This window comes from Planotetraspora sp. A-T 1434 (assembly GCF_025420585.1).
Classification (GTDB): domain Bacteria; phylum Actinomycetota; class Actinomycetes; order Streptosporangiales; family Streptosporangiaceae; genus JAOEGB01.
Genome location: NZ_JAOEGB010000022.1, coordinates 57,672 through 151,034 on the forward strand (window position 1 = coordinate 57,672; position 93,363 = coordinate 151,034).

Sequence of the window (93,363 nt, forward strand, 5' to 3'; positions counted from 1 at the left end):
CGACGGCTTCGGCCAGATACGGATCGTCGTCGCCCAGCCCGGTGAGCTGGACGCTGACGTCCTTGCCCTCCGCCCGCAGCGCGCCCAGCACCTCCAGGACCGCTCGACGGGGAACCTCCTCCTCGTGGAAGGCGTCGACGCTGGCGGCGAAGTGGTCGACCGCGTCGATGGCCTTCTTGATCGGGCCGGGGATCCGCCCGTCGCGGGCGAAGAACATACCCGAGAGCACGTACGACGCGGTTCCCGACTCCCGAGCCCTTGTGGCGATCCGCTCGACGAGCGAAGGCCGGAGCAGCGCCTCTCCACCGGACATCAGGACGAGACGGGGATGGGCGTCAGGGGTGAAGGACTCGACGAGGCGCGTGAAGAGGTCCGGTGAGTGCTCCTCGCTGCCGATGGCGGAGTTCGTCGAGCAGTGGCGGCACGACAGTGGGCACCGCCGGGTCAGGGACAGGAAGACCGCGGAGGCGGGGACGGGACGCAGGGCAAGGATGTCCAGAAGATGCACGTGTGTCCCCCGTCAGTGTGACGGCGTCCGCGCCGACACGGCAAGCCAGCGCGGAATCCGGTAGGAAGGCGACGGTCCGTCGGCAGAGGCGACCATCGCGACGTCCATGAGCTGGTCGATGATCCGCGCCGTCTCCCACGTGGACAGGCCCAGGAGCACGGCGCCTTCCTCAAGGGTGAACGGCTCCGAGCCGAGCTCGGTGAGCTGAAGAAACGCCGACCATGTGGACCGGTCCACTTCGTGGCGGTAGGTCGTGGCGGAGCCGGGCAGAACCAGGTCGCCCTCGCCGTACGTGAGTTCCTTCACCAGGACCTGGTCGTCGCTGATCCACTCGGCGTATCTGGCCAGCTCCAGGTGTCGTTGGACCGACAGACGAGCGCCGGCGATCCGGATCCCCAGCGGCAGCCCGCCGCAGGCTTCGACGATCCGCTCGGCGGCCCCTGGATCGGACTCCACCCGCCCGGAGCCGATGATCTTGCCCAGCAACTCGGCCGCCTCGGTGGCCGGCAACCCGCCCAGCTCCACGTGCCGGGCCGACTCCAGCGCGCTGAGCCGTCGCCAGCTCGTGATGATCACGCCGTTGGCGCCGGCCCCCGGGAGGAGTGGCCGTACGGCACGCTCGCTGGAGGCGTCGTCAAGCACCAGCAGCATGCGCCGGTCGGCCAGCCAGGACCGGTACAGAGCGGTCCTGCTCCCTTCGGCGGACGGTATTTCGCCGTTGTAACCGGTGGCGCCCAGCACCTCGGCCTGCACGCTGGAAAGAGGGCGCGCCTGGCCCCACATGTCCCGCAGCTTCACGAAGACCTGCCCGTCCGGGAAGCGCTCCCGCAGGCGGTGCGCCGCGTGCACCGCCAGCGCGGTCTTGCCGCTGCCGCTCAGCCCTGACACGACCACGATGGGACCCGACACCGTGCGCCCCACCCGCAGGGCCGACAGCACCTCGCGGACCTCGGCGCCGCGCCCGGTGAAGTCCGACAGGTCCCTCGGCAGCAGCGTCGGAGCGCCCGTCTCGCGGCTCGGAGGACTGATCGTCACCACGCCCTGGGGGGTGAGGGGAGCCGCCACCTTGGGATCCGCGGTGAGTATGCCCTGGTAGAGGCGTTCCAGGACGGGACTGGGGCGGAGGCCCAGGTCTCTGGAGAGCGTCTGACGCATGCTCTCGTAGGCGGCCAGCGCCTCCGCCTGCCTGCCGGATCGGTGCAGCGCCAGCATCTGGGCGCTGCGCAGGCGCTCACGCAACGGGTGGCTCTCCACCTCCCGCTGAATCGACGGCAACATGCCCACGTGGTCGCCCAGGGCCAGTGCGAGCTCCGCCCAGTCTTCGAAGGCGCTGATCCGGGTCTCCTCCAGCGCCGTCACCTCACTGGCGATGAGGGGCATCACCGTGAGGTCGGGCATCGGCGCGCCGCGCCACAGGCCGAGCGCGTCGCGCAGGGCCCGCGCCGCGGACGGCGACTCGCCTCGGCCGGCCGCGGCGCGAGCCGTCTCCAGCAACTTGGCGAAGCGAAGCAGGTCGAGCTCGTCCGGCCCCATGCGGAGCAGGTAGCCGGGCGGGCTGTGCACCAGGTGGCCGCGCATGGGCCCCAGAACGTCCCTGCGCACCGTGGCGATGTAGACCTGCAGGTTCTTGTGCGCCGTTCGCGGCGGCGCGTCGTCCCACACCGCCTCGCTGAGGGTGCTCACCGAAACCACGCGGTTCGCCCGGCACAGCAGCATCGCCAGCATCGCTCGCTGCTTGAACGGACCGAGTGCCACCGGCTGCTCCCCACGGCGCGCCTCCAGCGGCCCCAGCACGGCGAAGGTGGTGTCGTCTGCGGCCCCGGCGCTCGCCGCGGGGCCCGGTGCGTGCACGTTGGAAACCCCGTTCTTCCCCGTGAACTTTGTGGACAGCACTCTTACCGGATAGTTGGCAGAGGCAATCAACAAATTAAATTGATTTGACGCTATTCGTCAATCCAGTTGCGGTGCGTGCTCGGGACGTGCCCGTATGAAATCGCCGCCACTTTATCGAGCCCGTGAAATGGGAATTAACCGAAAACAAACCGCCGAGCGGCCCCACCGGCCTGCCCGTCCTCCGGCTCCGGCCGTGGCCGGTTCACACGCCGTCGTCCGGGTTTGTGATGGCACTATACACCAAACCAAGCGCTTGCTACGCTCCGGCCATGATATCCACGATCGTCTGGGGCACCGGCAACGTCGGCCGGGCGGCCATCCGGGCCGTCGAGGCCCACCCGGCGCTGGAGCTCACCGCCGTGCTGGTCCACAACCCTGACAAGGTCGGCCGTGACGCGGGCGATCTGGGCAGGCTCGGCTACGAGTTGGGTGTCGCGGCGACCGGCGACGTCGAGGCGGTGCTGGCCGCCGGTCCCCAGGCCGTGGTGTACGCGGCGTCCGGCGACATCCGCCCCGACGAGGCCCTCGCCGACATCATGAGGGCGATCCGGGCCGGAGCCGTGGTCGTCACCCCCTCGATCTACGCGCTGTACGACCAGCGCAACGCCCCACCGGAGCTGCGCGAACCGGTGCTGGCGGCCGTCGCGGACGGCGGCGGCTCGCTGTTCGTCTCCGGCGTCGACCCCGGCTGGGGCAACGACGTGCTGCCACTGCTGATCAGCGGCCTCGGCGCCACGGTCGACGTGGTCCGCTGCCAGGAGATCTTCGACTACTCCACCTACGACCAGCCCGACTCCGTCCGCTACCTGGTCGGCATGGGCCAGCCGATGGACTACGAGCCGCCGATGATCGCGCCGACGGTTCCGACGATGGTGTGGGGCGGACAGGTCCGGCTCATGGCCAGGGCCCTCGGCGTCGAGCTCGACGAGATCCGCGAGACCCTGGATCGGCGCCCTCTCGACTCCACGGTGAGCACTCAGGCGATGGGCGAGTTCGAGGCCGGCACCCAGGGCGCCGTGCGGTTCGAGGTGCAGGGCATCGTCGAGGGCGAACCCCGCATCGTCATCGAGCACGTCACCCGCATCCATCCGTCGTGCGCGCCGGACTGGCCGACGCCGCCCGACGGCGAAGGGGCACATCGGGTGATCATCGAGGGCCGTCCGCGGATCGAGGTCACGGTCGAGGCCACCGACGAGGGCGGCAACCGGTCCGCGGGCGGGAACGCCACCGCGGTCGGCCGGCTGGTGAGCGCCATCGACTGGCTCGTGGACGCGGAGCCCGGGCTCTACGACGCGCTCGACGTCCCCCTGCGCCCGGCGGTCGGCAAACTCGGAAGGAAACACCCGTGATCATCGACGTCCCCGAGGGCAAGGACGCGATCCAGTACGTCTGGGGCGAGATGGTCCCCGGCATCGGGATCGCCGCGTCCGGCTTCTCACTCGCGGTGTACGCCCACACGACCCTCGGACTCCGCGAGTTCGAGGCCGCTCGGCTGCGGATCGCCCAGATCAACGGGTGCGCCTTCTGCCTCGACTGGCGAACCGAACGGGACGGGCAGAAGGTCGAGGAGGAGTTCGCCGACGCGGTGACCCAGTGGCGCACGACAGACGCCTTCGACGACCGCACGCGGTTGGCCGCCGAGTATGCCGAGCGGTACGCCCTGGACCATCACGGCCTCGACGACGAGTTCTGGGCGCGGATGACCGCGCACTACAGCCAGCTCGAGATCGTGGAGCTGAGCATGAGCATCGGCTCCTGGCTGGCGTTCGGCCGGCTCAACCATGTGCTGGGCCTCGACACCGTCTGCGTGCTGCCCAGCGGTGCATCGCCCTCCGTCAGGCGGGCAGACGCGATCTGACCTGGGACTCCACCAGGCAGAGAACCACTTATCGGCATGTAGGGACTCACGGCGCGAGCAAATATAGAACATGTTCTCATTTCGCTGAGAAAGAGGAACGTCACATGAGTGACAGCGACCCCCGCATCGGCCCAGTCTCGCGTCGTCGATTCATCGTTGGAACCGGTTCCATCCTGGGAGCCGCCGCCCTGTCGGGTCGCGTGACCGCGGCCCGAGCCGCGGCCCTCCCCGCGGCCGCTCCTATCGCCGACGGGGCCCACGTCCCGGCCCTGGTGATCGGCACCGGATACGGCGGCTCCGTGGCCGCCCTGCGTCTCGCCGAGGCGGGCGTCGACGTGCAGATGATCGAGATGGGCATGGCCTGGGACACCCCCGGCTCCGACGGCAAGATCTTCTGCAACACGCGGGAGCCGGACTACCGGTCCTACTGGCTGCGCACCAGGACCAAGGCGCCCCTCAACTACTTCCTCGGCTTCCCGATCGACAGGAGCATCCCCCGCTACACCGGGATCCTGGACGCCGAGGAGTTCAGCGGCATCACGGTCTACCAGGGCCGGGGCGTCGGCGGCGGTTCGCTCGTCAACGGCGGCATGGCGGTCACCCCCAAGCGGGAGAACTTCGCCGCCATCCTCCCGTCCGTGAACGCCGACGAGATGTACGACACGTACTACCCGCGCGCACGGGCCGGGCTCGGGGTCGGCACCATCGACCCGGCCTGGTTCGATTCCACGGCCTGCTACCAGTACGCCCGGGTCGGCCGTAAGCAGGCGCAGCGCTCCGGCTTCCCGTTCGTCTTCGTGCCGGACGTGTACGACTGGGACTACATGAAGCAGGAGGCGGCCGGAACCGCCCCCCAGTCGGCGCTGGCCGGCGAGATCCTCTACGGCAACAACTACGGCAAGAAGTCACTGCAGAAGACCTACATCGCCCAGGCCAGGGCCACCGGCAGGGTCACCGTCTCGCCGCTGCACAAGGTCACCTCGGTCGCCCCGGCGGCCGGTGGCGGCTACACGGTCGTCATCGACCAGATCAACACCAACGGCGACACCACGGCCACCAAGACCGTGACCGCGGACAAGGTGCTCTTCGCCGCCGGCAGCGTCGGCACCAGCAAGCTGCTGGTCAAGCTGAAGGCCACCGGAGCGCTGCCCGGCCTGAACGACGAGGTGGGCAAGGGCTGGGGCGACAACGGCAACGTCATGTGCGGCCGCGCCAACCACCTGTGGGACCCGACCGGCTCGCTCCAGTCGGCCATTCCCTGCTGCGGCATCGACAACTGGGCCGCCGGTGGCGCGTTCGCCGAGGTCGCGCCGCTCCCCACCGGCATCGAGACCTACGCCTCCTTCTATCTGTCGATCACCAAGAACCCGAACCGCGCCCAGTTCACCTGGAACGCGGCGACGGGCCAGGTCGACCTGAGCTGGCAGACGTCCTGGAAGCAGCCGTCCATCGACATGGCGAAGAGCATCTTCGACAAGATCAACGCAAAGGAGGGGACGATCTACCGGACCGACCTCTTCGGCGTCTACAAGATCTGGGGCGATCACCTCACGTACCACCCGCTCGGCGGCGCGGTCCTGAACAAGGCCACCGACAACTACGGCCGTCTCGCCGGCTACCCCGGCCTGTACGTCATCGACGGCTCGCTGATCCCCGGCAACACCAGTGTGAACCCGTTCGTCACGATCACAGCGCTCGCCGAACGGAACATCGAGAAGATCATCGCCACCGACCTGTAGCGATCTCCCGATCTGACGGCCGGCCACGGACGCGCGTGGCCGGCCTTCCCTATGCGGCGACGCCCCGCCCGGTGGGCCATCCACACAGGGAGGACTAAGGAAATATTTGTAGCTCAGGTTTGTTGATAGCATCCGACATGGTGAAACGGTCTCCCGTCGGGTCCGTCCGCCATGCGAGAGCCGTACAACATCTGAGGAGAACGCGTCATGGCCAAGTTGGAAATCATCGTCGCCAGCACCCGGCCCGGCCGGGTCGGTCTCGCGATCGGGCAGTGGATCGAGGGAGAGGCGAAGGCGCACGGCGGCTTCTCGGAGGTCGAGCTCGTCGACCTGGCCGAGGTGAACCTGCCCTTCATGAACGAGCCCAACCACCCTCGGCTGGGGCAGTACACCCACCAGCACACCCGCGACTGGAGCGCCAAGATCGCCGGGGCGGACGCGTTCGTCTTCGTGATGCCGGAGTACAACCACGGGTACAACGCCGAGCTGAAGAACGCCATCGACTACCTGCACAACGAGTGGCAGTACAAGCCGGTCGGCCTCGTGAGCTACGGCGGAGTGGCCGCCGGCACGCGCGCCGCTCAGATGATCAAGCAGGTCCTGAACGTGCTCAAGATGACTCCTCTCACCGAGGCGGTGTCCATCCCCTTCGTCCGCCAGTTCGTCGACGACGAGGACCACGTCAGCCCGAACGACGTCATGACCACGTCGGCCAAGGCCATGTTCGACGAGCTGGTCCGGACGAGCGACGTCCTGCGCCCTCTGCGCGCGGAAGCGTACTCAACCGGGATGTGACAAGGTGAGATCGATGAGCGATGTACACACCGTCTGCGTGAGATTTCATGCCGCCATCGAGCTGATCGGCTCGCGCTGGTCCGGCGCCATCCTGCGCGCGATGTTCACGGGGCAGAGCCGCTACGCGCAGATAAAGGCCGCGGTGCCAGGTCTGAGCGACACCATGTTGACCCAGCGGTTGCGCCTGCTCGAGACGGAGGGGCTCATCGAACGACGGGTCATCCCGGCATCCCCCGTTCAGGTGGAGTACTACCTGACGGAGAAGGGCCGCGATCTGGAGCCCGCGCTGGAGGCCGTGATCGCCTGGTCGCACAAGTGGATCCCGATCCCCGAGGGCGGCCAGGCGGATGACGAGCACACACTGATCGAAGAGCACATCGAAGAGCACTAGGAAGCCGGTCAGCCAACCGATTTGCCCACCCCCGTCGCCGTGATCATGCAGGGTTTCCCCGGGAAAGCGCGGGACATGCGGTTTCCCAGATCGTGATCATGCATGGATTCCGCCACGCGCGCTCTGATCAGCGCCGCCACTGTTCGTGATCATGCAGTGTCCGTCCGGCGGGCGCGCCCGCGTAGTGCATGATCACGCTGTACAAAACACCAGGCAGGACGGCACACGCAGGACCATGCGCATGATCACGCGCCACAAAACACCAGGCAGGACGGCACACGCGGGAACATGCGCATGATCACACGCTACAAAGCCCTCGGCGTACGGCAAGGCGCGAAGGGCCCGGAGGGCCCGGAAGGTCATCTCGCCGGGCGGCCTGCCCCGACCGCGAGCGTGTCGCTCGCCCGGCCTCTGCCACGCAGCCGGTCCATCTCCCGCCATTCCGGGCGCAGCCCCGCCAGGTTGGTGGTGAGGAAGTACGCCGTTCCGCTCGCCACGAGCACGGGCACGAGCCCGAAGGAGGCGACCGCCACTCCGGCGATGAGCCCGCCGAGAGGGATTCCCGCCCAGGCCAGCGAGTCCCCCAGCGCTCCGACGCGGCCCAGCAACCGGCGCGGAACCCGCTCGAAGGAGATCGCCCCGAGGATCGGGTTGAGGAATCCGCCGCCGAACCCACCGACGGCGAACACCACCAGGACCAGCCACATCGGCGCGCCCAAGGCGAGGATCAGGAAGCGCGGAGACCCGGCCAGCAGGAAGCCGATGAAGAACACGATTCTGCGCCGCAGACGGTGTGCCATCGCTGACGCGATCAGACTTCCGCAGACCGCCGCGCTCCCCCACACGCTGCCAATCACGCCGATAGCCGCCGGCCCTCCACCGGACTCCTTCGCCCAGACCGGCACAAGCAGCGCGTTGAACGCCGCGTCCAGCAGGTTGGTGATGCCCACCACGATGATGACGGTGAGCAGCAGTGGCTCACCGCGGAGGAAGACGAGGCCCTCGCCGAAACGCCGCCAGTAGCCGGGCTCCTTCTCACCGGCCGGCGCCGGCTTCTGGTTCGCCGCCTGCCCCATGCCGCGCGGCAAGGCCAGCGCGGTGATCAACGACCCCAGGGCGAAGCAGACCGCGTTGACGATCAGGCCCGTCATGGAGCCGAGCAGCGCCACCAGAGCTCCCCCTGCCGCGGGGCCGACCGTGGACGCGAGTCGCTCGGCCACACCGGCGAGACCGGTGGCCCTCTCCAACGGCACCCGGCTGCGCTCGGCCGCCTCCGGAACCATGATGTGCTTCGCCAGATCGCCCGGGCCCCGCACCGCCCCGACGATCGCGACCAGGACCAGCAGCACCCAGAACGAGAGCAGGTCCATGGACTGGAGCAGCGGGACCAAGCCGGCGGCGACGGCGCTGACCGAATCCGCGGTCCAGGACACGGCTCGCGGACCGATTCGGTCCACCATCGGCCCGGCGAACGCCTTGACCACCACATACGGGGTCATCTCACAGAAGGCCACCAGCCCCGTCTGACTGGCGCTGCCGGTCGTGACGAGCACGAACCACGGCAGCGCGACGGCCGAGACCCGGGTGCCGGTCAGGGACACGACTTCGGCCGCCAGCAACCCGGTCAGTGGCCGCAGGCTCCGTCCGCCCGATGTGCCGCCAGGTGTCTCATCTCCCGCGTTCGCGGCTGCCCTCTTCACGTCGTCTCCGCTGGTCCGGACCCCGTCGCGGTCTCGGCCTCCACGTCCAACTCGGGAAGCAGATGCGTGATCAGTGAGACACGTTGGGCGCCCTCGGGGGCGGCCACCGCCGATTCCGGCGCTTCACGCCTGTACCGGGCGATGACCGACCGCAGCTCCTCCTGCAGGCTCGCCACCTCTTCGGGGGTGAGCCGCAGCGACCAGTCGCTGAGGTCGAAGACGTCTCGCCAGGCGCGGGGCATCGTCTGAAGCTCGTTGAGCGCCTGATGCGCCCGCTGCGAATGCGCGGTCAGCACGGACTGCATGTACATCAGCGCGGCTTCGGGCTCTCGCTCGGCCAGCTCCATGTCGTTGAACCAGGTGGACCGGTGCACCGACCGCCACCAGCGCTCCCGGGCGTTCCCCCGCGCCATGTCCTCCTCGACGAAGCCGGCGGCGGCCAGTTGCCGCAGGTGGTAGCTGGTCGCCCCGGACGTCAGACCCATCCGGCCCGCGAGCAGGGTGGCCGTCGACGGGCCGTACATCCGCAGCAGCCCGACCAACTGCACCCGCACCGGATGGGCCAGGGCACGCAGACCCTTGGCGTCCAGGACCACATCTGTCTCAGGGTTCGGCTCGTACGGCCCGCCCGGCTTCTCGCGCTCGTCCATGTCACGAAATCTAGACTGCAAACAATCCTTTGCAAAGAGTCCTTCGCGAAGAAGTGTTTGCGGTCAGACGATCCGCCCGGCATGGGCGTACGGCGTCAGCCGTCTACCGCGCCGGACTCGAGGTCCCTCCCGGTTTGGACCTCTCGTGCGTAGAAGCCAGCCCGCCGATTTCGATATCCGGCCGTGAATGGCCGTGAATTGGCGAAGAAATATCCGTCACCGACGGCCACGGAGCAATCCTTGATCGACCGTTGCTCGGTACGGCCGTGCCCATGGACGGTCTCGCTGTGGCTGGTGGCGACCTTGCACCCCTCTCGGGTCACGCGGATCGGGAACCCATGCCAGGTAGGCCATCAACTGCGGCACCCGGCCGGCGAGCGCATCACGTTCGGCCGGCGGCAACGCGGCCAACTGGCCGAGGACGGTGAAGATCGGGGATGATGAGAAAACGCACGTCACCACCACGTCACCGAAGCTGTACTTCTCCCAGATGCATGCGGGACCATTCCTGATGTCCGGTGTGGCCACGCGGTCCTCGATCAGGCGACGACGCCGGTACCGTGACTCGGGCCGCACCCCGGCCGTCGTCACACCCTCGTACGCCGATCGCGGGCACGCTCAGTCGTCGATGGCCTGGTAGGCGCAGGTCCAGAAGTCGCGGAACACGGCGGGCGGCGTCGGGGAGGTCATGTATCTCTGGGTCAGCAAAATCCCGATCAGCTCCTCGGCCGGATCGGTGTAGACGGAGGTGCCCGTGCCGCCGTTCCAGCCGAACCGTCCGGGGACGGCGGGGAGGTCGTCGCGCCGGGTGACGACGCTGACCCCGAACCCCCAGCCGCTCGAGCCCCCGAAGAACACGGCGTTCTCCGCCTTCTGCTCCTCGGTGAGCTGGTCGGTGGTCATCAGCTCGACCGAGGGCCTAGACAGGAGGCGGTCCCCGCCGTACCGGCCCTTGTTCAGCATCATCGTGCAGAAGGCCAGCAGGTCGTCGGCGGTCGAGACGAGCCCCCCTCCGGCAGAGGGGAAGGCGGGCGGCCGTCCCCACCGGCTCTGGCGGGGGTCGTCTTCGAGCACGAGCCCTCCCGTCCCCTGATCGGACCGGTAGGCGGCGGGTAGCCGGTCCAGCTTGCCGGCGGGAACGTGAAACCCGGTGTCCCTCATGCCGAGCGGCTCGAAGAGGCGCTCCCTGAGGAACTCCTCCAACGGCCGCCCGGTGGCCCGGGCCATGAGCACCCCCAGGACATCGGAGCCGGTGTGGTACATCCACTTCTCCCCCGGCTGGTGAACCAGCGGCAGGTCGCCGAGCCGCTTGATCCACTCATCAGGCTCGACCGGCGCGGCCTGCGGGCCGGGGGACAGCCCGGCCTCGTCCATCGCCCGCTGGATCGGGTACGCCCCCGGCGGCGCCATCACCGCGCCGATGCCCATCCGGAACGTCAGCAGGTCGCGCGGGGTGATGGGCCGATGCGCCGGAACCGTGTCGTCGAGTGGCCCGTCGGGGCGTCTCAAGACCTTGCGGCCGGCCAGTTCGGGCAGCAGTTCGTCCACCGGGTCGTCCAGCCGCAGCCGGCACTCCTCCACCAGGATCATCGCCGCGCCAGCCGTGATCATCTTGCTGATCGAGGCGATTCGGAAGATCGCGTCCCGGCGTATCGGCCCGCCGCCGCCACCGGCCTCGGTCGTGCCGATGGCCTCCACGTGCGCCTCGCCGCGCCTGGCCACCAGAGCGACCACGCCCGGCAGCTCGCCACGTTCGACGTGACCGGTCAGCACCTCGCGCATCCGTCCGAGCCGTACGGTCGACAGACCTGAAGCGCTCATCCCTGCTCCTTCCTCCCCCGGAGCTACAGACCTTACGACGGCGCGGCCCTCATCGGGCCTCAGTCGTCTCATCCGCTGCCGGGCGGGTGCGTCTCCACAAAGCGAAAGGGGCCCACCGCGAAGCGGGACCCCTCCAACCGAAGTGACCTACTACGAGTAGATCCGGGCGGTGAAGTACTGGTTCAGCCCTGCCGGAAACGTGATCCGCGGCCGATCATCAATCGGTTGCCGACGGATCGGCGCGGATATCACGCCGTGGCCCCAGACGGCCTGACGTGCGGCTTCCGCCGCTCGGGCCGCAGCCCGTGCGCCAGGGCAAGGGTGACGGCGACGGAGGTCGCCGCCATCACGACCATCCCCGTCGAGGGCGAGGTGCGCTGGGCCACCGCACCCGCGAGGGCCGCGCCCACGCCCTGCATGGTGAGCATGCCGGACGTGTGCAGCCCGAGAGCGTGCCCGCTCAGCTCGTCCGGTGTCAGTGACATGAGCCGCTCCTGGAGCAGCAGGCTCGCCGAGTAGCCGACCGAGGCGAGCACCACGGCAGCCACCGCGAACGGCAGCGCCGGCTTCAGGGCGAAGACGAGGTACGGCGCGGCCAGCAGCAGCCGCAGAGGACCGCCGAGCCGTTCCCTCCACCGCTGGGGGATGAACCGGCCGGCCAGGGTGTCACCGGCGAGCATGCCGAGAGCGGCGCAGGCGAACAGGAGCCCCGCGTGCCGGGGCGAGTAGGAGACGTAGAGGGACTCACAGCCGACGATCAGCCCGTTGGGCACCCAGAGGGCGAGGTAGACGTAGCGGCGAGGCTTGGACGACCACAGCAGTGCGTTGTTCCGCCAGGTCTCGGCGGCCGACGGCCGTCCGGCGGCGCGTGCCGGCCGAGGGCTCAGGCCGAACCGGGCGGTGATCGCGGCGGCGAGGTACAGGGCGGCGCCAATGAGCAGCGTGCCACGTGGTGACAGCGTCGCCACGAGCACACCGCCGAGCGCGAACCCGCAGATCTGCATGGCTCCGACGGACATGTTCAGCACGGAGCGGCCAAGCAGGTAACCGTCCCTGGAGAGGATCTCGTTGAGCAGGCCGTAACGCACTCCACCGCCCAGTGAGGCGAGCACGCCGTCTCCGAGGAGCACGGCGAAGACGGCCCACACGGGCAGGCCGGGGATGGCCTGCGCGGCCGTGCCGATGCCGAAGACCAGTGCGAGACCGCTCAGCGCGGCACGCGGCGGCAGCCGGTCGGCCGCCGACAGCAGCGTGGCCGCGCCGACCACCTGGGCGAGGGCCGGACCGAACATGGCGAGGGCGGCGAGCAGGGGTGAGCCGGTGGCCGTGTAGATCAGCGTGCCGAGGGCCAGCCCGCTCACCGTCTGGGCCGCCACCTGCAGAGACGCCGTCAGGAAGAGCGGGGTGAACTCCGGCGCCCGGAAGAGCTCTCGATAGGTGCGCATGGCCGGAGTCTCGAAGATCCTCGCCTGGGGCCGTTACTGTTTCGCCAGGGCGCGAAACGACAGGGGGCCCGGACATGGGCTGGTGGGTGGTCAACGCGGACACGCTCGCGAGGAGCCGGTTCGTCGTGTCTCCCCTCGCCGAAGCGACCGCGACCCTGAAGACCCTGGAGCGGGGAACGGCGGCTGACCCGGGCGAGCGCGCGTGGCTCGACGTCCACCTGCCCGCCTACCACGACCGACTGGCGGGCGACCCGGTCACCGCGCTGCTCGTTAGGGTCGGTCTGTGCCGGATCTGGAACGCGGACTTCCTGACCCCCGCGCCTACCGGCGAGGGTGCGCCCACCTTCGCGGAGGAGCTGGCGCGCGTCCGCGAGACCCCGCCCGAGTCCGCCCGAGCCGACCTCACCGTGTCGCTGGGCGGCCCCCTCCCCGCCCCGTTGGACCGCCCCGACCTGCCGGAACGTGCCGCCGACCTGCTCGACTGGGTCTGGACGGAATCGGTGCTCCCCTACTGGCCACGGCGGCAACGGATCATCGAGGCCGACGTCGTCGCGCGTACGGCCCAGCTGACCCAGGGTGGCTGGGCCGCGGCTCTGAACGACATGCGCCCCGGGATGCGCTGGCTCGGAGAGGGCAGGCTACAGATCAACACACACAACTATCCGCCGCGAGAGATCTCCGGGGCGCAGTTGCTGTTCGTCCCCGTCACGCCGCGCCAGGGCTGGGTCTCGTGGGACATTCCACACCGTTACGCCGCGATCTACCCGTGCTCCGGCACGCTGGCGCAGGCGACCCAGGAAGCCCCCGAATCGCTGGCCAGGCTACTCGGGTCCGCGCGGGCGAGTGTCCTCGTCCTCCTCGACACCCCGAAGAGCACGACGCAACTGGTGGCGCTGACCGGCCAGGGCCTGGGCTCGGTGGGCCGCCACCTCAAAGTCCTGCTCGACGCCCACCTGGTCCGGCGGCGACGCGCCGGGCGGTCCGTCCTCTACTACCGGACGGACGCCGGCGACGTCCTGGTGAAAGCTCAACGGAGCGGATGAGTCGTCAAGGGCGCGTGGGTGCTCCATGTTCGCTCGCCCGGGTGACGCGGTCGACGAGGAACGTCAATGATCCGCCGTGCGGATTCGGCGGAGCGAAAGGGCCCGGCAGATCGATGAAGTCGACGACCTCATTCTCCGGAGGCGCCGTGATCTTCACCTTTACACCCCAGTCGTTGTAGCGAGTGTCGACCACGTCATGCTGAGTGGCCTTGACCCACTCGCCGTCCTGATTGGGGATATAGGTCTTCTGACTGTGCTCCGTGATCAGGCGAACTGGCAACTGGTCACGATTGACGAAGAGCCTGAAGGACATCTGGGCCACGTCGGAGAAGACATACCCGTCCTTGTACAGCTCCTTCGCGGTGAGGGTGCCTCGATATTCGCCAGGCTTGGGGCTGGTGGCCTTCGACATCACCAGCCTGAGTATCGCCGGGTCGAGGACGTCGACGAGCTGGTCACCACGCTGCCCCTCATTGCCCCACCAGGTATTGGCCTTGCCGAATCGGACCCAGCTCACCCTTGGGGGCATTTCTCCCCATTCGAAGCCGGACACGTAGGTGTAGCGGCCCACCTTGATCGCGCGGAGAGGGGCGCGCAGGTATTCCTGCTCTTCCTCGCTGTATTTGGCCTTGATCTCAGACGTGATTATCAGCCGCGACGTGAGGTCGTAGCTCACCGCTCTGGACTCACCGAATCCGATCATGCCCACGGTCCGGGTCCGGTAATCGCCCTTGATCCCGGTGACGGTGCTACGAGTCGTCTCAGATACCAGGACTCCACGCCCAGCGGCGAACTGTTTCCTCAATGCCTTGATCGGGTCCGCGGGAGCGGCGGCTTGGGCCTGACCGCCACCGGCGAGAAGGGCAGTTAACGCCGTGACCGCGACTACGATTGCGAGACGTTTCATTTGGATCCCCCAGAAGACTGACGCCTGTGAGAAGAATCCTGTCGTCATGGCATCACAAAATGATCTCGCAGCCGGCAAAAAGATGAAGTCGGCTAATTGCCGGAATGCTTCCAAATCGCGCGAGCCACTGCCAGAACGGCCGGCGCCGGGCACAGCCAGGAACCAGTCCCCCGCGCGGGTGTAACCGGATCGACCACTACATGGTGCCGGTTCCGCCTGTGCGGATGGCCGCGGTGAGCAAGCGCGAGCGCGCGGGCCGCTCGCGGGCGGCGGCCGCGCGCTCCTCCTCCAATCTGGAGCCCCGCTCCCGCAGCGCGGCGACCTCGGCCCAGCGGGCTCGCGCCCCATGCCCAGCGCGTATGACCTCAGCGACGAGAGCGGGTTTCCCATGGTTTCCAATGGATGACATCCTCACCGTCCCGACCGGGGTCGTTCTTCTTCCGAGTTTGATCGTCTACCGTCGAGGCAGGCCACCCCGAAATGCGGGGGCGGCCTTTTTTGATGGTGCGAGGAAGGGGATGTCATGCGGCTGAGCGCCCGTAACAAGATTCCCGCCCGGGTCACCGCGATCGCCCACGGTGAGGCGATCGCGAACGTCGAACTCGACGCGGGCGGAGTGCGGTTGGTTGCCTCGATAACCGTGGAGGCCGCTCGGGAGCTGGGGCTGGCCGAGGGCAGCCAGGTCACAGCGGTCATCAAGGCCTCCGACCTGATCTTGGCCGTCGGGGATTGAGCGCGGCGCCCGGTGCGGCCGGTGGCCGTACCGGGCCTACCGACGGGGTGCGCAGATCATGCACGTCAACCCGCTCGTCGAGGCCGCGGCCACCCGGACCATCGTCCCCCACGACTAGCACCAAGTCCGTCCGTGGCTACCGGGCCATCCGGTACGACATCCCGCCGGGCTGCGCCGTGGGTTACATGCCGGAGATGAACGCGCTGTGCGCGGCAGCCGACTACAGCGAGCAGAGCGACCAACCCCTCATGAAACACCTCAAGGTCGAGATCGTTCCCGCCACGCCGGCGGAGCGAAGTTCGTAGCCGAAATCCGTGGCGCCTGAGGTCAGCGTGGCTGACACTGAGATCGTCCCCCCAGACAGGCGCGTCCGAGTCTTCTCGCGAAACAAGACGGCCACCCGTGAGGAGAGAGATGGCTCTCGAACGGTCCGTGAGCACGACGCCGGAATCCCCGGGATGGTCACCGGACACGTTCACCCAGATGACGGACCATGGCACCGCCCTCCTCGTCATGTACGGCACGGCCTGGCGACTTCACCGGCACCTGCTGGCGATATGCGCCATGACCGTTCTCCCGGGAATCGCGACGCTCCTGGTCGTGCTCGTGGCCATGGGACACGGAGTCGTCCTCTTCAACGGTTCGCCGCGCCTCGTCGAATCGTCGCCGGTCATGATCGGGGTTCTGGCCGTGACCGCCGTGGCGACGATTCTGGGCGGACTCCTCTGCCTGGCGGCGGGCGCCCGCCTCGTGCTCGATTTCATCGAGGGTCAGCCGCTGTCGGCGGGCCGTGCCGTACTGCGGATTCTTCGCCGGTCCCATTCCTTTCTTCTGCTGACCCTGCAGTTCGGGCTGGTCCTCTTCGGGTTGCTCGTCGGCGCCTCGTGGATTTCCACCCAGGCGGCCTCCATCGTGCCGGGTCTCATCCTGCTGATCGCGGCGGGCATCTTCGCGCTTCCCACCCTGATCGCCTGGGCGGCGCTGGCGGACCGGGTTCTTCCGCTTGAGACGACCATGCGTCTGATCGCTCGCGACTATGTCGGCGTCATATGGATGACGGGATTGGGGTTCGTCGCCCTCCCGGGCCTGGTCCATCTGGGCCTCTACGGACTGGGCGCGGCGTTCCCGGTGGAGACCGGCGCGCCGATCAGCGACGCCCTCCGGTTGGTCGCCTCCATCCTCCTGGCGCCGTTTCAGGCCGCCACGCTGGCGTGCTGCTACGCCTACCTCCGGCAGGCCGGACGGGAAAGCACCGAGCCCGCGCCCGGCGGCGGGCCGGCCCGAGGGACTCGGCGCGCCGGGTGGTGGCCGCTCATACTCGCTCTGCTCCCCGGCCTGCTGTACGGCACCTATCTGGTCGCCAACCCGCGCGAGCTGGTCAGCGTGATCGACAACGAGGTGGGCACGAACCATCTGACGCGGTACCCGACCACCCAGATCACCTACCTCCCCAACGGCAGGCCGGTCATCATCAGGGCCGACGGCGATCCGACGCTGACCTTCTGTGACGACGCGACCTGCGGCGGCCACACCACCGTCACTCTGAAGCAGTATTTCGACATCCACCCCGCGGTCACGGTGACGGCCGACGGCTCAGTCCTGATCGCGGGATGGGTGCTCATCCCCGGCGGCCGAGACCGCATGGAGCTGCATCTGTTCTCCTGCAGGCCCACCGGGTGCGCGCGACGGTCTGGACCACCGTTGAGAGCCAGGGACGGTTCCTGGCTTGAAGTGCACGCCGCCGCCGTCGCGACGGCGAACGGGATTGCCATCGCCTCGATCGCGCCCGGCCCCGGGGGCCGGTACGGCGAAACCGCGCTCGTCCAACTCGCGCTGTGCCGCGACTTCGCATGCGCGGACCACCGGACGATCCCGCTGGGAACGGTCACGAACAGCACCACCAGCGTCAGCCTGGACAACCGGATCCTCGCCATCACCGCGACGGCGGACGGCCGGCCGGTCATCGCGTACACCGACCGGAGCAGCCAGAAGACCACCGTGGCACGCTGCGACTCCGCGGCTTGCGTGAAGCCCGCGATCAACACCTTCGACGCATCGCGGTCGGAGCTGGGCCTGCGGGCCACGGGATCCTTCCGGGGCCAGATCGCGCTCAGGCCGGACGACAGGCCCGTGCTGGTCCTCAACGACCCGGAGGACGACACGGCGAAGATCTTCACCTGCGCCGATCCCGCGTGCTCGCAGCCCCCGCGAGAGGTCCGGGTACCCGAGATCATCGCTCTGGGCGCGCCCGGCCTCGCGCTGGACTCACGCGGCCGTCCCATGCTGGCCGGATACGACCGGGCGAGCGACCGTCTGGCCGTGCTCAGCTGCCAGGACGACCGCTGCGACCGCCGCGCGGAGACCCCCCTGATCCGCACGTTCGGCGGCGTGGGCCACCTGGACGCGGCGGTCGGCCCCGACCGCAGGACGCACATCCTCTGGTACGGCAGCGCCGACCCCACCGGAACCGACGCCTATCACTTCCTCACCTGCGCCGCCCCCGGCTGTGCTTGATCGATAAGGTGCGGCACATGACATTCGGGGCCGCCCCAGGATGAGGGGCCTCGACACGGCCCCGGCGTCCACCGCCGACTGAGCCACCCGCGCCGCCGCGTGCGCGTCGTGAGCGGCCCACGCCTCCCGGACCCGAGATCGGCAGCGCGCGGCCGACGGCCCTGCGAGCGGCCGGCCGGGGTTTGGGCATGGGGCTACTCATGTGCCGCCCCGGCGCGCGGTCCTACCGTCCGGTTCAGAGGTCAGAGCCTGAAGCGGAAGGGCGCGGCGATGGACACGGCAATGGATCACGATTTATCTCAGAGAAAACGGGGGCGGCTCCGGCGGCCGAGGTGGCTGGTCGCCGTCACGGCGCTGGCACTCGGTGCCGCCGTGGCGGCACCGCCCGCGGCCGAGGCCGCGAGTCCCCTGAAGGTCACGGTCACGATCCACCACATCTGGGAGGTGAACTGCGACGACAACGACAGCGTCCTGGGAGACAGCTGTGGCAACGACTACTACGCCAAGGTGTTCTTCCCCGACGGGGAGGTCCGTTCCCCCCGGGCCCCCGACGATCTCTCCGAGGTAGAGCCGAACTGGCAACTCTCCGGCACGGTCGACCGCGATGCCGGACCGTTCGGCGTCCGGATCCAGCTCTGGGACCACGACAGCACCAGCGGCGACGACCTGATCGACATCGCGCCGGGTGATTCGAACCTCGACATCACCATCGATCCGAACACGGGCGACTTCTCCGGCGACGTGCCGACCGCCAACCTCGGCTACGCGACGGGCAGCGGCGACGACTCCGCGGCGATCTTCTTCTCCGTCACCTTCGGGGACACCGTCGACTTCGACGGCGACGGGCTGCATGACGGAATCGAGCGGTCGGCGATCGTCGCCGCCAAGGACGGCAAAATCCCCGATCACGGCAACCTGCGCGCGCTCACCGCCAACGGAAGCCCCACGCCGGTGAGCGCCAGCCCGTGCCGGCCGACCATCCTCGTCGAAATCGACTACATGGACGGCCCTGACGGCCCCGATCCCGACACCCTCCCCGACCATACGCACCGGCCCAAACAGGACGCCCTGAACGAAGCCGTCGCGGCTTTCGGGGCGGGCGCCGTGCCGGCCAAACCCGGGTGCCCGTACGCCACCGCGGACAAGAGCAGCGGAGTTCAGCTGCTCGCCGTCGTCGACGACGCGCTGCCCGAGACGGACAAACTCGATTGGGCTTCGGGGCCGGGAGGCGCCACCGGCGAGTCCATCCGGAAGGCGAACTTCGATCCCGCGCTGCGGCCCTACTTCCATTACTCGCTGTGGGGCCACAACCAGCCGGACGCGCCCGCGTCGCCGGGAGGGCCGCCCGTGGTCAACGACAGCTCCGGTCTGTGCTGCTCCGACAGCGGCAAGGACGTCCTGATCAGCCTCGGCCAGTGGGACGGGAGCGTCGGGACCGTGCGCGACCAGTCGGGATCGTTCATGCACGAGCTCGGACACGCGCTCGGGCTGGGCCACGGTGGCGGCGACAAGGTCAACTGCAAGCCGAACTACCACTCGATCATGAGTTACGTGTACCAGACGACCGGCATACCGGACGCCTCCCTCCCACCGCCGACTGTCGATCTGAACGATGACGGCACCATCGACGGCCGTGACCGCCTGCGGCTCGACTACTCCCGGGTGGCGTTGAAGGACCTCGACGAGGACGCGCTGGACGAGGGCGACGGCATCGGAGCCGGTCCCGACACCTTCTTCTGGGACGGCGACGGAGCACTTCCCTGGCGCTCCAGCGCCGGAAACGTCGCGGTCGACTGGGACCGTGACAACCCGGCGAACATCGACGCGGGCACCGTCGCCGCCGACGTCAACTTCATGGGGATCCCCGGCTCCCAGGGCTGTCCCATGGCCACGCCGCCGCCCGGCAGCAAGGGAACGCCCGAGCTCTACGGTTACAAGGACTGGGACCATCTGCAGTACAAGGGACCCCTGTCTCCCCCGTCCAGCGGAGAGGCGGTCACGTCATCGGAGGAACTCGACAAGACCACCGCCGACTACATCCGCGCGGCGGTCCGCGAGGCGATGAGCCTGACGGACATGGAGATCCGCCTGACGGACACGCCTGACCCGGTCGGCGCGGGAACGCAGCTCACCTACGGGCTGGAGGCGCAGAACCGCGGAACCACCAACACGGCGTACTCAGTCAAGATCGAACAAACCCTGCCCGAGGACGTCACCTTCGTCTCGGCCTCGCCGGGGTGCAGCCACGCCGCGGGCACAGTGACCTGCCTGGTGGGGAACGTGGCGCCGGGGGCGACCGCCTCCGCCACCGTGAAAGTGAGCGTGCCGGCCGATCTCGTCTACAAGAACGGCGGCCCCAAGGACATCGTCTCCACCGCCAAGGTCTCGCATGACGGCTCCGATACGGACACGGCGAACAACTCGGCGACCGCGACCACCCGCGTCGTCGCCATGGCGGACGTGAAGATCACCGATGTGAAGGGCTCCGGTCCGCTGGAGGTTCTCATCGGTCAGCCCGCGCAGATCTCGCTGGAGACGACCGTCGAAAACGCCGGTCCGTCGACTCCGATCGACGCCGTGCTGTCCACGACGGCCACAGCCGGCGGAGGGGTCGTCGTCACACCGCCGGCGTCCACTCAGGACGTGCGTGCTCTGACGGTCGGCAGTCCGCGCACCCTAGGCTCGACGGCCCAGGTGGAATGCACGTCACCGGGAGTCAAGACGGTCTCGCTCGTCTCCGGGCTGGCGTTGAGGAACGCCGAGGACATCGACCCGGACACGACCAACAACCGGCGCACGACCGAGTTCCGGATCGACTGCGTCGTACCCATCGCCATCAACGTCCGGCCGGGAAGCTTCCCCAACCCCATCAACCTCAACACCGACGCCACATTGGCGGCGCTGACCACGAGAGCCGGCGAGTACGGCCTGCCGCTCGACTTCGACGCCACCGCCATCGACGTGTCGGCGACCCTGTGGGGCCTGAGGGAGAACCTCTTCAACACGGCCACCCCCGTCGGAGCGCGGGAGATGCACGGCCGCGGCCACCCTGAGCGCTCCTACGAACTGGACGAGCGCACCCGCGACGGCGACCTCGACCTGGTCTTGCACTTCAAGCCCGACGAGTCGGGACTGCGAGCGGGCACGACGCAGGCGTGCCTCAAGGGCAAGTACAGGGCGCCGGACGGAAACTCCTACACGTTCCTGGGCTGTGACTCCGTACGAGTGATCGGAGGCTGAGCATCCGAGTGGGCGGGGCCTCCGGGTGGAGGCCCCGCCCACTCAGTGTTTTACAGGGGCGTGGGTGCTCGCAGGTAGGACTGCGTGCGCGTGGCCCAGTAGTAGTAGTCCGACGGGGTGCTCTGGTAGGCGCCGACCATCTCCGGCACGTTGTACGTTCCGGTCCCGGTGCCGGCGCCGAACATGATGGCCACGATGCCCGCGGCCGCGGCCTCCGGGATGTGCGAGCCCCACGTCACCGTGCCGCCGCTGACCGACACCTTCGGGTCGCCGTCGGCGTTGGAGCCGAAGAACGACAGGTAGTTGCCGCTGGTGGCGAAACGGTCGCCGAAGAAGTAGGTCGACGCGGAGTCCTGGTACCGGTTCGGCGACACGTCGTCGAGGTCGGGGAACGTGCCGCTGGAGTTCCAGTACGTCGGGCTGGCGGTCCGGGTGGAGTTGAGGTGCCCGGCGGCGATCTGCCAGAGCACGCCAGGCCGGTTGAGAGCCGCTCTGATCGTCTTGACGTAGAGGAGGTAGTTGTTCCAGTGCGTGGCGTTGAGGTAGCGGATGTTGCCGGCCGGATTGGGGTCACGGAAGTACCCGAAGTCCTGGCCCCACTGGTCGAAGGCGACCAGGTCGGCCTCACTGCCGATCTTCGCGGTCGTCAGGAACGCCGCCACCTGGTTGGCCGTGTTGACGATCGAGGTGTGCCCGGCGGTCACGCCCATGGTGTCGGTGTCCTTGATCGTGCTGCGCACCGCCCAGGTGTTGACCTGCCAGCCGATGAACGCGCTGGGGTTGTACTTCTTGATGGTGTGGTTGATGGCCTGGACCAGGCCGGTGAGCGTGTTCGGGTACGTCGGGTCGCCGGAGCCGAGGACGCCCGACGAGTACGCCGCCGAGGTCGCCGCCGATATCTTGGTCGCGTCGTTGCCGTAGGCCGATCCGTGGCCCTGCTGGATGTAGCCCAGCATGTCCGGCTCGATGATCCAGCCGACCGGGGTGCCGCCCGCCTTCGACGCGGCCGACTGCGCGGCCGCCTTGAGCGAGGTGAAGAACTGCGAGACCCAGCCGGAGTTCTTCATGTTGTTCCAGGCCGCGTCGGCCCCGTCGATGTTGCCGTTCATGCCGTACTCGACGAGGACCGGCGTCATGCCCAGCTTCTTGGCGCTGCTGACCTGGGTGCCCGCGACGCTCGCCCAGTTCGCCAGCTCGTTGCCGAGCAGGTACTTGTAGCCGTAGTTGGGCAGCGGGCCATGGGTGGCGAGCTGCGTGAAGAACGTGTCCACCGTGGAGCCCGGCGTGTAGACGGTGCCGATCGCCAGGTAGTTCGGGTGCCAGGCCCCCGGAGGCGGCGGGGTCGGGGTGATCGTCGGCGTCGGCGACGGTGAAGGCGAGGGCGAGGGCGACACGGTCGGCGTGGGCGAGGGTGTCGGCGACACCGTCGGTGAGGGTGACGGCGACGGTCCCGACCCCGGCCCGGCCAGCACGACGTCGTCGGCGCCGTAGGTGCCCTGGGCGTACCAGCCGTGCAGGAACACCTGCACGCTGGTGGTTGACGCGCCGGTGTCGAACGAGGTCGAGAGCTGGCTCCAGGATGTCGCCGACGGTGTCCAGATGCTCGCGCCGCCCGTGATGCCGAGGTAGACGTAGGTGCCCTTCACCCACGCGGTCAGCGTGTAGTGCGAATTGGGCACCACGGTCACGGTCTGCGTGCACTGCGCCGTGTCCGAGCCGGTGGTCGCGCCCGCCAGTGAGGACGTGCCGCCGTGCGCGCCGCCGGAGACGACCGAGTCACCCGCCGCGCACGACCACGACGACAGACCGCTCTCGAAGCCGGGGTTGGCCAGCAGATTGGTCGCGGCCGAGGCGGTCATCGCCCCCAGGCCCAGGAATAACAGAAGGACGGCCAGGGCACCGGCGATGATGGGAGTACGGCGCATCACACACCTCTTCGGGACAGGTACGTGGTGGAGAGCACCACATCGGGAGTCGAACGGCGCGGTCGGCCGAGACCTCGGACGGTTCCGCTCTGGGTGATGTCAATCGGCGTGGCGGAGGACTGGGCGCGGGAGCTCTGTTAAGAAACTTTCCTAATAGTTGAGGTGATCGTAGGCACAACTCTCACCGTCCGCAAGACCCAACCGATGCGCGGCCGTTCCTCAGCGGGCGAGCGTGGGATGTCAGCGGTGGCCGCTATGGTCGCGTCATTCTGATCCGATCCAACAAGGAGCCGGGTCGATGGCGGTGCCTGTGGAGGAGTTGAACATCACCTACTGCGAGGGATGGGATCCCGCCGGTAGATCAGCTGTGGGGCTGCTCTCGGGGAGTCCGCCGCCCAACGTGATCGGCTCGGCGAGCAGTACGCCGTTCTCCTGAGCGCTGAACGTCCAAGACTGCTTCTGGAAATCGCCTGGCGACAGGGCTATCGCGCGCTGTGGCTCTTCGACGCTCGAGGACGCCGGACCGACAGGTTGGAATACCGGCGTCTGTCCGAAAGGCCGCGCCTTCCTGCACGAGACCAGGGAATGGCGGACGGCGAGGTCGTCTGCTTCGTCACGGACATGCTTGTCCTGGCCGACGCCACCATCATGACCGAGCCAACGGCCCGGTAACACACTTGGCACAGCGATCACGGGATGCGGCTGATCACGAGTACTGTCCGAGCAAGTCTCCAGGATCATGAGCTTTGATAACGCTCAGTGATGTCGGACTACGGGACTTTTGTTCGCTATCTATTCGGCGGTCATCCGCAGGGCCGGGCTCGTTTGGCGCAGCAGCGGCATGAAGCAGTCCAACCGCCGAAATGGCTTCTGGATTCGCTGCCATCAAGCCGCCTCGTCCGTGGAATCGGGAATGGGAGCCAGTCGCACGCTGCCGGACTGGGCCTTCTCATCGGGGAAGACCCACCTCCGGAGCGCCCAGAAGCGGAAGACCATGGCGATCAGCGTGCCGATGATCTGCGCGCTCATGAAGTCGGCGATCTCCTGGGTTACCAGGCTCACATCCGGGGTCTCTAGACGAAATACGTAGCGGGAGATCCATAGCGGCGCGGAGCTGAGCACTAGACCGACGCCACTGACCAGGAAGAACAGCGCCGCCTCGTGACGGCGCTCGCGGCCGCCCCTGGTCCGGAACGACCATTCGCGGTTCAACACGTAGGACACGATCGTCGCCACGAGCACCGCGATGATCTTCGCGGTCACCGGCTTCGGTTCCAAAATGGTCAGCTTCAGCCCATAGAACGTCGTGTTGTCCACTAAGAACGCTGTTCCACCCACCACCACGAACTTCAGCAGTTCACGGTGCTTCAGCGCAAGTGCGTGCAGCGGTTCCGGCAATCTTGCGAGTACTGCGTTTGCTATTCGGAGCACCCCCGATCTTCTCACCAGTCGAACACCCTGGTAACAAGATTTACGGACACGGCTTGTCCGGCTGGAACCGTACCGACGACCGTTCGCGACCTGGCCCACGAGGCTGGCGTCAGGCCCAAGACGCTGGCTCGAAACGCACGCAGATGGGGCGTCCCCATCACGTGGCGCTTGGGCAGGGCTCGGCGAGTTGAGGTCTGTTCCGGTGACGGTGGAAGCGCACGGGCGAGGGTCGCTCGGTGGCGGGCATGGCCGGCTGGTCAACCTGGTCATCTTCCACAACGCACTGCACCTCATGGATGCGATCCGGGGCCTGATCGCCGAAGGGTGGACGGATCACCGCCGACCAGTTCGCCGCACTGTCGCCCTACCTGCGTCCCACATCAGCCGCTTCGGCGCCTATGCCATCGACGAACTCGCCCACCAGCCCGAGGCATTTCAACCCCCGTCCTCAAGGAGGTCGACTTCACCGTCCTGGACCTGGCCGCCTGAGCTGGGCACGGCGGCGTTGGTCACAGCCGCTTGCCGAGGAGTGTGACCAACGCCGGTGTGCCGGTTTCAGCTGGCGTAGACGGTGCGGGTTTCGAGGTATGCCTGGAGGCCGTGGATGCCGAATTCGCGGCCGAAGCCGGACATCTTGAAGCCTCCGAAAGGGCTGGTGGGGTCGTCTACGATCTGATTGATCATCACCCGGCCGGCAAGGATGCGGTTGGCGACCTTGCGGGCGCGTTCCTGGTCCTGGCCATAGACGTAGGCATGGAGTCCGTATTCGACGTCGTTGGCGATGGCGACCGCCTCGTCGTCGTCGCGGTAGGTGATGACCGACAGGACGGGGCCGAAGATCTCTTCCTGAGCGATGGTCATGTCGTTGGTGACGTTGGTGAAGACGGTGGGCTTCACGTAGTTGCCGGCCTCGAAGCCCGCCGGCTTGCCCTCGCCGCCGACGAGTACCTCGGCACCCTCTTCGATGCCCTTGCGGATGTAGCCCTGGACTCGTTCGTAGTGTCCGGCGGACACCATGGGCTGGATCTGGTCGCCGATCTTGAGAGCCTCGACGCCTGCCTTGATCGCGGTCTTTGCCTCGTCGAAGCGGCTCTCGGGGACGAGGATGCGGGTTCCGGCGATGCAGGCCTGTCCGGTGTTCATCAGGCCGGCCCCAAGCGCGAACCCGATCGCGTGCTCCATGTCGGCGTCGTCGAGCACGATGGTCGGTGACTTGCCCCCGAGTTCCAGCGTCACCCGCTTCATGGTCTCGGTCGCGTCGTGGTTGATCTGCTTGCCGATCCGGGTCGAGCCGGTGAAGGAGATCTTCTGCACGTCGGGGCTGCGAGTGATGGCGTTGCCGACGGTGGCGCCGGGGCCGATGACGACGTTGATGACACCAGGCGGCAGGGCGGCCTTCTCGAAGCACTCCATGAGGATCTGCGCCTCGAGCGGGCTCAGTTCGCTGGGCTTGATGACCACGGTGCAGCCGGCGGCGAGCGCGGATGCGGTCTTGCCGCAGACGAACCAGGGGTTTCCGTTCCACGGGGTGAGCAGGCCCGCCACGCCGACCGGCACCTTGGTGATGGTGGCGTTTCCGTTGGTCTCCTCAAAGGTTTCCGGCTTGAGGAGGTCCTGGACGAGGACGAAGAAGTCGCGAGCCTGGCCGTCGATGTAGCCGGCGAAGAAAGCAGGGGCACCGTATTCGGCGACGGTCATCGCCACCAAGTCGTCCATGCGCTCGGTCAGCGCGTCGGCGATGCGCTGCAGGTACTGCCTGCGTTCGTCAAGGCTGGTCGTGGACCAGGCGGGGAAGGCGGCCTTGGCCGCGGCGATGGCCCGTTCGGCGTCCACGGCGTCGCCGAGCGTCGAGCGTCCGATGAGTTCACCGGTCGCGGGATTGTGGATGTCGATGGTGTCCTGGCCGTGCGAGTCGACGAAACGGCCGTTGATGAAGTGCTGACTGACGAATTGCATCGTTGTGCTTCCTTACTGTTTCGCGCGGGCCCGGGTGCGTCCCTTGGGCCGGGGCAGGTTCCGGTTATCGGCTCGCGGGGTCGTGCTCGACCAGGTCGTGCGGGTTGGCGATGCGGGGGAGGGTGTTGAAGAAGCCGTCCTCCAGGCGGCGGTGAACGATCCGCCACCCTTGCGGGCGCCGTTCCAGGCGGTCGTGCCACAGGCCGGTGTGAATGACGTTGGCGTTGCCGTCCCGCGTCTCATGGGTGTGGAAGAAGGGCGAGATCGCGGTCGCGGTGTCGCCGTCGAGCGTGACCGTCGCGTAGCCCTCCCGGTGCTGCCACAGGCCGAACAGCCGGCCCAGCCCCTGGTCGCCTCTGCGGTCCTTGCCACGCATGAAGTCGACGTACTCTTCCAGGCCGATCTCGGCACTCAGCCCCACGTCGGAGGCATCGATCACGGCGTCCGGGGCGAAGACCTCCGCCCATTGGGCCAGCATGTCCTGGTCCTCGTTGTCGCCCTGATGCAGGTCCTGTCCCAGGCCATACCGGGCGATCACATCCTGGATCGCAATCCGGTCCAGCAGATAGCGGACATCGGATTCCACGGTCATGACTCGTTTCCTTTCTTGTGATGGGGGTCTGAGCGCGGCCGTCCCGTTAGGCATCGCCGCCGTTGGCGTGAGCCGGCGCCGCCGACAGGCCGCGATCACAGCGGTCCGCGTTCGGCGCGGGCTGTTCGGTGTTCCTGGCCGGTTTCGTGCGCGCCACGATTGGTTGCCAGGCCGCGAAGGGGACTGGCCCGGCGGTCGCCCGGCTGCGGAAGGGTGCGCCGACTCGCCGCCGGCGGATTATTCGCGTGTGCCTGATGGTCAGACGGTCAGAACGATGCGGCCGGGTACCTCGCGTGCCTCCAGCCGGCGGTGTGCCTCTGCCGCGTCGGTGAGCGGGAGTTCGTCGACGCGCTGGGTCAGCCGGCCCGCCGCGAGGAGGGAGACGACCTGCTCGACCGCCGGCCGTGCGGCGGAGGGATTGTCCTGGAGGTAGGGACCCACGGCGAAGCCGAGCATGCCCGCGTTCCTGATCCACAGTTCGTCGCCGGTGAGCGGGATGTCCAGGTCGCGGGCGGCGTGGCCGACGAGCAGGATGCGGCCGAGCGGCGCCAGGACGTCGAGGGTGGCGGTGCGTACCTGGCCGCCGACCGGGTCGACGACGACGTCGACCGGGCGGCCTTCCAGGGCCTTCACGAACTGGTCACTGGTGAACACCTCGTCGTAGTCCAGGTGTGTGGTGTCAGCGATCCTGTTCTGCGAGGAGACGGTACCTGTGATGTGCGAAGCGCCCAGTGAGCGGGCGACCGCGGGGAAGGCGGCGGCCAGGCCGCCCGCCGCGCCGTGGACCAGCACCTTCTCCCCCTTGCGCAGGTGTGCCACGCGGGTGAGCGCCAGATACGCCGTGGTTGCATTCGGCAGGACCGCGACAGCCTGAGCCGGGTCCACACCGCTGCCCTTGAGGGACACGGTCATGGCAACGTCGGCCAGGGTCACCGTGGCGTATCCGCCCAGTGACATCTGGGAGAGCGTCACGACCGGTTCGCCGATCTGGAATTCGGTGACGCCGTCGCCCAGTTCACGGACGGTTCCGGCGACCTCCAGACCGGGCACGAAAGGCGGCTGGGGGTATCCGGCCCGGCCGGCCAGGTCGCCGCGGCGGAACAGGACGTCGACCAGGCCGACCGCGGCGTGGCTGGTGTCGATGGTGATCTGCCCCGGGCCCGGCTTCGGGTCGGGCAGCTCAACCGGAACCAGGACCCCGGGTCCACCGAACTCACTGATGGTCATCGCATGCATCGAAAACTCCTGCTTCGTACTCTGCGGGTGTGATCACCCGCCCCAGGCCGGCGCGGTCGCCGGGCGCCGGCCAAGAGGCCGCTCGGCCGGCGGCCCGCCCGGCAGAGCCGCATCCATGCTCGGCGCGCCCTGCGGGCGTTGGCTTCGTGCGGTTCCTGCGCCGCCGACACCTAGACAGTAACGCAATGCCGTTGCGTTGTGCAACGCAACGGCATTGCGTTGTACTATTGCCGTATGTCAGAAGGCAGCACCTTTCAGCGGGCCTACTCTCGCCGCCATAAGGAGCAGCGGGCCGCCGACCTCATGGAAGCGGCCCGTACCCTCGGTGCCCGGGACGGCATCCGCGCGGTCACCCTGACCGCGATCGCCACCCATGCCGGCGTCCACGCCTCAGCCGTACGCCGCTACTACGCCTCGCGCGAAGAGATCCTGCTCGCCCTCGCCGAGGAGGGGTACGCCGATTGGTCCCAGGACATCGCCGCGCGCCTGGCAGGCCTCCAACGAGTCGCCTCGAACGAACTGGCCGGCATCCTCACGGCCTCGCTCGCCGAGCGCCCGCTCTTCTGCGACCTGCTCACCCACGTCACCCTGAGCCTTGAACGCGAGGTCTCCTACGAGCGCGTACACGCCTTCAAGAGCGTCGCCATCATCGCTGTGGGAGCCCTTACCGACGCCATCACCGCGGCCAGCACCCTCGACAAGACCCAGGCCGGCGACGTGATCATCGGGCTCATCGCGATGACCGCATCGCTGTGGCAGGCCGGCCACCCCGCCGAAACCCTCACCCGCCTCTACGCCGAAGAGCCCTCCATGGCGCACATCGGCATCGACTTCGAACCCACCCTCACCCGCCTGACTACCGCTCTGATCGACGGAATGACCCATCCCCAGCAACGCTCAGCCCGAATTCCCAGCCTTTGAACACCGCGAAACCGCCCCCGGCGGATCGCGGCGTAGAACTCAACCTTCGAAGGCGGCATGGAGGGCGCTCCTTTATCAAGTGGTGCGGCTGGCGAAGGGCTCCCTTCCGTGATCTCCACGGACCCGCTCGATCGCCGAATTGTCAGTGCCACCAGGCATGATGAAGTCATGACGGACGCGCCTCCCAGCACTGTGCTCGCCGACGAGACCGCCTACTCCGAGGCGGTCCAGCTCGCTGTCGACTCCTCCGCGGCCTACTACGCCGACGGCACCTCCACGCTCGACGACGACGCCTACGACCGCCTGGTGCGCGGCATCGAGGCCTACGAGCGTGAGCACCCCGACCAGGTCCTGCCGCAGTCGCCCACCGGCAAGGTCGCGGGCGGCGCGGTGGTTGGCGACGTGCCGCACACCGTGCCGATGCTCAGCCTCGACAACGTCTTCGGCGCCGAGCAACTCGCCGACTGGGCCGCCTCGCTCGAGCGCCGCATCGGCCGCCCGGTCACGGCGTGGTGCGTGGAGCCCAAGCTCGACGGCCTGGCCATTTCGGCGCGTTACCAGCGCGGCCGCCTAATCCAGCTGGTCACCCGGGGCGACGGCGTCGCCGGTGAGGACGTCAGTCACGCGATGGGCACTATCGTGGGCCTGCCCGACCGCCTGGCCGACGCGGTCACGGTCGAGCTGCGCGGCGAGGTGATGATGACCGCCGCCCAGTTCGAGGAGGCGTGCGCCAAGCGCCAGGCTCACGACGGCACCACGTTCGCCAACCCGCGCAGCGCCGCCGCGGGCACGCTGCGCACCAGGGAGCGACCGTACGTCTGCGAGCTGACTTTCTTCGGCTACGGCGCCCTGCCTGCCCTCGACGACACCTCGGAGCTGGCCGAGGGCCTGCGCACCTGGCCGCACGGCAAGGTGATGGGCTGGGTAGCCGCGCAGGGTGTGCAGACCACCGGGGCGACCGCGGTCGCCGGGGTCGTGGTCGCGACTCTGGAAGAGGTCCAGAGCCGGGTCGAGGAGATCGCAGCGGCGCGGGCCACGCTGGAGTTCGGTATCGACGGCATCGTGGTCAAGTGCGACCTGGCGACCGACCAGGCCGTGGCGGGCTTTAGCTCGCGGGCCCCGCGCTGGGCGGTCGCCTACAAGCTGCCCGCCACGGAGAAGATCACAAAACTGCTCGCCGTGGAGTGGAACACCGGCCGCACCGGCGTCATCGCCCCGCGCGCCGTCTTGGAGCCGGTCGAGCTCGACGGCTCGATCGTCACCTACGCGACGCTGCACAACGTGGCCGACATTGCCCGGCGCGGGCTCATGCTCGGCGACTCGGTCACCGTCTACAAAGCGGGCGACGTGATCCCGCGGGTCGAGGCGCCCGTGGTGCACCTGCGCACCGGCGACGAGCAGCCCATCGCGATCCCCTCGGTCTGCCCGTCGTGCGGCGACGCCATCGACACCAGCCAGGAGCGCTGGCGGTGCGTGCGCGGACGGGCCTGCCGGGCAATCACCTCGATCAGCTACGCCGCCGGGCGCGACCAGCTCGACATTGAGGGGCTGGCCGACAACCGCATCCAGCAGATGCTCGACGCCGGGCTGATCTCCGACTTCGCCGACCTGTTCTACCTCACCCGCGAGCAACTGCTGGGGCTGGAGCGGATGGGCGCGGTCAGCACCGACAACCTGCTCACCGCCTTCGAGCGGGCCAAGGCCCAGCCGCTCAGCCGCGTCTTCTGCGCGCTCGGGGTGCGCGGCACCGGCCGGTCCATGAGCCGCCGCATCGCCCGCCACTTCGCCACCATGCAGGCCATTCGTGACGCCGACGCGCTCGCCATCCAGCAGGTCGAGGGCATCGGGCCGGAGAAGGCGCCGGTGGTGGTGGCCGAGTTGGAGGAGCTGGCGCCGCTCATCGACAAGCTCGTCGCGGCGGGGGTCAACATGACCGAGCCCGGGGTGAGCGGGGTGTCGTCCCCGGACTCGGTCGCTCCCTCCGAGGAGTTGCCGCTGGCCGGGATGTCGGTGGTGGTCACCGGGGCGATGTCGGGGCCGCTGGAGGAGTTGTCGCGCAACGAGGTCAACGCCCTTATAGAACGCGCGGGGGGCAGAGCGTCCTCGAGCGTGTCGACCAAGACGTCACTGCTGGTGGCGGGCGAGAAAGCCGGCTCGAAGCGCTCCAAGGCCGAATCGCTCGGGATCCGCATCATCACGCCAGAGGAGTTCGCCACCCAGGTCAGCGCCTTCCTTTGAGCGCCCTGCCGAACATCCACAGGCCGCTAGGCTCGCGCTTGTTGCCCTGAACGCGCAGCGTGATCACTGTACGCGGTCGAGGGTCGCCAGCAGGGCCATCTACGGTGCGCACGGTGATGTAGGCGGGGATCGCCGCCAGGCCGTCGGGTTTGTCAGGTCACTGCTGCGGAAGAACTCGTCGAGATTGTCGAGCGGGTCCGCGAGTCCTCGCCGGGGGCTGGTAGCGCAGCGGTTCACCCTTGGCGTTCAGCGAGCCCCGCAGCCAGCAGGAATTCGTCGAGGGCCCGGCGGATCATGTTCACTGAGACAGGCCTATTCTGCCCGCCCGTGCGCCATTGGAAGAGCAGCGGCATGGGCGGATTCCAGACCTTCTCCTGGTGGTCGTAGGAGGGGACGAGAGGGAGAAAACTCCACCGCGGCCCAGCCCCAAAACGCCCGGTTCTCCTCCTGCCCCAGATTGCGGCGACCTCCGTTGGCGTCGAAGGCATAAGGGGTGAGGGCAGGATCGGAGAGTGTCGATCCGCGCGCGTAACGTCCCGGCCGCGGCGCTGCGCGGGTTGGCGAACGACCCCTGCCGTCCCTCCCGTGCCGGGTCAGTCTTCCGCGGCGTCCTCCGGAGTGCCGCGGGCGATGCGGGCCAGCTCTTCCAGCGCGTACGACAGGGTCTCCACGGGCGGGGACGCGAGGCCGAGCCGTACGGCGCTGGGGGCGCTGCGGGAGCCGACGACGAACGAGGCGGCGGGCGTGACGGCGATCCCCCTGCGGGCCGCGGCGGCGACGAAGGTCTCGGCCCGCCACTGGTCCGGCAGCTCCCACCAGCAGTAGTACGCCCGCGGGTCGGCACGTACGGCGAAGCCCGCGAGCTTCTCGGACACGATTCGCTGGCGGGCGGCCGCGTCCGCCCGCTTGGCCTCGGTGATGGCGGCCACGGTGCCGTCGGCCATCCAGCGGGTGGCGGCGTCGAGGGCGAACCGGGCCGCGGTCCACGCCCCCGAGCGCAGCGCGGCGGCGACCTGTTCGGCATGCCGGGCGGGCGCCACGGCGAAGCCCACGGTCAGGCCGGGAGCCAGCCGCTTGGACAGGCTGTCGATCAGGATCGCGTGGTCCGGGGCCAGGGCCGCGAGCGGCGGCGGCGCGCTGTCGTGCAGGAACGCCCAGATGGTGTCCTCGATCGCGCACACCCCCAGCTCACGGAGCGTGCGGGCGACCTCCTCGCGCCGCGCTTCCCCCATGGTGACGCCGAGCGGGTTGTGCAGGGTCGGCTGGAGGTAGACGGCGCGGAGCGGGGCGCCGCGATGCGCGGCCGTGAGCGCGTCGGGGCGCAGTCCCTCGTCGTCGACGGCCAGCGGAACCGGCGTAACCCCGAGCCGGTGCGCGAGAGCCTTCACCACGGGATAGCTGAGCGCCTCCACCCCGAGACGCTCGCCCGGAGGCACGAGCGCGGCGATGGCGGCGGCGATGGCCTGCCGTCCGTTGCCCGCGAACAGCACACGGGCGGGTTCGGGCCGCCAGCCGGACCGGCCCAGCAACCGGACCACCGCTTCGCGTGCCATGGGACTCCCCGCCACCCCGATTGGCCGCAACGCGGCGCCGAGCACATCGGGCCGGAGCAGTGGGGCAAGGCCCTGGGCGAGCAGGGCGGCCTGGCCGGGCGTCACCGGATAGTTGAGCTCCAGGTCGATCCTGGCGGCGCCGGGCTCGGAGAGCGCCGGGGCCGGCAGCGGCTGGGCGGCCCTGACGAAGGTGCCGCGGCCGACCTCTCCCACGACGAGCCCGCGCCGGGCCAGCTCGCCGTAGACGCGGCCCGCCGTCGAGTTCGCGATGCCGCGCCGCCGGGCGAACGCGCGCTGCGGAGGCAGCCGGTCTCCGGGCCGCAGGTGCCCCGCCGCGATCTCCGCCGCCACGTCGTCGGCGACGAGCCGGTAGTCCTCCATCGAACCTCACCGCATTCACTGAGATTGCACCGAGGACAATATAACTATTGCACTCGCAATTGCTCCACCCATAGCCTCGAATCATCGGTGGGCCGAACCGGGATTTCCAGTGATTCGGGGGACATGGGCGACATGGTGAGCATCAACGCACTCGTCGGTATCGGGCTGGTGGCGCTCGGACTCGTCCTGACGCCGGGACCCAACATGATCTATCTGGTCTCCCGGTCCATCACGCAGGGACGGCGCGCGGGGCTGATCTCGCTGATGGGCGTGGCGGCCGGGTTCATCGTGTACCTCACCGCCGTGACAGCGGGCATCGTGACCGTCTTCGCCCTCGTGCCCGCGGTGTACACGGTCATCAGGCTCGCCGGCGCCGCGTACCTGCTCTGGCTCGCCTGGCAGGCGGTACGGCCCGGCGGCGTGTCCGCCTTCGCACCGAAGGAGCTGCCGGTCGATCCGCCGCGCAAGCTGTTCACGATGGGGCTGATCACCAACCTGCTCAACCCAAAGATCGCGATCCTGTACGTGTCGCTGCTTCCGCAGTTCGTCGATCCGGCGCGCGGCCAGGTCGCCCTGCAGAGCCTCGTGCTGGGGCTCACCCAGATCTGCATCGCGCTGACCGTCAACGCGCTGATCGTGCTCACCGCGGGCACCGTCGCCGCCTTCCTCGCGCGGCGGCCGAGGTGGTTGAGCGCCCAGCGCTACGTGATGGGCACGGTGCTCGCCGGGCTCGCGCTCCACCTCGCAGCCGGCAAGCCCCCAGCCACGGCCCTTTGAACCGTGAGAGTCAGCCCGGCACCCGTTCCATGCTCCCGCGTGGATCCTCGCCGGGCCGAATCGACCTGTAGGGCGGCCTCACAACTCCCGGGGGAGCTCGGCCCGGACGCCGAGCAACCGTACGGGCCGCCGTTCGGTGAACTCGTCGAGGGCGGCCAGGGCGGCCCGCTCGATCTCGGCGACGTCGGCGGTCGGCGCCGGGAGCGCGTGGCCGTGGGTGTGAGTGACGAAGGGGGCGTAGCGCACTTTCACCACGACCCGCGTCGCGGGCCGCCGCTCGGCGGCGACGTCCTCGGCGACGCGCCGCGCCAGGTGGGCGACCTCGCGCCGCACCTCGTCCCAGTCGCGGAGGTCGTGCTGATACGTGGTCTCCCGGCTGCGCGAACGCGCGAGGTACGGCGTGGCCGTTACGGGCGAGTCGTCCCGTCCGTGGGCAAGCCGGACCAGCCACGGCCCGCTCGCCGGGCCGAAGATCCCGGCGAGGGCAGCGGGATCGGCGGCCGCGAGCTCCGCCACCGTGGTGAGGCCCACCGCGGCGAGCCGCTTGGCGGTCTTGGGCCCGATGCCCCACAGCGCGTCGGCCGGCCGGTCGCCGAGCACCTCGAACCACGTCTCCCCGGTCAGCCGGAAGACCCCGCCGGGCTTGCCGAAGCCGGTCGCGAGCTTGGCCTGGAGCTTGTTGCGGCCGATGCCGACGGTGCATTCGAGGCCGGTCGGCTCGCGCACGCGGCGGCGGACCAGTTGCGCCATCTCCTCCGGGTCGTCGGTCTCGACCGCGAGGAACGCCTCGTCCCAGCCGATCACTTCCAGCACGGCGTCGAGCTCCCGCAGCGCGGCCATCACCTCCGACGAAGCCGCTTCGTACGCTTCCCGATCGACCGGCAGGAACACCGCGTCCGGGCATCGCCGGGCCGCCGTGCGAAGCGGAAGGCCGGAGTGCACGCCGTACTCCCGGGCCTCATATGAGGCCGTGCTGACCACGCCGCGCTTGGTGGGATCACCGTCACCGCCGACGACGACCGGGAGCCCCCGCAGCTCCGGACGGCGCAGCAGCTCGACTGCGGCGACGAACTGGTCGAGATCGACGTGCAACACCCAGCGGGCCACTCTTCATTCTCGCCCGGGCCGTCACCGCCGACGAGGTCAGGCGGCCGCGAGCTCGGGCGGGGCGGTCGGCTGCGGCGCGGCCGGGGGCTTGGGCGGGACGACGACCACGACGGTGTCCGCGAACCGGTCGTGGTAGCACTGGCGCCGCCCGTCGCCGAACATGTGCAGAACATTGAGGAGGCCGACGAACCCGCCCACGATCGGGATCAGCGGGACGCCGACGAAGAATCCCGCCCGGATGGCGGAGGAACGCGGCGACGGCGGCACCGCGTCAGCCGGCCCTCCCTTGCCCGTGATCATGCACGGATTCCTGGACGGCTATGCCGACCTGGAGAAACGTAATCAGTGCCTCCACCGCTCCAGGTCACCCCAGCCCCCGCCGCCCCCATGCCACCCCAGCGCCCGCCGCTCCGGCGCCCGCCGTTTCCGCGGCCGGCCACGGAGGAACCCGCACACTCAGGTCACGTCGACGCCTTCCAGGATGCCGAGCGCGTCGGGGACGAGGACGGCCGCGGAGTAGTAGGTGGTGAGGAGGTAGGACGCGATCGCCTTGTCGTCCACGCCCGTCAGGCGGACCGAAAGGCCGGGCTGATACTCGTCGGGCAGGCCGGTGCGCCGCAGCCCGATGACGCCCTGGTCCTCCTCTCCGATCCGCATGACGATGACCGAGCTGAGGCCCTGTCCGCTGATCGGGATCTTGTCGCACGGCAGGATCGGCACGCCGCGCCAGGCGGTGACCCTCGATCCACCGGCTTCGACGGTGTCGGGGTAGATGCCCCGGCGGTTGCACTGGCGGGCGAAGGCGGCGATCGCCCGCGGGTGCGCCACGAAGCAATGGGACTTCCTCCGCCGGCAGAGCAGCTCGTCGAGGTCGTCGGGGGTGGGCCAGCCGGTCCTGCTGCGGATGCGCTGCCGCGGGTCGGCGTTGTGCAGCAGTCCGAAGTCACGGTTGTTGACCAGCTCGTGCTCCTGCCGTTCCCGCAGCGCCTCGATCGTCAGCCTGAGCTGCTGCTCGATCTGGTCCATCGGCTCGCTGTACATGTCGCCGACCCGCGTGTGAACGCGCAGGATCGTCTGCGCCACGCTCAGCTCGTATTCCCGGGGCTCCAGCTCGTAGTCCACGAACGTGCCGGGCAGCGTCACCTCCCCCACATGCCCCGCGGCCAGCTCGATCGCCGCCTCGCCGTACTTGTTCTGAGGGGTGGGAGCGCCGGCCTCGGCTCGCCGGAGCCCCCACCCGGAGCGGTAGTTGAGCCGCCGGTTGAGCCGGTAGGTGCCGCCGGTCACCTCGACCCACGGCAGCACCCGCAGCAGGTGCCGTGAGGTGATCTCCCGCATCTGCGGCAGCGACTTCACCGTGGTCGCCAGATTGCGCGCGGCGGCCGTGCCGAGGCTCAGGCTGTGTGCGGCGGGCACCCCCTGAGCCTGGGAGTCCCCGGCGCCGGAGGCCGTCACCTCGCGCCACCATGAACGCCACTACGACCGCGGCCATGAACGCCATCATGAACGGCACCACGAGCGCCGCCATGAACGCCGTCGCGGGCGCCGAGCAGCGAGGTGATCCGCGCGACCGCGGTGCCGAGGCCCGTGGGGCCGCCGAACGGCCGCCCGAACGCCGGTGGCGGCTCCAGCTCCGACTCGACGTAGCGGCGCGTCCTCTGATGCCACAGGAGGATCGCGGCCATCCAGTCGCGCAACTCCTCGACGTAGGCGGTGAGCGCCCGCCTCGCCTCGGCGTCCAGGTCGAAGTCGTCGAACAGGACCGGCAGCTCGACGGCCGCCAGATGCTCGAACTGCCGCATCCGCGACGCCGTCAGGTCGGCGACGATGCCGGCGGCCCGCTCCGCGTCGCAGTTGAAGAAGCTCTGCAGGACGAGGACGCAGTTGTGCAGCTCACCCCCGAACTCGACCTCCTTCTGGTAGGAGAAGACGTCGTTCACCAGGCAGGCGTAGTCGGAGGACGCGTTCTCCAGCCCCAGGATCGTCCGGGTCCCGTAGATCTCCGGGGGGACGTGCCGCCCATGCGCCAGCCGGGCGAGCGCCTTCGTGAGGTCGGACCCGAAGGTTCTCCGGCGCATCTCCAGGTAGTCGACCGGATCGGGGATGCGGTTCTGGATGTGGTTGGCCAGCTCCCACAGCCAGCTCTCGGTCATGCTCTCGACGGCGGAACGGAACAGCCGCCGCCCGTCGACCGTCATGGGCGTCGCCGTACGGACCCACAGATCGCCCAGGGCGCGCTCCGCCGGGTTCGCAGGCGCCGGGGTGGCGCCCCGCGTCTGTGGTGACAGGTCGATCGGCATGAAGGCCGACAGCCGCTCGTTGAGGGCCTTCGCCCCCGCCATGTCGCCCGTGGGGCCGAAGACCGCCGGGAAGTAGTCGTCGCCGTAGGTTCCCCAGGTGAGCCACTGCGCCGACAGCGTCAGCTCGTGGGCCGCCGCGTCCGGATCGATCCCCGCCGAGCACAGGGCGAAGTCGTAGCCCTCGTTCTTCCGCGCGGTCCACAGGGGCGCCCCGGCGAGCTCCGGCAGCGGGTCGTAGAAGCCCATCAGCCCGGACCATTCCAGGCTCTCCCGCCGCGCGGCGTCCAGGTGCGGGCTGAGCCGTACGGCATGCGGCATGGAGAACTCGGGCAGCGGCAGCGGGCCGACGTGCTGGTAACGGACGTGGGCGTGGCTCCGGACGCCTCCCGGCCCGAGCAGGCCGGCGATGAGCCCGACCTGCGCGGACGCGGTGCCGAGACCCCTCGGCCCGCCGAGCGCGGACCCGGCACGCTCGCCGGAGCCGCCGTTCATGTAACGGCTGGACCGCATGTGCCACTCGTGCCCGCCGGACTGCCAGTCCTGCAGGCCCTTCACATAGGCCAGTACGGCCAGGCGCTCCTGGGGGTCCAGTCCGTGCTCCTCGAAGAGCGGGGGGAGCTCGGTCAGGGCCGTGTTCTCGAACTGGTGCAGCCGGGAGGTGAGGAGATCGTTGACGGCGTCCGCGGCCCGCTGGGTGTCGTAGCCGAGGAACCGCTCGAACACCAGGACGCCGTTGCTCAGCTCGCCCTCCTCCTCGACCTCCCTCTGGTAGGAGAACAGGTCGTTGCGCAGGTGCACCGCGTCGGAGAAGGTGTCCCTCAGCACGTGCATCGGCCGGGTTCCGGCGATCCGGGCGGGGATCTCGGCCCCGGCGGCGTGCTCGACGAGGTTGGCGGACCAGGGCGCGCCGCCGACCCTCCGCCGCATCTCGATGTACTCCAGCGGGTTGGCGACCCGGCCCGCGTTGATGTTGGACAGCTCCCAGAGGGACTCGTCGAGCAGGTTCTTGGTGCTCTCCGCGAACCTGACCCGCCAGTCCATGGACATGTCCGGCACCGTCCGGCTCCAGAGGTCGGCCAGGCCCCGCTCGACCGGGTTGACCGGCTCCGGCGTGTCCTCGGCCGCGGTGACGGGCATGAACGCCGGGAGCCTGTCGAGATACTCCTTCGCGCCGGCGATGTCCCCGCTGCGCTTGAAGACCTCCAGGAAGTGGTCGTCGAAGAAGAACACCCACACGTACCAGTCCGTGATGAGGTCCAGCTCGGCGGCGGAGGCGTCGGGGTGGGTGTAGGCGCACATCAGCCCGTAGTCCATCGCGTCGAGTTGCCGCTGGTCCCAGACGCCGAGCGCGGGATCGAGCATGCCCATGTCATGCGCCCAGGCGCTGGTGTGCGCGCGGGCCGTCTCCAGGTAGGGGTTCAGCCTGGCCGGATACGGCACGTAGAAGTCCGGCAGCGTGAACGGCTGTCCCGAGGCATCGGTCCCCATCGTCGTTAGCCGACCTCGACGCTTTCGAGGATGCCGAGCGCGTCCGGGACGAGGACGGCGGCGGAGTAGTACGTGGTCACGAGGTAGGAGATGATCGCCTTGTCGCTGATCCCCATGAAGCGGACCGACAGGCCGGGCTGGTACTCGTCGGGCAGGCCGGTGCGGTGCAGGCCGATCACTCCCTGATCGGCCTCGCCTGTCCGCATCACCATGATCGAGCTCAGCCCGCTCTCGCTGACCGGGATCTTGTTGCACGGCAGGATCGGCACACCCCGCCAGGCCGGGACGCGGTTGCCGTGCAACTCGGCGCTCTGCGGGTAGATGCCCCTGCTGTTGCACTCCCGCGCGAAGGCGGCGATCGCCCGCGGATGCGCCAGGATGAAGCCGGGGTCCTTCCAGACCTTGGCGAGGAGGGCGTCCATGTCGTCGGGGGTGGGCGGCCCGGTGCGGGTGTGGATCCGCTGCCCGAGATCGGCGTTGTACAGCAGGCCGAAGTCGCGGTTGTTGACCAGCTCGTGCTCCTGCCGCTCCCGCAGCGCCTCGATCGTGAGCCTGAGCTGCTGCTCGGTCTGGTTCATCGGCTCGTTGTAGAGGTCGGCCACCCGTGTGTGGATCCGCAGGATCGTCTGCGCCACGCTCAGCTCATACTCCCGGGGCTCCAGCTCGTAGTCCACGAACGTGCCCGGCAGCGTCACCTCGCCGACATGGCCCGCGGCGAGTTCGATCGCCGCCTCGCCATGGGCGTTTGCCGCCCGGTTCGCGCCGGCCCTCTGCTCCTCCAGATGCGTCCGGAGCTCCGCGGACAGTGCGGCGACCTCCTGGAACGCCTCCCGTGAGAGGAACAGCGCCGTGCAGTGGGTGAGGGCCCTCGCGGTGAAGTCCCATGGGCCGGAGTCCTCGGTCAGGATCTGCTCGCCGAAGTGGTCGCCGTCGGCCAGCACCCCCAGCGTCGTTTCATTGCCGTACGCTCCGACTCCCAGCTTGTCGACTTTGCCGTGGGCGATGAGGACCACCTGGTCCCTCGGCGTGCCGGAGGACACCAGGACCTCCCCCGGCTCGAACTCCCGCTGGGCGAACCGTCCGGCGAGGGCCGCCAGCACGTCGCTGTCGTCGAAGTGGCGCAGGGCCGGGATCTCGCACAGCTCAGCCGGGATGACGCGGACGTCCGCGCCGGTCGAGACGAACGTGATCCGCCCGTCCCCCACGCCGTAGCTGAGCCGCCGGTTCAATCGGTACGCCCCGCCGAGCACCTGAACCCAGGGGAGGATCCGCAGCAGGTGCCGCGAGGTGATCTCCTGCATCTGCGGCGCGGACTTGGTCGTGGTCGCCAGGTTCCGCGCGGCAGCCGTACCGAGGCTGAGCTGCGACTGGCCGTTCGAGGGAGCAGATTCCGTCATGACGGGAACCACCTGTTCTGTGTCAACGTGAACTACCGGTCATGGGTGCGGGTGAACGGGTGCGGGTGGACGGGTGCCGGTTGGCGGGTGATTCAGCGGGGTGCGGTCCAGCGGGGTGCGGTCCAGCGGGGTGCGGTTCAGCGGGGTGCGGTCCAGCGGGGTGCGGTTCGGCGGGTGGGGTGCGCCAGTGGGTTAACCGGATGGGTCAGCGGGTGCGGTTGATGAGGCTGCCGGCCAGAACCTCCAGGCCGCTTCTGGCCTCAGGGTCGATCGGGGCGGTGCGGAGGACGTCGAGCGCGTGGCGGGCGCGTTCGCCGATCATGGCCTCGACGTGGGACAGGGCTCCGGTGGCGACGACGATCTGCCGCAGCTCGGCCGCCCGCTGCTCGGTCAGGTCCTCGTTGCCGTGCCAGGTCCTCAGGTGGAGGGCCTCGGCGCGGGAGGCGTGCTGGAGGGCATGCGCGATGAGGATCGTGTGCTTGCCCTCCCTGAGGTCGTCGAGCACCGACTTCCCGGTCTCCGCCGGGTCGCCGAACATGCCGAGAACGTCGTCGCGGAGCTGGAACGCCTCGCCCAGCGGGACGCCGAGCTCCGAGTAGAGGTCGAGGAGGGCCTCGTCCGCGCCAGCCAGCGCCCCGCCGATCTGCAGCGGGCGCTCGACGGTGTACTTGGCCGTTTTGAACCGGACCACCATGAGCGCCTGCTCGACGGTGGACAGGTCGCGGACCTGGGCGAGGATGTCGAGATACTGACCGGTGATCACCTCGGTCCGCAGGCGGTCGAACAGGGCCCGGGCGACCCGCAGCCGGGACGGCTCGACCTCACTGCTTGACAGCAGCTCGTCGGACCAGGCCAGGGTGAGCGCGCCCAGCAGGATGGCCGCGGCCCGCCCGAATGAGCGGGCAGCGGGCCCCCGGTGCAGGCCGGCCAGCCGTCGGTGCATGGTCGGATGGCCGCGGCGCAGGTCGCTGCTGTCCATGATGTCGTCGTGGATCAGCAGTCCCGCATGGCAGAGCTCAAGCGCGGAGCCCGCCGAGATGATCTGGTCGCTGTCCTCGCCGCCCGCTCCCCGCCAGCCCCAGTAGCAGAGGAGTGGCCGGATCCTCTTGCCGCCGCCGAGGATGAAGTGGCGCAGGAACCGGTAGGCCGTGGCCACCTCGGGGTCGGCGACGGGCGCGGTGTGCTCGTCGAGGAAGGCGGCGAGCCGGTCGTCGATCAGCGCCCTTATCCGCTCGGAGGTCTGCATGATCGACGCCTGCTCGGTCTCCACGGTCATCGTCCGCCCCTCTCCGACACGCTGTGATGAGCGGAACGCTATTGATCGGTTACCGAAAGCAGTAGATCCCATTCCGAAGAGCGGAACGGCGGCGTGGCCGCTCCAGGCCACACGCCGCCGACCGCAGAGTGTGACATCACATCGCGCTGGGTAGTCATGCCCTGGCGAGCCCGCGGGAAGGGCGCGCCTTCTCACCCCCAGCTAGCCGCACAGGACACGAATGCCGCGAAACGCCGCCCCCGAGGCCCCCGAGGAACCACCCCTGTCACGACGTCTGGCGCCCGCCCACCCGCCGAGCAGCCTGGAGAAGGCGATAACGATCCTCACCTCGCTGAGCGCGGCCCGGGAGCCGATGAGTCTGGCGGAGCTGTCCAGGACCACCCGGCTGCCGAAGACGACGGTCTACCGCCTGCTCGGCGTGCTGTGCAGGCGTGGGCTCGCCCAGCGGATCGGCGTCGACTACGCCGTCGGCGGCCAGCTGGCCACCTTGGCGGGTCCGGGGTCGCGCATGGTTCCCGGCGCCCGGCGCCTCGTCCTGCCGCATCTGATCCGCTTATACGAGCTGACCCGCCAGACAGTGAACCTGGCCGTTCCGCGCGGTCTTGAGGTGTCCTACGTGGAGCGGGTCTACGGGCACAGCCGCGTGAGCTCGCCGTCCGACGAGGTCGACCGCGCGCCCCTGCACTGCACCGCGACCGGCAAGGTGCTGCTCGCGTTCGGCAACGAGCTCAACGCGGCGTTACGGGAGCACGCGTTCTCCGAGCACGGGGCCCTGCGGAGGATGACCCGGCGCACTCTCGTCGGGTGGGCGGCTCTCGACCGGGAGCTGTGCGCCGTGCGCCGCCAGGGCGTGGCCTACTCGCGGGAGGAGTTCGCCGAGGGCGTCGTCTGCGCCGCCGCTCCCGTGTTCGGCCCCGACGGCAGGATCTCGATGGCGGTGGGCGTGGCGTGCCCCTCCCCCACGGCTCCTTCCGCGGAGATCGCGGACATGGTCAAGCGGACGGCCCACGCCATCTCCGCGAGCCTGCTCAGATCCCTGTCGGGGGCCGCCGTCAGGCCACAGCCGGACGGTTTCCCGGCTTCCTTCCTGTGACGGGCTCGGGCCGGGGCGGCCTCAGACACTCCCTCAGACGCTCCCTCGGACACTCCCTCGGACGCGGCCCTGGCTGGTGGCGACGGCATAGGCGGTGCCGCGCCCGTCGCGGGCGGTGCCGGTGGTCGCCATGATGGCGGGGCCCGTGATCGCGTCGGCCCTGAGACGGGTCCAGCCGATCGGCGGGACGGCGGCCCAGGTGACGCAGAGGTCGAGCGAGAGGATGTGCACAGCGGTCAGATCCGTCGCCCGATAGGCGGAGTCGAGCAGGTGCGCGTCGAACAGCACGAGATCGAACAGCTGCCGCGCCAGCGGGCTCAGCCGCGCCTCCCGGTCCGCGGGCCTGGCCCACAGCTCGACGCGCGGCGGTCCATCCCGGAACGTCTCGACCGACTCCGGGTAGTCGATGCCCCGCTCGTCGATGTGCCGCAGGAACGGCACGTCCGTCCAGAACCATTCGAGGGTCGGGCAGTCCTCTGGCAGCGGGGGCGGCGGCGACGCCTGCGGTGTCCCGTCCGTTACGGCTTCCCCGAGCAGGTCCGGCAGGCAGAACCACGCCTGGAGCGAGACGAGCGTGCCGCCGCCCTGCGTGACGCGCACCCGGCGGGCCGTCAGCGAGCCGCCCGTCCGCAGGTCCTCGACCCGCAGCTCGATCCGGCCGGGCCGTACGGGACCGGAGAACAGCACGTGGGCGGCGCTGAGGACGGCGCCGCCCAGGCCCTCGGCGGCCGCGAGCGCGGCCAGCGAGGCCGTCCAGCCGCCGAACACGACACCCTTGAAGCTGATCTCACCGTCCACGTCGGTGACCAGGAGGTCGCCGTGCCTCTCCAGCTTCACCGGACCGAAGATCGTGTCACTGACAATCGCCATGCGCGGCATTCTGCCCGGCGGCTCCGCCGCGTGAACGAGCCGGTCCCCCGCCAAGGGTGAGCGGGGGGACCGGACCTCTTGGCGGTGATCAGTGGTGGGCGCCCGCGGCGTGGAGAACGCCGGAGAGGTCGTTGACGCGACCGTCACGGGTCCCGACGGGGGCCAGGTGGAGGCCGCGCTCGATGGTGGCCAGGATCGACGTCGTGTCGTAGACGGTGTGGTCCACCCCCGAGTGCGGCAGGGAGCGGCTGACCACCAGGGCGGGGACCCGGGTGCCGGGGCCGAACAGGTCGAAGGCGCCCTTGGTCCGGCTTCCCTTACCGGGCGGGGAGACGTGGTCCCACTGGCCGCCGAACTCGTCGTACGTCACCACGACCAGCGTGTCGTCGGCCTGCGGGCCGCTTTCGATGGTCTTGAGCATGTCCACGAGGTGGTCGCTGCCGTCCGCCTCGCTGGCGTAGCCGGGGTGCTCGTTCTCCGCGCCGTACGGCTTGACGAAGCTGACGGTCGGCAGCGTGCCCTTCTTGGCCGCGTCGAGGAACTCGGTCTCGTCCTTCAGGTGCGTACGGCCGGGCTGTCCCGGGGCGTACGCGGCGAAGTAGTTGAACGGCTGGTGGTGGAACTGGAACAGCGGGCCCGGGTGACCGGCGTCCGCGTCCTTCCAGCCTCCGGAGTACCAGGCCCAGTCGACGCCGGCGCCGCTCAGCCGATCGCCGATGTTGGGATATTTCGCGTCATCGATCAGCGGGAGCTGAGCGCCGCCACCCCGCGGGGTGCTGGCCGGCTGGATGGTGTTGACGGCGTAGTCGCCGCAGGCCACGTCGACGTTCGCGGCCGGGCCACAGGCCTGGGTGAGCTGCGCGTCCTTGACCGTCCCGGTGGGCTTGTAGAGCGGGTAGCCCGCGTTCGGGAAGCCGTTGGAGTCGACCACCGAGTGCAGGCTCTCCTGAGCCCCGCCCGGAGCGGCGGCCGTGTCGACGGGCGCCCGCCCCGCGATGAGGTACTGGTGGTTGAGGAAGGAGCCGCCGAAGGAGCCCTGGAAGAACCTGTCGGCGATGACGTACTTCGGAGCGCCGGGCGCGTGGAGGTACTTCCAGATCGGGAGGCTCTTGGTGTCGTAGGTCCCCATGGTGAGGCCCACGGCGTCGCTGCCGGTCACGTAGCGGTCCTGCTTGCCGTGGTCGATCTGGTACTGCTCCTGGTAGAAGCGGTGGACCAGGTCGCGCGTGCAGCCGCCGGGCAGCGCGCCGGCGCTGTCCTTCAGCACGCCGTTGGCGGCGAACACACCGGGCGCCGGGCAGGTCTTGTCCATCGGCCCGATGTAGTCGTCGATGGTGAACGGCCGGTTGGCGAAGTGGCTGGCCGGGACGCCGTGGCCGGCGTCCTGGCAGGTGGCCGCGAGCGGCGGCGCCGCCAGGTTCACATCGTTCTGCGGCAGGCACCCGTACGGCGTGCCGTCCTGGGCCACCTGCGGCGCGGTGTGGCGGGCCGCGGGCCGGGCAAGGCCGTCGATCCGCCGCCCGCCGACCGGTCCCCAGTCGCCGTAAAGGTTGTCGAAACTGTGGTTCTCCTCATAGATGACCACGAGATGGTGGTACCGACCCACCACGCTCCGTCCGCCGTGCCCGCCGTCCCCGTGATGACCGTCGGCCGAAGCCGGCGATCCGGTGAACGACGTGAGCAGCGCGGCCGCCGCCAGAACAGGCGGCAGCGCTCGTAGAGCTCGCACCAAACCTCCTAAAAAGGACTCGGGCCTCGAATCCCGAGCAAACACCTCAGCACCCTGCTCCCCCTCGTCATACAAGGGCAATAGCGGCGAGATGACCATTGAGTGGCGGACACGTGACAGCCAGGGGGCGTCCACCGGGGTGCCCACCGGGCAGATACAGAGAGGGTCCGTGCCCGGCGGAATGACATGAATAGCAGGCCCCAAAGCGGATAGGGAGACCGTGACGTGCAGTAACACGGCATGCCGAGGGACGCGAGATCCACGAGAGAGGAGCCGTTTGCATGACGGACGTGTCGAGCAAGGGCCCGGAGCCTGGAGACAACCGCCCGGTGCTGACCAACCGCCAAGGACATCCCGTCTACGACAACCAGAACCAGCGTACGGTGGGCGCACGCGGCCCCGCCACGCTGGAGAACTACCAGTTCCTGGAGAAGATCAGCCACTTCGACCGGGAACGCGTCCCCGAGCGTGTCGTGCACGCGCGAGGCACGACGTCGTTCGGCTTCTTCGAGGCCTACGGCTCCTGGGGCGGCGAGCCGATCGCCCGGTTCACCCGAGCGAAGCTCTTCCAGGAGGCCGGCAAGCGCACCGAGGTGGCCGTGCGGTTCTCCACGGTCATCGGCGGCCGTGACTCCTCCGAGTGCGCCCGTGACCCTCGCGGGTTCGCGGTGAAGTTCTACACCGAGGACGGCAACTGGGACCTGGTCGGCAACAACCTCGCGGTCTTCTTCATCCGCGACGCCATCAAGTTCCCCGACGTGATCCACGCCCTCAAGCCGGACCCCGTCACCTTCCGCCAGGAGCCCAACCGGATCTTCGACTTCATGTCGCAGACGCCGGAGAGCATGCACATGCTGGTGAACCTGTTCAGTCCCCGGGGCATCCCCGCCGGCTACCGGCACATGCAGGGATTCGGAGTCAACACGTACAAGTGGGTGAACCAGGAGGGCGAGACCCGGCTGGTGAAGTATCACTGGATGCCCAAGCAGGGCATCCGGAGCATGAAGGCGGAGGACGCGGCGCGGATCCAGGCCACCGAGCTGGGGCACGCCACCAGGGACCTGTACGAGGCCATCGAGAGAGGCGACTACCCCGAGTGGGAGCTCCTCGTCCAGATGATGACCGACGAGGAACATCCCGAGCTGGACTTCGACCCGCTCGACGACACCAAGGTCTGGCCCGAGGACCTGTTCCCGGCCAAGCCGGTCGGCCGCATGGTCCTCGACCGTAACGTCCGCAACAACTTCGCCGAGAACGAGCAGGTCGCGTTCGGCACCGGCGTGCTCGTCGACGGCCTGGACTTCTCCGACGACAAGATGCTGGTGGGCCGCACGTTCTCCTACAGCGACACGCAGCGCTACCGCGTCGGGCCGAACTACCTCCAACTGCCTGTCAACCACCCCAAAGGGGCGCAGGTCCGGACCAACCAGCGTGACGGGCAGATGACCTACTACGTCGACGACGCGGGCGAGAACCCCCACGTCAACTACGAGCCGTCGATCACGGGAGGGCTGAGAGAGGGGCAGTACCCCGCCCACGGCGAACAGGGGCCGGTGATCTCCGGGCGCCTCACCCGCGAGCGCATCCCACTCACGAACGACTACCTCCAGGCCGGGCAGCGATACCTGCTCATGGAGGAGTGGGAGCGCGACGACCTGGTGGAGAACTTCGTCACCATGCTGTCCCAGTGCGAGCGGCCGATCCAGGAGCGCATGGTCTGGCACCTGCTCCTGGTCGAGGACGACCTCGGGCTGCGCGTGGGCGAGGGCCTCGGCATCCGGCCGGACGACGTCCGCCACCTGGAGCCGCTCGCCTGCCAGGACCTCACCGAGGAGGACCGTCGCCGGCTCGCCAACCTCGGCAAGAACGGCTCCCGCGACGTCGAGGGTCTGTCGATGACGCACTGCGTCCCGGACGAGCGGGCGACCCTCACCGCCGGCTGATCCTCCGCAAGGCCCGGCTCGGCATCGGCCGAGCCGGGCCTTCGGCGTTCGCATCCCCCGCCCACCGCTTACTGCACGAGCGGCTCACCCACGCGCATCGGCCGAGCCGGGCCTTCCGCGGGCGTATCGCCCATAGCCCCGTGAACTGCCGATTCGCTGTGGGGAACGGCGGTGCCCTGCCATGCTGGCCGTCATGTCGGAGACGGTGGCCGCGTGGGAGGCGTTCCGCCGGGTCTCCGCACTCGCCACGGGCCACTGCGCCGACCTCGACCACGCCGTCCGTCTCATGTCCGCGCACGCCTGGGTCGGCGGAGGCGCTCCCCGCTTCGCGGGCGAGCTCTCCCGCCACCGTACGGCCCTGCAGTCCGCCCTGGAGGACGCCCTCGGCGCGATCTCCGGGCTGCTCGTACGGCAGGGCGCCCCCGCCCCCGGAATGCCTGCCGTACGCACGTCGGTGACGAGCATGACGGCCGGTCCCGGGCCGTTCCGCGGCGTGGAGGTCCGGGCGATGACGGCCCTCGTCGGCTCCCTGGAGGAGGCGGCGGGGCGGCTGTGGGGCCTGGCGGGGCGGCTGCACGCCGAGCTGGCGATGCTGTGCCTGCCCAGCGGGGCCGCGCCGGCAGTCGCCCGGGGCGCGGACTGGGCCGGGCATCACGCGCGGGATCTCGGGCGGCGCCTGTCCCGGATCCAGCGGGCCGAGCGGGACTCCTCGACGCGCCTGGCCGATGGCGTGGTGCCGTCGGGCGTGATCGGATTCGATCTGTTCGAGGGGTTCGCGGCGGATCCCGGTGGGGCCGGATCCCTGCTCCGCCGCGTCGCGGCCGGAGACCGACAGGCGCTCACCGCCTTGCTGGGCCTGCAGAGCCAAGGGCTCGACCCAGGCCTGGCCGCGCGGATCAACGCGTGGTGGCGATCCCTCCCCCAACATCACAGGGACGATCTGGTCACCGCGATGCCGCAGGGCGTCGGCTCCCTCGACGGCCTGCCCGCCGCGATCAGGGACCGGGCCAACCGGCTGTTCTTGTCGGCGGAGAAGGCCCGGCTCCTGGCGGAGTCGGCCCGGCTCACCCGGGAGATGGCCCGCACCGCCCAGCCCGCCATCTATCTCACGCTCGACGCGGTCAGCCGTTCGCTGAAGAGGATCGACATCGTCGAGAAGACGCTGGCGCTCGGGGGCAGGGCCGGATATCCCCCGGTCCTGCTTCTGGCCTTCAGCCACGCGGGGCCGGGCCGCCTCATCGTCTCCTGGGGAGATCCCGACGCCGCGGACACCACCGTGACCTACGTCCCCGGGCTCGGAACGCGGCTGGAGGGTTTCGACTGCGACATCGAGCGAGCGAGACAGCTGTGGCAGCAGTGCCAGGTCACGTCGGGCAAGCGGCGGATCGCGTCAATAGCATGGCTGGGCTACGACGCCCCGCAGCTCGACCCCGGGCTGATCACGCCGAGCCGTTCCGTCGCCATGGGGGTCGTGGCGGCCGAGGGCGCGGGGGCGCTGGCCGCGTTCAGCGACGGCCTCCACGCCGCCCACCGGCCCGCCGAGGGAGCCCGCAACGTCGTCCTCGGCCACAGCTACGGCTCCCTGGTCACCGGCAGGGCCGCCGTGCTCCGCCCGGGACGGCTGGCGGACGACCTCATCTTCGTCGGCAGCCCCGGCGTCGGGGTCGAGCACGCGAGCGAGCTGGGCGCCGGCCCCGGCCATGTCTGGGTGGGGGAAGCGGGCAACGACATGGTTACGTACCTGGGCAGGTTCTCGGCGGACCCCGGTGATTCCGCCTTCGGCGCCCGCCGCTTCTTCGTCCAGCGCAGCCTCATTACCCAAGCCCACTCCAACTACTGGAAACCGCATTCTGCTTCTCTGCGCAACATCGCCCGGATCGTGAACGGTCAATACGAGGAGCTCGAGCTGCCGAAGCCTGTGGACCACCCGCAGCTTCTCATGCCGGAGCTGGCTCCGGACCTCCTCCAGGACCTGAACCGGTGACGCCGACGACCCGCACCGCCCTTCGGCTGCTCCTTCTGCTGACCCTGCTCGATGCCTGCGCCTCCACGAGGAGCCCCATGGACGCCTCCTCCAGCCAGACTCCGGCCCAGGCCCTCGCCCGGGCGGAGGATCTGATCAGGCAGACCGCCGGCGTGCTCCGGCCGCGCCCTCGCCTGGAGCCGCTGGCCGGCCAGAGCACGTCGAGCCCATGCTTGGAACCCCATGACGACGGGGCCCAGGACAGGATCGTCGTCAGCCGGGCGTACTGGCTGCGGGAGGTTCCGGGGGCGGCGAACATGGAGATCGCGCGGCAGGTGATGGACCACTGGCAGCGGCAGGGACACGTCATCACGTCGACCGGGGGCTTCCAGGTCGGCCATCCCAGCGTGGGTGGCGTGTCCCGGCCGGACGGGTTCATCCTCGCGCTGGTGTGGTCGGAGGGCGACCGGCTGTATCTCGCCGCCACGTCACCGTGCGTCTCGCCTGACGGGATGCCCCAGCCGTAGACGGGCTTCTCCACGTACGTGACCCCTGTCGTGAGTCGCTACCCTACGGGAAGGCCGCCGTCTGTTCAGGAGTGTGTGATTATGCGGGTTGTTGATGCTTTCCGGGAGACGTACGGCGGCGAGCCGGCCGGGGTCTGGTACGCCCCCGGACGGGTGAACCTCATCGGAGAGCACACCGACTACAACGACGGTTTCGTGCTGCCGTTCGCAGTCCCGTACGGCGTCACGGTGGCGGCCAGCCCCCGAGAGGACGACACCGTCCGCCTCACCTCCCTGCAGGCGCCCGGCGGGCCGCAGGTGATCGAGGACCTCGACCGGGCCGAGGGCTGGGCCCGCTACCCGGTGGGCGTCTTCTCGATCATGCGGGGTGACGGCCTGGCCGTACGCGGAGCCGACATCGTCATCGACGGCGACGTCCCCGAGGGGGCGGGCCTGTCCTCCAGCGCCGCGCTGGAGGTCTCCGTCGCGCTCGCCCTCAACGACCTGTACGGCCTGGGCCTGGAGCCCATGCGGCTGGCGAAGATCAGCCAGCGGGCCGAGAACGACTTCGTCGGCATGCCGTGCGGGATCATGGACCAGGCGGCGTCGGCGCTGAGCAAGGCGGGCCACGCGCTCTTCCTCGACTGCCGGTCTCTGGCCAGTCGCGCCATCCCCCTCGACCTGGCGAAGCACGGGCTGCGGCTGCTCATCATCAACACGGGCGTGCGGCACGAGCTGGCCGACGGGCAGTATGCCAAGCGCCGCCAGGACTGCGAGAACGCCGCCAAGCACCTGGGCGTCCCGGCTCTGCGGGACGTGACCGACCTCGCGGCCGCCCTTGAGAAGCTCACCGGCAACGAGCGGAAGCGGACGCAGCACGTCGTGACCGAGAACCACCGCGTCGAGGCGCTCATCGGGCTGCTGCGCGCGGGAGCCGTACAGGAGATCGGGGCGATCCTCAACGCCTCCCACATCTCGCTGCGCGACCAGTTCGAGGTCTCCTGCCCGGAGCTCGACGTGGCGGTCGAGGCGTCGATCAGGGGCGGCGCCCGGGGGGCTCGGATGACCGGAGGCGGGTTCGGCGGCTCGGCCATCGCGCTCGTCGCCGAGGACAGGGTGGACCGCGTGCGGGCGAAGGTCCTGGAGGCCTACGAGGAGCGCGGCTGGGCCGCGCCGACGTTCCTGCCCACCACCTGCGCGGCCGGAGCCCACCGAGTCGACCTGTAGCGGCAGCCCTCAGGCGAGTGGAGGAAAGCGCGGGGGGCGCCGCTCCAGGAAGCTGGCGACGCCCTCGGCGAAGTCCGGCCGGCCGAACGACTCCAGCATCAGCCGCACGGCCTCGTCCCTCGACTCGTCGAGGGTGGTGGCCCAGTCGCCCCACACCTGCCGTTTGATCACGGCCATCGACGTCGGAGAGCACTGCGTGGCCAGCTCACGCGCGTAGGCGAGGGTCTCCTCCAGGAGCCGGTCCCCCGGTACGGCACGGCCGGCCAGCCCCAGGGCGTACGCCTCGGAGCCGGTGAAGACCCGGCCGGACAGCAGCAGGTCCATGGCCTTGGCCTGACCGATCAGCTTGGGCAGGATCCAGGCCAGGCCGTACTCGGCGATTAGCCCGCGCCGGGAGAACGCCGTCGTCCACTTGGCGTCCTCGGCTGTGAAGACGAGGTCGCACACGAGGGCGTGGACCACTCCCAGCCCGGCGCAGGCCCCGTTCACGGCGGCGATGACGGGCTTGCGGATCGTCATGGGGAACGTGTTGGGCCGCTTGTCCGGCTCGCCCGTGTAGCCACCGGTCTGGATCGCGGTCAAAGTCTCGAAGTCGGCTCCGGCGCAGAAGCCCTTCCCCGCGCCGGTCACGACGACGACCCTGACCGACGGGTCCTGTTCGGCCTCTTCGAGCAGGTCGAAGTAACGACGGCCCATCTCGTCGGTCCACGCGTTCAGCCGTTCGGGCCGGTTGAACGTGAGGATCCGCACGCCGCCGTCGTCCTTGGACAACACCACCATCTTGCCCTCCTTCACCGAACCATGTTCTACACCAGGAGGCTAACCGGGGAAACGTGCTCAGGGCGGGGTCGCCGTGGTCGCGTGCGTACAGGGCGACGGCGGCGGCCAGATTCCCGCCGGCGCTCTCGCCGGCCACCCCGATCCGCTGCGGATCCACCCCCAGTTCATCGGCGTGCCCCGCCAGCCAGCGCAGGGCGGCATAGCAGTCCTCCAGGGCCGCCGGGAACGGGTGCTCCGGCGCGAGGCGGTAGTCCACCGACGCCACCACCGCACCCATCTCGGCGGCGATGCGGGTGGTCTCGCTGTGGAAGAAGTCGACGCGGCCGATGACGAAGCCGCCGCCGTGCAGGTATAGCAGGCAGGATCCCGTCGCGGCCCCTCGCGTGTAGATGCGCACGGTCTCCGCCCGGGCCACGCTCCGCACCCTGGTGCGGGAGTCCGCCAGGCTGGCCGGGTGCCCGGTCTGCGTCACGGACTCCGAGCTGGGTGTCTGCCTGCGCTCCGATCCCGTAGGCCGGGTCATGACCGGCACCCCGAGCCGGCCGGCCTGGTCGTGCGCCGGAAGCGCTTCCTGGTGGCCACGAGCGGCGGCCCATGTCACTCCCGGGACCGGTGGCTGAACATGGGCGTGAGCTGGACGTCGTCGTAGTAGCGGTGGAAGACGGGCGTGGTGGCGCCCGAGAGGGGTGGGACGATCCACGACCAGTCCGCGGGGCAGACCCGGCCGTTGCGCTCCTCCTTCTCCAGGTGGGCGATGAACCGCCTCGATTCGGTGTGATGGTCGCTGATCGTCACGCCGTCCTCGGCGAAGGAGTGCAGCACGGCGATGTTGAGCTCGACCAGCGCCTGGTCGCGCCAGAGCGTCCGGTCGTGCGAGGTGTCGAGGCCGAGCCGCTCGGCGACCACCGGGAGCTGGTCGTACCGGCCCACGTCGGCGAGGTTGCGGGCGCCGATCTCGGTGCCCATGTACCAGCCGTTGAACGGCGCGCACGGGTAGCGAACCCCGCCAATTTCCAGGCACATGTTGGATATCGCCGGTACGGCATGCCATTTCAGGCCGAGCTCGGCGAACCACGAGAACTCGGGATGCCGGAGCGGAACCTCCAGGATCAGCTCGGGCGACACCTCGTGCGCCGTCAGCCCGCCCTTCGCCTCGATGATCAGGGGCAGCACGTCGAACCGCGTGCCGTGGCCGCGCCAGCCGAGCCGGCGGGCCATTCTCGTCACCTCGATATTGGCCGGGTCGCCGACGACGCCCCCGTCCGAGTTGAGGTACGCGGCGTACCTGATGAGCTGGTCGTTCCAGATCGTCGGCGCGCGCTCTCCGGGCGTGTCGGGCGCGAACACGGTGATCGTCGGCCGGATCTTGCCCTTGTTGGTCGCGATCCGGAGATGCTCGGCGCATTCCTCGGCGATGCCGTCCGCCGTGTCGACGTGCCGGCGGTCCCGGACCCGGAGCGACTTCCAGTAGAGGCGGCCGATGCATCTGTTGCTGTTCCGCCATGCGACGCGCGCGCCGAAAGCCAGCTCTGCCGCCGTGTGCGTATACGTTCCCGTCTGCGAGATCTCTCCGAAGACATCGCGCAGCCTGGGTTTCACCGACCCCGCGGACGGGTTCTCCGCGTGGTAGAGCCGGATGAAGTCCTCCGCCTCTTCCTTGTCGACCCCCTCCTCACGCCCGGGTTCTTGTTCGGCTTCCGTGATCTTCTTGCACTTGTTGGACCTGAACCACCTCAGCACGACCGCCACACACTTCGCACTCGCGGGCATCGCACCGGTTTCCGGGGGTGGCGGGACGCCCTCTCCGCAGTGGCCCTCACCCCACTGCGCTGTCTGTGATCCGCGGCGCCTCACATTTTCGGCGAAGTCTCGTGATTTGTCCGCCACATTCGCATACTTGCGTCCGACTTCGGTACATCATCCCCAGGCAACGCAGAAACCCCGGCGCGGATGACCAAGGTCATCACACTGCCGGGGGCGGTCGCGGCGCAGCCGCGACACCGGGAGGTTCCAGGGGGGTCGTCCCCCCAGGCAAACACAAAGCCCCGGCGCGGATGGTCGAAGACCATCAAGCAACCGGGGCCAACGCTCCCGCGATAGGACTCGAACCTATAACCTGCCGGTTAACAGCCGGCTGCTCTGCCGATTGAGCTACACGGGATTGCTGCTGCGCTGCTCGATCCGGTCTTGCGGCCGTTCTTGCTGCGCGGAACTAGATTAGCGCACTCGGGGGGGTGCCTGTCACGTTCATTCGGCTTGGATAGATGCAGGCCTTCGGGGTAGGAGGGCGAAGAACACGAGCGCGGAGGTGGAAGATGCGGTACAAGGCGATGTTCGCCGCCGGGCTGGCCGTCGGCTACGTTCTGGGCACCCGAGCCGGACGTGAGCGGTACGAGCAGATCAAGCGCATGGCGCAGCGGGTGGCGGACAGTCCTTCCGTCCAGGAGGCGGCGGGGCTGGTCGGGGCCCAGGCCTCGAAGGTGGCGGAGAAGGCCAAGGACCTCGCCGGTGACAAGTTCGGCGGCAAGGTGCCGTTCCTGAAGAGGCAGGAGCCGTGGCAGGCCGAGAAGGTGGGCGCCGCCACCGGCTGGCCGGCCTCCGACGCCGACCGGATCACCTGACGATCCCCCACACAGCAGGCCCCTGGCTCACGCCGGGGGCTTTCTGGTCCCCCAGGTCCCCCCACGTGTCGTGATCATGCACGAATTCCCAGTGTTCCCGGCCTGCCTGCGCCAACCCTTGTTGTGATCATGCACACGTTCCCGCAGTCACATGCCGACCTGCGTGGACGCCATCCGTGATCATGCGCAGTGTCTTGGCTCCATAGCCCCGAAGTGCGTGATCAGGCCCTTGGGATCCTCAGACGCCGAGGCTTCGCCGTACCTCTTCGAGGGCCTGCTCCGCGAGAGCCCGCAGGCCGGGGTCGGCGGGGTCCAGGCCGGGATCGAAGACGAACTCCCACTGCGGCGCGTCGTAGCCGGGGACGCGGCGGGCGACCAGCCGCACTCCCCCTCGCGCGCCCAGCGGCACATGCCTGCTCGCCACGATCGACGCGGTGACCCGCTCTCGGATCGTCTCGGGCAGCAGGCCGGGCTCGGGCAGCAGCGCCCGGTGGACGGCGCCGTCGGTCATCGTGACCGTCACGCCCTTCTCGTCCCACACGGCCTTGTCCATGAGGTGCCACGGCAGCCGGATTCCCCCCGGCAGGTGCAGCGCCTGCGTCGTGGCCACGTGGTAGTCGCCGCCCGGCGTGTGGGCGTGGCTGATCACCCGCTCGCGCGGTTCGAGCGCGAGAGCCGTACGGACCTCGGCGGGCAGCCGCCGGGCCCCGAAGAGGCCGAAAAGCTTGGAACCAGGCAACGAGCACCATCCGTGAGCGCGACCATTGATACCGGAAGGCTATCCGCCGCGGGACCGGCCGCACCCGGTGCCCAGCCCTGGCCGGCGTAGCGGCCCGCCACAGCGCCCAGGCCGGCTGTCCGGTGTCCCACTCGCCCCGGCACGAGGGTCCGCCGCGGCACGATATGCCCGGCGGGTTCCGGACCCGTATTCGACCATGACGAAAGTGCTGCTGAATCGGCCCGGAGACAGCACTATCGTCATGATCGAGTGCTGATGCCGTCTGGAAAGGGGACACGCGGACAGGGCGTGAAGCCGGGGTCGATGTGGCCGGCAAGGCGAAAGCCAGTGACCCGCCGATGGCACAGGTCACTGGCTTCGTGGGCTCACAACCTCAGTCCAGGTAGTCCCGGAGCATCTGGGCTCTGGTGGGGTGGCGGAGCTTGGCGAGCGTCTTGGACTCGATCTGCCGGATCCTCTCGCGGGTCACGCCGAACTCGCGGCCGACCTCCTCCAGTGTGCGGGGGTGGCCGTCGGCCAGGCCGAACCGGAGCTGGATGATCCGCTGCTCGCGCTCGGACAGCGTCGCGAGGATGTCGTCGAGCTGGTCCTGCAGCATGATGAACGCGGCGGCCTCGATCGGCACCACGGCGTCGGCGTCCTCGATGAAGTCCCCGAGGTCGGAGTCCTCCTCGCCGATCGGAGACTGGAGCGAGACCGGCTCCTGGGCGATCCGCTGGATCTCCACCACACGGTCGATGGGCAGGTCCATCTCCGCGGCGATCTCCTCGGGCGCGGGCTCCCGGCCGAGGTCCTGGTGGAGCTGACGCTGCACGCGGACCAATTTGTTGATCGTCTCGACCATGTGAACCGGAATACGAATGGTCCGCGCCTGGTCGGCGATGGCCCGGGTGATCGCCTGGCGAATCCACCAGGTCGCGTAGGTCGAGAACTTATAGCCCTTGGTGTAGTCGAATTTCTCGACGGCCCGGATCAGGCCGAGGTTGCCTTCCTGGATGAGGTCCAGGAAGAGCATTCCGCGCCCGACGTATCGCTTGGCGATGGAGACCACGAGCCGCAGGTTCGCCTCAATGAGCCGCTGCTTGGCCCGCACGCCCTCCCAGACGAGGTCCTCCAGCTCCGGCCGGGCGAGCCTGACGGCGGCGCTCTCGCAGAGCTTGTCCTCGGCGAACAGGCCGGCCTCGATGGCCTTGGCGAGCTCGACCTCCTCCTCGGCGGTCAGCAGCGGAACCCGGCCGATCTCGCGGAGATAGATCCTGACCAGGTCACTCGTTGGCGCGCGTTTGCCTACGTCCTCCTCGTCGGGCTTGCTGGGCTCCTCGTCGCCTTGCGGCTCGAGGACCTCAACCCCGTTCTCGGCGAGCATCCGCACGACGCGTTCCAGCGCGTCGGCGGGCAGCTCGGATCGGTCGAGCGCGGCGGCCACGTCGTCTACCGTGACGCTCCCGCGTTCCCTTCCCTTCGCGACGAGTTCCGCCACCTGATCTACCGATGGCGGCCTGCTTGGCAGCACCGATGCACCCACGGAACACAGTCTGCGGTATAGGGACCAGTAAATGGCAGGCCTATTTTTGTCACCCAAGGTAAGGCAGAAGTCAATACCGGATTGAGATCACAACATATGTTTGGCCGTTGGGAGATCTGGAAAGGGAAGTTTATTCAGGCCCCGGTGGCACGCTCTCTCAACACGCGTCGCTGCTGTTCGAGGGCGACCAGTTCCCCGAAGAGCCGGTTGTACTCCTGCTGCTCCTCGACCGGGTTGAGCCGTTGCAGGCGTGACTTGACCTGGGTGATGGCCCGGCCCACCGTGACCTCCTGGAGCTTGGCCAGCACGGCCGTGCCGTACCGCTCCTCGCCGGTGACGTCGGCGCGGAGCGCCTCGACGGCGAAACGCGTGACGAGCGACCGCAGATCGGCTCGCGGCTCGGCGGCGGGCGCGGTGGAGGATGTCCCGGTCTGGTCGAGCAGCCGGTCCACCCACTCGCGGCCGCCCGGTCCCCCGGTGGCGGTGCCCCCGGCGGCCATGATGAGCCCGTAGAGCGCGACGTGCTCGGGCAGCGTGAAGGCCCCCGGGCCGAGGGCGTCGAACTCGGGGCCGAGCAGCGCAGGACGCTGCACGGCGAGCTTGAGCGCCTCGGCCTCCAGCCGCACGGCGGGGTCGACCGGCTCCTCCCGGCGGACGGCCGGAGCCCTGCCGGTCCCGCGCTGCTGGGGCTGCCCGTGCTGCTGGGTCTGACCGATGACCTGCTGGATCCGCTGGATGACGAAGCCCTCGTCCATGAAGCCGAGCCAGCGGTCGAGGTCGACCACGTAGGTCTTGCGCAGCCCCGGGTCCTTGATGCCGGCGACGACCGGGGCGACCGCGTCGAGCGCGCCGAGGCGGCCCTCGTTGGTGTTCAGGTCGTAGCGCGACAGCATGCTCCGGATCGCGAACGCATACAGCGGCTCCCTGCTGGCCACGAGGTCCCGGACGGCGGCGTCGCCGTGCTTTACCCGCAGGTCGCACGGGTCGAGGCCGTCGGGCTGGACGGCGACGTAGGTCTGGGTGACGAACTTCTGCTCGTCCTGGAACGCCCGGAGGGCGGCCTTCTGCCCGGCCGAGTCGCCGTCGAAGGTGAAGATCACCTCGCCGCGGAACTCGGCCTGGTCGAGCAGCAGCCGCCGCAGGACCTTGATGTGCTCCTCGCCGAACGACGTGCCGCAGGTGGCCACCGCCGTCGGCACCCCGGCCAGGTGGCAGGCCATCACGTCGGTGTACCCCTCGACGATGACGGCCTGGGACCGCTTGGCGATCTCCCGCTTGGCCAGGTCCACGCCGTACAGGACCGAACTCTTGTGGTAGATCGGGCTGTCCGGCGTGTTCAGGTATTTTGGGCCGTCGTCGGAGTCGAGCAGCTTGCGCGCGCCGAACCCGATGACGTCACCGGTGATGTCCCGGATCGGCCAGATCAGGCGGCCGCGGAACCGGTCGATCGGCCCACGGCGGCCCTCCCGCGCGAGGCCGCCCTTGATGAGCTCCTGCGAGGTGAAACCGCGGGCCATCAGGTGCCGCGACAGCGCCTCCCACTCGGCGGGGGCGTAGCCGACGCCGAACCGCTCGGCGTCCACCCGCTCGAAGCCGCGCTCGGACAGGAAGCGCCGGCCGGGCGACGCGTCCGGGGTGGAGAGCTGAGCGGCGTAGAACTCGGCGGCCGCCCGGTGGGCCTCGATGAGCCGGAGCCGCTCCCCCTGCTCCCGGCCCGGCACGTAGCCGCCCTGCTCGTAGCGGAGCTGGATGCCGGCCCGCTGCGCCAGCCGCTCCACGGCCTCGGAGAAGGAGAGGTTCTCGATCTTGCGGACGAACGTGATGACGTCGCCGCCCTCGGCGCAGCCGAAGCAGTAGTAGTACCCCCGGGCAGGCGTGACGTTGAACGACGGCGACTTCTCGTCGTGGAACGGGCACAGGCCCTTGAGGTTTCCCCCGCCGGCGTTGCGCAACTGGATGTGCTCGCCGACGACGTCGGCGATCGGTGATCGCTCCCGCACGAGCGCGATGTCCTCGTCACTGATCCGGCCACTCATACGCCCTGCCACGCTGGCGAGTTTAGAGCCCCTCACGACCACGGAGCCACGGCACCTCGGGCTGCGCCCGTCCCACAGGGACTTTGCCGATCCAGGTCGTGACAAATGCGAAGGTCCGTTACAAAGGAGAGGTTCGATAACGTCGACCAGGTGGAGATCATGCGAAGACTGGCCGCCCTCACGAGCGCCGCGTGCCTGGCCGCGGCGTGCAGCGCGCCGGCCGGTGTGGCCGGCGTGAGCACGCTGCCGCCGGCGCCGCCCGTGACGAGCGGGGGTGGCGCCGCCACAGCCGCCGCCGACCCGTCCCACATGGTGGCGGTCGCCCCGCCGCCCGGCGACGCTCCCGTACGGCTTCCGCCGCCCACGCTGTCGCGCTTCACCTACAAGTTCCCGGTCAAGGGCTGCAGGGCGTCCTACTCCCGCAAACTGCTGGTCCTGCCGAAGACCACGATCTGGGCGGGCAAGGGCTGCGCGTTCGTCTCCCCCGTCGACGGCGTGGTCCACGAGGTCAACGTCAAGAACCTCTGGAAGCCCTCCACCGACCGCGGGGCGGACAGGGAGGGCCGGTTCGTCTCGGTCCTGGGTGACGACGGCGTGCTCTACCTGGGCGGCCACCTCGACTCGGTCGAGCCGGGCGTGCGGGCCGGAACGCACGTCAAGGCCGGGCAGCAGCTCGGCCGGATCGGCAACTCCGGCAACGCGCGTGACATGGCGAGCAACCTCTACTTCGCCGTCTCGTGGCCGACGCCGTCCCAGTACTGGTGGGTGCGCCGGGGCATGGTCGAGCCCTGGCCGTACCTGGACGCGTGGTACGACGGGAACGCGACGCTGTCGCCGCGCAAGGCCACGCTGGCCATGCGCAAGCACGTCGGCGCGCTCCCGCGCTGCGTCCAGCTCTGCTCGTCGAAGTCCCCGGTCCCGGCCAGGGAGACCAAGCCGCCCAAGGACGACACCGACGACACCCGCGTGGTGATCCCCCTGAACTAACTTCCTATCCCAGGAGGTCGGAGAGGGGGATCTCCGGGTCGGCCAGGCGGCCGAGGTCGACGGCCCCGCCCGCCTGCCCGGCCCGGACGAGGGCCTGGATCTTGTCCGTCACGTCCCAGATGTTGACGTTCATGCCCGCGAGCACGCGCCCGTCGTTGGTCACCCAGAAGACGAGGAACCCGGGGATGGCCCCGTCCTTGAGCGCCGGGTCGCCCCGGAAGACGACCTTGTCGTGCCCGGAGAGGTCGCCGGAGAACTCCATGCCGAGATCGAACTGGTCGGTGTAGAAGTACGGCACGCGGTCGTAGACGACCTCCTGGCCCAGCATCGCCCGTGCGGCGGCCGGGCCGCCGTTCAGCGCGTTGGCCCAGTGCTCCACCCGGATCCGGCGGCCGAGGAGCGGGTTGTCCGCCTCCGCGACGTCGCCGGCGGCGTAGATGTCGGGGTCGGACGTGCGCAGCGACGCGTCCACGACGATGCCGTCCGCGACCTCCAGCCCCGCGCTCCGGCCGAGCTCGACGTTGGGCGTCGCGCCGATGCCGGCGACGACGTGGTCGGCGGGCAGCACCTCGCCCGCCGTGGTGACGACCTCGCTCACACCGGACCTTCCCCGCAGGACACTCACCGAGGTCCCGAGCCGGAACTCGACGCCATGGGCCCGGTGGACGGCGGCGAAGATCTCCCCGACCTCCGTCCCGAGCGTCCGGTGGAGCGGGGCCGGCCCGGGGGCCACCACGGTCACCTCGCAGCCGGCCTGGCGGGCGGCGGCGGCCGTCTCCAGCCCGATCCACCCGGCCCCGACGACCACCACGCGGCCCCCGCCCGCGAAGGCCTCCCGCAGCGCCTTGCTGTCCGCGACCGTCCTGAGGTAGTGGACCCCCTCCAGGTCGCCGCCGTCCACGGCGAGCGGCCGGGGGGTCGCGCCGGTCGCGATCAGGAGCTTGTCGTACGGCTGGCTCTCCCCCTTGTCAAGGTGGACGAGGTGGCCTCGGGGGTCGATGCCCGTGGCGGTGGTCCCCAGCCGGAGGTCGACGTCATGGGCGGCGTACCAGCCGGACTCGTGCACGTAGACCTTCTCCAGGTCCGTCGCGCCCTGCAGGTAGCCCTTGGAGAGGGGCGGACGCTCGTAGGGACGCTCCCCCTCGGCTCCGATGAGCACGATCTTGCCGCCGAAGCCCTCCTCGCGCAGGGTCTCGGCCGCCTTCGCCCCCGCCAGCCCCGCACCGATGATCACGAATGTCGACATTGGGTCCTCCTTCGGTGCGACCGTAACGCAGGACCGTCGGTGCGGATGAGCCGGACCGTGTTTCCCCTCAAGCGGGGCCGCCTGTCGTCAGCCGCGGGCCGAGAGGCGCCGGTGCCAGGCCATCGCGGACGCGTCGGTGAGCGATGCGATCTGGTCCACGACCACACGCAGCCGCCCGGCGTCGCCGGAGGCGTTCTCGAACTCGGGACGCAGGGCGGGCTCCAGCGTCGCCGGGGCGCCCAGCGTGATCAGCGAGCCGAGCTCGGCGATCAGCTCGCGCTGCCTGGCCTGGGTGGCGTGGTGGTCCGCGCGGGACATGACGTAGTAAGCGGTGACACCCTTCAGCAGCGCGCACTCCAGCCGCGTGGTCCTCGGCACGACGAGGTCCATCGAGTGGCGTCCCGAGGTCGCTCCCCCGGCCGGCACGACGCGACAGCCGTAGACCTCGCGGGTGGCCTCCTGTGCGGACCTGCAGAAGCGGCCGATGAGCGCGCTGGTGAGGCGCTTGAGCGCGGCGAGGTCCACCAGCCCGGCATCGAACCGGCCCGGCCAGAGCGGCTCGGCCACCAACCGGCCGAAGATCTCGGCCAGCTCGTTCAGGTCGGCCTCGGGGGCGTACCACTCGCGGGTCAGGCGGCAGACCGCCAGCCGCTCGTCGGGGTCGCGCAGCGCCTCGGCGGTGACGTGGCCGGAGGTCAGCGCGTCCTCCAGGTCGTGGACCGAGTAGGCCACGTCGTCGGCCCAGTCCATGATCTGGGCCTCGAAGCTGATCGTGTAGCCGGGTGTCCCCTCGCGGATCCACTGGAAGACGGGGAGATCGTCCGGATAGACGCAGTACGGCCGGCCCTCGCGGGCGTGTGGCACTCCGGGGACCCGGGAGGCGTGGCTGGTCCACGGATACTTGCAGACCGCGTCGAGCGTCGCCCGGGTGAGGTTGAGCCCGGCGCTGCGGCCGTCCTCGGTCATGACCTTGGCCTCCAGGCGGGTCAGCAGCCGCAGGTTCTGGGCGTTGCCCTGGAAGCCGCCGCATCGGGCCGCCATCTCGTCGAGCGCGACCTCCCCGTTGTGGCCGAAGGGGGGATGGCCGAGGTCGTGGGCGAGACAGGCCGTCTCGACCAGGTCGGGATCGCGGCCGAGGACCTTGCCCATCTCCCGGCCGATCTGGGCGCATTCGAGCGAGTGTGTCAGCCGGGTGCGGGGGCTGTGCATGCTGTAGTAATCGGCCGGGGTGACCACCTGGGTCTTGGCCGCGAGCCTCCGCAGCGAGGCGCTGTGCAGCACCCGCGCCCGGTCCCGCTCGAACGCGCTCCGCTCGGGGTTCCCGGGGGGCTCGGGCACCCATCGTGCCTGGTCGTGCTCGTCGTAGCGGGTCATCCGTCCTCCTCCCCCGGCGGTTCCCGGCCCGGCTTTCCGGCTGCGGGGAGTGAACCGTACCCCTGTTCCTCTGACTTCACGACAAACACGCCGGAAACACTGCCGGGCGGTCGGGCGGAGCGCCGCCCCGCGCCCGCCATATCAACAAATTTCGCAACATCGGCGACTCCAGCCCGGTCAATCAGCATAAGTTGCCCCCTGTCCACCGTTTCCCCCCGACCGTCCCCCCGACTGGAGGACCCCCAGTATGAAGACGGCGCCCCTGCTCCTGAGGCTGACAGCCGCGGGAGCCGTTGCCGCGACGCTGCTCGCCGCCACCCCCGCCGCGGCGGCCGACGATCCCGTCGGCACCATCCGGAAGGCGGACTCCCCCGACAGGATCCCCGGCGAGTACATCGTCGTCCTGAAGGACAACGCCGCCGTCCGCGAGCGCGGCGTGCCCGCCTCGGCGAGGAATCTGGCGGCCCGCCACGACGGCTCGGTCGGGCACGTCTTCACCCGGGCGGTGAAGGGCTTCTCGGTCAGCATGGACGAGACCGACGCCAAGAAGCTCGCGGCAAACGCGGACGTCGCCTACGTCGAACAGGACCAGAAGGTCACGACGAGCGACACCCAGCAGGGCGCGACCTGGGGCCTGGACCGCATCGACCAGGCCGCCCTGCCGCTCAGCGGCACCTACACGTACGCGACCACCGCCGCGAACGTGCACGCCTACATCATCGACACCGGCGTGCTCACCACCCATGGCGACTTCGGCGGCCGGGCGTCCAGCGGGCACGACTTCGTCGACAACGACGCCGACGCGAGCGACTGCAACGGGCACGGCACCCACGTGGCCGGCACGGTCGGCGGCGTGACCTACGGGGTCGCCAAGGGCGTCAAGCTCGTCGCCGTCCGGGTGCTCGACTGCGCCGGCAGCGGCACCACCTCAGGCGTCATCTCCGGCGTCGACTGGGTGACGGCCAACGCCGTCAAACCGGCCGTCGCCAACATGAGCCTGGGCGGCGGCGTCAGCAGCGCCCTCGACAAGGCCGTGGCCAACTCCATCGCGTCGGGCGTCACGTACGGCATCGCCGGAGGCAACGAGGGCGCCGACGCCTGCGGCAGCTCCCCCGCCCGCGTCCCCGCCGCCATCACCGTCGGCGCGACGGCCAACGACGACACCAGGGCGTCGTGGTCGAACTACGGAAGCTGTCTCGACCTCTTCGCGCCGGGAGTCTCCATCACCTCGGACTGGTTCACGGGCGCCTCCGCGACCAAGACGATCAGCGGCACGTCGATGGCCACCCCGCACGTGGTGGGCGCGGCCGCGCTCGTCCTCGCGGCCAACCCCTCCTTCAGCCCCGCACAGGTCTCCTCGGCTCTCACGTCCGGCGCCACCCAGGCGGTGGTCAAGAGCCCGGGGACCGGCTCGCCCAACCTGCTGCTCCGCACCGCCGGCACCGCCACGCCGACACCGACTCCCACACCGACACCGACTCCCACACCGACCGTGACCCCCACACCGACCATGACTCCCACACCGTCCCCGTCACCGTCCCCGACCACGGGCACGGTCTTCTCGGACACGTTCGAGACCGCGACCGGCTGGACGGTCAACCCATCGGGCACAGACACCGCCACGCTGGGCAGGTGGGAGCTCGGCGATCCCGAGGCCGCCGGCTCCGGCGGAACGGCGACCCAGCTCGGGACGACCGTCAGCGGGACCCACGACCTGGTCACCGGCCGGCTCGCCGGGAGCAGCGCGGGTGCATACGACGTTGACGGCGGCGTGACCTCGATCCGGTCCCCCGCCATCACACTCCCGTCGTCCGGCACGCTCACGCTGCGTTTCAGCTGGTATCTCGCGCACCTCAACAACGCCACGAGCGCCGACTACCTCCGGGTCCGCGTGGTCGGCACCACGACGGCGACCGTGCTCAACCAGACGGGCGCGGCCAGGAACCGGGCCGCCTCGTGGGCCACGGCGACCGCCAACATCTCCGGCCAGGCCGGGCAGACCGTACGCATCGTCGTCGATGCGGCCGACGCGGCCGGCGCCAGCCTGGTCGAGGCGGCGATCGACGACGTGACGATCACCCGTTCCTAGATCCCCAACCAAAACCCCAGCGTGATCATGCACAGATTCCCGCAAACACCGTCCCACCTGGCACTTCGTGTGGCGTGATCATGCACGGGCTCCCGCAAACACCGTCCCACCCGGCACTTCGGGTGGCGTGATCATGCACTACGAGGGCACGCCTCGCCGGGCGGACAGTGCATGATCACGAACAGGGGCGGCGCTGATCACACCGGGTGCGGCGGAATCCGTACATGATCACGCTTGGAGAAACGGGACGTCCGCGAGCTTCCCGGGAAACCCTGCATGATCACGGCGACGCAGAGGGGGTGCTCAGCGGCTGTCGGACCCGGCGCCGGATCTGGTGCGGGTCAGGGCGGCCCGGCCCGCCTCCAGCCGCGCGATCGGGATGCGGAACGGCGAGCACGACACGTAGTCGAGCCCGATCTCGTGGCAGAAGTGCACGGAGTCGGGATCGCCGCCGTGCTCGCCGCAGATGCCGAGCTTGAGGTCCGGCCTGGTCTTCCTGCCCTCCTCGGCGGCGATCCGCATGAGCCGGCCGACGCCGTCCCTGTCGATCGACTCGAACGGCGAGACGCCGAAGACGCCGAGATCGAGATACTTGCCGAAGAAGGCGCTCTCGACGTCGTCCCGCGAGAATCCCCAGGTCATCTGGGTGAGGTCGTTGGTGCCGAACGAGAAGAACTGGGCCGCCTCAGCGATCTGCCCGGCCGTCAGCGCGGCCCGCGGCACCTCGATCATCGTGCCGACGAGCGCCTCCACGCCCGCCTCCGCGAGGATCCCGAGCACCTCCTCCCGCACGATCTCCAGCTCCTGGACGGCGCCGACCAGCGGGATCATGATCTCGACTTGCGGGCCGGCGCTCCGCTTGGCGGCCGTCGCGATGGCCCGCACCTGCATCGCGAACAGGCCGGGAATGGCCAGGCCCAGCCGTACTCCCCGCAGGCCGAGCATCGGGTTCTGCTCGTGCAGCCGCTTGACGGCGTCGAGGAGTCTGCGGTCCTTCTCCGTCGCCTGGTCGCCCGCCAGGGCCACCTTGACCGACAGGTCGGTGAGGTCGGGCAGGAACTCGTGCAGCGGCGGGTCGATCAGCCGGATGGTGACCGGCCGGCCGTCCATGGCCGCGAACAGCCCGGTGAAGTCGGCTGTCTGGAGCGGTTCGAGCGCGTCGAGCGCGACCTGCCGTTCCTTGGGGGTGGCGGCCAGGATGAGGTCCTCGACGAGCTGCCTCCGGTCGCCCAGGAACATGTGTTCCGTACGGCACAGCCCGATGCCCTGGGCGCCGAACCGCCGGGCGCGGGCGGCGTCCTCCGGCGTGTCGGCGTTGGCCCGTACGGCGAGGCGGCGCGCGGAGTCGGCGTGGCGCATGACGCGGTCCACGGCGGCGACGAGGTCGTCGTCGGGCCGGCCGCCCTCGAAGTACTCGACCACGGGGGAGGCGACCACGGGCACCTCGCCCAGGTAGACGGCTCCGTTGCCGCCGTCGATGGAGATGACGTCGCCCTCCTGGACGGTGATCCCACCGGGCGCGGTGAACCGTCCGGCCTGGACGTCGACCTCCAGCTCCTCCGCGCCGCAGACGCAGGTCTTGCCCATGCCCCGGGCGACCACGGCGGCGTGCGAGGTCTTGCCGCCACGCGACGTGAGGACGCCCTGGGCGGCGATCATGCCGGAGAGGTCGTCGGGGTTGGTCTCGCGGCGGACGAGGATGACCGCCTCGCCCCGCCCGGCCAGCTCGACGGCCCTGGCGGAGGTGAAGACGACCTTGCCCACGGCGGCGCCCGGCGAGGCGTTCATGCCGGTGGTGAGCCGCGTGTTTCCGGCGGTCGTGGAGAACCGGGGGAACATGAGCTGCGCGAGCTGGTCTCCGGTCACCCGCGTGACGGCCTCGTCCATGCCGATGAGCCCCTCGTCCACGAGCTGGGTGGCGATGCGGAAGGCCGCGCCCGCCGTCCGCTTGCCCACGCGGGTCTGCAGCATCCAGAGCTTGCCCCGCTCGACGGTGAACTCGATGTCGCACAGGTCGCGATAGTGGTTTTCCAGCGTGGCCATGATGTCCAGCAGTTCCCGGTAGGCCGCCGCGTTGATCGTCTCCAGGTCCTGGAGCGGCACGGTGTTGCGGATCCCGGCGACGACGTCCTCTCCCTGGGCGTTCTGCAGGTAGTCGCCGTAGACGCCCTGCTGTCCCGAGCCGGGGTCGCGGGTGAAGGCGACGCCGGTGCCGGAGTCCATGCCGAGGTTGCCGAAGACCATGGCCACCACGTTGACCGCGGTGCCGAGGTCGGTGGGGATGCGCTCCTGCCGCCGGTAGAGGACGGCGCGGGGCGCGTTCCACGACTCGAACACGGCCTTGATCGCCAGGTCCATCTGCTCGCGGGGGTCCGCGGGGAACTCGCGGCCGCTCTCCGCGAGCACGATGCCCTTGTACGTCTCTACGAGCCGCTGAAGGTCGGCGGCGTCGAGGTCGGTGTCCTCCCGGTCGCCCTTCAGCTCGTCGAGCGCACCCTCGAACAGCTCGCCGTCGATGTCCAGCACGGTCTTGCCGAACATCTGGATGAGCCTGCGGTAGGAGTCCCACGCGAAGCGCTCGTTGCCCGACTGCTTGGCGAGGCTCAGGACGGACTGGTCGTTGAGGCCGATGTTGAGGACCGTCTCCATCATGCCGGGCATGGAGAACTTGGCCCCGGACCTGACACTGACCAGCAGCGGGTCGTCCGCGCCGCCCAGCCGCTTGCCCATCCGGCTCTCCAGCTCCGCCAGGTGGGTCGCGATCTCGTCTCCGAGCCCGTACGGCATGCCTCCGTGGCCGAGGTAGTGACGGCACGCCTCTGTCGTGATCGTGAAACCGGGAGGCACCGGGAGACCGAGGTTGGTCATTTCCGCCAGATTGGCGCCCTTACCGCCGAGCAGGTCCTTGAGGTCCTTGTTGCCCTCGGTGAAGTCGTAAACGTACTTGGGCACGTGAGCTCCTTCGCGACTTCAAATTAAACGCGCGGATCGACCCCGCACCCGGACTCTACCGACGAAGAAGGCCATCAAACATCACACCCCAGCCGATAAGGCATATCGCCAGCTAGACGACACCGTAAAGGTCTAATCCACTACTTATACCCGTAAAGATCGCTCGTTTTTCATCGACCTAGACCAGTGGTATAAACCAATTTCCAGCATTGCGCGGATTCACCGCATGTTTCCCCGGTGTTAATTGGTTTAGACCATTACCTGGCCATCCGGAAGGCGCCGCTATCGGTGAGTCCGCCCGGCGACGCCGCATCGCCGTACGGTATAAATGAACAACCCTCCGAATGACGTCGATTGCGGAGGGTGCTCGTGTCTCGCAGGGTCTGGCAGGTCGTGCTGGCGGGGATCGTGGGGCTCGGCTCGCTGGGGGTGGGAGCCACCGCCTGCGGGTCGGGGCAGGTGACGACCGCCGGTTACGCCACTCCCCACGACCCTCTGGCGTGGAAGCAGTGTGAGAAGGTCTCGACGGCGTCGGGCTTTCAGTGCGCGACGATGAAGGTGCCGCTCGACTACGCCAAGCCCGACGGGGAGAAGATCGGGATCGCGCTGATCAGGCTCCGGGCGACCGACCCCGCCCAGCGGCTGGGCTCGCTCGTGTTCAACTTCGGCGGGCCGGGCGGCTCGGGGGTCTCCACGCTGCTCAACGCGGCGTCCGCCTTCGGGATCCTCGGCCGGCGCTACGACCTCGTCAGCTTTGATCCCCGCGGCGTCGACCGCAGCAGCGGGATCCGGTGCCTGAGCGACCAGCGGATGGACCAGTACCTCACCGAGGAGCCCAGCGACAGTGTCGACAAGGAGACGGCCCTCCTCACCGAGTTCGCCAGGGGGTGCCAGCGGAACGCGGGCAAGATCCTTCCCTACGTCGGCACGATCAACGCGGCCCGCGACATGGAGTCCCTGCGCGACGCCCTGGGCGAGCCCCAGCTCAACTACTTCGGCTTCTCCTACGGCACCCACCTCGGGGCGGTCTACGCCACGCAATACCCGAAGAAGGTGGGCCGGATGGTGCTCGACGCGGCCCTCGACCCCACGGTGGGCCTGCTCGACATGGCCAAGACCCAGTCCCTCGGCTTCCAGCGGGCCTACGACGACTACCTCGCCGACTGCGCCAAGACCAAGGTGAGCTGCCCGCTCGGCGCGGACCCCGCCACGGCGAACGCGACCGTCCTCGGGCTCCTCGACACCCTCGGGCGTCAGCCGCTCAAGGTCGGCGCGCGCGAGGTCAACGCGACCGTCGCGAGATCCGGCATCACTCAGGCCCTGTACAGCAGGCTCGCCTGGCCGCTGCTCACCGAGGCGGTCAACGACGCGCGGAGGGGCGACGGGAGCGGCCTGCTCACGCTGGCCGACGAGTACGCCGGGCGGCAGCCGAACGGCTCCTACTCGACCCTGCAGTTCTCCCTGCCCGCCGTGCTCTGCGCCGACCACACCGACCGGCCCACCGTGGCGCAGGCGGTGGCCCTGGCGGACCGGCTCAGGAAGGTGACCCCGCTCTTCGCCTCCACCGCGTCGAGCTCCGGGATCTGCAGCGTGTGGCCGGTCCCGGGCGAGGACTCCAACAAGCACATCGACGCCACGGGCTCCAAGCCGATCGTGGTCGTCGGTGTGACCCACGACCCGGCCACGCCATACCAGTGGGCGCCGAGCCTGACCAAGCAGCTCCGCACCGCGGTGCTGCTCACCCTCAACGGCGAGGGCCACGGCGCGTACGGCCAGAGCGCCTGCATCGACACGGCGGTCAACGGCTATCTCCTCGACGGCAGGGTGCCCCTCAACGGTCTCCGGTGCTGAGCCTCGCCTGACGGAGCCGTACACGGAAAAGGCGCCTCCCGGGACGTCCCGGGAGGCGCCTTTCGCGTGCTCGTCAGTCGTTGAGGTGCTGGCGGAGGTAGGACTCGACCTGGTCGAGGGCGACCCGCTGCTGGGCCATGGTGTCGCGCTCGCGGATAGTCACGGCCTGGTCCTGCGGGGTGTCGAAGTCGACCGTGATCGCGAACGGCGTGCCGATCTCGTCCTGGCGGCGGTAGCGGCGGCCGATCGCGCCCGCGTCGTCGAAGTCCACGTTCCACCGGCGGCGCAGCTGCGCGGCCAGGTCACGGGCCATCGGCGACAGGTCGGCGTTGCGCGACAGCGGCAGCACCGCGACCTTGACCGGCGCGAGCCGGTGGTCGAGCCGCATGACCGTGCGCTCCTCCATGACGCCCTTCGCGTTGGGCGCCTCGTCCACCGTGTAGGCGTCGAGGAGGAAGGTCAGCGTGGCCCGGTCCACACCGGCCGCGGGCTCGATGACGTACGGCACGTAGCGCTCGCCGCTGTCCTGCTCGAAGAACGACAGGTCCGTGCCCGACGCCTTGCTGTGCGCCGTCAGGTCGAAGTCGGTGCGGTTGGCGATGCCCTCCAGCTCGCCCCACTCGGTGCCCGTGAAGTTGAAGCGGTACTCGATGTCCACGGTCCGCTTGGAGTAGTGGGACAGCTTGTCCTTCGGGTGCTCGTAGAGCCGCAGGTTGTCCTTGTTGATGCCGAGGTCGACATACCACCGCAGGCGCTCGTCGATCCAGTACTGGTGCCACTCCTCGTCGGTGCCCGGCTTGACGAAGAACTCCATCTCCATCTGCTCGAACTCGCGGGTCCGGAAGATGAAGTTGCCCGGGGTGATCTCGTTGCGGAACGACTTGCCCTGCTGGCCGATGCCGAACGGGATCTTCTTGCGCGCCGACTGCTGCACGTTCAGGTAGTTGATGAAGATGCCCTGGGCGGTCTCCGGCCGGAGGTAGGCCAGGCCGGACTCGTCCTCCACCGGGCCGAGGTAGGTCTTCAGCAGGCCGCTGAACTGCCTCGGCTGCGTGAACGCGCCCTTGTTGCCGCAGTTGGGGCAGGTGATGTCGGCCAGGCCGCCCGCGGGCTCGGCGCCGTGCTTGGCGGCGTACGCCTCCAGCAGGTGGTCGGCCCGGAAGCGCTTGTGGCACGACTGGCACTCGGTCAGCGGGTCGGTGAAGGTCTCGACGTGGCCGCTGGCCTGCCACACCTCGGGGGCGAGGATGACGCACGAGTCGAGGCCGACGACGTCGTCGCGGCCCTGGACCACGGACTTCCACCACTCGCGCTTGACGTTGTTCTTCAGCTCGACACCGAGGGGCCCGTAGTCCCACGACGCCCGCAGACCGCCGTAGATCTCGCTCGACGGGAAAACCAGCCCGCGGCGCTTGGCGAGGCTGACGATCGTTTCCAAGACGTCGGTGCGACGTGCCATGAGTGGAACTCCATCCGGCTGGGTGTCGGCCCTGAGATCAGGTGTTCGGGGATCGGTTGTCCGATCGGTGCGTCGATCGGGCGGGCCGGCCGGATCGCGCGTGCCACAGGCGGCAAGAGGCTCGGCACCTGCCCGAATCTGTGCTCAAGCTTAGGGGAATCCGGCGGCCGTTCGCTCAGGCCTCGCCCGCGGTTCCCGCGCGATCGGTCCCGGGAAGATCCCCGTCCGGGCTCCCCGGCATGCCGTACACGCCTTCGAAGGCGCTCGGCTCGTTGATCATCAGGGTCATGAGCGGATACATGGCCATTCGCGCGGCCGACAGCGCCCGGCGGTAGAAGCCCGCTCCCTCCCACTCGCTGACCAGCGCCCACAGGGCCGGCTCGTCGACCGACCTGCCGACCTGGCCCCGCAGGTAGCCGGGCTGGGCCGCCAGCACGTCGAGGATGTCACGGGCCTGCGCCGTGAACTCCTCGGTCCTGGCGCCGGGCACCGAATAGCGGATCAGGGAGAGCATGCCGCCAAGCATGCCACCATCCCGTACGCCCCGCTGGCGTGATCATGCACATGTTCCCTCATGCATCGTCCCGCCTGGCGCTTTGCGCAGCGTGATCATGCACAGGTTCCCACGTGGACCACCCCACCTGAAGCTTCGGCTCGCGTGATCATGCACGATGAGGTCGCACGCATCGGACGGACACTGCATGATCACGAACCGTGGCGGTGCCGATCAGACCGCTCGCGCAGGAATCCATGCATGGTCACAATTAGGGAAACCCCAGATCCCCAGGCTTCCCGGGAAAGCATGCATGATCACGCCGATGGGTGCGGATGGGTTACGTGGCCGGTGTTCTAGGCTCGACTCGTGGGAAGCGAAACCGATCCGACGCGCCGGCCCAGGGTCACGGCCCATCCCCTGGCGAGGAAGCCCGCCCCGGGGGCCCAGCCAAGTGCCCAGCCACGTGCGCGGGCGGGGGCAGGGCCGAGGCGGCCGCTGCCGGCGGGCGAGCAGTTCGTCACGCCGGGCGCGACGGGGCTCCGGAAGGCGGTCGAGCAGAAGAGCGCGACGCCCCTGGTGTTCCTGTTCCAGCTGCCGCGCTGGCTGGTGCCCGTCGTGATGGTCGCGCTGCTGCTCGCCGGCATGGTCGTCGCGGACTGGCGGGGCGCCCTCGCCGTGCTTCCCGTGCTGGGCTTCGTCGTCTGGCTGGCCTACCTGTCGTGGCCCTCGCTCCGGCTCGGCGGCCGGGTGCTCCGCGTGGCGGTCGTGACCTTCCTGGTGCTGCTCGCCGCCACGCGGCTCGGACTCCTGTGAGCATCGGTAGATTCGAAGTGGCCACGCCGTACACGGGAGTCCCTCATGAGTAAGAGCCGCGACGCCGTTCACGCGACCCTCCGTCAGAGCCGAGGGTTCCGGAGCGCTCAGGACGTGTTCACGAAGATGCGGGCGGACGGCGCGAAGATCGGCCTGACCACCGTTTACCGGGCGCTGCAGTCCCTGTCCGACGACGGCCGGGTCGACGTTCTGCGCACCGACGACGGCGAGTCCGTCTACCGGGCGTGCGAGAGTGACACCCACCACCACCATCTCGTCTGCCGCCGCTGCGGGCGCACGGTCGAGGTGGCCGGTCCCGACGTCGAGCGGTGGGCCGAGGTCGTCGGCGCGGAGCACGGCTTCACCGAGATCACCCACACCGTCGAGGTTTTCGGCACCTGCTCGTCGTGCGCGGCCGCCACCCCGGGCGGGTGACGCGGCGGGGGTGACCGCCGCATGATCGTGACCTGGATATGACGCGGATATACGGTCATGTCGCCACGCCGGGCCGCCCCGAGAGGTACGCTGCCTGCGCCGGGAAATAGGGAGATGCCGTGCCGTTCAGCCATGACATGGTGTTCTCGCTGGCCACCGTGGTGGACCTGATCAACACCTCGCCCGCGGCAGGCGAGCGCGACGGGCTGGCCGGCGTCGAGGATCTTGAGGCGTTCGTGCGGCGCCGCCAGGTCAGCGGGGTGGCGGCGCTGACCCACCGCGACCTCGCCGAGGTCCGGGTGCTTCGGGACGCGTTCCACGAGGTCTTCACCGCCCCCGATCGGACGACGGCGATCGCCCGGCTCAACACGCTGCTCGGCCGCACGCGGATCACGCCCAGCCTCACCGAGCACGACGGGTTCGCGCTGCACGTTCACTACTTCGCACCGGGCGCGTCGATCGCCGAGCATCTCGCCGCCGACTGCGGCGTGGCCCTCGCCCACGTGCTGGTCGAGGACGAGTGGGAGCGGCTGCGCACGTGTGCCGCCCCCGACTGCTCCCACGTGTTCGTCGACGAGTCGCGCAACCGGTCCCGCGTCTACTGCGACAGCCGCACCTGCGGCAACCGCATGCACGTCGCCGCGTACCGGGCCCGCAGGCGGGCCTGAGCCCGCCTGTCTCTCAGAGCGGCCCCCCGGAACGACTCAGCGGAGCTCGTTCGGCAGGGCCCCGCCGTACCTTCTGTCGCGCTTGGCGTAGATCTCGCACGCCTGCCAGAGGTCGCGGCGGTCGAAGTCGGGCCAGAGCTGGTTGAGGAAGACCATCTCGGCGTAGGCAGCCTGCCAGAGCAGGAAGTTGGAGGTGCGCTGCTCGCCTGAGGAGCGCAGGAACAGGTCCACGTCGGGAATGTCGGGCTCGTCGAGGTAGCGGGCGAAGGTCTGCTCCGACACCTTCCCCGGTTTGACCCGGCCCGCGGCGATGTCCTGCGCGAGCTTGACGGCGGCGTCCACGATCTCGGCCCGGCCGCCGTAGTTGACGCAGAACTGCAGCGTCAGCGTCGTGTTGCGCGTCGTCATGCGCTCGGCGTCCTGGAGCTCCTTGATGACGCTCTTCCAGAGCCGCCCGGGACGCCCGGCCCAGCGGACCCGGACCCCCATGGCGTTGAGCTCGTCGCGGCGGCGCCGGATCACGTCGCGGTTGAAGCCCATCAGGAAGCGGACCTCGTCGGGCGAGCGCTTCCAGTTCTCCGTGGAGAACGCGTACGCCGACAGGTAGGGGATGCCCAGCTCGATCGCGCCTTCGATGACGTCGAACAGCGACGCCTCGCCCATCTTGTGACCCTCGGTCCTGGGCAGGCCCCGGGCCTTGGCCCAGCGGCCGTTGCCGTCCATGACGATCGCGACGTGCCGGGGCAGCAGGTCGCGCGGGATGGCGGGCGGGGTCGCCCCGGACGGATGCGGAGTAGGAGGACGGACCATGCTCATGAGCGTATTGCGTGCCGCCGGGTCTCAGGTGCGCGAAATGTGGGGGTCCTGTGTGGATCGCCACCCGCCGCCCGCCGGCTCGTCCCGCTCGACGTGCCGCAGGGAGCGGATGCCGTGCTCAAGGTGCCACTGGAGGTAGGCCGCCACGAGGCCGCTGCACTCGGTGCGGTGCCGGGGCTCGGAGGAGTCGGCGGCCGGCCAGTCGCCCCGCAGCAGCGCGATCATCAGCGCGATCGTCTCGGCCGCAGGCACGGCCGCGCCCGCCGGACGGCAGCCGCCGCAGACCACGCCGCCGGCCACGATCGCGAAGGCCCGCACGGCGTCCGCGCCGCACCGGGCGCACTCCGAGAGCGCGGGGGCGTAGCCCGCGACCGCCAGCGAGCGCAGGAAGTAGGCGTCGAGCACCAGCCGGGCCTCGTGGCCGCCCTCGACAAGGGTGCGCAGCCCTCCCACCAGCAGCAGGAACTGGCGCAGCGCGGGCTCCTTCTCCCCCACGGTCAGCCGGTCGGCGGTCTCCAGCATCGCGGTCCCGGCGGTGTAGCGGGGATAGTCGCTCACGAGCGCCTCGCCGTACGGGCGGATGGTCTCGACCTGGGTGATCACGTCGAGCGTCCGGCCTGCGTGGAGCTGCAGATCGACGTGGGAGAACGGCTCCAGCCGCGCGCCGAACCGCGACATGGTCTTGCGCACGCCCTTGGCGACGCCGCGGACCTTGCCCGTGCGTTTGGTGAGGATCGTGATGATGCGGTCGGCCTCGCCCAGCTTCTGGGTCCGAAGGACGACGCCCTCGTCACGGTAAAGGCTCACACGGCCATCCTACGAGCACCCCAAATGGTGAAATTTCGGTAAGGATCTGATCTCTCCCACCCGGGCGGAACCGGCCCCAAGCTGGACATCAAGTGTCCATACGGTAAACCTGGGATGCGACGGCTTGACCGAAAGCTCACTAAGCTTTGGCCTCCGGCGGAGTTCCCCGCGCCGGTCAAGCCGTACGGCCTGATCCCCCCGCTGCGTGAAAGGGTGCCATGACCCGCGTGGTCCTGCTGGGCTCGCCGCCCGGCCCGATCGGTCCTCCGTCCCCGGGCGGCCAGCCCGTCCTGCCGACGGACATCACCCTGACATCCCTTGCCGGTCAGCCCACCGCGTACGGCAGGCTGCTGGGACAGCTCACCTCTCTGGACCCGGCGCCCGTGACGATCGCCCGGCCGGGCGACGCCCCGTCCTACCGGGAGCACCCGGGGCGGGTCGTGGAGAGCACGGACGTCGCCGGGGACCTGCGCGCGCTGGCGGACGCGGTCGAGGGCGCCACGGACAACGTGCTGATCCTCCCCGCCGAGTCGCTGGTGCACGACGAGTTGATCTACCAGCTCACCAAGGCCAAGCGGGCCGCCATCGCGCTGATCCTCCGGGAGGAGACCGAAGAGGAGGAGCCGCCGATCGAGGACGCGCTGCCCGAGATCGGTCGGGGCGTCCTGGAGGGCCTGCCGCAGCGCATCCGGGCCGGCCGCGGCCGCGTGGTCTCGGTCGGCACGGCCTACCACGCCGTGACCCGGCCGAACGCGGCCCTGCTCGGGCCTCTCCACCTCCACCAGCGGCACGCCGCCGTCCTCGCCGAGGTCGCCCGCGAGCTGGCGGACATGGCCCACCTCTTCGGTCCCGAGGACGACGTGACCGAACTGCTCGTTCTCGGTCTCGTACGGCGGGGCGTGTCCGTGGGCGTCCGCGGCCGCCGCGACCTGTTCTACCGGCGCGTCCGGACCCAGCCGGAGGCCGACGAGGCCCTGGCGGAGATGGCCGGGTTCAACGAGGACCGGGCGCGGCTGGACAACGCGGTGAAGGGCGCCGACGGCTTCTTCACCACCTTCTTCGTCAGCACCTACTCCCGGTTCATCGCCCGGTGGGCGGCCCGGCGGGGGCTGACCCCCAACCAGGTCACGCTGATCTCGATCTTCCTCGGCCTCCTGTCGGCGGCCGCCTTCGCCACCGGCACCCGCTGGGGCGCGGTGGCGGGCGGCGTGCTGATCTACTTCGCGTTCGTGTTCGACTGCGTCGACGGCCAGGTCGCCAGGTACGCGCGGAAATTCGGCGTGCTCGGGGCCTGGCTGGACGCCACGTTCGACCGGTTCAAGGAGTACGCCGTCTTCGTCGGCCTCGCCGTGGGGGCCACAGTGTCCGGGCAGTTCGGCGACGGCGAGGGCGTGTGGACGCTGGCGCTGGTCGCGCTGGGCCTCCAGACGGTCAAGCACCTGCTCGACTTCTCGTTCGGCGCGGCCAACCGGCGCAAGCCGCCCGCGCCGCTGCCGACGCTGGAGCTGTCGGCCGCCGACGACGGCCCGCTGCGCAGGGCGCTGGAGAACCGCAAGGTCACCCAGAGCACCGGCATCCGCGGCCTGCTGCGGCTCTGGTCGAGGGCCGGCAGGTTCCGCGCCGTGCACTGGGCCCGCAAGATGATCGTGTTCCCCATCGGCGAGCGCTTCGCCGCCATCGCGATCACCGCCGCCTTCTTCGACCCCCGCGTCACCTTCCTCACGCTGGTGATCTGGGGCGGCGTCGCGGCCACCTACACCCTGACCGGACGTCTCCTGAGGTCTCTCGCATGATCACCCAGCCACAGGTCACCGCCATCCCCGACCCCGACGAGGAGCGCCGCCGCATCCAGACCGAGCGGCTGCTGGCCTACCGGGACGACGGCCCGCTCGTCGCCGCACTGAAGGGCCGCCTCGGCCCCGGCCTGCCCCCCGTGCCCGCGACGCTCGTGGCGCTGGCGGCCGTCGTCGTCCTGGCGGTGACCGGCACCCTCAAGAACGGCCCGATCCTGCTCGTGCCCGTGCTGGTGATCGTCGCCCTGGTCGTCCCGACCGCGCCGCGCGACCACCTCGGGCGATTCGACTGGCTGATCCCGCCGCTGCTGCGCGGAACCGAGTTCCTCACGATCATCCTGCTCGGGCTGGCCGCGGACACGCCCAAGTGGCTGCTGTTCGTGCTCCTCTACATCGTCGGCTACCACACGTACGACACGGTGTACCGGACCAGGCAGGGCATCTGGCCACCGGCCTGGGTGTTCCGGGCGGGGCTGGGCTGGGAGGTCCGCCTGCTGCTCCTCGGCGTGGGCGCGGCGACGGGCCTGCTGACCCCGGTGGCGGTGGTCCTCACGGCCTACCTCGTCGTGCTGTTCTCGGTGGAGAGCGTGGTGAGCTGGGTGCGCCTGGACAAGGCGTCGGCCCAGGCCCAGGCCGACCAGGACCTGGAGCAGTCGCCGGAGGACGCGGTCGAGCAGGCCACCGGCGACGCGGACGCCGCCTGACCGCGAACCAACCCCCCAACTAACCAACTCTCCAACTAACCGGACCACCCTGGCCGACCCGACCGGCCCGGCTAACCGGACTGGCCGCGAACCTGGCGGGCCCGGCGGGCGTACTTGCGCCGGCCGACGGTCCGCCAGACCAGCCGGGCCGGCAGCGGGAGGCCGCCGAGCAGCTCCGCGCGCTCCTCCGGGGTCGCCTCCTCGAGGAGGGCGCCGAGGAAATACAGCAGCTTGTCCTTGGGGGTCTCGGTGGCGAACCGGCCGCCCAACTCCGCCCACTCATCGGCGGTGAGGTGCTCCTCGGCCAGTGGGAGGATGTGGATCTCCTCCTCCCCCAGGTGCTCGACCAGGGCCGCCCGGTGGCCGGTCAGCGCGAGGGCGATCTGGTCCCGCACCGGCGCGGCGGCCGTGCGTTCCCACTCCGGTAGCAGCCCGGCGACCTGGTCGAGGGTGGCCGAGATCGTCTCGTGCTGGGCTTCCATGCGCAGGACCAGGTCGGCCTCCAGATCGACCCGGGCCAGCAGCTTGGGCCAGAGCAGGTCGTCCTCGGCGGAATGATGGTGGTGCAGGCCCAGCGCGTAGTCGCGGAAGTGCCCGGCGAGGACCCGGGCCCGTCCGGCGTCCCCCTCTGACACCGCTGGCACGAGCTCGGCCAGCAGGCGGGACTCGCGGCGGAACACACGGTGGACGACGAGCATGTCGTGGGTGTCCGGACGGGTGTGGGCGGCACCGTGGGCGGCACCGTGGGCGGCGGGGGTCATCTTCGTCTCCTCTCGCAGGTGGTCGCCTCCACTCTCCGGCCTCGCTCTTGGAGCCCTCTTGAGACGGTCTTGGGACGGATGGCCCGAAGTGACCTACGATGTCCGCGTGCTCAACGGACCGTTCCGGCGATGATCCGCATTCGTGTGCTCGGCGCGTTCGACGCCGAGGTGAACGGGACGACGGCGCAGCTCGGCGGGCCGCGCCAGCGCGCCGTGCTGGCCCTGCTCGTCGCCGCCAGGGGCGACGTGGTGTCCGTCGACCGGCTGATCGAGGACCTGTGGCGCGGGGAGCCTCCCGCGAAGGCCATCGCGTCCCTCCAGACCTATGTCGCCAACCTGCGGAGGGCCCTGGAGCCCGACCGGCCTCCCCGCGCGCCTGCTCGCGTCCTGGTCAGCGCGGCCCCCGGCTATGCCGTACGGCTGGGCGGCGACGAGGTGGACGCTTGGCGGTTCGAGCGGCTGGTCGAGGAGGCGCGGCAGCGGATCGAGAGCCGCCCCTCCGAGGCCAGGACCCTCCTCGGTGAGGGGCTGGCCCTGTGGCGCGGGCAGGCGTTCGCGGAGGTCGCCGACGAGGAGTGGGCCGTCGCCGAGGCCGCCCGGCTGGAGGAGCAGCGGCTGGCGGCCGGCGAGCTGTTCGTCGCGGCGACGCTCCGCTCGGCGCCCGCCGCCGACGCCGTCCCGGTGGCCGAGATGCTCACCCGCAGGCAGCCGCTCCGCGAGGAGGGCTGGCGGCTGCTGGCCCTCGCGCTGTGGGGCAGCGGACGGCAGGCCGACGCGCTGTCCGCGCTGCGCCGCGCCCGCCACACCCTCGCCGACGAGCTGGGCCTCGACCCGGACCCCGCACTGGTGACACTGGAGGACGCCATCCTCGGCCAGCGGGTCGAGGTGCTCCACGCCTCGCTGGGCGACGGCAAGCGAGGCCGACCAGCCGCCTCCGTCCCCGTACCGGCTGCAGCTGACGGCTCCCCCGGCTTGTCCCCATCTGACGGCTCCCCCGGCTTGTCCCCATCTGACGGCTCCCCCCGCCTCACCCCGCCTGACGGCTCCCCCGGCTTGGCCCCGGCGCACGGCGCGCCCGGACGGCCGGCTCTGTTCGTGGGACGTACGGCGGAGCTGGCCACGCTCGACGAGGCCGCGCGGGACGTGCTGGCCGGGATGCCCCGCATCGCCGTGGTGACGGGCGAGGCGGGAGCGGGCAAGTCGGCGCTGCTCGGCCGCCTGCAGGAGGGCCTCGACCCTGCGAGCTGGCTGGTCGCGGTCGGCCGGTGCCCGGAGACCGACGGCGCGCCCCCCGCATGGGCCTGGCTGGAGGCGCTGCGGCCGCTGGCCCGCGTCGTGCCGCCGGGCGAGCACGAGACCGCGCTGTCCCCGTTGCTGGGCGAGGGCCACGTGATTGAGGACGCCTCGGCGGGTCGCTTCCGCCTGCACCGGGCGGTCTCCGCGTGGCTGCGGGCCATCGCGGGAAACCCCTCCAACGGCGCGCGGAGGGCGCTGGCCATCGTGCTCGACGACGTACACCGCGCCGACGCCGAGACCCTGGCCCTGCTCGCCTCCGTCGCCGGAGAGCTGGCGGGCACCCGCATCCTCCTCGTCGTCGCGCTCCGGCCGTCGGACGTCACCGAGGCGCAGGAGGACACCTTGGCCGCGCTGGCGCGGCACTCCCCCGTGCGGGTGCAGCTCGGCGGGCTGTCCGGCGCCGAGGTCGAGACCCTGGTCACCTCGGTGTGCGACCGGCCGGTCGATCCGGCGACCCTCTCGTCGCTGGCCGAGCGCACCGGAGGCAACCCCTTCTACGTCTGGGAGAGCGCCCGTCTGCTGGCGAGCGAGGGCACGCTGTCCGACGTGCCCGAGGGCGTGCGCGACGTGCTGCGGCGCCGTCTGTCGCGGCTGCCGGCCGCCGCGGTGAGCGTCCTGCGGCTGGCCGCCGTCGTGGGCCGTGAGGCCGAGGTGGAGGTGCTCGTCAACGCCGCCGACGGCACCGAGGACGCCGTCCTCGACGCGCTGGAGGCGGGTGTCTTCTCCGGCCTGCTCACCGAGCCGTCCCCGGGCCGCGTCAGGTTCGTCCACGCGCTCGTTCGCGACACCCTCTATCAGGACCTGTCCCAGGTGAGGCGCACCCGGATGCACGCCCGGGTCGCCGCCGCGCTGCGGGAGCTCCACCCGGACGACCTGACCGCCCTCGCCTATCACTACGCCAGGGCCGCGTCATCGGCGACGGCCCCGATGGCGGTGGACTACTCCGTGCGGGCGGCCGAGATGGCCACCCGGCGGTACGCGCACGACACGGCCGCCGAGCTGCTGGCCCAGGCGCTCGACTGCTTCGACCGGGTGGCCGGGGCGGCGGACCACGACGCCAGGCGGGTGGCGCTGCTCGGCGAGCTGTTGCGGGCCCAGGTCCGGGCGGGCGACGTCGTCGCCGCGCGGGCGTCCAGGCAGCGCGCCGTCGGCATCGCCGTGCAGTCGGGCCGCGACGACCTGCTGATCGCCGCCTTCACGTCCTGGACGGAGGCGACGCCCTGGCAGATCCGCCCCTACGGGACGATCGACGCCGGCGCCGTGCGGCTGCTCGGCCGGCTGCTGCGCCGTACCGACCTGGAGCCGGTCACCCGCTGCCTCCTGCTGGCGGCCTTCGTCGCCGAGATGGACAGCGAGGGCGACCCGCGCAGCCTCGCCGCCGCCCAGGAGGCGGTGGCGCTGGTGGAGCACCTCGACCACCCGGCCTTGAAGGCACTGGCCATCACTCTGCTGATCAAGGAGACCTCCTTCGAGCACGCCCCGGACGAGCGGGCCGCGCTCGCGATTCGGCTGCGGGCGCTCGCCGACGACCACGACCTGGTCGTTTACCGGTGGTTCGCCGAATACACCCTCGCGACGGCGGCGAGAGACGCGGCCATGCTCCGCGCCCACGTCGAGCGGAGCATGGAGATCGCCCAGACCTACCAGATGGCGGAGGCGCTCTCGGTGGGAATGTGCTCCCAGGCCGTCCTGGCGCACATCGGCGGACGTCTCGACGAGGCCGAGCGGCTGTACGGCCTGGCCTACGAGAAGATGCGCCGCGAGGGCTCGATACACGCCTACGGCGTCTACAGCATGGCCCTGACGTCGGTCCGCATCAGCCAGGGCCGGATCGGTGAGCAGGAGGGACTGCTCCGCGCGCTCTACGAGCAGTACGGCCCGTCCGGCGCGGACGCCTACGCCCTCGCGCTCGCCGCGAACGGCCGGGTGGACGAGGCGAGGGCGGTGCGAGTCCACCGGCCTCCGCTGCGGAACGACTACTTCCGGGCGGTGTTCGCCACGCTGCGCGCGATGGCCGTCGTCGTGCTCGGGGAGCGGGACGAGGCGGAGGAGATGATGGAGGTGCTCCTCCCCTACCGCGACCAGCTTCCGGGCGCGCCGTCCACGTCACTGGTGCTGCGGCCGGTCGCGCATTCGCTCGGTGAGCTGGCCCTGCTGCTGGACCGGCCCGGCGAGGCCGCCGGGCACTTCGCCCACGCGATCGAGGTCGCGCGGCGGTGGGACGCGCCGGTATGGGAGAAGGAGGCCCTGGCGGCGCTCTCCAAGACCGCGCCAAGAACACCTCAAGACCACTGACGACCGCGGGAACGACGATGATCTCGGCTCAGGAGTCCCGGACGTCGAAGAGGGCCCAGACGACCTTGCCGCCGCCGCGGGTGAGGATCCACCCCCAGGTGGCCGTCAGGGCCGCGACGAGATGAAGGCCGCGCCCGGTCTCCGACAGGTCGCTGCCGGGGGACATCGCGGGCACCCGCTCGCTCGCGTCGCGGACGGCGCAGCCGATATGGAACCGGTTGTTCACCAGCCGCAGCCGGATGGGCGGGCCGGACGCCGGGTCGGACACGCAGGCGTGCCGGAGGGCGTTGGTCACCAGTTCGGACACCACGAGCTGGGCGTCCTGGATCAGGTGGGGAGCGCCCCAGCCGCACAGGGTCCTGGCGGTGAAGTCCCGGGCGACGGCGGGCGAGGTGGTGCGGCCGTGGAGGGCACACGTCGCCGACGGCGGGGCGGACAGTTCTGCGACGTCGTCACGGTCGAACGAGGTCAACCATGGAGGCGCTGTCGCGGCTCCCGGGCCCGCCAGATCTGCAGTCATCGCCAGCCCCTGCGGTCGTCACGCGTTACACGTTGTGAACTTCCCTGTCGTCATGTCTCTTGCCCCGTGCCTTGCGGATGCAAGCACACGTGAATGTGCAAAGTTCCCGCTCGGCGAAATTCCGCCTTAGTTCACGGTAAACACGATGTCGCCGCCGGCCGGGGCGCCGTCACCCACTCGACGTGAAGCGCCCGTTGGCGTCCTTGGGCATGAAGCCGTACTCCAGGACCGTCGTGGCGGTCACCGGGATGTTGACCGCGAAGGCCCGCGAAGGCCCGCGAAGGCCCGCGAAGGCCTGGAAGTACGCGCACGATCACCACTGGCGAACGGCGTCGTGGACCCAATACAGTGATCATCTGTCCGCAACACCGCCGCAACGAGAGACTGGTTCACTGAGAATCATGTCCGCCACGGAGTCCACATGAACACGGCACAGGCGGCGAACGCCGAGCCGGCGCGGATCGGAACGGCGCGGGGCGGGCCGACCGTCCTGCGCATCCTCCTCGGCACTCAGCTCAGACGGCTGCGCAAGGATCGCGGCATCACGCCGGAGAAGGCCGGGAGCGCCATCAGGGGGTCCCACGCGAAGATCAGCCGCCTGGAGCTCGGCCGGGTCAGCTTCAAGGAGCGCGACATCGCCGACCTCCTCACGCTGTACGGCATGACCGACCCCGCCGACCGGGCTCCGCTGCTGAGCCTGGCCAGAGAGGCCAACACGCCCGGCTGGTGGCACAAGTACGGCGACGTCCTGCCGAGCTGGTTCGAGGTCTACATCGGGCTGGAGGAGGCCGCGTCGGTCATCCGCAGCTACGAGCTTCAGTTCGTCCCCGGCCTGCTCCAGACCCCGGACTACGCCCGCGCGGTCATCCTGCTCGGCAACCCCAACGCGTCGGACGCCGAGCTGGACAAGCGGATCAGCCTGCGGATGCGGCGGCAGGAGCGCATCACCGGGCCGGACGCGGCGAAGCTGTGGGCCGTCGTGGACGAGGCCGCGCTGCGCAGGCCGATGGGCGGCGAGAAGGCGATGCGCGGCCAGATCGAGCACCTGATCGAGATGACCGGGCACCCTAACGTGACCCTCCAGGTGGTCCCGTTCGAGCGCGGAGGCCACTCGGCGGCCGGCGGGCCGTTCACGATCCTGCGCTTCGAGGAGCAGGAGTTGCCCGACGTGGTCTACCTCGAACAGCTCACGAGCGCGCTCTATCTCGACAAGCCCGAGGACACCGAGGCGTACATGCAGGTCATGAACATGCTGTGCGTCGAGGCCCGGCCGGCCTTCCGCACCAAGGCCTTCCTGGAGAAGCTGCTCGCGGAGATCCGGTAGATCCTCACGTCTCGGACAATGCGGAGAAGAACTCCTGGCACGTCTCCGCGAAGGCGGTCGCGCGGGCGGTCGGCCGGACTCCCCGGACCGACGCGAGCACGACGTCGAGCGACGGCACGTCATCTCTGATCGGGACGCTCACGACCCGCCCGCCGTCGTAGGTCTGGTCGGTCGCGGCCCGCTGGTTGAGGATCGAGTAGCCGTGCCCGCCCGCCACCAGGGACCGCGCCGTCTCATAGCTCGACGTGCGGAACCGCACCCGGGGTTCGGCGGCGTACAGCGTGCGGAAGTAGTCGCGGCTGCGCGGCAGGTCGAGGAGGATCATCGGCTCGGCCGCGAGGTCGGACAGCGACACCGCGTCGGCCCCGGCGAGCGGGTGTCCGGGTGGCAGCAGAACGTACGGCCTGGCCCGGGTGAGCGGCCTGATGTCGAGATCGAGGGCCAGATCGATCGCGTAGACCAGAGCGACCTCGCACCGGCCGTCGAGCAGGGCGCTCTCCACGGCGGAGATCTCCCCCTCGGACACCGTCACCCGCACCCCCGGATGCCGCCCGGCGAAGTGGCGCAGCAGCCGGGACATGTAGAACGGCGCCAGCGTGGTGAGGCAGCCGACGGCGAGTTCGCCGGTGAGCGAGCCCGCCAGCCCTCGGGCCGACTCGGCCAGCGCGGCGGCGTGGGCCAGGAACTCCCGCGCCTCGACGAGGAACCGCTCCCCCGACCGGGTGAGCGACAGCCCTCTGGCGTGGTGGCGGATCAGGAGCTGCACCCCGAGCTCCCGCTCGACCTGGGCGATGGCAGCCGAGATCGCCGACTGCGCCACCATGAGCTCCCGGCTGGCCGCGGTCATGCTGCCGAGCTCGGCCGCCGTTACGAAGTAACGCAGCTGGACGAGGGTGAAGTTGACGTCCGCCACGCCACCCATTGTGACCGCCCCGCGTCCGTACGGCTCCCGCAACCCTCAGGTGGGCCTCCATGAAGTTGCGCGGACCGTTCCATGCCTTGATCAGGCGTTTTCTCGCTGGAAGAGCCGGGTGCCGATGACGACGCCCGCGACGACGAAGACGGCCGACACCAGCACGCCCCACAGGACCTCGGAGGAGGCGTAGGACCCGGCGAAAAGCGCCCGCAGCGCCTCGACGGCGTAGCGGAACGGGGTGAACCGGGAGACGGCGTCCAGCCACGCCGGCGCGAGGGACATGGGCAGCAGGGCCCCCGACAGCAGCATCAACGGGATCACAAGCGTCGACATGAGGGGCGCGAAGAGCTCCTGCCTGATCGTCAGGGCGGCGGCGTAGGACACCGACGCCATGCCGACCGAGAGGAAGACCATCAGCAGCAGGCCGAGGAGGACGCCGGGCAGAGGCGCGCGGAGGCCGAAGGCGTACCCGAGGGCGACGATCGCGGCGGCCTGGACCAGCAGCACGACGCTGTCCTTGAGCACCCGCCCGAGCAGCAGCGACGTGCGGCCCGCCGGGGTGACCCGGAGCCGTTCCAGCACGCCGAACCGCTGATCGAAGACGATGCCGAAGCCCACGAGTCCCGAGCTCATGAGGGCGAGCTGGACGAGCAGGCCCGGCACGAGCGTGTCCCAGGAGCCGACGCCGCTGCGGGCGAACAGCGGGCCGAACAGCAGCAGGAAGAACAGCGGCTGGACGGCGCCGAAGACCACGGCGAACCTGCTCTTGAACGTGGCGCGGAGATAGTAGGCGGTCAGCGGGACCAGGGCGCTCACGCGGCGGCTCCCTCACGCAGCTCGCGGCCGGTGACCGCGAGGAAGACGTCGTCGAGCGTGCCCGCCCCGTGCGCCGCCTTGAGCTCGGCCGGCGTGCCGGAGGCGACGATCCGCCCGTGGTCGATGATGAGGATCCGGTCGCAGAGCGCGTCGGCCTCCTCCAGGTAGTGCGTGGTGAGGAACACCGTGACGCCGTCCTTGTCGCGCAGCCGCCGCACGTGGTCCCACAGGTTCGCGCGGCTCTGCGGATCGAGGCCGGTCGTGGGCTCGTCGAGGAACAGCAGGGCGGGCCGGTGGAGCAGGCCCATGGCTATGTCAACCCGCCGCTTCTGGCCGCCGGAGAGCGAGGCGGTGGGCCGCTGGTCCATCCCGGGCAGGTCGAGCTCGGTGAGCAGCCGGTCCACCCGCTCGGCGGCCTCGGCCCGGCGCAGGCCGTACAGGCGGGCCTGGAGCCGGAGCTCCTCGCCCACCATCGAGAACGGGCCGACTGTGTTGCCCTGGGGCACGTAGCCGATCCGCCGCCGGACCTCCATGGGGTCGGCGAACAGGTCGCGTCCCGCGACGGTGGCCGTGCCGGACGTGGGCCGCAGCAGGGTCGTCAGCATGCGCAGTGTGGTGGTCTTCCCGGCGCCGTTCGGGCCGAGGAACCCGACGATCTCCCCTTGGGAGACGTCGAGATCGATGCCCCGGACCGCTTCGACGGCCCCGAAGGACCGGGAGAGTCCTCTCGCGTGAATCATGCCGTTTAGAGTAACACCAAATTTGGAGTCACTTAAAGTTTGAGGCGGCACATAGAATCTGAGCCATGGAAGAGGGCCTGCGAGAGCGGAAGAAGCGGGAGACCCGGCAGCGCATCGCGGACGTGGCGATGGGCCTGTTCCTGCAGCGCGGCTTCGACAACGTGACCGTCGCGGAGATCGCCCGGGTCGCAGACGTGTCGGTGAACACGGTCTTCAACTACTTCCCCGCGAAGGAGGACATGTTCCTCGACCGCAGCGAGGCGGCCGAGGGAATGCTGGCGCAGGTGGTGCGCGACCGGCGGCCGGGCGAAACGGTCGTCGAGGCGCTGCGGCGCGACTTCTTCGACGCCCTCGACACCGGCGACTGGCGCTACGGCATGACCGAGGGCTCCGACATGTTCGCCCGCCGGGTGCGGGAGAGCCCCACCCTCGTCGCCCGCCTGCAGGTGCTGGACGTCGAAAGGGAGCTCAGGCTGGCGCGGGAGCTCGCCGACGCGACCGACGCCGACCCCGACGACCTGACGCCGTACATCGTCGCGGCGCAGCTCTGCGCGGTCGTCCGTACGCTGACGAGGCACTTCGCGGTGCGCCGGCTCGCCGGGGAGGACACTGCCCTGATCGTCGCGGACATCCGCGGGCATGCCGAGCGCGCCTTCGACCTGCTGGAGCGCGGCGTCGGCGACTACGCCCTCCGCTGGCCCGAGACCGGCCCGACCGCCCCCACCCCCCCAACCCCCCGGCGTGATCATGCACAGGTTCCCGGACAGCCTGGTTGAGCTGCCCCAACCCTCGGCGTGATCATGCACGGGTTCCTCGATCCCGCCACCGACCTGCGGCGACTCAAGTCGTGATCATGCACATCGCTCCTCGCGACTCGTGCATGATCACCACCACGGTTGCCGCAGGTCAAGGGCCAAGGCCGGGAATCTGCGCATGATCACGAATCAGATCGGCGCAGGTCAAAGGGGCCCTCGGGGAACCTGTGCATGATCACGGCCGGAGACACGGGCCGTGGGTTTCTATGCGATCGATGCCTCGCACGCGATGACCGGTATACAGGTCCACGTGAAGTTGGACGAGCTGGACCGCGCCATCATCAAGGCTCTCGTCGAGGACGCCCGCGCGACATATGCCGAAATAGGCGCTCAGGTCGGGCTGTCCGCCCCGGCGGTCAAGCGCCGGGTCGACCGGCTCATCGCCACGGGAGCGATCACCGGTTTCAGCGCGCGGGTCGAGCCGTCCGCTCTCGGCTGGACGACCGAGGCGTACGTCGAGCTGTTCTGCCGCGGTAAGACCTCCCCTTCGGAGATCGGCATGGCGGTCGCCCGGCATCCGGAGATCGTCTCGGCCTGCACGGTGACCGGCGAGGCCGACGCCCTGCTGCACATCCGCGCGACCGACGTGAGCCACGTGGAGCGCATCATCGAGCGCATCGCCGCCGAGCCGTTCGTGGTGCGGACGAAGAGCGCGATCGTGCTCTCCCGCCTGATTAACGGATCGCCTTAGCGGTCGCCTTAACGGATCGCCGCAAACCGGGTGAAAGACGCAACCGATCCCCACCAAGGAGCAACGCGGGCACATTGGCCGCCCGCCTCCCGGTTCCTACGCTGAAGACCTGTTCACCGGTTTCCCGTATGGAGCCTCGATGACCTTGCCCTTCACCACCGCCACCACCGGCGAGCGCACCGGTACGGCACGGCACTACCTGATGTGCCGGCCGGAGTTCTTCACCGTGTCCTACTCCATCAACCCCTGGATGGACCCGGACGCGGGCGCCGACACGGCGAGAGCCGTACAGCAGTGGGAGAGCCTCCGGCAGGCGTACGAGAGCCTGGGCCACACCGTCAGCCTGATCGACGCGGTGGACGGGCTGCCAGACATGGTCTTCGCCGCCAACGGCGCGCTGGTCGTCGAGGGCCGCGTCTACGGAGCACGGTTCGCCCACGCGGAGCGGGTCTCCGAGGGCCCGGCGTATTTGCGGTGGTTCGCCGAGCGCGGCTTCGAGACGCTGGAGGCGTCGTTCACGAACGAAGGCGAGGGCGACTACCTGACGCTCGACGAGATGATCCTCGCGGGGACCGGCTTCCGCACCGACGTGGCCGCGCACATGGAGGCCCAGGAGTTCCTGGGCCGGCCCGTGGTCACGCTCCGGCTGGTGGACCCGAGGTTCTACCACCTCGACACGGCCCTGTTCCCGCTCGACGGGAGGAACGTGGCCTACTACCCCGAGGCGTTCTCCGCGGGAAGCCGCAAGGTCCTGGAGCGGCTCTTCCCCGACGCCCTCATCGCCTCGGCCGCCGACGCCGAGGTCCTCGGCCTCAACGCGGTCAGCGACGGCCGGAACGTCGTCCTCAACGCCGAGGCGACCGGGCTCGCGCTGGAGCTGAAGCGGCGCGGCTACGAGGTCGTCCCGGTCGACCTGAGTGAGCTGCGCAAGGCGGGCGGCGGCCCCAAGTGCTGCACCCTGGAGATCCGCCCATGACCACGCGAAAAGACAACGTGACCGAGGATTTCATCCGGCTCGGCGAGAGCCGCAGCGCGCACAACTACCACCCGCTGCCCGTCGTCCTCTCCTCGGCCGAGGGCGCGTGGGTGACCGACGTGGAGGGCCGGCGCTACCTCGACTGCCTGGCCGGCTACTCCTCGCTCAACTTCGGCCACGGCAACCCGGCGATCATCGCGGCCGCCCGCGAGCAGCTCGAACGGCTGACGCTGACGAGCCGGGCGTTCTTCCACGACCAGTTCGCGGCGTTCGTCTCCGGGCTCGCCGACCTGTGCGGCAAGGACATGGTCCTGCCGATGAACACCGGCGCCGAGGCCGTCGAGACCGCCATCAAGGTCGCCCGCAAGTGGGGCTACGAGGTCAAGGGCGTGCCCAGGGACCGGGCGAACATCGTGGTCATGGAGGACAACTTCCACGGCCGCACCACCACGATCGTCAGCTTCTCCACCGACCCGGACGCGCACGACGGCTTCGGCCCCTACACGCCCGGCTTCCGGATCGTGAAGTACGGCTCGGCCGAGGCGATCAGGGACGCCATCGACGAGGACACCGTCGCCGTGCTGCTCGAACCCATCCAGGGCGAGGCGGGCGTGCTGGTGCCGCCGGACGGCTACCTCACCTCGGTCCGGGAGATCTGCTCGGAGAGCGGCGTGCTGTTCATCGCCGACGAGATCCAGTCGGGCCTGGGCCGCACCGGGGAGACCTTCGCCTGCGACCACGAGGGCGTCGTGCCGGACATGTACGTCCTGGGCAAGGCCCTCGGCGGCGGGGTCGTGCCGGTCTCGGCGGTGGCGGCGAACGCCGACGTCCTCGGTGTGATCAGGCCGGGCCAGCACGGCTCGACGTTCGGCGGCAACCCGCTGGCCTGCGCGGTCGGCAACGCGGTCATCGCGCTGCTCCGCACGGGCGAGTATCAGTCCCGGGCCCGCGAGCTCGGGGCCCACCTCCATGAGCGGCTGCGCGAGCTGGCGGACGCCCGCGAGGGCCGGCCGGGCATCGTGGCGGTCCGGGGACGCGGCCTGTGGGCGGGCATCGACATCGACCCGTCGCTCGGCACCGGCCGCCAGGTCAGCGAGGCCCTCATGCGCCGCGGCGTGCTGGCCAAGGACACGCACGGCTCGACGATCCGCCTCGCGCCGCCCATCGTCGTCTCCGAGGACGACCTCACCTGGGCGGTGGACCAGCTCGGCGCCGTCCTCACCGAGCTCGCCGCCGGCTGAGACCCTTCCGGTACGGCTCACGCCCCCGAGGGCGCGAGCCGTACCCACCGCTCAGGGCGTGAGCCGTACCGGCGCTCAGAAGGTACGGCATGGCATCCCCCGCCGTGCATGATCACGGGCGGGGAAGGCGCGGGTCAGCCACGCCGTACGGGAACCCGTGCATGATCACGGCGGGGAGACCGGGCGGGGAGACCGGGCGGGGGGTTACCGGGGTTGGGTGAGCTGAATCCGGGCCATCTCCTCCAGGGCGGGACGAGCGGTGTGCCAGCTCACGGCCGCCGAGCGGCCGTCCAGGTCGAGGGTCGCCAGCGCGTTGGGGAACCACGGCCCATCGGTGATCTTCCAGCGAAGGGCGCGGCGCGGCAGGCGGGCCATGCGCGCCAGGACGCCGCCGACGAGACCTGCGACGCCGAAGGACCCGATCACGTTGGCCAGTCGCAGCGTGCGGCTCAGCGGGTTGCGGATCGGCGAGCACACCGCCTGGAAGATGCGGGGCGATTCGAGGTCGGAGGACTTCCGCCCCGCCGCCGCGAGGTAGGAGTAGTGAACGTCACCAGAGAGCAGGACGATCGTGGCCGGAGCCCGTCCGCGACGGCCCGCAGCCACGTCGACCAGCAGGCGGCCGAGCTGCTCGAACGACTCCCGGAACGCCCCCCAGTGTTCCAGGTCGAGAGCCTGGCGGATCTTCTCCCCCCACACCGCCGCCCGGCGGCCCCACGCCCCGCCCGCGACGGCCTCGTTCCAGCTCTCCACGTCGAAGATGCCGCTCGGCAGGAACACCGGCACCGATGACCCGATGAGCAGGTGGTCGACGTCACCGGTGGCGAGGTCGACGAACCAGGCCCATTCCTCATCGTCGAGCATCCGACGGTGACGCGGGTCGACTTCGCGGGCGCAGCGGGTGTCCACCATGATCAAGCGTGTTCCGCCGATGTCCCGGGTGTAGCTCCACCTCGCCGACGACGGGTCCTCGTCGGCTCGCTTGGCGAACTCGTCCAGGGCCGGCCCGCCGTCCAGGCCGGCGCCGTGGATCTGGGCGAACATGGGGTCGGCCTTCCGCTCGGCGGGCGACAGGTTGCCGATGTGCTGGTACACCCAGTACGCGCCGAGCGCCGAGGTCACCCGCTTCGGCCACCACGGCACCTCGGCCATCTTCCGCCGCCAGGCCAGGGAGGTGTTCCAGTCGTCGCGGACGTCATGGTCATCGAAGATCATCGCCGTCGGCACGGTGGACAGCAGCCAGCGGACCACGGGGTCGGTCCACGCCTGGCGGTACAGCTCGGCGTACTCCTCGAAGTCCACGATCTCGTCGGGGCCGTCACTCCGGCGGGCACGGATGAAGTCGAGCATCTCCGGGGAGGGCTCGTCGGCGTACACCTGGTCGCCGAGGAACAGGATGAGGCTCGGTAGGTCCTCCCCGTCCATCAGCCGCATGCCGTACTCGCGGAGCACGTCCACGCCGTGCGTCGCCACGTACTCCTCGTCGTGCGGCACGGTGGTGCGGCACGAGCCGAACACGACCCGGTTGAGCTCCTCCAGGGGGCAGATCTGGCTGTCGGGGAAGCCGTCGAGCGGCCAGACGCGCCGCCCGTCGAGCTCGACGGTGTACGGCCCGGTGCCTTCGACGTCGACTATCGCGTAATGGTGGCCGTGTACGGCGAACGTGCGGTCGGTGGCCCGGACGCCACCGACCGCGATGGCGACCTCGCACGGCTCGGTGGTCTCGACCCATATGGACGCGCTCGTCTCATCGACGTAACGAAGCATGGGGCCTACCAGCAGATCAGGCACGTGACTCCCCTCTAAGCCATTTATGACCATATGCGGGAACTCCACCTGGTGGCTGGTGGTCAGCCGTCGAGGGACCGCACCAGATGACCAAGCTCGCGCATGAGCTCTTCAGTCCGAGCCGCGCCGTAGACGCCAGAATCGCCCGGTGGTGCTCGGCGATGCCCGCCTCCAGACGGCCCAAGAGGTCACTGCCCCGATCCTCACGAAAAACCGCTACTTTGCGGCGATCTATGGAGGAATGTCCGCGATAGGGCACCGCCGGTCTGCAAATCCGGTCCAGCTCCACTGCTCCACAAAGGTGAAACAGCTCTCTTACCACGCCGGAATGGCCTATACCGCTATGGACGAGTCCACGATTCGATCAAGAGGCCGCCGGAGCCCCACTCGACTCCGTACCGTCAACGTCGACGGCACGAGGCCGGGCATCCGGGCGTCCGGCATCTGGCGCATCCAGCCCATCCAATCGGAGGAGCACTCCCAGACATGACCATCACGGACTTCCCGACAACGGCGTCGGGGGTTCGGGACGAGGTCCCCGATCCCCTTTTCCCCGCGGCCTCTCACCCCGCGGAGCCCGCCTCCCCCGGAGAGCAGGCCCTCGCGGCGGCCCGCTTCCAGCTCGCCGAGGCCTCCCGCTTCCTGGGCCTCGACGAGGGCCTGCACCTCATGCTCGCCACGCCCCGCCGGTCACTGACCGTCTCGGTCCCGGTCCGCCGCGAGGACGGCCGCATGGAGGTCGTCCAGGGCTACCGGGTGCAGCACAACCTCTCGCGCGGCCCGGCCAAGGGCGGCATCCGCTTCCACCCCTCGACCGACCTCCCCGAGGTCACCGCGCTCGCCATGTGGATGACCTGGAAGTGCGCCCTGGCCGGCATCCCGTACGGCGGGGCCAAGGGCGGCGTGGCCGTCGATCCCGGCGCGCTGACCACCCGCGAGCTCGAACGGGTCACCCGGCGCTACGTCAACGAGATCCTCCCCCTCATCGGCCCCGAGAAGGACATCCCCGCCCCGGACGTCGGCACCGACGAGCAGACCATGGCGTGGATCATGGACACCTACAGCGCCAACGCCGGCTACTCGGTGCCCGGAGTGGTGACCGGCAAGCCGATGACGCTCGGCGGCTCGCTGGGCCGGGCGGGAGCCACCTCGCGCGGCGTCCAGATCGCGGCGCTCCAGGCCCTCTCCCGGTCCCCGGAGGACGCGACCGTGGCGGTGCAGGGCTTCGGGAAGGTGGGCGCGCTCGCCGCGCAGTACCTCGCGGACGCGGGCTGCCGCGTGGTCGCCGTGTCCGACGCCACCGGCGCGGTCGTCCGCCGCACGGGCCTCGACGTCGCCGCCCTGCGGGCGCACGCCGCCGAGGCCGGCTCGGTGTACGGCTACCGCGACGCGGACGCCCTGAGCCACGACGAGCTGCTCGAGATGGACGTCGACGTGCTGGTCCCCGCCGCGCTCGAAGGCGTGATCACGGCGTCGAACGCCCCCCGTGTCAGGGCTCGCCTGATCGTCGAAGGCGCCAACGGCCCCACCACGCCCGAGGCCGACCGGATCCTCACGGAAGCCGGGGTGACGGTCGTCCCCGACATCCTGGCCAACGCGGGCGGCGTCATCGTGTCCTACCTGGAGTGGGTGCAGAACATGCAGGCCTACTCCTGGAGCGCCAACGAGGTCGAGGTGAAGCTTCGAGACCTCATGACAACCGCGTTCCAGGCGGTCGCCTCCCTGTCGGAGGAGAGGGACCTCACGCTCCGCCAGGCCGCCCACGCCATCGGAGTCGGCCGGGTGGCCGAGGCCCACCAGATGCGCGGCCTCTACCCCTAACCCCAATGCCGGTTAGTTAGGGTTTG

Annotated in this window: 73 protein-coding genes, 1 tRNA gene and 1 pseudogene (1 of these 75 cut by a window edge); 34 read left to right on the forward strand and 41 right to left on the reverse strand. The window is 69.9% G+C overall.

Annotated elements, in window-relative coordinates:
* Together N5079_RS25655 and N5079_RS25660 are read right to left on the reverse strand one after the other, a co-directional pair.
* Positions 1 to 508, reverse strand: the start of a protein-coding gene (locus N5079_RS25655) for a radical SAM protein (RefSeq protein WP_261586627.1). It extends 563 nt beyond the left edge of the window; only the first 508 of its 1,071 coding nucleotides appear in the window; its start codon is at positions 506 to 508; its stop codon lies off the left edge, out of view.
* 12 nt (positions 509 to 520) lie between these two features.
* Positions 521 to 2,359: an AfsR/SARP family transcriptional regulator gene (locus tag N5079_RS25660; RefSeq protein ID WP_261586628.1), complete on the reverse strand. Its 1,839-nt coding sequence runs from the start codon at positions 2,357 to 2,359 to the stop codon at positions 521 to 523.
* Between the two features lie 311 nt (positions 2,360 to 2,670).
* Between N5079_RS25660 and N5079_RS25665 the strand changes: the two genes are divergently transcribed.
* The 5 genes from N5079_RS25665 (at position 2,671) to N5079_RS25685 (ending at position 7,184) form a co-directional block, all read left to right on the forward strand.
* Positions 2,671 to 3,750 carry a dihydrodipicolinate reductase gene (locus tag N5079_RS25665; RefSeq protein ID WP_261586629.1) on the forward strand — a complete coding sequence of 360 codons (1,080 nt, stop codon included), beginning with the start codon at positions 2,671 to 2,673 and terminating at the stop codon, positions 3,748 to 3,750.
* Positions 3,747 to 4,259 (forward strand): carboxymuconolactone decarboxylase family protein, encoded by a 513-nt coding sequence (locus N5079_RS25670; protein ID WP_261586631.1) that lies wholly within the window; start codon positions 3,747 to 3,749, stop codon positions 4,257 to 4,259. Before N5079_RS25665 ends, N5079_RS25670 begins: the two co-directional genes overlap by 4 nt.
* A gap of 104 nt (positions 4,260 to 4,363) precedes the next feature.
* Complete coding sequence (locus tag N5079_RS25675) at positions 4,364 to 5,998, forward strand: GMC oxidoreductase (protein WP_261586632.1); 1,635 nt, start codon at positions 4,364 to 4,366, stop codon at positions 5,996 to 5,998.
* A 207-nt stretch (positions 5,999 to 6,205) separates the two neighbouring features.
* Positions 6,206 to 6,793, forward strand: coding sequence for an NADPH-dependent FMN reductase (locus N5079_RS25680; RefSeq protein ID WP_261586633.1), 588 nt, complete (start codon positions 6,206 to 6,208; stop codon positions 6,791 to 6,793).
* A 13-nt stretch (positions 6,794 to 6,806) separates the two neighbouring features.
* A complete protein-coding gene (locus N5079_RS25685; RefSeq protein ID WP_261586634.1) occupies positions 6,807 to 7,184 on the forward strand; it encodes a winged helix-turn-helix transcriptional regulator in 378 nt (125 codons plus the stop codon).
* Positions 7,185 to 7,543: 359 nt separating this feature from the next.
* Here the strand turns inward: N5079_RS25685 and N5079_RS25690 are convergent, their stop codons facing one another.
* From N5079_RS25690 to N5079_RS25705, 4 genes are all read right to left on the reverse strand, one after another.
* Positions 7,544 to 8,884, reverse strand: a complete 1,341-nt coding sequence (locus tag N5079_RS25690) for an MFS transporter (RefSeq protein ID WP_261586635.1) — start codon at positions 8,882 to 8,884, stop codon at positions 7,544 to 7,546.
* The gene (locus N5079_RS25695) at positions 8,881 to 9,534 is read right to left on the reverse strand and encodes an ArsR/SmtB family transcription factor (RefSeq protein ID WP_261586636.1); all 654 of its coding nucleotides are present in this window, start codon (positions 9,532 to 9,534) and stop codon (positions 8,881 to 8,883) included. The genes N5079_RS25690 and N5079_RS25695 overlap by 4 nt, the downstream gene beginning before the upstream one ends.
* Positions 9,535 to 10,152: 618 nt before the next feature.
* A complete protein-coding gene (locus tag N5079_RS25700; protein WP_261586637.1) occupies positions 10,153 to 11,355 on the reverse strand; it encodes a serine hydrolase domain-containing protein in 1,203 nt (400 codons plus the stop codon).
* Between the two features lie 248 nt (positions 11,356 to 11,603).
* Positions 11,604 to 12,800, reverse strand: a complete 1,197-nt coding sequence (locus N5079_RS25705; protein ID WP_261586638.1) for an MFS transporter — start codon at positions 12,798 to 12,800, stop codon at positions 11,604 to 11,606.
* Positions 12,801 to 12,874: 74 nt separating this feature from the next.
* Between N5079_RS25705 and N5079_RS25710 the strand changes: the two genes are divergently transcribed.
* On the forward strand, positions 12,875 to 13,843 hold the full coding sequence (locus N5079_RS25710; protein ID WP_261586639.1) for an ArsR/SmtB family transcription factor: 969 nt from the start codon (positions 12,875 to 12,877) through the stop codon (positions 13,841 to 13,843).
* Between the two features lie 4 nt (positions 13,844 to 13,847).
* Here the strand turns inward: N5079_RS25710 and N5079_RS25715 are convergent, their stop codons facing one another.
* On the reverse strand, positions 13,848 to 14,750 hold the full coding sequence (locus N5079_RS25715) for a hypothetical protein (RefSeq protein WP_261586640.1): 903 nt from the start codon (positions 14,748 to 14,750) through the stop codon (positions 13,848 to 13,850).
* Positions 14,751 to 15,273: 523 nt separating this feature from the next.
* Here N5079_RS25715 and N5079_RS25720 point away from each other — a divergent pair.
* The 3 genes from N5079_RS25720 to N5079_RS25730 all read left to right on the forward strand — a co-directional run bounded on the left by N5079_RS25720 (position 15,274) and on the right by N5079_RS25730 (position 21,237).
* Entirely contained in the window at positions 15,274 to 15,483 is a 210-nt protein-coding gene (locus N5079_RS25720; RefSeq protein ID WP_261586641.1) for a molybdopterin-binding protein, read from the forward strand.
* A 414-nt stretch (positions 15,484 to 15,897) separates the two neighbouring features.
* Positions 15,898 to 17,997, forward strand: a complete 2,100-nt coding sequence (locus N5079_RS25725) for a hypothetical protein (protein WP_261586642.1) — start codon at positions 15,898 to 15,900, stop codon at positions 17,995 to 17,997.
* A gap of 282 nt (positions 17,998 to 18,279) precedes the next feature.
* Positions 18,280 to 21,237: a DUF11 domain-containing protein gene (locus N5079_RS25730; protein ID WP_261586644.1), complete on the forward strand. Its 2,958-nt coding sequence runs from the start codon at positions 18,280 to 18,282 to the stop codon at positions 21,235 to 21,237.
* 50 nt (positions 21,238 to 21,287) lie between these two features.
* On the opposite strand, the gene N5079_RS25735 is transcribed toward N5079_RS25730, so the two are convergent.
* Positions 21,288 to 23,162: a carbohydrate binding domain-containing protein gene (locus N5079_RS25735; protein WP_261586645.1), complete on the reverse strand. Its 1,875-nt coding sequence runs from the start codon at positions 23,160 to 23,162 to the stop codon at positions 21,288 to 21,290.
* A gap of 298 nt (positions 23,163 to 23,460) precedes the next feature.
* On the opposite strand from N5079_RS25735, the gene N5079_RS25740 reads away from it, so the two are divergent.
* Positions 23,461 to 23,598, forward strand: coding sequence for a hypothetical protein (locus tag N5079_RS25740; protein WP_261586646.1), 138 nt, complete (start codon positions 23,461 to 23,463; stop codon positions 23,596 to 23,598).
* A gap of 449 nt (positions 23,599 to 24,047) precedes the next feature.
* Here N5079_RS25740 and N5079_RS25745 read toward each other — a convergent pair whose 3' ends face one another.
* The 4 genes from N5079_RS25745 to N5079_RS25760 form a co-directional block, all read right to left on the reverse strand.
* On the reverse strand, positions 24,048 to 24,560 hold the full coding sequence (locus tag N5079_RS25745; protein WP_261586647.1) for a GtrA family protein: 513 nt from the start codon (positions 24,558 to 24,560) through the stop codon (positions 24,048 to 24,050).
* Positions 24,561 to 25,148: 588 nt separating this feature from the next.
* Positions 25,149 to 26,549 (reverse strand): aldehyde dehydrogenase family protein, encoded by a 1,401-nt coding sequence (locus tag N5079_RS25750; RefSeq protein ID WP_261586648.1) that lies wholly within the window; start codon positions 26,547 to 26,549, stop codon positions 25,149 to 25,151.
* 64 nt (positions 26,550 to 26,613) lie between these two features.
* Complete coding sequence (locus tag N5079_RS25755) at positions 26,614 to 27,141, reverse strand: nuclear transport factor 2 family protein (protein WP_261586649.1); 528 nt, start codon at positions 27,139 to 27,141, stop codon at positions 26,614 to 26,616.
* Positions 27,142 to 27,399: 258 nt separating this feature from the next.
* Complete coding sequence (locus N5079_RS25760) at positions 27,400 to 28,377, reverse strand: zinc-binding alcohol dehydrogenase family protein (protein WP_261586650.1); 978 nt, start codon at positions 28,375 to 28,377, stop codon at positions 27,400 to 27,402.
* Positions 28,378 to 28,611: 234 nt separating this feature from the next.
* Here N5079_RS25760 and N5079_RS25765 point away from each other — a divergent pair, with 234 nt between their 5' ends.
* Both N5079_RS25765 and ligA read left to right on the forward strand, forming a co-directional pair.
* A complete protein-coding gene (locus tag N5079_RS25765) occupies positions 28,612 to 29,298 on the forward strand; it encodes a TetR/AcrR family transcriptional regulator (RefSeq protein WP_261586651.1) in 687 nt (228 codons plus the stop codon).
* A 168-nt stretch (positions 29,299 to 29,466) separates the two neighbouring features.
* A complete protein-coding gene (gene ligA, locus N5079_RS25770; RefSeq protein ID WP_261586652.1) occupies positions 29,467 to 31,536 on the forward strand; it encodes an NAD-dependent DNA ligase LigA in 2,070 nt (689 codons plus the stop codon).
* Positions 31,537 to 32,129: 593 nt separating this feature from the next.
* Here the strand turns inward: ligA and N5079_RS25775 are convergent.
* Positions 32,130 to 33,470, reverse strand: coding sequence for a PLP-dependent aminotransferase family protein (locus tag N5079_RS25775; RefSeq protein WP_261586653.1), 1,341 nt, complete (start codon positions 33,468 to 33,470; stop codon positions 32,130 to 32,132).
* 132 nt (positions 33,471 to 33,602) lie between these two features.
* Between N5079_RS25775 and N5079_RS25780 the strand changes: the two genes are divergently transcribed.
* A complete protein-coding gene (locus tag N5079_RS25780) occupies positions 33,603 to 34,247 on the forward strand; it encodes a LysE family translocator (protein WP_261586654.1) in 645 nt (214 codons plus the stop codon).
* A gap of 78 nt (positions 34,248 to 34,325) precedes the next feature.
* On the opposite strand, the gene N5079_RS25785 is transcribed toward N5079_RS25780, so the two are convergent.
* The 6 genes from N5079_RS25785 to N5079_RS25810 all read right to left on the reverse strand — a co-directional run bounded on the left by N5079_RS25785 (position 34,326) and on the right by N5079_RS25810 (position 41,815).
* Positions 34,326 to 35,342, reverse strand: a complete 1,017-nt coding sequence (locus tag N5079_RS25785; RefSeq protein WP_261586655.1) for a DNA polymerase IV — start codon at positions 35,340 to 35,342, stop codon at positions 34,326 to 34,328.
* Positions 35,343 to 35,390: 48 nt separating this feature from the next.
* A complete protein-coding gene (locus tag N5079_RS25790) occupies positions 35,391 to 35,654 on the reverse strand; it encodes an RDD family protein (protein WP_261586656.1) in 264 nt (87 codons plus the stop codon).
* A gap of 156 nt (positions 35,655 to 35,810) precedes the next feature.
* Positions 35,811 to 36,809, reverse strand: a complete 999-nt coding sequence (locus tag N5079_RS25795; RefSeq protein ID WP_261586657.1) for a family 2B encapsulin nanocompartment shell protein — start codon at positions 36,807 to 36,809, stop codon at positions 35,811 to 35,813.
* Positions 36,806 to 39,142: a family 2 encapsulin nanocompartment cargo protein terpene cyclase gene (locus tag N5079_RS25800; protein ID WP_261586658.1), complete on the reverse strand. Its 2,337-nt coding sequence runs from the start codon at positions 39,140 to 39,142 to the stop codon at positions 36,806 to 36,808. The genes N5079_RS25795 and N5079_RS25800 overlap by 4 nt, the downstream gene beginning before the upstream one ends.
* 5 nt (positions 39,143 to 39,147) lie before the next feature.
* Complete coding sequence (locus N5079_RS25805; protein WP_261586659.1) at positions 39,148 to 40,539, reverse strand: family 2B encapsulin nanocompartment shell protein; 1,392 nt, start codon at positions 40,537 to 40,539, stop codon at positions 39,148 to 39,150.
* A gap of 205 nt (positions 40,540 to 40,744) precedes the next feature.
* Positions 40,745 to 41,815 carry a polyprenyl synthetase family protein gene (locus N5079_RS25810; protein ID WP_261586660.1) on the reverse strand — a complete coding sequence of 357 codons (1,071 nt, stop codon included), beginning with the start codon at positions 41,813 to 41,815 and terminating at the stop codon, positions 40,745 to 40,747.
* Positions 41,816 to 42,035: 220 nt separating this feature from the next.
* On the opposite strand from N5079_RS25810, the gene N5079_RS25815 reads away from it, so the two are divergent.
* Positions 42,036 to 42,908: an IclR family transcriptional regulator gene (locus N5079_RS25815; RefSeq protein WP_261586661.1), complete on the forward strand. Its 873-nt coding sequence runs from the start codon at positions 42,036 to 42,038 to the stop codon at positions 42,906 to 42,908.
* Positions 42,909 to 42,941: 33 nt separating this feature from the next.
* Here the strand turns inward: N5079_RS25815 and N5079_RS25820 are convergent, their stop codons facing one another.
* Complete coding sequence (locus tag N5079_RS25820; RefSeq protein WP_261586662.1) at positions 42,942 to 43,778, reverse strand: thioesterase family protein; 837 nt, start codon at positions 43,776 to 43,778, stop codon at positions 42,942 to 42,944.
* Between the two features lie 88 nt (positions 43,779 to 43,866).
* Positions 43,867 to 45,507 carry an alkaline phosphatase family protein gene (locus N5079_RS25825; protein WP_261586664.1) on the reverse strand — a complete coding sequence of 547 codons (1,641 nt, stop codon included), beginning with the start codon at positions 45,505 to 45,507 and terminating at the stop codon, positions 43,867 to 43,869.
* Positions 45,508 to 45,788: 281 nt separating this feature from the next.
* On the opposite strand from N5079_RS25825, the gene N5079_RS25830 reads away from it, so the two are divergent.
* From N5079_RS25830 to galK, 4 genes are all read left to right on the forward strand, one after another.
* Positions 45,789 to 47,450: a catalase gene (locus tag N5079_RS25830; protein WP_261586665.1), complete on the forward strand. Its 1,662-nt coding sequence runs from the start codon at positions 45,789 to 45,791 to the stop codon at positions 47,448 to 47,450.
* Positions 47,451 to 47,643: 193 nt separating this feature from the next.
* Positions 47,644 to 49,434, forward strand: a complete 1,791-nt coding sequence (locus tag N5079_RS25835; RefSeq protein WP_261586666.1) for an alpha/beta hydrolase family protein — start codon at positions 47,644 to 47,646, stop codon at positions 49,432 to 49,434.
* Positions 49,431 to 49,940: a hypothetical protein gene (locus tag N5079_RS25840; protein WP_261586668.1), complete on the forward strand. Its 510-nt coding sequence runs from the start codon at positions 49,431 to 49,433 to the stop codon at positions 49,938 to 49,940. Before N5079_RS25835 ends, N5079_RS25840 begins: the two co-directional genes overlap by 4 nt.
* Before the next feature lie 81 nt (positions 49,941 to 50,021).
* A complete protein-coding gene (galK, locus tag N5079_RS25845; RefSeq protein ID WP_261586670.1) occupies positions 50,022 to 51,146 on the forward strand; it encodes a galactokinase in 1,125 nt (374 codons plus the stop codon).
* Positions 51,147 to 51,155: 9 nt separating this feature from the next.
* Here the strand turns inward: galK and N5079_RS25850 are convergent, their stop codons facing one another.
* The 4 genes and pseudogenes from N5079_RS25850 to N5079_RS25865 all read right to left on the reverse strand — a co-directional run bounded on the left by N5079_RS25850 (position 51,156) and on the right by N5079_RS25865 (position 54,087).
* Positions 51,156 to 51,941, reverse strand: coding sequence for an enoyl-CoA hydratase-related protein (locus N5079_RS25850; RefSeq protein ID WP_315967886.1), 786 nt, complete (start codon positions 51,939 to 51,941; stop codon positions 51,156 to 51,158).
* A gap of 103 nt (positions 51,942 to 52,044) precedes the next feature.
* Positions 52,045 to 52,449 (reverse strand): annotated as a pseudogene (locus N5079_RS25855) (alpha/beta hydrolase fold domain-containing protein); the annotation flags it as partial.
* 74 nt (positions 52,450 to 52,523) lie between these two features.
* Positions 52,524 to 53,666: a nitric oxide synthase oxygenase gene (locus N5079_RS25860; RefSeq protein WP_261586672.1), complete on the reverse strand. Its 1,143-nt coding sequence runs from the start codon at positions 53,664 to 53,666 to the stop codon at positions 52,524 to 52,526.
* 348 nt (positions 53,667 to 54,014) lie between these two features.
* Positions 54,015 to 54,087, reverse strand: a tRNA-Asn gene (locus tag N5079_RS25865).
* Between the two features lie 154 nt (positions 54,088 to 54,241).
* Between N5079_RS25865 and N5079_RS25870 the strand changes: the two genes are divergently transcribed.
* Positions 54,242 to 54,547, forward strand: coding sequence for a YtxH domain-containing protein (locus tag N5079_RS25870; protein WP_261586673.1), 306 nt, complete (start codon positions 54,242 to 54,244; stop codon positions 54,545 to 54,547).
* Between the two features lie 238 nt (positions 54,548 to 54,785).
* On the opposite strand, the gene N5079_RS25875 is transcribed toward N5079_RS25870, so the two are convergent.
* The 3 genes from N5079_RS25875 to dnaG form a co-directional block, all read right to left on the reverse strand.
* Positions 54,786 to 55,286: a hypothetical protein gene (locus N5079_RS25875; RefSeq protein ID WP_261586674.1), complete on the reverse strand. Its 501-nt coding sequence runs from the start codon at positions 55,284 to 55,286 to the stop codon at positions 54,786 to 54,788.
* 373 nt (positions 55,287 to 55,659) lie between these two features.
* Positions 55,660 to 56,766, reverse strand: coding sequence for an RNA polymerase sigma factor RpoD (gene rpoD, locus N5079_RS25880; RefSeq protein WP_261586675.1), 1,107 nt, complete (start codon positions 56,764 to 56,766; stop codon positions 55,660 to 55,662).
* Positions 56,767 to 56,945: 179 nt separating this feature from the next.
* The gene (dnaG, locus tag N5079_RS25885) at positions 56,946 to 58,847 is read right to left on the reverse strand and encodes a DNA primase (protein ID WP_261586709.1); all 1,902 of its coding nucleotides are present in this window, start codon (positions 58,845 to 58,847) and stop codon (positions 56,946 to 56,948) included.
* A 159-nt stretch (positions 58,848 to 59,006) separates the two neighbouring features.
* Between dnaG and N5079_RS25890 the strand changes: the two genes are divergently transcribed.
* Positions 59,007 to 59,834: a M23 family metallopeptidase gene (locus tag N5079_RS25890; protein WP_261586676.1), complete on the forward strand. Its 828-nt coding sequence runs from the start codon at positions 59,007 to 59,009 to the stop codon at positions 59,832 to 59,834.
* Between the two features lie 4 nt (positions 59,835 to 59,838).
* Here N5079_RS25890 and N5079_RS25895 read toward each other — a convergent pair whose 3' ends face one another.
* Together N5079_RS25895 and N5079_RS25900 are read right to left on the reverse strand one after the other, a co-directional pair.
* Entirely contained in the window at positions 59,839 to 61,080 is a 1,242-nt protein-coding gene (locus N5079_RS25895; protein WP_261586677.1) for an NAD(P)/FAD-dependent oxidoreductase, read from the reverse strand.
* Between the two features lie 87 nt (positions 61,081 to 61,167).
* Entirely contained in the window at positions 61,168 to 62,454 is a 1,287-nt protein-coding gene (locus tag N5079_RS25900) for a deoxyguanosinetriphosphate triphosphohydrolase (RefSeq protein WP_261586678.1), read from the reverse strand.
* A gap of 247 nt (positions 62,455 to 62,701) precedes the next feature.
* On the opposite strand from N5079_RS25900, the gene N5079_RS25905 reads away from it, so the two are divergent.
* A complete protein-coding gene (locus tag N5079_RS25905) occupies positions 62,702 to 64,543 on the forward strand; it encodes a S8 family peptidase (RefSeq protein WP_261586679.1) in 1,842 nt (613 codons plus the stop codon).
* Between the two features lie 303 nt (positions 64,544 to 64,846).
* On the opposite strand, the gene ppdK is transcribed toward N5079_RS25905, so the two are convergent.
* Positions 64,847 to 67,495, reverse strand: coding sequence for a pyruvate, phosphate dikinase (gene ppdK, locus N5079_RS25910; RefSeq protein WP_261586680.1), 2,649 nt, complete (start codon positions 67,493 to 67,495; stop codon positions 64,847 to 64,849).
* Between the two features lie 369 nt (positions 67,496 to 67,864).
* Here ppdK and N5079_RS25915 point away from each other — a divergent pair, with 369 nt between their 5' ends.
* Positions 67,865 to 69,346, forward strand: coding sequence for an alpha/beta hydrolase (locus N5079_RS25915; protein WP_261586681.1), 1,482 nt, complete (start codon positions 67,865 to 67,867; stop codon positions 69,344 to 69,346).
* 73 nt (positions 69,347 to 69,419) lie between these two features.
* On the opposite strand, the gene N5079_RS25920 is transcribed toward N5079_RS25915, so the two are convergent.
* Both N5079_RS25920 and N5079_RS25925 read right to left on the reverse strand, forming a co-directional pair.
* Complete coding sequence (locus tag N5079_RS25920; RefSeq protein WP_261586682.1) at positions 69,420 to 70,805, reverse strand: glycine--tRNA ligase; 1,386 nt, start codon at positions 70,803 to 70,805, stop codon at positions 69,420 to 69,422.
* A 175-nt stretch (positions 70,806 to 70,980) separates the two neighbouring features.
* Entirely contained in the window at positions 70,981 to 71,319 is a 339-nt protein-coding gene (locus N5079_RS25925; RefSeq protein WP_261586684.1) for an antibiotic biosynthesis monooxygenase family protein, read from the reverse strand.
* Between the two features lie 348 nt (positions 71,320 to 71,667).
* Here N5079_RS25925 and N5079_RS25930 point away from each other — a divergent pair, with 348 nt between their 5' ends.
* The 3 genes from N5079_RS25930 to N5079_RS25940 all read left to right on the forward strand — a co-directional run bounded on the left by N5079_RS25930 (position 71,668) and on the right by N5079_RS25940 (position 73,217).
* Complete coding sequence (locus N5079_RS25930) at positions 71,668 to 72,114, forward strand: DUF6703 family protein (protein WP_261586685.1); 447 nt, start codon at positions 71,668 to 71,670, stop codon at positions 72,112 to 72,114.
* Between the two features lie 45 nt (positions 72,115 to 72,159).
* Positions 72,160 to 72,549 (forward strand): Fur family transcriptional regulator, encoded by a 390-nt coding sequence (locus N5079_RS25935; protein WP_261586686.1) that lies wholly within the window; start codon positions 72,160 to 72,162, stop codon positions 72,547 to 72,549.
* Positions 72,550 to 72,668: 119 nt separating this feature from the next.
* Positions 72,669 to 73,217 carry a CGNR zinc finger domain-containing protein gene (locus tag N5079_RS25940; RefSeq protein WP_261586687.1) on the forward strand — a complete coding sequence of 183 codons (549 nt, stop codon included), beginning with the start codon at positions 72,669 to 72,671 and terminating at the stop codon, positions 73,215 to 73,217.
* A gap of 36 nt (positions 73,218 to 73,253) precedes the next feature.
* On the opposite strand, the gene N5079_RS25945 is transcribed toward N5079_RS25940, so the two are convergent.
* Positions 73,254 to 74,027 (reverse strand): isoprenyl transferase, encoded by a 774-nt coding sequence (locus tag N5079_RS25945; protein WP_261586688.1) that lies wholly within the window; start codon positions 74,025 to 74,027, stop codon positions 73,254 to 73,256.
* 30 nt (positions 74,028 to 74,057) lie between these two features.
* Positions 74,058 to 74,840, reverse strand: a complete 783-nt coding sequence (recO, locus tag N5079_RS25950) for a DNA repair protein RecO (protein ID WP_261586689.1) — start codon at positions 74,838 to 74,840, stop codon at positions 74,058 to 74,060.
* Between the two features lie 218 nt (positions 74,841 to 75,058).
* Between recO and N5079_RS25955 the strand changes: the two genes are divergently transcribed.
* Positions 75,059 to 76,633, forward strand: a complete 1,575-nt coding sequence (locus N5079_RS25955) for a CDP-alcohol phosphatidyltransferase family protein (protein WP_261586692.1) — start codon at positions 75,059 to 75,061, stop codon at positions 76,631 to 76,633.
* Positions 76,630 to 77,337 carry a DUF5941 domain-containing protein gene (locus N5079_RS25960; protein ID WP_261586693.1) on the forward strand — a complete coding sequence of 236 codons (708 nt, stop codon included), beginning with the start codon at positions 76,630 to 76,632 and terminating at the stop codon, positions 77,335 to 77,337. Before N5079_RS25955 ends, N5079_RS25960 begins: the two co-directional genes overlap by 4 nt.
* A 71-nt stretch (positions 77,338 to 77,408) precedes the next feature.
* On the opposite strand, the gene N5079_RS25965 is transcribed toward N5079_RS25960, so the two are convergent.
* Positions 77,409 to 78,098, reverse strand: coding sequence for a hemerythrin domain-containing protein (locus N5079_RS25965; protein ID WP_261586694.1), 690 nt, complete (start codon positions 78,096 to 78,098; stop codon positions 77,409 to 77,411).
* 129 nt (positions 78,099 to 78,227) lie between these two features.
* On the opposite strand from N5079_RS25965, the gene N5079_RS25970 reads away from it, so the two are divergent.
* Positions 78,228 to 81,689: a BTAD domain-containing putative transcriptional regulator gene (locus N5079_RS25970; RefSeq protein ID WP_261586695.1), complete on the forward strand. Its 3,462-nt coding sequence runs from the start codon at positions 78,228 to 78,230 to the stop codon at positions 81,687 to 81,689.
* Between the two features lie 28 nt (positions 81,690 to 81,717).
* Here N5079_RS25970 and N5079_RS25975 read toward each other — a convergent pair whose 3' ends face one another.
* A complete protein-coding gene (locus N5079_RS25975; protein WP_261586696.1) occupies positions 81,718 to 82,209 on the reverse strand; it encodes an ATP-binding protein in 492 nt (163 codons plus the stop codon).
* Positions 82,210 to 82,630: 421 nt separating this feature from the next.
* Here N5079_RS25975 and N5079_RS25980 point away from each other — a divergent pair, with 421 nt between their 5' ends.
* Positions 82,631 to 83,533, forward strand: coding sequence for a helix-turn-helix domain-containing protein (locus N5079_RS25980; RefSeq protein ID WP_261586697.1), 903 nt, complete (start codon positions 82,631 to 82,633; stop codon positions 83,531 to 83,533).
* 4 nt (positions 83,534 to 83,537) lie between these two features.
* Here N5079_RS25980 and N5079_RS25985 read toward each other — a convergent pair whose 3' ends face one another.
* The 3 genes from N5079_RS25985 to N5079_RS25995 all read right to left on the reverse strand — a co-directional run bounded on the left by N5079_RS25985 (position 83,538) and on the right by N5079_RS25995 (position 86,005).
* Entirely contained in the window at positions 83,538 to 84,455 is a 918-nt protein-coding gene (locus tag N5079_RS25985) for a LysR family transcriptional regulator (RefSeq protein ID WP_261586699.1), read from the reverse strand.
* 81 nt (positions 84,456 to 84,536) lie between these two features.
* A complete protein-coding gene (locus tag N5079_RS25990) occupies positions 84,537 to 85,265 on the reverse strand; it encodes an ABC transporter permease (RefSeq protein WP_261586700.1) in 729 nt (242 codons plus the stop codon).
* Positions 85,262 to 86,005: an ABC transporter ATP-binding protein gene (locus N5079_RS25995; RefSeq protein ID WP_261586701.1), complete on the reverse strand. Its 744-nt coding sequence runs from the start codon at positions 86,003 to 86,005 to the stop codon at positions 85,262 to 85,264. The genes N5079_RS25990 and N5079_RS25995 overlap by 4 nt, the downstream gene beginning before the upstream one ends.
* A 65-nt stretch (positions 86,006 to 86,070) precedes the next feature.
* Between N5079_RS25995 and N5079_RS26000 the strand changes: the two genes are divergently transcribed.
* From N5079_RS26000 to rocD, 4 genes are all read left to right on the forward strand, one after another.
* A complete protein-coding gene (locus N5079_RS26000; protein WP_261586702.1) occupies positions 86,071 to 86,781 on the forward strand; it encodes a TetR/AcrR family transcriptional regulator in 711 nt (236 codons plus the stop codon).
* 289 nt (positions 86,782 to 87,070) lie between these two features.
* Positions 87,071 to 87,511, forward strand: a complete 441-nt coding sequence (locus N5079_RS26005) for an Lrp/AsnC family transcriptional regulator (protein WP_261586703.1) — start codon at positions 87,071 to 87,073, stop codon at positions 87,509 to 87,511.
* Between the two features lie 139 nt (positions 87,512 to 87,650).
* Positions 87,651 to 88,487 (forward strand): dimethylargininase, encoded by an 837-nt coding sequence (gene ddaH, locus N5079_RS26010; RefSeq protein ID WP_261586704.1) that lies wholly within the window; start codon positions 87,651 to 87,653, stop codon positions 88,485 to 88,487.
* The gene (gene rocD / locus N5079_RS26015; protein ID WP_261586705.1) at positions 88,484 to 89,728 is read left to right on the forward strand and encodes an ornithine--oxo-acid transaminase; all 1,245 of its coding nucleotides are present in this window, start codon (positions 88,484 to 88,486) and stop codon (positions 89,726 to 89,728) included. The genes ddaH and rocD overlap by 4 nt, the downstream gene beginning before the upstream one ends.
* Positions 89,729 to 89,932: 204 nt before the next feature.
* Here the strand turns inward: rocD and N5079_RS26020 are convergent, their stop codons facing one another.
* Positions 89,933 to 91,519, reverse strand: coding sequence for an alkaline phosphatase D family protein (locus N5079_RS26020; protein ID WP_261586706.1), 1,587 nt, complete (start codon positions 91,517 to 91,519; stop codon positions 89,933 to 89,935).
* Between the two features lie 483 nt (positions 91,520 to 92,002).
* Between N5079_RS26020 and N5079_RS26025 the strand changes: the two genes are divergently transcribed.
* Positions 92,003 to 93,337, forward strand: a complete 1,335-nt coding sequence (locus tag N5079_RS26025) for a Glu/Leu/Phe/Val family dehydrogenase (protein ID WP_261586707.1) — start codon at positions 92,003 to 92,005, stop codon at positions 93,335 to 93,337.
* The last annotated feature ends 26 nt before the right edge of the window (positions 93,338 to 93,363 follow it).

Coding starts and splice junctions, on each gene's coding strand:
- N5079_RS25665 (WP_261586629.1), top strand. CDS start 2,671: ATGATATCCACGATCGTCTGGGGCACCGGCAACGTCGGCCGGGCGGCC.
- N5079_RS25675 (WP_261586632.1), top strand. CDS start 4,364: ATGAGTGACAGCGACCCCCGCATCGGCCCAGTCTCGCGTCGTCGATTC.
- N5079_RS25680 (WP_261586633.1), top strand. CDS start 6,206: ATGGCCAAGTTGGAAATCATCGTCGCCAGCACCCGGCCCGGCCGGGTC.
- N5079_RS25685 (WP_261586634.1), top strand. CDS start 6,807: ATGAGCGATGTACACACCGTCTGCGTGAGATTTCATGCCGCCATCGAG.
- N5079_RS25695 (WP_261586636.1), bottom strand. CDS start 9,534: ATGGACGAGCGCGAGAAGCCGGGCGGGCCGTACGAGCCGAACCCTGAG.
- N5079_RS25700 (WP_261586637.1), bottom strand. CDS start 11,355: ATGAGCGCTTCAGGTCTGTCGACCGTACGGCTCGGACGGATGCGCGAG.
- N5079_RS25705 (WP_261586638.1), bottom strand. CDS start 12,800: ATGCGCACCTATCGAGAGCTCTTCCGGGCGCCGGAGTTCACCCCGCTC.
- N5079_RS25710 (WP_261586639.1), top strand. CDS start 12,875: ATGGGCTGGTGGGTGGTCAACGCGGACACGCTCGCGAGGAGCCGGTTC.
- N5079_RS25715 (WP_261586640.1), bottom strand. CDS start 14,750: ATGAAACGTCTCGCAATCGTAGTCGCGGTCACGGCGTTAACTGCCCTT.
- N5079_RS25720 (WP_261586641.1), top strand. CDS start 15,274: ATGCGGCTGAGCGCCCGTAACAAGATTCCCGCCCGGGTCACCGCGATC.
- N5079_RS25725 (WP_261586642.1), top strand. CDS start 15,898: ATGGCTCTCGAACGGTCCGTGAGCACGACGCCGGAATCCCCGGGATGG.
- N5079_RS25730 (WP_261586644.1), top strand. CDS start 18,280: ATGGATCACGATTTATCTCAGAGAAAACGGGGGCGGCTCCGGCGGCCG.
- N5079_RS25735 (WP_261586645.1), bottom strand. CDS start 23,162: ATGCGCCGTACTCCCATCATCGCCGGTGCCCTGGCCGTCCTTCTGTTA.
- N5079_RS25740 (WP_261586646.1), top strand. CDS start 23,461: ATGGCGGTGCCTGTGGAGGAGTTGAACATCACCTACTGCGAGGGATGG.
- N5079_RS25750 (WP_261586648.1), bottom strand. CDS start 26,549: ATGCAATTCGTCAGTCAGCACTTCATCAACGGCCGTTTCGTCGACTCG.
- N5079_RS25755 (WP_261586649.1), bottom strand. CDS start 27,141: ATGACCGTGGAATCCGATGTCCGCTATCTGCTGGACCGGATTGCGATC.
- N5079_RS25760 (WP_261586650.1), bottom strand. CDS start 28,377: ATGCATGCGATGACCATCAGTGAGTTCGGTGGACCCGGGGTCCTGGTT.
- N5079_RS25765 (WP_261586651.1), top strand. CDS start 28,612: ATGTCAGAAGGCAGCACCTTTCAGCGGGCCTACTCTCGCCGCCATAAG.
- ligA (WP_261586652.1), top strand. CDS start 29,467: ATGACGGACGCGCCTCCCAGCACTGTGCTCGCCGACGAGACCGCCTAC.
- N5079_RS25775 (WP_261586653.1), bottom strand. CDS start 33,470: ATGGAGGACTACCGGCTCGTCGCCGACGACGTGGCGGCGGAGATCGCG.
- N5079_RS25780 (WP_261586654.1), top strand. CDS start 33,603: ATGGTGAGCATCAACGCACTCGTCGGTATCGGGCTGGTGGCGCTCGGA.
- N5079_RS25790 (WP_261586656.1), bottom strand. CDS start 35,654: ATGATCACGGGCAAGGGAGGGCCGGCTGACGCGGTGCCGCCGTCGCCG.
- N5079_RS25800 (WP_261586658.1), bottom strand. CDS start 39,142: ATGGGGACCGATGCCTCGGGACAGCCGTTCACGCTGCCGGACTTCTAC.
- N5079_RS25805 (WP_261586659.1), bottom strand. CDS start 40,539: ATGACGGAATCTGCTCCCTCGAACGGCCAGTCGCAGCTCAGCCTCGGT.
- N5079_RS25810 (WP_261586660.1), bottom strand. CDS start 41,815: ATGACCGTGGAGACCGAGCAGGCGTCGATCATGCAGACCTCCGAGCGG.
- N5079_RS25815 (WP_261586661.1), top strand. CDS start 42,036: ATGCCGCGAAACGCCGCCCCCGAGGCCCCCGAGGAACCACCCCTGTCA.
- N5079_RS25820 (WP_261586662.1), bottom strand. CDS start 43,778: ATGGCGATTGTCAGTGACACGATCTTCGGTCCGGTGAAGCTGGAGAGG.
- N5079_RS25830 (WP_261586665.1), top strand. CDS start 45,789: ATGACGGACGTGTCGAGCAAGGGCCCGGAGCCTGGAGACAACCGCCCG.
- N5079_RS25835 (WP_261586666.1), top strand. CDS start 47,644: ATGTCGGAGACGGTGGCCGCGTGGGAGGCGTTCCGCCGGGTCTCCGCA.
- galK (WP_261586670.1), top strand. CDS start 50,022: ATGCGGGTTGTTGATGCTTTCCGGGAGACGTACGGCGGCGAGCCGGCC.
- N5079_RS25870 (WP_261586673.1), top strand. CDS start 54,242: ATGCGGTACAAGGCGATGTTCGCCGCCGGGCTGGCCGTCGGCTACGTT.
- dnaG (WP_261586709.1), bottom strand. CDS start 58,847: ATGAGTGGCCGGATCAGTGACGAGGACATCGCGCTCGTGCGGGAGCGA.
- N5079_RS25890 (WP_261586676.1), top strand. CDS start 59,007: ATGCGAAGACTGGCCGCCCTCACGAGCGCCGCGTGCCTGGCCGCGGCG.
- N5079_RS25895 (WP_261586677.1), bottom strand. CDS start 61,080: ATGTCGACATTCGTGATCATCGGTGCGGGGCTGGCGGGGGCGAAGGCG.
- N5079_RS25900 (WP_261586678.1), bottom strand. CDS start 62,454: ATGACCCGCTACGACGAGCACGACCAGGCACGATGGGTGCCCGAGCCC.
- N5079_RS25905 (WP_261586679.1), top strand. CDS start 62,702: ATGAAGACGGCGCCCCTGCTCCTGAGGCTGACAGCCGCGGGAGCCGTT.
- N5079_RS25920 (WP_261586682.1), bottom strand. CDS start 70,805: ATGGCACGTCGCACCGACGTCTTGGAAACGATCGTCAGCCTCGCCAAG.
- N5079_RS25925 (WP_261586684.1), bottom strand. CDS start 71,319: ATGCTCTCCCTGATCCGCTATTCGGTGCCCGGCGCCAGGACCGAGGAG.
- N5079_RS25935 (WP_261586686.1), top strand. CDS start 72,160: ATGAGTAAGAGCCGCGACGCCGTTCACGCGACCCTCCGTCAGAGCCGA.
- N5079_RS25945 (WP_261586688.1), bottom strand. CDS start 74,027: ATGGTCCGTCCTCCTACTCCGCATCCGTCCGGGGCGACCCCGCCCGCC.
- N5079_RS25955 (WP_261586692.1), top strand. CDS start 75,059: ATGACCCGCGTGGTCCTGCTGGGCTCGCCGCCCGGCCCGATCGGTCCT.
- N5079_RS25960 (WP_261586693.1), top strand. CDS start 76,630: ATGATCACCCAGCCACAGGTCACCGCCATCCCCGACCCCGACGAGGAG.
- N5079_RS25965 (WP_261586694.1), bottom strand. CDS start 78,098: ATGACCCCCGCCGCCCACGGTGCCGCCCACGGTGCCGCCCACACCCGT.
- N5079_RS25970 (WP_261586695.1), top strand. CDS start 78,228: ATGATCCGCATTCGTGTGCTCGGCGCGTTCGACGCCGAGGTGAACGGG.
- N5079_RS25975 (WP_261586696.1), bottom strand. CDS start 82,209: ATGACTGCAGATCTGGCGGGCCCGGGAGCCGCGACAGCGCCTCCATGG.
- N5079_RS25980 (WP_261586697.1), top strand. CDS start 82,631: ATGAACACGGCACAGGCGGCGAACGCCGAGCCGGCGCGGATCGGAACG.
- N5079_RS25985 (WP_261586699.1), bottom strand. CDS start 84,455: ATGGGTGGCGTGGCGGACGTCAACTTCACCCTCGTCCAGCTGCGTTAC.
- N5079_RS25995 (WP_261586701.1), bottom strand. CDS start 86,005: ATGATTCACGCGAGAGGACTCTCCCGGTCCTTCGGGGCCGTCGAAGCG.
- N5079_RS26000 (WP_261586702.1), top strand. CDS start 86,071: ATGGAAGAGGGCCTGCGAGAGCGGAAGAAGCGGGAGACCCGGCAGCGC.
- ddaH (WP_261586704.1), top strand. CDS start 87,651: ATGACCTTGCCCTTCACCACCGCCACCACCGGCGAGCGCACCGGTACG.
- rocD (WP_261586705.1), top strand. CDS start 88,484: ATGACCACGCGAAAAGACAACGTGACCGAGGATTTCATCCGGCTCGGC.
- N5079_RS26025 (WP_261586707.1), top strand. CDS start 92,003: ATGACCATCACGGACTTCCCGACAACGGCGTCGGGGGTTCGGGACGAG.